The 113404-nt window shown below is 64.6% G+C and carries 113 protein-coding genes and 4 tRNA genes (2 of these 117 cut by a window edge); 44 read left to right on the forward strand and 73 right to left on the reverse strand.

What is annotated here, in order from left to right:
- On the forward strand, positions 1-107 hold the 3' portion of the coding sequence (locus JQ507_17710) for a hypothetical protein (protein QRI66864.1). It extends 1192 nt beyond the left edge of the window; the window shows 107 of its 1299 coding nt (coding positions 1193-1299); the start codon falls outside the window, past its left edge; it ends in the stop codon at positions 105-107.
- A gap of 65 nt (positions 108-172) precedes the next feature.
- Here the strand turns inward: JQ507_17710 and JQ507_17715 are convergent, their stop codons facing one another.
- A complete protein-coding gene (locus JQ507_17715) occupies positions 173-1063 on the reverse strand; it encodes a class I SAM-dependent methyltransferase (GenBank protein QRI66865.1) in 891 nt (296 codons plus the stop codon).
- Between the two features lie 331 nt (positions 1064-1394).
- Here JQ507_17715 and JQ507_17720 point away from each other — a divergent pair, with 331 nt between their 5' ends.
- Positions 1395-1580, forward strand: a complete 186-nt coding sequence (locus JQ507_17720; GenBank protein QRI66866.1) for a hypothetical protein — start codon at positions 1395-1397, stop codon at positions 1578-1580.
- Positions 1581-1687: 107 nt separating this feature from the next.
- Here JQ507_17720 and JQ507_17725 read toward each other — a convergent pair.
- Positions 1688-1764, reverse strand: a tRNA-Asp gene (locus JQ507_17725).
- A 331-nt stretch (positions 1765-2095) separates the two neighbouring features.
- On the opposite strand from JQ507_17725, the gene JQ507_17730 reads away from it, so the two are divergent.
- Together JQ507_17730 and pepT are read left to right on the forward strand one after the other, a co-directional pair.
- A complete protein-coding gene (locus tag JQ507_17730) occupies positions 2096-2395 on the forward strand; it encodes an HU family DNA-binding protein (GenBank protein ID QRI66867.1) in 300 nt (99 codons plus the stop codon).
- A 158-nt stretch (positions 2396-2553) separates the two neighbouring features.
- Positions 2554-3810 (forward strand): peptidase T, encoded by a 1257-nt coding sequence (pepT, locus tag JQ507_17735; protein QRI66868.1) that lies wholly within the window; start codon positions 2554-2556, stop codon positions 3808-3810.
- A 351-nt stretch (positions 3811-4161) separates the two neighbouring features.
- On the opposite strand, the gene JQ507_17740 is transcribed toward pepT, so the two are convergent.
- The 3 genes from JQ507_17740 to JQ507_17750 form a co-directional block, all read right to left on the reverse strand.
- Positions 4162-5016: a methyltransferase domain-containing protein gene (locus JQ507_17740; protein ID QRI66869.1), complete on the reverse strand. Its 855-nt coding sequence runs from the start codon at positions 5014-5016 to the stop codon at positions 4162-4164.
- A 91-nt stretch (positions 5017-5107) separates the two neighbouring features.
- Complete coding sequence (locus JQ507_17745; protein ID QRI66870.1) at positions 5108-5413, reverse strand: hypothetical protein; 306 nt, start codon at positions 5411-5413, stop codon at positions 5108-5110.
- Between the two features lie 22 nt (positions 5414-5435).
- Positions 5436-5720: a hypothetical protein gene (locus JQ507_17750; protein ID QRI66871.1), complete on the reverse strand. Its 285-nt coding sequence runs from the start codon at positions 5718-5720 to the stop codon at positions 5436-5438.
- 247 nt (positions 5721-5967) lie between these two features.
- Between JQ507_17750 and JQ507_17755 the strand changes: the two genes are divergently transcribed.
- A complete protein-coding gene (locus JQ507_17755) occupies positions 5968-6177 on the forward strand; it encodes a PRC-barrel domain containing protein (protein ID QRI73392.1) in 210 nt (69 codons plus the stop codon).
- A 176-nt stretch (positions 6178-6353) separates the two neighbouring features.
- Here the strand turns inward: JQ507_17755 and JQ507_17760 are convergent.
- Positions 6354-6430, reverse strand: a tRNA-Val gene (locus tag JQ507_17760).
- 69 nt (positions 6431-6499) lie between these two features.
- Positions 6500-6904, reverse strand: a complete 405-nt coding sequence (locus tag JQ507_17765; protein ID QRI66872.1) for a GFA family protein — start codon at positions 6902-6904, stop codon at positions 6500-6502.
- Between the two features lie 185 nt (positions 6905-7089).
- Here JQ507_17765 and JQ507_17770 point away from each other — a divergent pair, with 185 nt between their 5' ends.
- Complete coding sequence (locus JQ507_17770) at positions 7090-7758, forward strand: GntR family transcriptional regulator (protein QRI66873.1); 669 nt, start codon at positions 7090-7092, stop codon at positions 7756-7758.
- A gap of 1 nt (position 7759) precedes the next feature.
- The gene (locus JQ507_17775; GenBank protein ID QRI66874.1) at positions 7760-8971 is read left to right on the forward strand and encodes an MFS transporter; all 1212 of its coding nucleotides are present in this window, start codon (positions 7760-7762) and stop codon (positions 8969-8971) included.
- A 77-nt stretch (positions 8972-9048) separates the two neighbouring features.
- Here the strand turns inward: JQ507_17775 and lon are convergent, their stop codons facing one another.
- The 5 genes from lon to JQ507_17800 all read right to left on the reverse strand — a co-directional run bounded on the left by lon (position 9049) and on the right by JQ507_17800 (position 16007).
- The gene (gene lon, locus JQ507_17780; protein QRI66875.1) at positions 9049-11478 is read right to left on the reverse strand and encodes an endopeptidase La; all 2430 of its coding nucleotides are present in this window, start codon (positions 11476-11478) and stop codon (positions 9049-9051) included.
- Positions 11479-11799: 321 nt separating this feature from the next.
- Positions 11800-13074, reverse strand: a complete 1275-nt coding sequence (gene clpX / locus JQ507_17785) for an ATP-dependent Clp protease ATP-binding subunit ClpX (GenBank protein QRI66876.1) — start codon at positions 13072-13074, stop codon at positions 11800-11802.
- A 443-nt stretch (positions 13075-13517) separates the two neighbouring features.
- On the reverse strand, positions 13518-14153 hold the full coding sequence (locus JQ507_17790) for an ATP-dependent Clp protease proteolytic subunit (GenBank protein QRI66877.1): 636 nt from the start codon (positions 14151-14153) through the stop codon (positions 13518-13520).
- Positions 14154-14397: 244 nt separating this feature from the next.
- Complete coding sequence (locus JQ507_17795) at positions 14398-15756, reverse strand: trigger factor (GenBank protein QRI66878.1); 1359 nt, start codon at positions 15754-15756, stop codon at positions 14398-14400.
- Between the two features lie 166 nt (positions 15757-15922).
- Positions 15923-16007 (reverse strand) — tRNA-Leu (locus JQ507_17800).
- 135 nt (positions 16008-16142) lie between these two features.
- Here JQ507_17800 and JQ507_17805 point away from each other — a divergent pair.
- From JQ507_17805 to JQ507_17815, 3 genes are all read left to right on the forward strand, one after another.
- On the forward strand, positions 16143-17477 hold the full coding sequence (locus JQ507_17805; GenBank protein ID QRI73393.1) for a multicopper oxidase domain-containing protein: 1335 nt from the start codon (positions 16143-16145) through the stop codon (positions 17475-17477).
- A gap of 40 nt (positions 17478-17517) precedes the next feature.
- Positions 17518-18603, forward strand: a complete 1086-nt coding sequence (locus tag JQ507_17810) for a mandelate racemase (protein ID QRI66879.1) — start codon at positions 17518-17520, stop codon at positions 18601-18603.
- Between the two features lie 103 nt (positions 18604-18706).
- Positions 18707-19567 (forward strand): hypothetical protein, encoded by an 861-nt coding sequence (locus JQ507_17815; protein ID QRI73394.1) that lies wholly within the window; start codon positions 18707-18709, stop codon positions 19565-19567.
- A gap of 111 nt (positions 19568-19678) precedes the next feature.
- Here the strand turns inward: JQ507_17815 and JQ507_17820 are convergent, their stop codons facing one another.
- The 3 genes from JQ507_17820 to JQ507_17830 form a co-directional block, all read right to left on the reverse strand.
- Entirely contained in the window at positions 19679-19831 is a 153-nt protein-coding gene (locus JQ507_17820; GenBank protein ID QRI66880.1) for a hypothetical protein, read from the reverse strand.
- 196 nt (positions 19832-20027) lie between these two features.
- The gene (locus JQ507_17825) at positions 20028-21140 is read right to left on the reverse strand and encodes an alkene reductase (protein QRI66881.1); all 1113 of its coding nucleotides are present in this window, start codon (positions 21138-21140) and stop codon (positions 20028-20030) included.
- Positions 21141-21224: 84 nt separating this feature from the next.
- Positions 21225-21776: a TetR family transcriptional regulator C-terminal domain-containing protein gene (locus tag JQ507_17830; GenBank protein ID QRI66882.1), complete on the reverse strand. Its 552-nt coding sequence runs from the start codon at positions 21774-21776 to the stop codon at positions 21225-21227.
- 202 nt (positions 21777-21978) lie between these two features.
- Here JQ507_17830 and JQ507_17835 point away from each other — a divergent pair, with 202 nt between their 5' ends.
- Positions 21979-22320: a monooxygenase gene (locus JQ507_17835; GenBank protein QRI66883.1), complete on the forward strand. Its 342-nt coding sequence runs from the start codon at positions 21979-21981 to the stop codon at positions 22318-22320.
- A gap of 124 nt (positions 22321-22444) precedes the next feature.
- Here JQ507_17835 and JQ507_17840 read toward each other — a convergent pair whose 3' ends face one another.
- Positions 22445-23410 (reverse strand): LysR family transcriptional regulator, encoded by a 966-nt coding sequence (locus JQ507_17840; GenBank protein QRI66884.1) that lies wholly within the window; start codon positions 23408-23410, stop codon positions 22445-22447.
- A 112-nt stretch (positions 23411-23522) separates the two neighbouring features.
- Here JQ507_17840 and JQ507_17845 point away from each other — a divergent pair, with 112 nt between their 5' ends.
- Positions 23523-24350: an oxidoreductase gene (locus JQ507_17845; GenBank protein ID QRI66885.1), complete on the forward strand. Its 828-nt coding sequence runs from the start codon at positions 23523-23525 to the stop codon at positions 24348-24350.
- A gap of 57 nt (positions 24351-24407) precedes the next feature.
- Here the strand turns inward: JQ507_17845 and JQ507_17850 are convergent, their stop codons facing one another.
- Positions 24408-24869, reverse strand: a complete 462-nt coding sequence (locus JQ507_17850; GenBank protein ID QRI66886.1) for a GNAT family N-acetyltransferase — start codon at positions 24867-24869, stop codon at positions 24408-24410.
- Positions 24847-26346 carry a bifunctional ADP-dependent NAD(P)H-hydrate dehydratase/NAD(P)H-hydrate epimerase gene (locus JQ507_17855; GenBank protein ID QRI66887.1) on the reverse strand — a complete coding sequence of 500 codons (1500 nt, stop codon included), beginning with the start codon at positions 26344-26346 and terminating at the stop codon, positions 24847-24849. The genes JQ507_17850 and JQ507_17855 overlap by 23 nt, the downstream gene beginning before the upstream one ends.
- 354 nt (positions 26347-26700) lie before the next feature.
- Here JQ507_17855 and JQ507_17860 point away from each other — a divergent pair, with 354 nt between their 5' ends.
- A complete protein-coding gene (locus tag JQ507_17860) occupies positions 26701-27039 on the forward strand; it encodes a P-II family nitrogen regulator (GenBank protein QRI66888.1) in 339 nt (112 codons plus the stop codon).
- A gap of 150 nt (positions 27040-27189) precedes the next feature.
- Positions 27190-28599: a type I glutamate--ammonia ligase gene (glnA, locus tag JQ507_17865; protein ID QRI66889.1), complete on the forward strand. Its 1410-nt coding sequence runs from the start codon at positions 27190-27192 to the stop codon at positions 28597-28599.
- A 177-nt stretch (positions 28600-28776) separates the two neighbouring features.
- Here glnA and JQ507_17870 read toward each other — a convergent pair whose 3' ends face one another.
- Entirely contained in the window at positions 28777-29040 is a 264-nt protein-coding gene (locus JQ507_17870; GenBank protein QRI66890.1) for a tautomerase family protein, read from the reverse strand.
- 153 nt (positions 29041-29193) lie between these two features.
- Here JQ507_17870 and JQ507_17875 point away from each other — a divergent pair, with 153 nt between their 5' ends.
- Positions 29194-30171, forward strand: coding sequence for a helix-turn-helix domain-containing protein (locus JQ507_17875; GenBank protein ID QRI66891.1), 978 nt, complete (start codon positions 29194-29196; stop codon positions 30169-30171).
- A 116-nt stretch (positions 30172-30287) separates the two neighbouring features.
- Here JQ507_17875 and JQ507_17880 read toward each other — a convergent pair whose 3' ends face one another.
- From JQ507_17880 to JQ507_17920, 9 genes are all read right to left on the reverse strand, one after another.
- Positions 30288-31355: an extracellular solute-binding protein gene (locus JQ507_17880; GenBank protein ID QRI66892.1), complete on the reverse strand. Its 1068-nt coding sequence runs from the start codon at positions 31353-31355 to the stop codon at positions 30288-30290.
- A 103-nt stretch (positions 31356-31458) separates the two neighbouring features.
- The gene (locus tag JQ507_17885) at positions 31459-32502 is read right to left on the reverse strand and encodes a dipeptidase (GenBank protein ID QRI66893.1); all 1044 of its coding nucleotides are present in this window, start codon (positions 32500-32502) and stop codon (positions 31459-31461) included.
- A 141-nt stretch (positions 32503-32643) separates the two neighbouring features.
- Positions 32644-33294, reverse strand: a complete 651-nt coding sequence (locus tag JQ507_17890) for a glutathione S-transferase family protein (protein ID QRI66894.1) — start codon at positions 33292-33294, stop codon at positions 32644-32646.
- Between the two features lie 100 nt (positions 33295-33394).
- Entirely contained in the window at positions 33395-35698 is a 2304-nt protein-coding gene (locus tag JQ507_17895; GenBank protein QRI66895.1) for a PAS domain S-box protein, read from the reverse strand.
- A 349-nt stretch (positions 35699-36047) separates the two neighbouring features.
- Complete coding sequence (locus JQ507_17900; GenBank protein QRI66896.1) at positions 36048-37403, reverse strand: NtaA/DmoA family FMN-dependent monooxygenase; 1356 nt, start codon at positions 37401-37403, stop codon at positions 36048-36050.
- 22 nt (positions 37404-37425) lie between these two features.
- A complete protein-coding gene (locus tag JQ507_17905; GenBank protein ID QRI66897.1) occupies positions 37426-38517 on the reverse strand; it encodes an LLM class flavin-dependent oxidoreductase in 1092 nt (363 codons plus the stop codon).
- A gap of 15 nt (positions 38518-38532) precedes the next feature.
- A complete protein-coding gene (locus JQ507_17910; GenBank protein QRI66898.1) occupies positions 38533-39303 on the reverse strand; it encodes an ABC transporter ATP-binding protein in 771 nt (256 codons plus the stop codon).
- A gap of 26 nt (positions 39304-39329) precedes the next feature.
- Entirely contained in the window at positions 39330-40328 is a 999-nt protein-coding gene (locus tag JQ507_17915) for an ABC transporter substrate-binding protein (protein QRI66899.1), read from the reverse strand.
- Between the two features lie 51 nt (positions 40329-40379).
- Positions 40380-40940 (reverse strand): ABC transporter permease subunit, encoded by a 561-nt coding sequence (locus JQ507_17920; protein ID QRI66900.1) that lies wholly within the window; start codon positions 40938-40940, stop codon positions 40380-40382.
- A 28-nt stretch (positions 40941-40968) separates the two neighbouring features.
- On the opposite strand from JQ507_17920, the gene JQ507_17925 reads away from it, so the two are divergent.
- The gene (locus JQ507_17925; protein ID QRI66901.1) at positions 40969-41217 is read left to right on the forward strand and encodes a hypothetical protein; all 249 of its coding nucleotides are present in this window, start codon (positions 40969-40971) and stop codon (positions 41215-41217) included.
- A 163-nt stretch (positions 41218-41380) separates the two neighbouring features.
- On the forward strand, positions 41381-42415 hold the full coding sequence (locus JQ507_17930; GenBank protein ID QRI73395.1) for an aldo/keto reductase: 1035 nt from the start codon (positions 41381-41383) through the stop codon (positions 42413-42415).
- Between the two features lie 23 nt (positions 42416-42438).
- On the opposite strand, the gene JQ507_17935 is transcribed toward JQ507_17930, so the two are convergent.
- Positions 42439-43209, reverse strand: coding sequence for a gamma-glutamyl-gamma-aminobutyrate hydrolase family protein (locus JQ507_17935; GenBank protein ID QRI66902.1), 771 nt, complete (start codon positions 43207-43209; stop codon positions 42439-42441).
- A 280-nt stretch (positions 43210-43489) separates the two neighbouring features.
- Between JQ507_17935 and JQ507_17940 the strand changes: the two genes are divergently transcribed.
- Entirely contained in the window at positions 43490-44632 is a 1143-nt protein-coding gene (locus JQ507_17940) for an AI-2E family transporter (protein QRI66903.1), read from the forward strand.
- Between the two features lie 7 nt (positions 44633-44639).
- Here the strand turns inward: JQ507_17940 and JQ507_17945 are convergent, their stop codons facing one another.
- From JQ507_17945 to JQ507_17965, 5 genes are all read right to left on the reverse strand, one after another.
- The gene (locus JQ507_17945) at positions 44640-44876 is read right to left on the reverse strand and encodes a hypothetical protein (GenBank protein QRI66904.1); all 237 of its coding nucleotides are present in this window, start codon (positions 44874-44876) and stop codon (positions 44640-44642) included.
- 23 nt (positions 44877-44899) lie between these two features.
- Positions 44900-46138 carry a GGDEF domain-containing protein gene (locus JQ507_17950; GenBank protein ID QRI66905.1) on the reverse strand — a complete coding sequence of 413 codons (1239 nt, stop codon included), beginning with the start codon at positions 46136-46138 and terminating at the stop codon, positions 44900-44902.
- Between the two features lie 248 nt (positions 46139-46386).
- Entirely contained in the window at positions 46387-46863 is a 477-nt protein-coding gene (gene rpsI, locus JQ507_17955; GenBank protein ID QRI66906.1) for a 30S ribosomal protein S9, read from the reverse strand.
- Positions 46863-47327 (reverse strand): 50S ribosomal protein L13, encoded by a 465-nt coding sequence (rplM, locus tag JQ507_17960; GenBank protein QRI66907.1) that lies wholly within the window; start codon positions 47325-47327, stop codon positions 46863-46865. The genes rpsI and rplM overlap by 1 nt, the downstream gene beginning before the upstream one ends.
- 153 nt (positions 47328-47480) lie before the next feature.
- Complete coding sequence (locus JQ507_17965; GenBank protein QRI66908.1) at positions 47481-47909, reverse strand: PaaI family thioesterase; 429 nt, start codon at positions 47907-47909, stop codon at positions 47481-47483.
- 70 nt (positions 47910-47979) lie between these two features.
- On the opposite strand from JQ507_17965, the gene JQ507_17970 reads away from it, so the two are divergent.
- The 8 genes from JQ507_17970 to JQ507_18005 all read left to right on the forward strand — a co-directional run bounded on the left by JQ507_17970 (position 47980) and on the right by JQ507_18005 (position 55796).
- Complete coding sequence (locus JQ507_17970) at positions 47980-48804, forward strand: enoyl-CoA hydratase (protein QRI66909.1); 825 nt, start codon at positions 47980-47982, stop codon at positions 48802-48804.
- Positions 48805-48811: 7 nt separating this feature from the next.
- Complete coding sequence (locus JQ507_17975) at positions 48812-49396, forward strand: CoA-binding protein (protein QRI66910.1); 585 nt, start codon at positions 48812-48814, stop codon at positions 49394-49396.
- 147 nt (positions 49397-49543) lie between these two features.
- The gene (locus JQ507_17980) at positions 49544-50824 is read left to right on the forward strand and encodes an O-acetylhomoserine aminocarboxypropyltransferase (protein QRI66911.1); all 1281 of its coding nucleotides are present in this window, start codon (positions 49544-49546) and stop codon (positions 50822-50824) included.
- 157 nt (positions 50825-50981) lie between these two features.
- A complete protein-coding gene (locus JQ507_17985) occupies positions 50982-51386 on the forward strand; it encodes a hypothetical protein (protein QRI66912.1) in 405 nt (134 codons plus the stop codon).
- Positions 51387-51400: 14 nt separating this feature from the next.
- Complete coding sequence (locus JQ507_17990; GenBank protein QRI66913.1) at positions 51401-52357, forward strand: hypothetical protein; 957 nt, start codon at positions 51401-51403, stop codon at positions 52355-52357.
- 54 nt (positions 52358-52411) lie between these two features.
- Positions 52412-53398 carry a quinolinate synthase NadA gene (gene nadA, locus JQ507_17995; GenBank protein ID QRI66914.1) on the forward strand — a complete coding sequence of 329 codons (987 nt, stop codon included), beginning with the start codon at positions 52412-52414 and terminating at the stop codon, positions 53396-53398.
- Complete coding sequence (locus JQ507_18000; GenBank protein QRI66915.1) at positions 53395-54945, forward strand: L-aspartate oxidase; 1551 nt, start codon at positions 53395-53397, stop codon at positions 54943-54945. Before nadA ends, JQ507_18000 begins: the two co-directional genes overlap by 4 nt.
- Positions 54942-55796, forward strand: a complete 855-nt coding sequence (locus JQ507_18005; GenBank protein QRI66916.1) for a carboxylating nicotinate-nucleotide diphosphorylase — start codon at positions 54942-54944, stop codon at positions 55794-55796. Before JQ507_18000 ends, JQ507_18005 begins: the two co-directional genes overlap by 4 nt.
- Positions 55797-55800: 4 nt before the next feature.
- On the opposite strand, the gene JQ507_18010 is transcribed toward JQ507_18005, so the two are convergent.
- Positions 55801-56886 (reverse strand): COX15/CtaA family protein, encoded by a 1086-nt coding sequence (locus JQ507_18010; GenBank protein QRI66917.1) that lies wholly within the window; start codon positions 56884-56886, stop codon positions 55801-55803.
- A gap of 103 nt (positions 56887-56989) precedes the next feature.
- Here JQ507_18010 and JQ507_18015 point away from each other — a divergent pair, with 103 nt between their 5' ends.
- Positions 56990-57199: a DUF2842 domain-containing protein gene (locus JQ507_18015; protein ID QRI66918.1), complete on the forward strand. Its 210-nt coding sequence runs from the start codon at positions 56990-56992 to the stop codon at positions 57197-57199.
- On the opposite strand, the gene JQ507_18020 is transcribed toward JQ507_18015, so the two are convergent.
- On the reverse strand, positions 57196-58224 hold the full coding sequence (locus tag JQ507_18020) for a polysaccharide deacetylase family protein (GenBank protein QRI66919.1): 1029 nt from the start codon (positions 58222-58224) through the stop codon (positions 57196-57198). The two genes, JQ507_18015 and JQ507_18020, sit on opposite strands and share 4 nt — an antisense overlap.
- Positions 58225-58405: 181 nt before the next feature.
- On the opposite strand from JQ507_18020, the gene JQ507_18025 reads away from it, so the two are divergent.
- Positions 58406-59599, forward strand: a complete 1194-nt coding sequence (locus JQ507_18025; GenBank protein ID QRI66920.1) for a GNAT family N-acetyltransferase — start codon at positions 58406-58408, stop codon at positions 59597-59599.
- A gap of 15 nt (positions 59600-59614) precedes the next feature.
- On the opposite strand, the gene JQ507_18030 is transcribed toward JQ507_18025, so the two are convergent.
- A complete protein-coding gene (locus JQ507_18030; protein QRI66921.1) occupies positions 59615-60553 on the reverse strand; it encodes a LysR family transcriptional regulator in 939 nt (312 codons plus the stop codon).
- Between the two features lie 338 nt (positions 60554-60891).
- Between JQ507_18030 and JQ507_18035 the strand changes: the two genes are divergently transcribed.
- The gene (locus tag JQ507_18035; protein ID QRI66922.1) at positions 60892-62229 is read left to right on the forward strand and encodes an MFS transporter; all 1338 of its coding nucleotides are present in this window, start codon (positions 60892-60894) and stop codon (positions 62227-62229) included.
- Between the two features lie 9 nt (positions 62230-62238).
- Here JQ507_18035 and JQ507_18040 read toward each other — a convergent pair whose 3' ends face one another.
- Positions 62239-64557: a lipopolysaccharide biosynthesis protein gene (locus tag JQ507_18040; protein QRI66923.1), complete on the reverse strand. Its 2319-nt coding sequence runs from the start codon at positions 64555-64557 to the stop codon at positions 62239-62241.
- Between the two features lie 173 nt (positions 64558-64730).
- Here JQ507_18040 and JQ507_18045 point away from each other — a divergent pair, with 173 nt between their 5' ends.
- The 4 genes from JQ507_18045 to JQ507_18060 all read left to right on the forward strand — a co-directional run bounded on the left by JQ507_18045 (position 64731) and on the right by JQ507_18060 (position 69496).
- Entirely contained in the window at positions 64731-65357 is a 627-nt protein-coding gene (locus JQ507_18045) for a polysaccharide export protein (protein ID QRI66924.1), read from the forward strand.
- A 3-nt stretch (positions 65358-65360) separates the two neighbouring features.
- Positions 65361-66500 (forward strand): glycosyltransferase family 4 protein, encoded by a 1140-nt coding sequence (locus JQ507_18050; protein QRI66925.1) that lies wholly within the window; start codon positions 65361-65363, stop codon positions 66498-66500.
- A 114-nt stretch (positions 66501-66614) separates the two neighbouring features.
- A complete protein-coding gene (locus JQ507_18055) occupies positions 66615-68156 on the forward strand; it encodes an undecaprenyl-phosphate glucose phosphotransferase (protein QRI66926.1) in 1542 nt (513 codons plus the stop codon).
- 71 nt (positions 68157-68227) lie between these two features.
- A complete protein-coding gene (locus JQ507_18060; protein QRI66927.1) occupies positions 68228-69496 on the forward strand; it encodes an O-antigen ligase domain-containing protein in 1269 nt (422 codons plus the stop codon).
- Here JQ507_18060 and JQ507_18065 read toward each other — a convergent pair.
- A complete protein-coding gene (locus tag JQ507_18065) occupies positions 69468-69962 on the reverse strand; it encodes a MarR family transcriptional regulator (GenBank protein ID QRI73396.1) in 495 nt (164 codons plus the stop codon). The genes JQ507_18060 and JQ507_18065 overlap by 29 nt on opposite strands.
- Positions 69963-70085: 123 nt before the next feature.
- On the opposite strand from JQ507_18065, the gene JQ507_18070 reads away from it, so the two are divergent.
- Entirely contained in the window at positions 70086-71285 is a 1200-nt protein-coding gene (locus JQ507_18070; GenBank protein ID QRI66928.1) for an FAD-dependent monooxygenase, read from the forward strand.
- 155 nt (positions 71286-71440) lie between these two features.
- Here JQ507_18070 and JQ507_18075 read toward each other — a convergent pair whose 3' ends face one another.
- The 3 genes from JQ507_18075 to JQ507_18085 form a co-directional block, all read right to left on the reverse strand.
- Entirely contained in the window at positions 71441-72616 is a 1176-nt protein-coding gene (locus JQ507_18075; protein QRI66929.1) for a saccharopine dehydrogenase NADP-binding domain-containing protein, read from the reverse strand.
- A gap of 92 nt (positions 72617-72708) precedes the next feature.
- Positions 72709-73491, reverse strand: a complete 783-nt coding sequence (locus JQ507_18080) for a DUF169 domain-containing protein (GenBank protein QRI66930.1) — start codon at positions 73489-73491, stop codon at positions 72709-72711.
- A gap of 87 nt (positions 73492-73578) precedes the next feature.
- Positions 73579-74373 (reverse strand): YdcF family protein, encoded by a 795-nt coding sequence (locus tag JQ507_18085; GenBank protein ID QRI66931.1) that lies wholly within the window; start codon positions 74371-74373, stop codon positions 73579-73581.
- Positions 74374-74439: 66 nt separating this feature from the next.
- Between JQ507_18085 and JQ507_18090 the strand changes: the two genes are divergently transcribed.
- The 4 genes from JQ507_18090 (at position 74440) to JQ507_18105 (ending at position 78178) form a co-directional block, all read left to right on the forward strand.
- Entirely contained in the window at positions 74440-75381 is a 942-nt protein-coding gene (locus tag JQ507_18090; GenBank protein ID QRI66932.1) for an acetamidase/formamidase family protein, read from the forward strand.
- Positions 75382-75467: 86 nt separating this feature from the next.
- Positions 75468-77294 (forward strand): AMP-binding protein, encoded by a 1827-nt coding sequence (locus JQ507_18095; protein QRI66933.1) that lies wholly within the window; start codon positions 75468-75470, stop codon positions 77292-77294.
- A 163-nt stretch (positions 77295-77457) separates the two neighbouring features.
- On the forward strand, positions 77458-77658 hold the full coding sequence (locus JQ507_18100) for a hypothetical protein (protein QRI66934.1): 201 nt from the start codon (positions 77458-77460) through the stop codon (positions 77656-77658).
- 49 nt (positions 77659-77707) lie between these two features.
- Positions 77708-78178 carry a GcrA-like regulator gene (locus tag JQ507_18105; GenBank protein ID QRI73397.1) on the forward strand — a complete coding sequence of 157 codons (471 nt, stop codon included), beginning with the start codon at positions 77708-77710 and terminating at the stop codon, positions 78176-78178.
- Positions 78179-78257: 79 nt separating this feature from the next.
- Here JQ507_18105 and JQ507_18110 read toward each other — a convergent pair whose 3' ends face one another.
- From JQ507_18110 to JQ507_18120, 3 genes are all read right to left on the reverse strand, one after another.
- Positions 78258-79220: an SDR family NAD(P)-dependent oxidoreductase gene (locus JQ507_18110; protein QRI66935.1), complete on the reverse strand. Its 963-nt coding sequence runs from the start codon at positions 79218-79220 to the stop codon at positions 78258-78260.
- Positions 79221-79554: 334 nt separating this feature from the next.
- Positions 79555-79734, reverse strand: coding sequence for a hypothetical protein (locus JQ507_18115; GenBank protein ID QRI73398.1), 180 nt, complete (start codon positions 79732-79734; stop codon positions 79555-79557).
- A gap of 413 nt (positions 79735-80147) precedes the next feature.
- Positions 80148-81695, reverse strand: coding sequence for a porin (locus tag JQ507_18120; GenBank protein QRI66936.1), 1548 nt, complete (start codon positions 81693-81695; stop codon positions 80148-80150).
- A gap of 453 nt (positions 81696-82148) precedes the next feature.
- On the opposite strand from JQ507_18120, the gene JQ507_18125 reads away from it, so the two are divergent.
- Positions 82149-82661: a MarR family transcriptional regulator gene (locus tag JQ507_18125; GenBank protein QRI66937.1), complete on the forward strand. Its 513-nt coding sequence runs from the start codon at positions 82149-82151 to the stop codon at positions 82659-82661.
- A 61-nt stretch (positions 82662-82722) separates the two neighbouring features.
- On the opposite strand, the gene JQ507_18130 is transcribed toward JQ507_18125, so the two are convergent.
- The 7 genes from JQ507_18130 to JQ507_18160 form a co-directional block, all read right to left on the reverse strand.
- A tRNA-Pro gene (locus tag JQ507_18130) sits at positions 82723-82800 on the reverse strand.
- Between the two features lie 98 nt (positions 82801-82898).
- On the reverse strand, positions 82899-83492 hold the full coding sequence (locus tag JQ507_18135; protein QRI66938.1) for a MerR family transcriptional regulator: 594 nt from the start codon (positions 83490-83492) through the stop codon (positions 82899-82901).
- Positions 83493-83521: 29 nt separating this feature from the next.
- Positions 83522-83857, reverse strand: a complete 336-nt coding sequence (locus JQ507_18140; protein QRI66939.1) for an integration host factor subunit alpha — start codon at positions 83855-83857, stop codon at positions 83522-83524.
- 130 nt (positions 83858-83987) lie between these two features.
- Entirely contained in the window at positions 83988-84965 is a 978-nt protein-coding gene (locus JQ507_18145) for a ketoacyl-ACP synthase III (GenBank protein ID QRI66940.1), read from the reverse strand.
- Positions 84962-86023, reverse strand: coding sequence for a phosphate acyltransferase PlsX (plsX, locus tag JQ507_18150; GenBank protein QRI66941.1), 1062 nt, complete (start codon positions 86021-86023; stop codon positions 84962-84964). Before plsX ends, JQ507_18145 begins: the two co-directional genes overlap by 4 nt.
- Before the next feature lie 309 nt (positions 86024-86332).
- Complete coding sequence (locus JQ507_18155) at positions 86333-86920, reverse strand: DUF177 domain-containing protein (protein QRI66942.1); 588 nt, start codon at positions 86918-86920, stop codon at positions 86333-86335.
- Positions 86917-87468: a ubiquinol-cytochrome C chaperone family protein gene (locus tag JQ507_18160; protein ID QRI66943.1), complete on the reverse strand. Its 552-nt coding sequence runs from the start codon at positions 87466-87468 to the stop codon at positions 86917-86919. The genes JQ507_18155 and JQ507_18160 overlap by 4 nt, the downstream gene beginning before the upstream one ends.
- Before the next feature lie 137 nt (positions 87469-87605).
- Here JQ507_18160 and JQ507_18165 point away from each other — a divergent pair, with 137 nt between their 5' ends.
- Together JQ507_18165 and JQ507_18170 are read left to right on the forward strand one after the other, a co-directional pair.
- Positions 87606-88085, forward strand: a complete 480-nt coding sequence (locus tag JQ507_18165) for an outer membrane protein assembly factor BamE (protein ID QRI66944.1) — start codon at positions 87606-87608, stop codon at positions 88083-88085.
- Positions 88086-88179: 94 nt separating this feature from the next.
- Entirely contained in the window at positions 88180-89187 is a 1008-nt protein-coding gene (locus JQ507_18170) for a tripartite tricarboxylate transporter substrate binding protein (GenBank protein ID QRI66945.1), read from the forward strand.
- Positions 89188-89225: 38 nt separating this feature from the next.
- On the opposite strand, the gene JQ507_18175 is transcribed toward JQ507_18170, so the two are convergent.
- The 9 genes from JQ507_18175 to JQ507_18215 all read right to left on the reverse strand — a co-directional run bounded on the left by JQ507_18175 (position 89226) and on the right by JQ507_18215 (position 97768).
- Positions 89226-89381, reverse strand: a complete 156-nt coding sequence (locus tag JQ507_18175) for a hypothetical protein (GenBank protein ID QRI66946.1) — start codon at positions 89379-89381, stop codon at positions 89226-89228.
- A 90-nt stretch (positions 89382-89471) separates the two neighbouring features.
- Entirely contained in the window at positions 89472-91592 is a 2121-nt protein-coding gene (locus JQ507_18180) for a sodium-translocating pyrophosphatase (GenBank protein QRI66947.1), read from the reverse strand.
- A gap of 221 nt (positions 91593-91813) precedes the next feature.
- Positions 91814-92815 carry a thiamine-phosphate kinase gene (thiL, locus tag JQ507_18185; GenBank protein ID QRI66948.1) on the reverse strand — a complete coding sequence of 334 codons (1002 nt, stop codon included), beginning with the start codon at positions 92813-92815 and terminating at the stop codon, positions 91814-91816.
- Positions 92816-92953: 138 nt separating this feature from the next.
- A complete protein-coding gene (gene nusB / locus JQ507_18190) occupies positions 92954-93448 on the reverse strand; it encodes a transcription antitermination factor NusB (protein ID QRI66949.1) in 495 nt (164 codons plus the stop codon).
- Between the two features lie 2 nt (positions 93449-93450).
- A complete protein-coding gene (locus JQ507_18195) occupies positions 93451-93942 on the reverse strand; it encodes a 6,7-dimethyl-8-ribityllumazine synthase (GenBank protein ID QRI66950.1) in 492 nt (163 codons plus the stop codon).
- Between the two features lie 213 nt (positions 93943-94155).
- Positions 94156-94764: a riboflavin synthase gene (locus JQ507_18200; GenBank protein ID QRI66951.1), complete on the reverse strand. Its 609-nt coding sequence runs from the start codon at positions 94762-94764 to the stop codon at positions 94156-94158.
- A complete protein-coding gene (ribD, locus tag JQ507_18205; GenBank protein QRI66952.1) occupies positions 94764-95912 on the reverse strand; it encodes a bifunctional diaminohydroxyphosphoribosylaminopyrimidine deaminase/5-amino-6-(5-phosphoribosylamino)uracil reductase RibD in 1149 nt (382 codons plus the stop codon). Before ribD ends, JQ507_18200 begins: the two co-directional genes overlap by 1 nt.
- A complete protein-coding gene (gene nrdR, locus JQ507_18210; protein ID QRI66953.1) occupies positions 95909-96391 on the reverse strand; it encodes a transcriptional repressor NrdR in 483 nt (160 codons plus the stop codon). The genes ribD and nrdR overlap by 4 nt, the downstream gene beginning before the upstream one ends.
- 75 nt (positions 96392-96466) lie before the next feature.
- Positions 96467-97768 carry a serine hydroxymethyltransferase gene (locus JQ507_18215; GenBank protein QRI66954.1) on the reverse strand — a complete coding sequence of 434 codons (1302 nt, stop codon included), beginning with the start codon at positions 97766-97768 and terminating at the stop codon, positions 96467-96469.
- A 626-nt stretch (positions 97769-98394) separates the two neighbouring features.
- On the opposite strand from JQ507_18215, the gene JQ507_18220 reads away from it, so the two are divergent.
- A complete protein-coding gene (locus JQ507_18220; GenBank protein QRI66955.1) occupies positions 98395-100674 on the forward strand; it encodes a TonB-dependent siderophore receptor in 2280 nt (759 codons plus the stop codon).
- Positions 100675-100910: 236 nt separating this feature from the next.
- Here the strand turns inward: JQ507_18220 and JQ507_18225 are convergent, their stop codons facing one another.
- The 8 genes from JQ507_18225 to JQ507_18260 form a co-directional block, all read right to left on the reverse strand.
- Positions 100911-103124: a TonB-dependent receptor gene (locus JQ507_18225; GenBank protein ID QRI66956.1), complete on the reverse strand. Its 2214-nt coding sequence runs from the start codon at positions 103122-103124 to the stop codon at positions 100911-100913.
- 53 nt (positions 103125-103177) lie between these two features.
- Entirely contained in the window at positions 103178-103561 is a 384-nt protein-coding gene (locus tag JQ507_18230; protein QRI66957.1) for a DUF2946 domain-containing protein, read from the reverse strand.
- A 132-nt stretch (positions 103562-103693) separates the two neighbouring features.
- On the reverse strand, positions 103694-103975 hold the full coding sequence (locus JQ507_18235) for a hypothetical protein (protein QRI66958.1): 282 nt from the start codon (positions 103973-103975) through the stop codon (positions 103694-103696).
- A gap of 121 nt (positions 103976-104096) precedes the next feature.
- A complete protein-coding gene (locus tag JQ507_18240) occupies positions 104097-105596 on the reverse strand; it encodes a tripartite tricarboxylate transporter permease (GenBank protein QRI66959.1) in 1500 nt (499 codons plus the stop codon).
- The gene (locus tag JQ507_18245) at positions 105596-106084 is read right to left on the reverse strand and encodes a tripartite tricarboxylate transporter TctB family protein (GenBank protein QRI66960.1); all 489 of its coding nucleotides are present in this window, start codon (positions 106082-106084) and stop codon (positions 105596-105598) included. The genes JQ507_18240 and JQ507_18245 overlap by 1 nt, the downstream gene beginning before the upstream one ends.
- Complete coding sequence (locus JQ507_18250) at positions 106081-107034, reverse strand: tripartite tricarboxylate transporter substrate binding protein (GenBank protein QRI73399.1); 954 nt, start codon at positions 107032-107034, stop codon at positions 106081-106083. The genes JQ507_18245 and JQ507_18250 overlap by 4 nt, the downstream gene beginning before the upstream one ends.
- Before the next feature lie 384 nt (positions 107035-107418).
- A complete protein-coding gene (dmeF, locus tag JQ507_18255) occupies positions 107419-108681 on the reverse strand; it encodes a CDF family Co(II)/Ni(II) efflux transporter DmeF (GenBank protein QRI66961.1) in 1263 nt (420 codons plus the stop codon).
- Between the two features lie 15 nt (positions 108682-108696).
- The gene (locus JQ507_18260; GenBank protein QRI66962.1) at positions 108697-108975 is read right to left on the reverse strand and encodes a metal/formaldehyde-sensitive transcriptional repressor; all 279 of its coding nucleotides are present in this window, start codon (positions 108973-108975) and stop codon (positions 108697-108699) included.
- A 102-nt stretch (positions 108976-109077) separates the two neighbouring features.
- Here JQ507_18260 and JQ507_18265 point away from each other — a divergent pair, with 102 nt between their 5' ends.
- Positions 109078-110010, forward strand: coding sequence for a hypothetical protein (locus JQ507_18265; GenBank protein ID QRI66963.1), 933 nt, complete (start codon positions 109078-109080; stop codon positions 110008-110010).
- A gap of 56 nt (positions 110011-110066) precedes the next feature.
- Here JQ507_18265 and JQ507_18270 read toward each other — a convergent pair whose 3' ends face one another.
- The 4 genes from JQ507_18270 to JQ507_18285 form a co-directional block, all read right to left on the reverse strand.
- Positions 110067-110288, reverse strand: a complete 222-nt coding sequence (locus JQ507_18270) for a hypothetical protein (protein ID QRI66964.1) — start codon at positions 110286-110288, stop codon at positions 110067-110069.
- 20 nt (positions 110289-110308) lie between these two features.
- Complete coding sequence (locus JQ507_18275; protein QRI66965.1) at positions 110309-110539, reverse strand: hypothetical protein; 231 nt, start codon at positions 110537-110539, stop codon at positions 110309-110311.
- Positions 110540-110739: 200 nt separating this feature from the next.
- Positions 110740-111258, reverse strand: a complete 519-nt coding sequence (locus JQ507_18280; GenBank protein QRI66966.1) for a winged helix-turn-helix transcriptional regulator — start codon at positions 111256-111258, stop codon at positions 110740-110742.
- A gap of 658 nt (positions 111259-111916) precedes the next feature.
- Positions 111917-112378, reverse strand: coding sequence for a hypothetical protein (locus JQ507_18285; GenBank protein ID QRI66967.1), 462 nt, complete (start codon positions 112376-112378; stop codon positions 111917-111919).
- 184 nt (positions 112379-112562) lie between these two features.
- Between JQ507_18285 and hemB the strand changes: the two genes are divergently transcribed.
- Positions 112563-113404: the 5' portion of a porphobilinogen synthase gene (hemB, locus tag JQ507_18290; GenBank protein QRI66968.1), read on the forward strand. Its footprint extends 223 nt past the window's final position; the window shows 842 of its 1065 coding nt (coding positions 1-842); its start codon is at positions 112563-112565; the stop codon falls past the right edge of the window.

Consider the following 113404-nt stretch of genomic DNA (forward strand, 5'->3'; position numbering starts at 1 on the left):
TGCTGTTCCTGTTGTGGTGGCTGACGCCGGAGCAGCGCGCGGAACTATCCAGCAGACCCGCGCATGCCGCCGAGCAGGTCGGCGTCGTCGGCCTTGCGGCGTCCTGATCTTGCGCGCCCGGCCGCTGCGTGGCGGGCGCGCAAGAGACAGCGCCTGCGCGCGGGCGGCCCGATCAATGTGGCCTTGCCTTCTTTCGGAGAACGATAATGCTCTGATAGGGCGAGATCCCGTTCATGCCGACGTCGACAATGTCGAACCGATCAGTCCAGTGCTCTTCGATGTACTGCTTGGTGATGATCGTCTCGCCATATGTCATCTCGCCGTCGACCGGATAGCTTTGGGGATAGAAGTAGAAGCCGTCTCGCCGCAGGGTCTCGGAGATTTTCTGCTGATCCCAGCCGGGTAATTTGGAGATCGGCTCATAGAATGCATAAGCCGGCGGCCGCACCGTCAGAAGGAAAAGGCCGCGATCCTCCAGCGCAGCGTGGACTGCGGCGAGGCATACGTCGCTTGCGACCGGGGAGAGATGCGTCCAGATCGACAGGGCGTAAGCGACATCGAACTTCTGGTTGAACGGAAGACGTTTCGGCAGGCTGTCCGACAGCACGATATCGGCGCGAGGGTTGGAGCGCTGCGCGACCTGGACGATGCCCTTGTGGGGATCGCAGCCGTGCAAATTGCGCAGCGGCACGTCCTTCATGAAATATCTGAGCACACTGCCCCAGCCGCAACCATAGTCCAGCACCGAACGCTCTTCGAATGGCTTGTCCAGATGCAGCCTGAGCTTGTCGTGCATGAGGCGATAGGTTTCGATCACCGCGGCCCCTAGTTCCATGCCGGAACGACCGCTCCAGTTTTTCTGCGTCCCGGCATCAGGCGGATCAGGAATAGCGGCCTTGATGGCGTCGAAGCCATCATACTCTTTCCAGAGCAACACATTCCAAAGATAGGGATCATCGATCCATTTGAATGCGTCGTACGCGGGCTCTCCCCTTACGCACGCGGCTTCCGTCCTTGCCAGTTCGTCTTTGTAATACTCGTTCAGCCACAGGCTCCAATCCATCCGCAAGCCTCCCTGTCAGGTTCGCTTTGTCGGCCCTTGCGCGCTGCAGTGTCGTTTGCGCATGTACATGTTTCCGAGACTGTCTCTGCTATCTCCGGCAACTTTGGGACACATCAAGCGCGTGCATTCCGGAACACGCGAGGAACCGCGAGCACGCGCGGACGAAGTCAGGTCGACGTCAGGCTGGCGCGCTCCGCTGCGCAAATAAACCGAGGCCTGCATGATTTGCGCTTTCTCGCTGGCCTGAGCGGCGATCGTCACCGCCGCGTTATCAAATCTGATGCTCGCGTGAGCGCACGCCCCGACCAGGCTGCCTCCAGGAAGCATATCGATGACAGTCCGCAAGCTCGTCCACGTACTGCAAGCGCTCCCGGATCAGGACGCAACGGTCGTCATCGGAGAAGGTGCGAAGCCGCAGACGTGGCTGATCGTGTCTGGCGTGGCGGAATGCCGGATTGCGTGCGTGAATGATGATCAGGCGATCGCTGGGAATGAACCGGCGGTTGAGATTGCCTGACGGGGAGCGTCGGCAGGTCCGGACAAGCGCCGTCCAAGGACCCGTCATGACGGCGCCTCGTCTGACACGCTCAAACCTCGAACTTGGTGCTAAGTGCTTGATAAGACTGGCGCGAGAGACGGGACTCGAACCCGCGGCCTCCGCCGTGACAGGGCGGCGCTCTAACCAACTGAGCTACTCCCGCGGATGCCGGTCACCGGATTGATCCGCGCAGGACCGAGGGCATAAAGGCCCGCATCCCGATAGTCAAGCACGTTGCGGATCCCTGCACAGCGCAGGCGCTTTCGCGCCACGGCTGCGAGTTGTAGCCTGTTTTCAGGCGAAACGGTGGTGTCAGCAAAGCCCCGAATCAAATAAGGCCTGATAGGTCTGGGTTTCCTGTGGCCGGCCCGGCGCTGCCCGTTCCCAGAACCGGCGGTTTCAGGACTTTACCGGGCAAACTTTCCCGACGCGAACGGCGCGCCATTCGCGTGAAAAGCAGCAATCCAGCCATTCAGCAACGAGGAGGGCCAGACATGGCGAAGAAAGCAGCGACCCCGGCGACGATCACGCTGAAGCATCTGGCGGCGGCCATCGCCGAAGAGCAGGAGCTGTCCAAGAAGCAGGCCGAGGCGATCCTGACCGACATGGTCACCCGGATCACCAAGCACCTCAAGAAGGGCGAGCGGATCCGCATCGTCGGCCTCGGCATCCTCCAGGTCCGCAAGCGCGCCGCCCGCATGGGCCGCAACCCCGCGACCGGCGAGCAGATCCACATCAAGGCCAGCAAGAAGGTCGCCTTCCGCGCCGCCAAGGAGCTCAAGGAAGCCGTCTAGAGCTTCTGGCCTGGTCGATATCAGGCGCCATTCCGGCTCGCGACGCGGCCCCGGAATGGCGCTTTTCTGTTGTCGAGCCGCCGCCTGATGCGCTTTGCTTGCGCGAACCAATTTCGCCTGAGCGCCTTATCCCTGTCCCGTACCTTTGCGTGGTCTTCATGCTGGCACCGGCCCTCGACTTCAAGCACACCGTCACCGAGCGTTTCCTGCGCTATGTCGTGATCGATACCCAGTCCGATCCGGATTCGCCGACCTGCCCTTCGACCGAGAAGCAGAAAAATCTTGGCCGCCTGCTGGTCACCGAATTGCAGGCGATGGGCATCGCCGACGCGCATCTCGATCCGCACGGCTACGTCTATGCGACGATCCCGGCCAACACTGACAAGACGGTGCCGGTGATCTGCTTCTGCTCCCACATGGACACCTCACCCGACTGCACCGGCAAGAACGTCAAGCCGCAGGTCGTGAAGAACTATCGCGGCGGCGACATCGTGTTGCCCGCTGACTCCACCCAGGTGATCCGCGCCGCCGAGCACGAAGCGCTCGCCGATCAGATCGGCAATGACATCATCACGACCGACGGTACCACCCTGCTCGGTGCCGACAACAAGGCCGGCCTCGCCGAGATCATGGACGCCGCGCATTTCCTCGTCTCCAACCCGCAGGTGAAGCACGGCACCATCAAGATCCTGTTCACGCCCGACGAGGAAATCGGCCGCGGCGTCGACAAGGTCGACATCAAGAAGCTCGCCGCCGATTTCGGCTACACCATGGACGGCGAGACCGCCGGTCATATCGAGGACGAGACCTTCTCCGCCGACGGCGCCAGCGTCATCATCGAAGGCGTCGCGACCCATCCGGGTTTTGCGAAGGGCAAGATGGAGCACGCGATCAAGATCGCGGCTGCGATCGTCGATCGCCTGCCCAAGGACACCTGCTCGCCCGAGACCACGGAGGGCAAGGAAGGCTTTCTGCATCCGGTTGCAATCTCTGGCGCGCTCGAGAACGCGCGGATCGACTTCATCGTGCGCGACTTCACCGAGGCCGGCTTGAAGCAGAAGGGAGCGCTGCTCGAGACGATCGTGAAGGATGTCATGAAGGGATATCCGCGCTCGACCTATCGCATGGAAGTCAAACAGCAGTACCGAAACATGAAGGAGGTGATCGACCGTCACCCGCAGATCGTCGCCTACGCGATCGAGGCGATCGAGCGCGCGGGACTGACGCCGGTCAGGACCTCGATCCGTGGCGGCACCGACGGTTCGCGGCTGTCCTTCATGGGATTGCCCTGCCCGAATATCTTCGCCGGCGAGCACGCGTTCCATTCGCGGCTCGAATGGGTCAGCCGCCAGGACATGGAGAAGGCCGTGCAGACCATCGTGCATCTGGCGATGATCTGGGAACAGCGGGCGTAGATCCTGCGACCACCCGGCTCAGCGCATCAACCGCACGATCAAAGCACTTCGGCGAGGCCGACAGCAGAGGATACGACGGTCATGCAAAGTGCCTGCGAGACCAACCGGAACATCGGTCGACCCAAGGCCGCCGCGATCACGCTGCTCGCAGCACTCGCCTTTTCGGCCCTCGCTGAAAGCGCGCATGCGAATTCGGGCACGGCTGAACAACGCAGGGCCTGCCGGGCGGACGCTATGAGGCTCTGCCGCGAATTCATTCCGAACGTCAGGCATATCACGGCGTGCATGGAGCGGAACAAGCGCCACCTCAGCCCTGCGTGCCGCGCTCAACTCAAGTAGCTGGCCAACGCTTTAGGAAGCCCGCGCAGTCACGATCCAGATCGCGCCCGGCAGCGGCACGGAATCACCCTTCGCGAACGGCGCCAACGCTTCGCGCATCGATGCGATCGCGGCGGCGCGCACCTCTTCCGGATGCCCCTCCAGCGCACGGCTGGCCGGACCGATCTTGAGCGCGCCCTGGATCGCCGCATCGATGCCGCGGCCGGTTGCGACATCGAGCTCGACCTTGACCGGCTCCATAGCGATGCCGGAGAAACCGGCTTCGCCCAGGATGCGCTTCACCCGGGCTTCGGAAGCAAACGAAAACGGGCCGGGATCCTCGGGGCCGAGCTGCGGCAGCTTCGGCACGTGCTTGTAGACCGCCTGCAGCGGCGCCATGAAGAACGGGTTTTCGCGCGGCTCCTGCCAGCAGGCGAAGGCGAGCCGGCCACTCTTCCGCATCGCTCTGCGCAAATTGGTGAACGACGCCACCGGATCGGCAAAGAACATCACGCCGAAGCGCGAGGCCAGCAGATCAAAACTCTCGCGGGCGAACGGATAGACGGTCGCGTCGGCAAGCGCGAATTCGACCGGCAATCCCTGCGGCGCACTCTGCCGCGCCCGCGTCAGCATCGGCCCGGAGACATCGACGCCGAGCACGTGGCCCGCGGGCACGACCTTTGCCGCCAGCGCAAAACTCGAAGCGCCGCTGCCGCAACCGACATCGACGACGCGTTCGCCGGCCTTCGGCGCGGCGCGATCGATCAGCAGGTCGAGCACCGGCTGCAGCACGATGTCCTGCGCGGCCTGTCGCGAGGCCCAGCGCTGACCACCCGGCCCGTTCCAATATGCAATCTGATCGGCGTTCTGCGGATGGCCTGCGTTCATGCGATCCAACCTTGTTGAGAAAGCGTCTCGTGTCTCGTGTTCGGGCATGATCTTTGTCGGAAAACCGCTTCGCACTTTTCCGGATCATGCCTTAGCAGGTCTCACGCGTCGCGGCGCGCAACATGGGCGTGACCTGATAGGTGAATCCGGCGTTGGCCTTGGTGACGGGATCGTTGGCGACGATCTCCTGCGGATCGGCATCATCGGAGAGTTGCAGCACGCCCAATCCCCAGACGCCTCCGGGATCTGCGACCGGCCCGAAGATCAGCGCCTTGCCGGCCTGCAGCAATTCGCCGCAATAGGCGACGTGCGCCTGCATGATGGCGGCTTCCTGCGGCGTCATGTCTTGCGGAAAAGTCGGACGCGGTCCGGTCAATCTGCAGACGTAGTATTTCATCGACCTGGTCCGCGCTCGCTGGCTATTTGGCGGCTGCGTTCGTGGGTTTGGCTGGCTTTGTCTTGGTGGCATTCGCCTTGGCAGCGTCCTGGCCGTCATTGGGGCGCGCAATACCCCAGGGGTCGGTCGGCTTCCGGTCCGGCACACCGCTCAGCGCGCGCTGATAGGCGCGCTGCTGCCGCGCCTCATTGGCTGCATCGGCCGGCGACTTCTCGACCTCTTCGCGATAGCGCGGAACATGGTCCGATTGCGCCAGTGCAGGTCCGCCAATCATGGTGAGGAGTAGGATCGCGGCGATTTTGCGCATGCATCAAGTTCCCAGGTTAGGCGAAGAGAATAGCATCGCAGCAAGGCCGGCATCAAACCCGCGCACGTGACTTTCGGCACCTTTCGCGCCATCGGCCAACGAATGACATTTGACCAGCCAGCGCGGAGCAAGCGCGGTCCCGGCCACCCCATCTACTGCCCCACGGTCGGGATCGCGCACTCTCAACGCGCTCACAGAGGGCTGCGCAATGGCCTTGCTACGTAAGGCTCTTCAACCAGAGGCCGCTTTGCAGTTCGTGAAACGCCGCGCCACCATCATCCTGCGCGAGCATGTGCAAGCGGAGGCCGAACTGGTCGGAAGGGCTGCAGTTCTCACCGACGGGACTGCGGGAACTGTCGAAGGCGTGTTTCTGGACGAGTCGCACGGGTTGCGCGTCTCGATCGCAGGGCACATCGGGAAGTGGCCGATCTCGACAATCAGGATGCTTCAACCATAGGACCGGATCCGTTCTGTCTGGAGCGCCGGCGAATTCCCTACCCCATCGGAAAAGCCTGAACAGGCTTCGTCTGAGAGTTGCCGATCGAGTCCGCCTTCGCCCTGCGCCACTGCGCAAGCGGCAATTGCATCCACAAAGGCTGGCTTGCCCAGCCGTAGCCCGTGAGGTGCGAAGGCTGGTAGGCGGCGAGAGATTCGAACTCCCGACCCTCTCGGTGTAAACGAGATGCTCTAACCAGCTGAGCTAGCCGCCCTTACCTGCGCGCCTCTTTAGCCTCGCCTACCCCCGAGGCGCAAGGTCGCAAAACCCCAATCCGTCAGCTTCACTCCTTGGGCCGCGTCGGCAATCCGCTGAGATCATTGACCCAGGGGGCGGCGGAGCGGCACCAGACCTGGCGTCGCGGGGTCAATTCGCCGCGCTGGCGAATGCTGCCCCAACGGATGCCCCAGTCGTCGGGTCCGCCGTGCTCGCCGCTCGTGAACAAGGGGGAACCGCAATCGCCGCAAAAATGCTGGAAGCGGACCCGGCCGTTATCGCCGCGTTTGCCGTACACTTTCGGCGCGCCATGGGTCAGCCGGACCTGCTCGGCAGCACAGATCACCGTGACGCGATAAGGCGAGCCGGTCAGCGCCTGGCAATCCGTGCAGTGGCAGATCGACACCCGTTCGGGATCGATCTCGGCTTGATAGGTCACGGCCCCGCAATGGCATTGCCCGTCGATCCGCATCCACGTTCTCCCAATTCGGCGTCGTGCAACAAGGCGGTCGCCCAACAGGTCGTTTGCCCAATTGCAGCCTGCAAGACGCCGCGACGCGATGCAGTGCCCAACCGGGACAATGCCGGTATCCCAAATCTGGATTGTTTGGGATACCAATCTGGGATACCTAACCACGGTAACCGAGGGACGGCGCCATGTCGCAGATGCTCCAGATTCACGACCAGCTCCGGGAGATGATCCTGTCCTTCGACCTCGGCCCCGGCGAGCGGCTGACCGAACGCTGGCTGGAGAGCCGGTTCCAGGGATCGCGCACGCCGATCCGTGCCGCGCTGGTGCGGCTCGAAGGCGAGGAGCTGGTCCGCCGTGACGGCCGCAACTGGATCGTCGCGCCGATCGACCTCGGCGAGCTGGAGGCGCTGGCCGAGTTCCGGATCCCACTGGAGACGACGGCCGTCCGCCTCGCCTGTGCGCGGGCAAGCGCGGCCGATATCGCCGGCGTCGAAGAGATGCTGGATGCCTGCCAGTCCGGCGCGCCGCGCGAGGAATGGCACCGTGTCGGCACCGATTTCCATGTCGAGATCGCGCGACTCTCCGGCAATCCCTTCATCGTGAAGGCGATCGCCGGCGCCATGACGCGGCTGTCGCGGGCACGCTGGCTCGAAGTGTGGACCGAACCGTCGCGCGAGCAGGCCTGGCGCGAGCACCGGCGCATCCTCGGCTTCATCAAGGCCGACGATCCGGATTCTGCCGCGCGAGAGGCCGCCGCCCACATCACCGCGACCCGCGACCGCCTGCTGCGTTCGCTCAACGAGGATCGCCGCGGCCTGCGGGCGCGCGGCTTCGCTGTGATCGGTTTGCGCTGACATGAACATGGAAGTCGATCGCGAAGCGGCCCTCGATGCGGGGCCCTGGAGACGCAACCTGATTGTCTGCGTGTTCGGCTCGTTCACGACCATCGTGGGAATGACGCTGCTGCTGCCGTTCCTGCCGCTCTATGTCGAGCAGCTCGGCGTGAGCGATCACGCCGCGATCGTGCAATGGTCCGGCGTCGCCTATGGTGCCACCTTCCTCAGCGCGGCGTTGACGGCGCCGCTGTGGGGACGGCTGGCGGACCGCTACGGCCGCAAGCTGATGCTGATCCGCGCCAGCCTCGGCATGGCGATCGCGATGTCGCTGATCGGCATGGCGCACAACGTGTACGAGCTGGTCGGCCTGCGGCTATTGGCCGGCCTGCTCGGCGGCTACGCCTCGGGCTCGACCGTGCTGGTCGCGGCGCAGACGCCGAAAGCTCGCTCTGGCTGGGCGATCGGCGTGCTGTCGGCCGGCATCATGGCCGGGAGCTTGGTCGGGCCCTTGATCGGCGGCGTCCTGCCCAACCTGATCGGCATCCGCGCGACCTTCTTCCTGATCGGCAGCGTCATCTTCATCACCTTCCTCGGCACCACTTTTCTGATCCGCGAGGAGGCGCGCCCGAAGAAAGCGAAAGGCAGCAAGGCGCGTGGCGGCTGGTCGCTGGTTCCGGACAAGCGCCCCATCATTGCGATGTGGGGAACGGGCCTGCTGCTGATGATCGCCAACATGTCGATCGAGCCGATCATCACGGTCTATGTGGCGCAACTGGTCGAGGCACCGCAGGTGACGTTCGTCGCGGGACTCGTGATGTCGGCAGCGGCGTTCGGCAGCCTGTTGTCGTCATCGCACCTCGGCAAGCTCGCCGATCGCGTCGGCCATTGGCGCATCATCACCATCTGTCTGGCCGTCTCGGCGCTGCTGCTGATCCCGCAGGCCTTCGTGGTCAGCGGCTGGCAGCTGATCCTGCTGCGCTTCTTGATGGGGCTCGCGCTCGGCGGCCTCTTGCCCTGCATCGCCAGCGTGATCCGGCACAACGTGCCTGATGCCGTCACCGGCAGCATGCTCGGCTATTCGATCTCGGCGCAATATGCCGGCCAGGTGATCGGCCCTCTGGCCGGCGGATTCATCGGCGGCCATATCGGCATGCGCGCCGTGTTCCTCGGCACCAGCGTGCTGATGGCGCTCGGAGCGCTCGGCAATCTCGTCGTCGAGAAGAAAGAGTAGTCGCCTGCCGCCTCCTCGTGATGACCAAACAAAACGGCGCCCGAAGGCGCCGTTTTCTATTTCAATCGTGGCTTGCTTCAGTGCGCCGTCAGGCCGCCGGAGGCTTCATCCGAAGCATCGGGCTTGACGTCGACCTTGCTGGCCTCCTCTTCCCAGACGATCGGTGCCGGCACGCGGACCAGCGCCTTGGCGATCACCTCATCCAGCCGCGAGACCGGGATGATCTCCATGCCGCCCTTGATCGCATCGGAAATCTCCGTGAGATCCTTGGCGTTGTCCTCCGGGATCAGCACCGTCTTGATGCCGCCGCGCGCGGCAGCCAGGAGCTTCTCCTTCAGACCGCCGATCGGCAGCACGCGACCGCGCAGCGTGATCTCGCCGGTCATCGCGACATCGTGGCGGACCGGGATGCCGGTCATGACCGAGATGATCGCGGTGGCCATCGCGACACCGGCGGACGGACCGTCCTTCGGGGTTGCGCCCTCCGGCACGTGAACGTGGATGTCGCGCCGGTCGAACATCGGCGGCTCGATGCCGTAGGTGATCGCGCGCGAGCGGACGTAGGACGCCGCCGCCGAGATCGATTCCTTCATCACGTCGCGCAGATTGCCCGTGACCGTCATCTTGCCCTTGCCGGGCATCATGACGCCTTCGATGGTCAACAGCTCGCCGCCGACATCGGTCCAGGCCAGACCGGTGACGATACCGACCTGATCCTCGTCGTCGATCTCGCCGAAGCGATACTTCGGAACGCCGAGGAACTCTTCGATATTCGCCTCGGTGACCTTCACCGACTTCTTCTTGGAGATCATCAGCTCCTTCACCGCCTTGCGGGCGAGTGTGGAGAGCTCACGCTCCAGGTTACGCACGCCCGCTTCGCGGGTGTAGCGGCGGATCATCAGCAGCAAGGCCGCGTCGTCGATCGACCATTCCTTGGAGTCCAGACCGTGCTTGGAGAGCGCGCTCGGGATCAGATGCTTGCGCGCGATCTCGACCTTCTCGTTCTCCGTGTAACCGGCGATCCGGATGATCTCCATGCGGTCCATCAGCGGGCCGGGAATATTCAGCGTATTCGCCGTCGTGATGAACATCACGTTGGACAGGTCGTAATCGACCTCCAAATAGTGGTCGTTGAAGGTCGAGTTCTGCTCGGGGTCCAGGACCTCAAGCAGCGCCGACGACGGATCGCCGCGGAAATCGGCGCCCATCTTGTCGATCTCGTCCAGCAGGAACAGCGGATTCGAGGTCTTCGCCTTCCGCATCGACTGGATGATCTTGCCGGGCATCGAGCCGATATAGGTGCGGCGATGACCGCGAATCTCCGCTTCGTCACGCACGCCGCCGAGCGACACGCGCACGAATTCGCGGCCGGTCGCCTTCGCGATCGACTTGCCGAGCGAGGTCTTGCCGACGCCGGGAGGTCCGACAAGGCACAGGATCGGTCCGGTCAGCTTGTTGGCGCGCGACTGCACCGCGAGATACTCGACGATGCGGTCCTTGACCTTCTCGAGCCCGTAGTGGTCGGAGTCCAGCACCGCCTGCGCGGCCTCGAGGTCCTTCTTGACCTTGGACTTCTTGCCCCACGGGATCGACAGCAGCCAATCCAGATAGTTGCGCACCACGGTCGCTTCCGCGGACATCGGCGACATCTGGCGCAGCTTCTTCAGCTCGTGCTGGGCCTTCTCGCGTGCTTCCTTGGAGAGCTTGGTCTTGGAGATCTTCTCCTCCAGATCGGCCAGCTCGTCGCGACCTTCGTCGTCGCCGAGCTCCTTCTGGATCGCCTTCATCTGCTCGTTCAGGTAATATTCGCGCTGGGTCTTCTCCATCTGGCGCTTGACGCGCGAGCGGATGCGCTTCTCGACCTGCAGAACCGAGATCTCGCTCTCCATCAGGCCCAGCACCTTCTCCAGGCGCTGCGTGACGGACAACGTCTCCAGTATCGCCTGTCGATCGGCAATCTTGACCGCGAGATGCGAGGCAACGGTATCGCCGAGCTTGGCGAAATCGGTGATCGCCTGGACCACGCCGACGACTTCGGCGGAGATCTTCTTGTTCAGCTTCACATAGCTTTCGAAGTCGGACACGACCGATCGCGCCAGCGCCTCGGCTTCGACCGAGTTGGCATCCGTGTCGGCGAGCGCGACCGCGGTCGCCTCGTAATATTCGCTGCGGTCGGAATACTTTTCGACGCGCGCGCGCTCGAGGCCCTCGACCAGCACCTTGACGGTGCCGTCGGGCAGCTTCAGCAGCTGCAGGACGCTGGCGAGCGTACCGGTCTCGTAAATTGAATCGGGCGCCGGATCATCATCGGACGCGTTCTTCTGCGTCGCGAGCATGATCAACGCGTCGTTCTTCATCACCTCTTCGAGCGCGCGGATCGATTTCTCGCGACCGACGAAGAGAGGCACGATCATGTGTGGGAAGACGACGATGTCGCGGAGCGGCAGCACCGGATAGGAATGGCTTTCGCCGTGGACGATCGTTGGCCGGGGTTTTGAGGTCGTCATGGCCTTATCCTTTTGTTTTGCCCCCTTGCTCGCAGTCCGCCTGCTTGCGCAACCGCCACAAGGTGCCTTGGTGATCCGGAACGAGATTGCCGTCAGCAGCCGCCTATTCCGCATCGTAAAGCGACGAATCTCAGCGCATGAGATCCTTCACCGATAGCATTAGGTGGCTATCAGGCCGGGGGGTGTCAAGTCTGAGAAGTGCCCGGAAATTCAGGCTAAACAGGCATTTACTGCAATGCCAAAATCATCGCTGCTGCTGCGCAGCGACGGCCGCCGGATCGCCCGGCAGCCGTGCATTTGTGACAGGTCGAATGCGCGCCTTCAGGCGCTCGCGCTGCTCTCGACGGCGCGATCGGAACGGTCCGCGTAGATGTAGAGCGGACGCGCCGTGCCCTCGACGACTTCGCGCGAGATCACGACTTCCTCGACACCTTCCAGGCCCGGGAGGTCGAACATGGTCTCGAGCAGGATGCTCTCCAGGATCGACCGCAGGCCGCGCGCACCGGTCTTGCGCTCGATCGCCTTGCGGGCGACCGCGCCAAGCGCCTCGTCGGCGAAGGTCAGCTCGATGTTCTCCATCTCGAACAGCCGCTGGTACTGCTTCACCAGAGCGTTCTTCGGATCGGTCAGGATCTTCTTCAGCGAGGTCTCGTCGAGGTCTTCCAGCGTCGCCACGACAGGCAGACGGCCGACGAATTCCGGGATCAGGCCATACTTCAGCAGGTCTTCCGGCTCGACGTGACGGAAAATCTCGCCGGTACGGCGATCCTCCGGCGCGAGCACCTGCGCCGCGAAGCCGATCGAGGTCGAACGGCCGCGCGCGGAGATGATCTTCTCGAGGCCCGAGAACGCACCGCCGCAGATGAACAGGATGTTGGTGGTATCCACCTGCAGGAACTCCTGCTGCGGATGCTTGCGGCCGCCCTGCGGCGGGACCGAGGCCACCGTGCCTTCCATGATCTTCAGCAGCGCCTGCTGGACGCCCTCGCCTGATACGTCGCGGGTGATCGAGGGATTGTCCGACTTGCGGCTGATCTTGTCGATTTCGTCGATGTAGACGATGCCGCGCTGCGCGCGCTCGACATTGTAGTCGGCGGCCTGCAGCAGCTTCAGGATGATGTTCTCGACGTCCTCGCCGACATAGCCGGCTTCGGTCAGCGTCGTCGCATCGGCCATGGTGAACGGCACGTCGAGGATGCGGGCCAGCGTCTGCGCGAGCAGCGTCTTGCCCGAACCGGTCGGACCGATCAGCAGAATGTTCGACTTCGCCAGTTCGACGTCGTTGTGCTTGGTCTGATGGTTAAGCCGCTTGTAGTGGTTGTGGACGGCAACCGACAGCACCTTCTTGGCATGGCTCTGGCCGATCACGTAGTCGTCCAGGACCTTGCAGATTTCCTTCGGCGTCGGGATGCCGTCGCGCGACTTCACCAGCGAGGATTTGTTCTCCTCACGGATGATGTCCATGCAGAGTTCGACACACTCGTCGCAAATGAAGACAGTCGGTCCGGCAATCAGCTTGCGAACTTCATGCTGGCTCTTGCCGCAGAACGAGCAGTATAGCGTGTTCTTGGCGTCGCTCGTGCCGACCTTACTCATTCATTATCTCCGTCCGCCGTTCGATCTTGTTTGCCAGATCGACCCAATCCGGCACAAAACCGGGGTCTTGGGTAGATAGAGCAAATTCCGTACCAAAAAAGACCCTACGCAATACTGACCGTTGCAATCACGGTTTATTCGAATCTCCGCGATCATAGCCGATGCACTACAGCCAACCATGCTGGCACCCGACTATCAAGAATTCGCTAATCGGATGGCCTGCTCAAGACCGTGACAATACCGTGATTTTCCACGATCGCACGTGGAATACGCATCGAAATCCACGGAACGTTGCGGGATTACCACGCCGCCTAATGAGCACGAAAGCGGAACTTGCCGCCCGAGCGTAGGCACTTGCGGGGTACTCCGCTCGTCCTGCTTTTGCCGGCTATGTGAGGCGCCAATGTGGAGATCACATCGGCGCCCCCGGGAGGCCGGCCAGATCAGGCGGCCTTGGCGGCCGACGGATCTTCCGGACGCTTGTCGATCACCTTGTCGACGAGGCCGAACGCCTTGGCGTCTTCGGCGGTGAGGAACTTGTCGCGCTCGAGCGCGTCCTCGATCGCCTTGTAGGTCTGGCCGGTGTGCTTCACGTAGATCTCGTTGAGGCGCTTCTTGAGATTCAGGATCTCCTGTGCGTGCAGCATGATGTCGGTGGCCTGGCCCTGGAAGCCGCCGGAGGGCTGGTGCACCATGATGCGGGAGTTCGGCAGCGTGAAGCGCATGTCCTTCTCGCCGGCCGCCAGCAGCAGCGAGCCCATCGAGGCGGCCTGCCCGGTGCACAGCGTCGAGACCGGCGGGCGGATGAACTGCATCGTGTCGTAGATCGCAAGGCCCGACGTCACCACGCCACCCGGCGAGTTGATGTACATCGAGATTTCCTTCTTCGGATTCTCGGCCTCGAGGAACAGCAGCTGCGCGACGATCAAGGTCGACATGCCGTCTTCCACCGGACCGGTGACGAAGATGATGCGCTCTTTCAAAAGGCGCGAGAAAATGTCGTAGGCGCGTTCGCCGCGATTGGTCTGCTCGACGACCATCGGCACGAGATTCATGTAGGTTTCAACGGGATCGCGCATGAAAGAACCCAGGGGTTAGGGGTGGTGCATAACTCTGCCCAGAACTAGCTCGCTCAAGACTACTGGCTCGAGGCTGGCCGGCTCAAGGCTTAAACCAGATATGGGCCAATTTCCGGCCGACAAGGCCGACACTAGCCAACTGGGCAGGTCGCAGACGTTCAAGCCGATTCGCGGCGGCACGCCTAGCGAGGGGATCCTCGCCGGGCGCGCTTTCGCGGTTCATCATTAACGCGAGGTGCCGGAATCAGGCGGCAGTTTTCTCGCCGTCTTCATCCTTGAACAGCTCATCCTTGGTGACCTTCTTCTCGGTCACGTTGGCGAGCTCCAGCACGAAGTCGACGACCTTGTCCTCATAGATCGGGGCGCGGAGCTGGGCCAGCGCCTGGGCGTTGCTGCGGTAGTAATCCCAGACTTCCTTCTCGCGGCCGGGCATCTGGCGCGCGCGCTCAATCACGGCGCGCGAGACCTCATCGTCGGTCACGGTGATCTTGTTCTTCTCGCCGATCTCCGACAGCACGAGGCCGAGGCGGACGCGGCGGTCGGCGATCTTCTGGTACTCTTCCTTGGCCGCATCCTCGGTGGTGTTCTCGTCGGCGAAGGTCTTGCCGGTCGAGTCCATCTCGGCCTTGATCGAGTTCCACATCAGGTTGAACTCTTCGGCGACAAGCGACGGCGGCGCCTCGAATTTGTGGCTCTCGTCGAGCCGGTCGAGCAGCGCGCGCTTGACCTTCTGCCGGGTCGCGCCGGCGAATTCGGCGGTCAGGCGCTCGCGCGCGGCTTCCTTCAGCTTGTCGAGCGACTCGAGGCCGAGCGTCTTGGCGAACTCGTCGTCGATCGTGGCCTCACCGGGCACCTCGATCAGCGTCGCTGTAGTCTCGAACTCGGCCGGCTGGCCGGCGAGCTTGTCGTTGAGGTAGTTCTTCGGGAACGAGACCTTCAGCGTGCGGGTCTCGCCCGTGCCGATGCCGATCAGCTGCTCCTCGAAGCCCGGAATGAACTGGCCGGCACCGATCACGACCTGGATGCCCTCGCCGGTGCCGCCCTCGAAGGCCTCACCGTTGATGGTGCCCTTGAAGCTGATGGTGACACGGTCGTCCTTCTCCGCTGCACCTTCGGTCTTGGCGCTGTACGGGCGGCTGCCCTCGGCGATCCGCTTGATGGCGTCGTCGACGTCGGCGTCTGAGACATCGACCACCGGCTTCTCGACCGAGAACGACTTGAAATCGGCGAGCTGGATCGGCGGCACGACCTCGATCGCAACCGTGTAGGTCAGGTCGGTCTTGCCCGAGAGCAGCTCGTCGACCTGGTCCTTCTCGGTCGGCATCGTGATCTTCGGCTCGCCGGCAAGCCGGAAGCCGCGATCTTCGAACAACTGCCGGTTGGTGTCGCTGATGGTCTGGTCGATGGTCTCGGCCATGACCGAGCGGCCGTAGATCTTCTTCAGATGCGCGACCGGCACCTTGCCGGGACGGAAGCCGTTGAGACGGACCTTGTCCTTGAGGTCGACCAGCTTGGCGCCCGCCTTGGCATCGAGATCGGATGCCGGAACGCTGATCTTGAATTCGTGCTTCAGTCCCTCGTTGAGGGTCTCGGTGACCTGCATGGTATCAATCTTCTTCCGCTTTTGCCGCGGCCCGAGCGGCCGTGGCAGTGTTCAATCTGTTCGACGCTTGAGCCTTGCGGCCTGACGTCTGTGGGTTCGGCGAACCCTCGTCCCCCGAGAGGTCCAAGGTTCTCCAAGAATTCGTCATGCAAACGCTGTAAGCGCTTGGTGCGGGCGGAGGGACTCGAACCCCCACAACTTTCGTCACTGGAACCTAAATCCAGCGCGTCTACCAGTTCCGCCACGCCCGCGCGAAAAGCATCCAGTCCGGCCGCGATGCCGCGGGCGGCCGGGCTTATAACATGCGCCCACCGGTTCGCAGCAAAAAAATGGCCGCGGGAGAGCCCGCCCTGCGACCGATCGCGACTGGACAGGTACGCTTGAAAATGGTCCGCATCGGCCGGATGGCAAGGCCCACAGCAAGTCCTGAATTTTGGCTCAGCCGGCGCGACCTGATGGCCGCCCTCGGCGCCGCGGCGCTTTGCCCCGCTTGGCCGGCCACGGTCTCGGGGCAAGGCCGGACAGCGGTCGCGCTGCAGGCTAGGATCGATCGAATCGCGCTTCGCCCTAACGGGCCGGACACCCCCGTCTGGTCGCTGGGCAGCCACGACCTCCGCTTCAGGCGCGGCGAGGTGCTCGATGTGACGTTTGGCAACGAGCTGCCGGTCGCCGCCGCGCTCGATTGCCGCGGGCTTGACGGAGTCCCGGCCGCGGAGCCACTGGCCTCCCGGACACCGCTTGCCACCGGGGCCAAGGATAGCTTCCAGCTCCCGCTCCGGCATGCCGGTACCTTCCTGTGCGAGCCGCTGCTCGGCGATGGCACAACCATGCCGGCTCGCCCGCGCCCGTTGATCGTGACCGGCACCTCGCCCGTCGCGGTGGATCGTGACGAGGTCTTGCTGATCGAGGAGTGGCGCCTGCAACCCGACGGAACCGCGGTGTCGCCCGGATCCGAGCCGAAAGATTCGACGTTAATTCATACGATTAACGGCAAGACTTCGCACGAAGTCTCGGCACCGGCCAACGCCCGGCTCAGACTCCGCTTTATCAATGGCAGCCCACGCAGCGTGCTGGCGGTCAAGCTGGAGACCCTCGACGTCAGGGTGATGGCGATCGACGGCCAGCCAGCCGAACCATTCTCGGCGCGCAACGGTGCGCTGATACTGGCTCCGGGAAGCCGAACCGACGTCTTCGTCGATACGGCCGGTCCGGCCGGAACCAGTTTCCCGATCCTGTTGCACGACGGCAAGCAGGGCCGCCCGGTCGGCAAGCTCATCGTCTCGAACGAAGCCCCGATCCGGGCGGCGCCGTTCCCTCCCGCTCCGCCGCTGCCGGGCAACGACATGCCCGCCCAGCTCGACCTCAGGAGTGCCGCCCGATTCGAATTGGCGCTCGGCGCGCCAACCGAGTGGTTCCGCCCGGCGGATTTCAAGCCGTCGGCGGCCCCGGCTTTTCAAGCCAAGGCCGGCCGGACGGTCGTGCTGGCGCTGACCAACCGCAGCGCGATCGCGAGCGTCTTTCATCTGCACGGCCATCACTTCCGCCTGCTCGACCGACTCGACGACGGCTGGAAGCCGTTCTGGCTCGACACGCTCGCGGTCGAACCAGGCGAGACCCAGCGCATCGCCTTCCTCGCCGAATATCCCGGCCGCTATTTGATCGAACAGGTTGCGGCCGATTGGGCCGCGCCGCGGCTCATCCGATGGTACAGTGTCCAATAACAAGGGAAGGAAACTTCCGGGAAACGCGCAGGGGACATCCATGAGCCAGACAGTTGCAGCGATCCGCGGAGTAAAGGCGCGAGGTGTCGTGGTGCCCCTCAAGCGTCCTGTGAGGACTGCCTTCGGCGTGATCGATTCCGGCCCGCTGGTCCTGATCGATGTCGAGACCGATCAAGGCGTTACCGGCCGCACCTACATCTTCGCCTACAGCAAGCTCACACTTCACCCGCTTTGTTATCTGATCGAGGAGATCGGCCGCGAGGTGATCGGCAAGCCGGTCGCGCCGTTCGATCTGATGAAGGCGATGGATGCCAAGTTTCGGCTGCTGGGCTGGCAGGGCCTGGTCGGCATGGCGGTGTCCGGTCTCGACATGGCCTATTGGGACGTGCTCGCCCAGCTTGCCGGCCGGCCGCTGGTCGAACTGCTCGGCGGCTCGGCGAAGCCGATCAAGACCTATGACAGCTACGGCGCGGTCGATCCCGTCACTGATGAGCGCGCGCTGCGCCGCTCGCTCGACCAGGGCTTTCGCGGCATCAAGATCAAGGGTGGCGACGGTGATGCCGCCAATGACGAACGCGTCGTGAAAGGCGTGCGCGCCCTGCTCGGCCCCGACATCGCTCTGATGATCGATTTCAACCAGTCGCTCGATCCGGCCGAAGCGACCCGCCGCATCGCACGCCTGGCGCCCTACGACCTGCACTGGATCGAGGAGCCGGTGCCGCAGGAGAGCCTGGCCGGCCACGCAAAAGTCCGCGAGACCTCGCCGACGCCGATCCAGGCCGGCGAGAATTGGTGGTTCCCGCGCGGCTTCGCCGAGGCGATCGCGGCCGGCGCTTCCGACTTCATCATGCCCGACGTGATGAAGGTCGGCGGCGTCACCGGCTGGATGCAGGTCGCAGGGCAAGCCGACGCGGCGTCGATCCCGATGTCGAGCCACCTGTTCGCCGAAGTCAGCGCGCACCTGCTCGCAGTGACGCCGACCGCGCACTGGCTCGAATTCCTCGACTTCGCCGGCGCGATCCTGGCAAGGTCCGCCGAGATCGTCGACGGCGCCGTGACCGCGCGCGGTCCCGGGCTTGGCATCGAATGGAACGAGCCGGCGGTGGCGAAGTACCTGGTGAGCTAGCGCCTGACTGTAAACGAGGAGGAGCCCGGAGGCCGTGCCAGTTTTCCCTCGCCGCTCAACCGTCGCATTGCGCCTCTTCCTTCCGAGGCTTGTCGCGGCCTGTCTGATCGGCTTGTGCTTCAGCGGAGCCGCGTTCGGCAAGGATCGCAACGACGACAGCGGCGCTCCGGCAGACGCGACGCCTAACATCTATCTCGATCTGCGAACAAGTTACGCAACCGTGCCGGCCGGCGCGTTGCCGGTCGGCTTCGGCAGTCCGGCGCTGTTTAGCGCGCTCCAGTCGCTTGCGCTTGCCAATGGCGGCACGCTTCCGACCAGCGTATCCCTGCCATCCCGGCAATCCCTCGCTGTCGATCTCCCGTTGACGGTGGATGTCAGCGATACCGTCTCGCTCTATGCCGGCGTCTCCGGCACGACCACCTACGGACCCGCGCAGGGCTGGTCGGCGTTCGATGTCACCAGCTGGAACGTCGGGTTTCAGGCAGATCTCTACAGCCAGAAAGGCGGCTCGATCCCGACCATCACCTGGCAATCGACAATCACCCAGGCGATCCCGAACGGGCCGACCGGGACGACGACCTTCAACAACGTTCTCGAGTTCGACTACGCCTTCGACGCGGACGCCACGCGGGGCATGCTGGCGGGTATCCAGGATACCCGCGTCGAGGTGGCGACCGCGCTCGCCCGAATCCATCCAAACATCATCGGCTATGTCGGCGGCTACTATCAGTGGCCGAGCAACTGGAAATTCACCGGCCGCGCCGGCGTGCAATATTTCGGCGGCGCACAGTTCCTGTCCTTCACGCCGGTTCGGTCGTTCACCCAGCCGATTCTCCGGCTCGATCTCGATCGGATGGACGACAACGACAATCGCCTGTTCGGAGTCACGGCTCAAATCATATGGGTGCCGAAGCCGTCCTATCAGCTGACGCTGCGGACGCCGCTCTATTTCGTGCGCAATTGATCAAGCAGTTCCAGCCGGCAGGCCGCGTGTGATCGCGCGACGTTTCTCGCACTGCAAGAGTATCGGCCGGTCAGAGTTGCGTTGGGCTGTTTCGGCCGTTTTCTCTCCGCTTCAGTGGAACGGGTTCATCGCCGTGAACGCTGCGGCGAACTGATCGTCGTCGCGCACGTTCAATTGTTCGGTCGGGACATCGAGCCCCTTTTCGGCCAAGAAGACCCGAACGCGCTGGGCGCTCGCCGCCGGCCCGAACCCGTAGAGCTTCATCGTCGCTCTCCCTCGCCGCCGACGCCGAAGCGCGCGCTCATGCGCGAACTTTTCGCGTTCGTCGACCAGCGAGACGGCGTAATCGTCGAACGAGACCCAGCTCTTGCCCTGTTCATCCCTGATGCTCCAACGCCGCTATCATTTGGGCGAAACTGGTCCGTGTCACCGCGTCCATCGCTCTCGTGCCTTTCCCGGCTCAGGCGCTGAATGCGCCGACCTCATCGAGGCTCGGATAGTCGGTGTAGCCGCGCTCGGCGCCGCCGTAGAATGTCGATCGATCCGGCGCGTTGAGCGGCGCGCCGAGCGCGAGACGCCTCGGCAGATCGGGATTGGCGATGAAGGCACGCCCGAACGCGACGAGGTCTGCCGTGCCCGCGGCGAGCGCCTCCTCGGCGGTCTCGGCGGTGAAGCCTCCCGACACAATGAACGGCCCGGGAAACAACGGGCGCAACAGCGTAGCGACGGATTGCGGTGCTGCGTCGTCGGTCTGATCCACCAGACCGGCGCGCACCCGAGCCTCGATCAAATGCAGGAAGCCGATCTGACGTGCGGCCAGTTGCTTGATGACGTGCGTGTACAGAGACATCGGGTCACTGTCCGCGACATCGCCGACGCTGCTGAACGGCGACAGCCGAACGCCGATGCGATCGGCCGGCCACACGTCCGAGACTGCATCGAGGACTTCAAACAGCAGACGGGCGCGGTTCTCGATCGAGCCGCCATAGCGGTCGGTGCGGTGATTGGTCTTGTCCTCCAGAAATTGCTGAAGCAGATAACCGTTGGCGGCATGAATCTCGATGCCGTCGAACCCGGCCCGCTTGGCGTTCTCCGCGGCCTTGCGGTAGTCGGCGACAATCTGCACGATTTCGCTCAACTCGAGCGCGCGGGGCGTCTCATAAGGCGCGCGCTGAAAATCGCTCTTGAAAGCATTGCCTGCCGGCCGGATCGCAGACGGCGCGACAGGAACGGCTCCGTCCTTTTGAAACGAGGAGTGCGAAATCCTTCCCACGTGCCACAGCTGCAGGAAGATCACTCCGCCTCGCTCCTTGACTGCGTCGACGACGGTGCGCCAACCCGCGATCTGGTCCTCCGTGTAGATTCCCGGCGTCCGCGGATAGCCCTGCCCTTGCTGGGAAATCTGGGTCGCTTCGGCGATGATCAGCCCGCCTTCGGTCGCGCGCTGACCGTAATAGGTCGCGGCGAGCGGCGACGGCACGCCGTTGGCTGATCGCATCCTGGTCAACGGCGGCATCACAACACGGTGCGCGAGCCGAAAGGCTCCAAGCTGGAACGAAGTTGAAAGCTTCATTTTCTCTCTCCAATATGACCGGTCATCTTAGTCGCAAAACAAGTTGATGCCGGTGGCTCTTTGGTACCTTTGGCTCTCGACGGCTCAGGCGAAGATGCTTGCGAATACCAAGCGCTCGAACTGATCGAACGGCGACTTGTCCTGTTCGACCTTGGACCTGAGCACAGCGCCCTCCCAGGCATTGACCAGGAATGTCGCAATGGTGGCGGCGGGCAGACGCGGCTGGACGCGGCCGGCTTTCTCGGCCTCGCGCACGCAGGATTCGATCGCGCGGCTCCAGGCGGCGTAGATCTCGGCGAGACGATCGCGGACCTCGTTGCTCTGCACAGAGAGCTCTGCACTGAAGTTCCCGATCATGCATCCCGTTTGGAAATTCTGACGGATGGCGAGGTCCGACAAGCCACGAAAGAAGCGACGAAGCCGCTCCACAGGGTCGACACTTGTGTCGCTTAGCTGTACGCGCCGAGCGGCGCCGTTCTGCCAATACCGCTCCAGCGCCTCCAGCGCCAAAGCTTCCTTGCTCTCGAAGTGATTGTAGAACGATCCCTTCGGCACCCCGGCGGCAACCGTGATGTCCTGAACTCCGGTGCCGTTGAAGCCATGGCGGTGCAGGGTCTGCAACCCCGCCTCGATCAATTGTTCCCGGACGCTCGGCCTCGCCATGCTCTGATCTCCTGAACGACCAATATGACCGGTCGTCTTAAATGTCAAGCGCTACTCCACCGGGCGCACTCTGCGTAGATCGGGACAAGCGCGGGCTGCATACTGTATTGTTCGACCAGATCGGCGTGCCGCCGAGCGAACCTGACACCGCGTAGACTCAGATCGGAGAACCGGGATGGCACAGTGTATCGTCGTCGTTCAATTCGACCTTCCGAAGCGAACTGAAGAACAGGCCATCAAGGGCGGCATGGGCACCGCCCCCATTTATCGAAACCTCGCAACAAAGGGGCTGATCCGCAAAGACTATCTCAACGGAGAAGCCGGCACCGGCGGCGTCTATTTGTGGGAGAGCCGGGAGGCAGCCGAGGCATGGTTTACCGAGGCCAAGATCGCCGAGCTCACCGAACGCTTCGGAGCCCGGCCGCGGCTGACCTGGTACGACACGTACGTCACCGTCGACAATCTGAAGGGCGAGACGCGCGTGAACCAGTCCCCGCTGATTTCAGCCGCGGAATGAATCGGCCTGCGTTGTCGCCAAACGCGCGCAGCTGAGCGCAGCGCCGACGTCCTCAGCAACAATCGCGCGATAGATCGTCACGTACGGCTCGCCCTGACGCGCTCTAGTACGGGCGTCGGGCAGTTCAAACCCGTTTGCGACGATCGTGCGGTCGCTTGGCCGGGTCTGCGTGAACCCCGCCCCCCTTGGCGGCCAACTTCGTCTCCGCCCGTATCATGTCGACGAAAGCTCGGAGCCCGGCCGTCATGTGCCGATGCCGCGGATAATAGAGGCGCAAGCCGGGGAATGGCGGCGTCCAGTCGTCCAGCACGGATCGTAACGTTCCGGCGGCGAGATGTCCCGTGACCCAGAAATCACTGATGAACGCCAGTCCCAGGCCTTCGACCGCGGATTCGACCATCAAGGCGTCATTGTCGAGGGTCAGCCTGCCCGGGACATCCACCGCCATCTGCTCGCCGCCGCGCTTCTCGAATTCCCAGTGATAGATCTTGCCGCTGGGCATCCGCCTGCGAATGCATTCATGGGTGAGCAGATCAAGCGGAGACCGCGGCACCAACGCGCGCGCGAAATAGCCGGGCGCGCCAACGACGATGAAGCGCGTGTCCGGGCCGCAGGGAATCGCGACCATGTCTTGCGGCACGGCTTCAGCCAGCCGGATGCCGGCATCAAAGCCCTCCGCGACGATATCGATGGGCCGGCCCTCCAGCGTCAATTCGACGTTCATGTCGGGATAGTGCCGCAGAAACTTTGCGACGACGGGACGGAGGATCTGGTGCGCGGCGCGCTCCTTCAGGTTGATGCGCAGCGTTCCTGCGGGAGTGTCGCGGAACTCGTTCACGTCCTCCATGGCGCCGGCAATCTCGCGCAGCGCGGGACTGACCCTGGCGAGGAAGCGCTCGCCCGCCTCCGACAGCGCGACGCTGCGTGTCGTCCGGTTGATGAGACGCACGCCCAGCTTCTTCTCCAGCGCGGCGATCGCATGACTGAGCGCCGAGGGCGAAATGCCGAGCTCGGTCGCGGCGGCGCGAAAGCTGCGATGCGTCGAGATCGCGACGACCGCGTTCAGCTCGAAAAGGCCAGCATGCTGCATTGTACGATTACCTGCATCAGGTCATGCCACTTTATGCTGATTATTGCACTAATCAAGTCGACTATATCGAGCCCGCAATCTGGATCGGCAACCTGAACAAAGGACATTCCCTATGCCAAAGACATTCCTCATCACGGGCGTTTCGTCCGGCTTCGGCCGCGCGTTGGCCGAGGCAGCATTGAGCGATGGCCATACCGTCGTCGGCACCGTGCGCAACGAGAACGACAAGCAGAAGTTCGAGGCGCTCGGCGAAGGCGTGCACGCGGTAATCCTTGATGTGACCGACTTCGGGGCCATCGCGCCCGCCGTCGCCGACGTCGAGCGCACGATCGGCGCGATCGGCGTTCTGGTGAACAATGCCGGCTATGGTCACGAGGGCATCCTGGAGGAATCATCGATCGACGATCTGCGACGCCAGTTCGAGGTCAACGTCTTCGGCGCGGTGGCGATGATCCAGGCGGTGCTGCCCTTCATGCGCAAACGCCGCGCCGGGCATATCCTCAACGTCACGTCGATGGGCGGGTTCATCACGATGCCCGGTCTCGGCTACTATCACGGCAGCAAGTTCGCGCTGGAAGGGATCTCCGAAACCCTCGGCAAGGAGGTCAATGACCTCGGCATCAAGGTCACGGCGGTCGAGCCCGGCAGCTTCCGCACCGACTGGGCTGGGCGATCGATGGTACGGGCGGAACGATCGATCGCAGACTATGACGCTCTCATTGACCCGATCCGCAAACGCCGCCTGGAAATGAGCGGCCGGCAGGTTGGCGATCCCCAGAAGGCCGCGCAGGCCATGCTAAAACTCGCACTGTCGGCCGATCCGCCGGCGCACCTGCTGCTCGGCAGCGATGCGGTGCGGCTGGTCGAGGACAAGATGAAGCTGCTGCAGGCCGAATTCGCTGCGTGGAAGAGCGTCTCGCTCTCCACCGACATTGCCTGAGCAGCACCAGTCGCCGCGGCGGTCCGTCATAGCAAGGCGGACCGGCCCCTCTTGAAACTAGCTCGCGGCTACTCGCGTCCAGAGATAGCGCACGTCCGGTTCCTTCTCCTCGTTGCGGCTGCCATCGGTCCGCTCGACGACGACAAAGCTGCGCGCCTCGTAGAAGCTTCGCGCCCGTGCGTTGCGCTGGAAGGTCCAGAGTTGCAGCCGGTCGACGGCTTGCTGCGCGATCGCAAGCAGCGCGCCGCCGATGCCGCGGCCCTGTGCATCCGGCAGCACGTAGAGCTGCTCGATCCAATCGTCGCGGAACGCGATCACGCCAGACATCGTCTCGCCATCGAACGCGCCCCACAATGTGCAGGCCGCAAACATCTGCTCTCGATAGAACCAGCGGTCTTCGTCGGGCGTGTGCAGGCCGACGAGCCAGGGCAGTGCGTGATCGAACGACGCACGATGCACGCGCGCGGCGGCGTCCATGTCCGCAAGCGCGAGCCGCCTAATACTCAATCCCGAACTCATCATAGAGACGGCGGAACACCGCAGGCAGCACCTCGGTCAAATCCTCCGCGATCAGGCCGGGCCCCGCCTCGCCGGCGCCTTCGCCGTGCAGCCACACGCCGATGCTGGCCGCCTCGAAAGCGGCGACGCCCTGCGCCAGGAAGCCCGCAATGATGCCGGCGAGCACGTCGCCGGCGCCGGCGGTGGCAAGCCAGGGCGGCGCGTTGGCGGCGATGGTGGCGCGCCCATCCGGAGATGCGATCACCGTGTCGGCGCCCTTCAGCAGCACCACCGCGCCGGAGCGCTCGGCCGCCGCGCGCACCCGCTCGAGCTTGGAGCGGCCGGGATGCTTGTTGGAGATATCGCTGAACAGCCGCGGAAACTCGCCCTCATGCGGGGTCAGCACCACGCCGAGCCCTTCGGCCGCCTTGATCGCCTCGAACAGCCGGTCCGGCGAACCGGCAAAGCTGGTCAGGGCGTCGGCGTCGAGCACCAGATGCCGCCGCGCCGAGAGCGCGGTGTGAACGAAGTCGCGGGTGCGCGCGCTGACGCCGGCGCCGGGGCCGATCACGCAGGCATTGAGGCGCTTGTCGTCGAGCAACTCGGCGAACTGGATCGGGTTATCGACCGCGCGCACCATCACCGCGGTCAACGCCGCCGCGTTGACGGCAAGCGCATCGCGCGGCGAGGCCAGCGTCACGAGGCCGGCTCCAGCGCGCAGTGCGGCGCGCGCGGCAAGCCGCGCCGCACCGGTCGAGGCGAGATCGCCGGAGACCACGACGGCATGCCCCCTCGCATATTTGTGGCCGTCGATCCGCGGCACCGGAAACGACCAGCGCCAGGCCTGCGGCAGGTTCTCCGCGATCAGCGGCTTGATCTCGTCGAGCACCTGCGCGTCGATGCCGATATCGGCTACGCGCACCCGACCGCAATACATTCGGCCCGGCAGCAGCAGATGCGCGGGCTTCTTGCGGAAGAAGGTGACGGTTTCGGTCGCCTGCACGGCGGCCCCCATGACAGCGCCCGATGTGCCGTTGATGCCGCTCGGCAGATCGACCGCCAGCACCGGCGTACCGCTGGCGTTGATCGCATCGATCATCTCCAGCGGGTCGCCCTTCACCGGGCGATTGAGCCCGGCGCCGAACAGCGCGTCGATGATCAGCGCCGGCTTGCCGAGCGCCTGCGGGTTGAACGGCAGCACCGGATATTTCCAGCCCTTCGCCGCCAGCGCCGCATCGCCCTGCAGGCTGTCGCGCTCGCAAAGCAGGATCACCGAGACCTCGCGGCCGCGCGCGGCGAGCTCGGCGGCGGCGACAAAGCCATCGCCGCCATTGTTGCCGCGGCCGGCGACCACGACGATCGGCCCCTCCTCGACCAGGTCCATCGCGGCTTCAGCGACGGCCTGGCCGGCGCTCATCATCAACGCGAAGCCCGGCGTGCCGGCTGCGATGGTCAGCCGATCGGCACGCTCCATCTCGGTGGTGGTCAGAACGTCCATGCCGAATCCTCAATCGCTTCGCCTTTTCGAGAGGCAATTCCTGTAACGTTCGCGGGGTTTCTACTGGCCGTCTGCATATGGATTGATCTATTTGCCTATTTGTTAGGCTTAGCTATCATAGCCCACTTGGTTCGATATCAGCCGATTGCCTGTTAAAAGGCTGATAACATTCCGAAATCGGGGACCTTAACAACTTGGCATAGACCCTGCTTTTGAGGAAGCCGCGCACAAGGCCGCCCGATGCGACCATTGCGCGTGCTTCCGGCTAGCCGCCGGAAGGCTTAAGACCAACCAGACTGCGCCCCACGCGCATCGAACTTGACCCTGCAATCTGCAATGCCCGGGAGGCGCTCAGTGAAGAAGATTGAAGCCATCATCAAGCCCTTCAAGCTCGACGAGGTGAAAGAAGCGCTCCAGGAAGTCGGACTGCAAGGCATCACCGTAACCGAGGCCAAGGGATTTGGCCGCCAGAAGGGCCATGCCGAACTGTATCGCGGTGCGGAATACATCGTCGACTTCCTGCCCAAGGTAAAGATCGAGATCGTGATCGGCGACGATCTGGTCGAGAAGGCGATCGACGCGATCCGGCGCGCCGCCCAGACCGGACGGATCGGCGACGGAAAGATCTTCGTCTCCAACATCGAGGAGGCCATCCGCATCCGGACCGGCGAATCCGGGCTGGACGCTATTTAAGGGCGGTGCTATCCGGAATTTCTGACGCAAAAGAGAAAAAAGGCTGCTTCGGCAGCCTGATTTCGTTTGAGTAGTCACACGAACCCGCCAAAAGCGGGAATAACGTCGCCCACCGCCGGAAACACACCCGCACATCCATAAGGGGTATTCATGAAGACCGCCAAAGACGTCCTGAAATCGATCAAGGACAACGACGTCAAATACGTCGACCTGCGCTTCACCGATCCGCGCGGCAAGTGGCAGCACGTGACCTTCGACGTCAGCATGATCGATGACGACATCTTCGCCGAGGGCACGATGTTCGACGGATCGTCGATCGCCGGCTGGAAGGCGATCAATGAATCCGACATGTGCCTGATGCCCGACCCGGTCACCGCGACGATCGACCCGTTCTTCGCCGAGACCACCATGGTCATCACCTGCGACGTGCTCGAGCCGACCACCGGCGAGCCCTACAACCGCGATCCCCGCGGCATCGCCAAGAAGGCCGAGGCGATGGTGAAGTCGATGGGCGTGGGCGACACCGTATTCGTCGGCCCCGAGGCCGAGTTCTTCGTGTTCGACGACGTGCGCTATTCGGCCGACCCCTACAACACCGGCTTCCGCCTCGACTCCTCCGAGCTGCCGATCAACTCCTCGACCGAATATGAGGGCGGCAACCTCGGTCACCGCATCCGCACCAAGGCCGGCTACTTCCCGGTGCCGCCGCAGGACTCGGTGCAGGACATGCGCTCCGAGATGCTCGGCGCGATGGCCAAGATGGGCGTCAAGGTCGAGAAGCATCACCACGAGGTCGCCTCCGCCCAGCACGAGCTCGGCATGAAGTTCGACACGCTGACGCTGATGGCCGACCAGATGCAGGTCTACAAGTACTGCATCCACCAGGTCGCGCACATCTACGGCAAGACCGCCACCTTCATGCCGAAGCCGGTCTATGGCGATAACGGCTCGGGCATGCACGTCCACCAGTCGATCTGGAAGGACGGCAAGCCGACCTTCGCCGGCAACAAGTACGCCGACCTGTCGGAGACCTGCCTGCACTACATCGGCGGCATCATCAAGCACGCCAAGGCGATCAACGCCTTCACCAACCCGTCGACCAACTCCTACAAGCGTCTGGTCCCGGGCTATGAAGCTCCGGTGCTGCTCGCCTACTCCGCGCGCAACCGTTCGGCATCCTGCCGCATCCCCTACACCGCGAACCCGAAGGCCAAGCGCGTCGAGGTGCGTTTCCCCGATCCGATGGCCAATCCCTATCTCGGCTTCGCCGCGATGCTGATGGCCGGCCTCGACGGCATCAAGAACAAGATCGATCCGGGCCCGGCGATGGACAAGGACCTCTACGATCTGCCGAAGGAAGAACTGAAGCAGATCCCGACCGTCTGCGGCAGCTTGCGCGAAGCGCTCGAGAGCCTCGACAAGGATCGCGCATTCCTCAAGAACGGCGGCGTGTTCGACGACGACTTCATCGACGCCTATATCGAACTGAAGATGACCGAGGTCGCCCGTTTCGAAATGACCCCGCACCCGGTCGAGTTCGAGATGTACTACTCGCTGTAAGCTAGCAGCACTGAACACACGCGAAAGGCGCTTCCGATGGAAGCGCCTTTTGTTTTTGGGGCATCTGTCATTGCGAGGAGCGAAGCGACGAAGCAATCCATACGTCCGCGCATACGGAGAGATGGATTGCTTCGCTTCGCTCGCAATGACGATGTGGCGAAAACGCCTCTTCTTCGCTTACACCTTCGCCTTCGCGACCCGCCGCCCCCCGGCATCGAGCGCGCCGAACTTGCCCGCGATCAGGTCCGGCGTCGGCATCATGCCGCCGAGCGACCAGCTCGCCGGCTCGCCCTCCTCGATCTTGACCCAGACGTTGCGGCGGAAGTCCGGGTCGCCCTGGCCCTCGACCTCGACCATGAGATCGGTGACGCGCTCGAGCAGCGCCTTCTTCTGCGCGACGTCGAAGATGCCGCGGACGGTGGAAATGGTGACGTAAGGCATGGTCTCTCTCCATTGCTGAGGTGGTGACAACGCAGCGAAGGTGGACCTGCATGACCCAAAGAGGCAGTGGCCGATCAGACAGAGATCGGGCAATATCCGCCATGGCCTGATCGCGCCGATCAGGTAGGATGCCGGCAACATCAGGAGGTCCCCATGAAGCTTGCGATACTCGCGCTGGAAGCCTGCATGCAATCGGCGGTCGCCGGCATCGCCGACATCCTCACGCTCGGCAACCATGTGATGGCGCTGCGCGGCGGCAAGGCGTGCTTCAGCTGGCAGACGCTCTCGCTCGACGGCAAGGCGGTGCGCGCCGGCGGCGGAAAGCTCGTTGCGGTCGACGGTGCCATCAGCAAGCGGGCCGCATTCGACGCAATCATCGTGCCGGGCAGCCTGGTCGATCACCTCACTGCCGAGCGCCTGCAACCGCAATATGACCGTGCCGGCGCCTGGCTGCGCCAGCAGCATGCCAGCGGCCGGCTGATCGGCGCTTTCTGCAGCGGCGTGCTGCTGCTCGCCAATGCCGGGCTGCTCGACGGCCGCCGCGCCACCATCACCTGGTGGCTGCAGAGCGAGCTCCGCCGCCGCCATCCCAGGATCGACCTCGCCAGCGACGCCGTCATCACCCAGGCCGATCGCCTGGTCTGTGCCGCCGGCCCGATGTCATGGGTCGACCTGCTGCTGCGGTTGATCGAGCTGGTCGAAGGCGCCGAGGTCGCGAAAGTCTGCGCCGACTACGCCGTGATCGACACCGCGCAACGCACCCAGGCGATCTTCATGCCGCTCGGCTACATGCTCGCGCAGGACCCGCTGCTGATGAAAGCGGACATGCTGGTTCGCCGCACCGGCAAGGCGCCGATCACGGTGCGGGGCCTCGCGCAGGCGCTGGGCCTGAGCGAACGCACGTTGAACCGCCGTTTCCGCGAATTGACCCACGAGCCGCCGCAAGCCTTCATCACGCGACGCCGCGTCGAGCACGCCCGCACGCTGCTGGAGACCACGGCGCAACCGATCAAGGCGATCGCCCGCGCCACCGGCTATGAGGACGAGAGCAGCTTCCGCAAAGCCTTCCGAAAGCTGACGCTGCTGTCGCCGCAAGCCTACCGCGCGCAGCGATCAATTCGCGCGGCGTAGCCGCGTCGGATGAGGAGCGCGTAGGATGGTTAGAGCGGAGTGAAACCCATCATGTCGAACCACGCGCAAATGATGGGTTTCGCTCCGCTCTACCCATCCTACCGACCGCGACGCGCCTACACCCGAAACAGTTTCGCGTAGCGCGCCTTGATCTCCTCGCTCTGCTCCTGCACCTGGGCGGGATCGGCCCTGAGCACCTTCAGCTTGTCGAGCGGCACGTGGCCGGCCTTCTCCTTCACCCCGGCGTGGAACGAGCGGTGCGCGAATTCGTCAGCCAGCATCTGCTGGGTTTCGGCGCTGAAGAAATAGCTCTGGAACAGCCGCGCCGCGTTCGGGTTCGGCGCGCTCTTGAAGATGCCGCTCGGCACGATGATCAGCGGCGCGCCCTCGGTCGGATAGACCACCTCGACCGGCTTGCCCTGGTCCTTGGCCAGCACGAGGTTGTAGTCGTTGCCGTCGGCCATGACGGCGCGCTCGCCGAGCAGGATCTTCTTCGGCGGATCGGCGGCCGACTGCACCTGCATCACCCGCTGCTGCGACAGCTTCTCCAGGTACGGCCAGCCGAGATCGCGCGCCAGCACGAAGGTTGCGGTCAGGATCGCGCCGGAGTAGCCCGGGTGCCCCTTGACGATCTTGCCACGCCATTTCGGATCGAGCAGGTCGGCATAGCTCTTCGGCGCGTCCTCGCGCTTTACCTGCTCGGTGTTGTAGCCGATCACCTCGAACCAGGCGCAGGAGGTCGCCGACGTGCCGTCGGGATCGATCTGGTCGGCGGGAAAATGCTTTGCGACGGATTCCGGCACGTAGGCCGCGAGCCAGTCGTTCTTCTTCCAGTCGAGGTAGTGCGCGGGATCGGTGGAGTTGGCGACATCGACGGCGTGGATGCCGCTGCCCTGCTCCTGGGCGATGCGCTGGAAGATGCGTTCGGCGCCTGAGCGCTCGACGCGGACGCTGATCCCCGGATATTTCTGCTCGAAGTCGCGCGCCAGGCGCTCCGCCGTGTTCAGTTCGAGCGCGCTGTAGTACGAGATTTTGCCTTCCTTCTTGGCCGCCGCGATCAGCTCCGGCGTCACGGCCTCAGCCGGCGGCGGCCCCGCCCGCAGCGGTTCGGCGAACACCATCCCGGCGGCGGTGGCCGTCGTCAGCTTGAGCCAGTCGCGTCGCGACCATTTGCGGTCCTGCATCCATCTACTCCCTGAAAGCGGGCCGTTGGCCGGCCGCTCGATTGTCAAGGGAGCATAGCGCGTAGGATGGGTGGAGCGAAGCGATACCCGTCCTACGGACCGATCACCGCCAGCTTCGGCGCAGCACCCGCATCCAGTTGTCAAAGCCGATCTTGCGCAGCGTGGCGTCGTCGAAACCGCGCCCGCGCAATGCCTGGATCAGGTTCTGGAGATGGCTTGCATCCCTGAGCGGACGCGGCATCACCGCACCGTCGAAGTCGGACCCCAGCGCGACGTGGTCGTCGCCCATCCGCTCGACCAGATAGCCGAGATGGTCGGCGACCGTCTCGATCGGGGCGTCGGGATCGCTGTGCCCGTCCGGGCGCACCTCGGACACACTGAAATTGAAGCCCACGACGCCGCCCGATGCTTTGACGGCATCGAGCTGCCGGTCGGTCAGGTTGCGGGTCGCGGGGCAGACCGCATGCGCGCAGGCGTGGGTGACCACGATCGGAGCCGTGCTGAGTGCCACGAGATCCCAGAAACCGCGCTCGTTGAGGTGGGCTGCATCGAGCATGATTCCGAGTTCGTTGCAGGCCTTCACCAGCGCCTTGCCGGCGTCGGTCAGGCCGGGACCGGTATCCGGAGAGCGCGGATAGGCGAACGGCACGCCATGGCCGAAGATGTTGGGTCGGCTCCAGACCGGGCCGAGCGACCGCAGGCCGCGGGAATAGAGCCGTGCCAGCCCGTCGAGATCGGCGTCGATCGCTTCGGCGCCTTCGAGGTGCAGCACGATCGAAAACACCGCGTCCCGCCGTGCCGCCTCGATCTCATCCACGGTTGTCACGCGTCGGATCTTTCCGTCGGCGCGGGCCATCATGGCATCCAGCCCGCTCAGCTGGGCATCGATGGTGCGGCGCGCATAGGCCGCATCGAGCGGCTCGGCAAGGCGCACCTCGTACCCGTCGGCGGTTCGCGTGAAATCGCCCTGTCGCGGATGCTCCGCCTTGGCGTACATCGCAAACAAGCCGCCGACCATGCCGCCTTCCCGGGCACGCGGCAGATCGAGATGCCCTTCCTCCGAGCGCACCAGAAAGTCCCGGCCGCCTTCCCGGTACTCGGCGAGCTGTTGAGCCGCGTCATTGTGGCCATCGAAGATCGCGATCATGGTGTGGTCCTGCACTGTGCATACCTCGCGTCGAACTTGCGCCAAGTAGGATGGTGGAGCGAACCGATACCCGTCAAACGGCGGACCGCATGAGAGATGATGGGTTTCGCTGCGCTCTACCCATCCTACGGACTGCCTCGGTCAGCCCGCGACTTGCGGATGATTGACCGCCAACTGAGCTGCAAAGGCCCGCTTGTAGGCGGGCCGCGATTCGCCGCGGGCGACGTACGCCGCAAGCTTCGGATGCCCGTCGAGCATGCCCGAAGGTTTGAGCCGGAGCAGCACCGACACCATCATCAGGTCGCCGGCGCTGAACGCGCCGTCGAGCCAGTCGGCATCGCCCAGACGATCCGACAACTGGTCGAGCCGCTGGCGGACACGATCCTCGACCAGCGGCAGGCGTTCCGCATGCCACGGCCGGTCGCGCTCGAACAGCCTTGCAGTCGCGAACTCGAGGATCGGCGGCTCCACCGTGTTGAGCGCGGCGAACATCCAGGCAATTGCGCGCGACCGGGCATTGGCGTCACCGGGCAGCAGGCCGGCATGGCGCTCGGCAAGGTGGAACACGATCGCCCCTGTCTCGAACAGGACGAGATCGTCCTCTTGATAGGTCGGTATCTGGCCGAACGGGTGAAGCGCCATATGTGCCGGCTCTTTCATCGCCGCAAACGAAACCAGGCGAACCGCGTAGGGTTGCCCGACCTCCTCAAGCGCCCAGCGAACCCGCGTATCCCGCGCCAGTCCCTTGCCGCCGTCGGGCGACCGCTCAAAGGCGGTAATCGTGATGGTCACTGCAGGCTTCTCCCGGCGAACGCGTTGGTTGCGCAGCTGGTTGTGGATCCCGGTGCGCGACGTACGCGCGCCCGCTCGCGCTTGTCAGCGCGTTCCCATCCTAGCTCTTTTCCGGCGGATTCTCGCGCAGGAAGCGTTCGAGATCGGGCTGCACGGAGTAGGGCTGCGGAACCGGGTCGCCCTGGAAGTCGACCTGAAGATCAAGGCAGCGTCGCAGCACCCGCGCCAGTTCGCTGCGCCGATAGGGCTTGGTCAGCAGCGGAATGCCGTGGCCCCCGCGCCCCTGTTGCGCCGGCAGGACCCCATCGCTGTAGCCCGAGGTGAACAACACCCGCAACGCCGGGCGACCGGCCATCAGCGTTTCCGCCAGTTGCCGGCCGTTCATGCTGCCGGGCATCACGATGTCGGTGAACAGGAGATCGAACACGGTGCCGCGGTTGACGATCTCGAGCGCGGCATCCGCGTTCGCCGCCGCCAGCACCCTGTATCCGAGGCTTTCGAGCTGGCCCGTGACGTAGTCGCGGATCGTGGGGTCGTCCTCCACGCAAAGGATGGTCTCGTCGCCGCCCCTGACCGGCAGATCATCCTCCTCGGCCGCGCGCTGCGCGATGCCGTCCGCCTTGGGCAGGTAGATCCTGAAGATGGTTCCGCGGCCCTGCTCGCTCCTGACCTCGATCCCGCCGCCGCTCTGCTTGACGAAGCCGAACACCATGCTGAGCCCGAGCCCGGTGCCCTGCCCGACCTCCTTTGTGGAGAAGAACGGATCGAAGATCTTCTCCAGATGCGACGGCGAAATCCCGGTGCCGGTGTCGGCGACCTCGATCACGAGGTGGTCGCCGGCGCGCTCGACGCCGTGCGCCACGGCGTCGGGAATCCCGAGCTGGATGTTGCGGGTCGCAAACGACAGCGTGCCGCCCTCGGGCATCGCATCGCGCGCGTTGATGGCGAGATTGACCAGCGCGGCGCCGAGCTGGCTGCGATCGACGAAGGCGAGCCAGGCGTTGCGGTTGAGCTCCGTCCTGATCTCGGTCTGCGATCCCAGCGTCTGCGACAACAGGCGGACCACTTCGCCGATCAGGTCGTTGACGTCGGTCTCGGCGGGCTGCAGCGGCTGCTTGCGCGCGAACGCCAGCAGGCTCGAGGTGAGCTGCGCGCCGCGATCGGCGGCATCGCTGATCAGCTTGGCGATCGCGGCAAGCTGCGGGTTGTCCTTGACCCCATCGGCCAGGATCTCGACCGTGCCGGTGATCACCGTCAGCATGTTGTTGAAGTCATGCGCGATGCCGCCGGTCAGCCGCCCAAGCGATTCCGTCTTCTGCGCCTGAATCAACTGCTCTTCGGCGATGCGGCGCTGGGTGACGTCCCTGACAAAGGAATTGATGATCCAGCCATCGCCGCGGCGCAGCGCATTGAGCGACACCTCGACATGGAAGCGGTGGCCGTCGCGGTGCACGGACGCGGTCTCATAGCGCATCCCCATGCCGCCGCCCGCGGCCTCCTGCAGGAAGCGGGTGATGCGCTGTCGATGCGCGACGCGAAGCTCCTCCGGAAATACCAGTTCGACGACGCGACAGCCGACCGCCTCGGAGCGCGTCCAGCCGGTGAGTGCCTCGGCCTGCGGGCTCCAGTCCAGGATGATGCCGTCCTGGTCGGTCTGCACGAAGGCATCGAGCGCGGTCCTGACGATGGCCTGCGCCATCTGCTCGCTTTCCACCAGCGCCTGGTGCGCCTGACGCTGCGCGGTGACATCGTGCAGCACGATGACCGCCCCGCGCAGGTTGCCGCCATCGTCACGCAACGGCCTGGCGTTGACGACGAGATAGACGGCCGGTTCGGGCCGCAGGGGTTTGACGATCAGTTCGCAATCGTCGATGTCCTCGCCGCGCAGCGCACGCGCCATTGGTGTGTCCGCGATCGGCATCTCGGTCGTACCATCGGCATAATAGTTCTGAAAATTGCGAACGCCGGTCAGCGTGTCAAAACCGGGCTCGACACCGTACAGCCGCCGCGCCGCCGCATTGACGATCACGATCATCGCGTGCTCGTCGGCGACCACCACGGGATCGCGGATGCTCTCGACGGTCTTCTCCAGCAGGTGCTGCCTGCTGCCCAATTGCGCCGACAGCTCGGCCAGCGTCGCGGCGAGCTGGGCGGCCTCGTCATTGCCACTCGGACGTATCGAGACCGGCTCGCCGCGCGACAGCGCGTCCGCCGCCCGCACCAACTGGGCGGGCGTCGTGGCCAGCGATCTCGCAATCAGCTCAGCAGTCATCAACACCACCGCAACCGCGCCGCCGGCGAGCGCCATGCCCGGCCAGGTGACGCCATGGATGAAGCCCAGCGTGAGCAGGAGTGTGACGACGGGAAACATCATCCCGACCGCCAGACGGCCCGACAAATTCATCCCGACCAACTCATCGTGAGCAGTTGCACCGGAAAATGGAAAAGGAAAACAGGAGCAGGAAAGGTATTGTCGGCGCCGGGGCAATATCGGGTGGCTTGCACCCAGTTGCTTAGCCGAGTCCGGCGCCGCAATCCGCCACTTTCGTATCCGTATAAGTACGGAGAACAGGGTTGAGTGCACGCCACTGCCGGCGGAGCCGGCGCTGGGTCGCGGGAATCCGAGCCGTCGGGCCCCCGGTTCGGGGCATCCTTGCGCGGGTGCCGCTGACCGCCGGCGCTCCGCAAGATCGCTCACCGCACTCCGGGAGGCCTTGGCCCGGCTTGGGCGTGCGGAGGGCGGCTATCCGACCTCAAAGGTTGGAGCTGTTGGAACGGATCGGCGCGGGCTTTGCCAGGCCCAGATGGTCGCGAAAGGTCGAACCGGAATATTCGGTGCGATAGAGGCCGCGCCGCTGCAATTCGGGGACGACGAGGCTGGTGAAGGCCTCGACAGATTCCGGCACATAAGGCGGGAAAATATTGAAACCGTCGGCCGCCCTCTCGTCAAACCAAAGCTCGATGTGATCGGCCACCTCGTTGGGATCGCCGACGACGACGGCGCCCGTGCTGATGTGTCCGATGATGAGATCGCGATAGGTCAGGCGATTGGGGCCTTTCACGTCGCGGCGAGTGAGACGCATGACATCGGCAAACAGCCGTTGGCCGCCCTCGTTGGCCTCTGCCAGCACCAAGGGGTCGACCGGTGAATCCCGGTCCTGGCTGGAGACGTCGACGCCGATCGCCGCCGATACCGCCGTGAGGTTGCGGCGCTTCCCCATCCTGCCCAGCGAACCGTAGCGGCTTGCCTCGCCGCCATCGCCCTCGGGCTCCAGCGCAATGAAGGAATTGAGATGGTCGAATATCGCAACCGCCTGCTGCGTCGTCTCGGCGACGACGGGCGTGAGCCCGGGCAGGATCGCGATATCGGCGTCGCTCCTGCCATACTTCCTGGCCCTGGATTTGACATCGGCATAGTAGGCCTTCGCGCTCTCGATCGTCGCCTGGCCGGCGAAGATGACATCGGCATCGCGCGCGCCGAGCTCACGCGAACGATCCGACGTACCGGCATGCAGGATCACCGGATGGCCCTGGGGCGGGCGCCTGACGTTGAGCGGTCCGGCGACGTCGAAATAGCGTCCCTTGTGGTGCAGCGGCGTGGTCGCATCGCTGTCCCAAAGTCCCCGCACCACAGCGACGAATTCATCCGCCCAATCGTAGCGCCGCTCGGTGTCCCAATGGGACTGGCGCGAGAAATTGCCGGCGGCGATTTCATCCGCGCCGGTCACCAGATTCCACGACGCCCGGCCCTGGCTCAGGTGATCCAGCGACGCCAGCATGCGCGCAAGATTATAGGGATCGTAATAGGTCGGATTGGCGGTGACGACGATACCGATATGGCTGGTCGCGGCGGCCAGGCTCGCCCCGGACACGAACGGTTCGAGGCGTGACATCTGGGAGGGATTGGTGCTTTGCAGGCTCGGATCGCTCGCCAGCCGGTCGCCAAGGAACAGAAAGTCGAACTTGGCCGCTTCCACGAGCTGGGTGACCCGCTGAAGGAATTCGATGTCGAAGGCGGCGCCTGCGTGGGAGGAAGGATAACGCCAGCCGCTGGGATGTGTGCCCCCGGCCCAAAACATCAGGCCGAAATGAAGTTCTCGCTTGGACATGGTGAAACGCTCGCGGGATGGTTCAGGCGGCCGTGTCGGCCGGCTGCTTTGAGGGCTGTTCGAACACATTGCGCGGCCTTGCCAGACCGAGTCTTTCGCGCAGGATGACCGATCCCTCAGTGGATCGTAGCCGTTGCCGCCGCACCAGCTCCGGGACGACATCCCGGGAAAAGTCATCCAGGCCGCTGCGGAGAATCCGCGGCACGACCACCAGACCATCCAGCGTCACGGCATGTGCCAGTGCCTCGATCTGGTCGGCGATCTCCGCCGGCGAACCTGCCACATGATTGGCAGCGTACGGTTGCGGCGTCCCTGCCGCGTGGTCCGACGCACTGACGGGCACGATCTCGGCAAACAGCCGCAGATCCTGCGTATCACGACCGGCGCCCCGCGCAGAAGCAAGCACGTGGTCGCGCAGGGCCACGGCGCTCCCTGTCGTCGCCGTCCCCAGGATGGCGATGTCGGCGTGCCGCCCCGCGAAGTCGGCCGACCGCTTGTCCACCACGCGATGAGCAACGATGACCTGGCCCTGGGGCGGCCGTGCAACGTTCAGCGGGCCCTTGACCTTGAAGGATGCACCGACGTGATCGATCGGATGGATCTTGGCGCCATCGACGAACACTCCGCTCTGTTTGTCGCGAATGAATGCATCATCCTCCCAGCTGTCCCAGAGCCGGCGCGCAATCTCGAGGATTTCATCGGCACGCACATAATGGACATCAGGCGCGAAGGCGGCCTGCCCGTAGTTTGCGCCGGCGGGATCGGCCGCGCCGGTCGAGGCCAGCCAGCCGGCACGCCCTCGCGTGACATGATCGAGCGAAGCAGCGAGCCGCGACACGTTATACGGCTCGACATAGCTCGTGTTGGCCGCAGCGATCAGGCCGATGCGACGCGTCCTGGTCGCGAGGAAGGACGCCGTGGTGAACGCTTCGCTGCGCACATCCTCCGCACGACCGACGCTGTCGTCGATCAGGAGAAACGCGTAGCCGGCCCCCTCGAGGTCCCGCGCGAAGGCAGTCAGGTCGAGGGGGTTCAGGGGATCGAAGCTTTCGGCGTGCGTCTGGTGCCCGGATTGCGGCGCATAGAGAAAGCCGAGGTGGAGCGGTTTGGCCATTCTGGTCTCCGTCTGTCAGGCCACGGTTGCCGTCGCGGCCGGCTCGAGCGCGCGGAGTGCGTCATAGATGCGGGCTTCGCGTTGCAGAAGCTCGATGTCGCCCCGCCGACGCGGGCGCGGCAGATCGAGGGTGACGATTTCAGCAATCCGCCCGGGCCGCGGCGAAAGCAGCACGATACGGTCGGCAAGAAACACCGCCTCGCCGACGTCGTGCGTCACGAACACGATGGTCTTGCGGCGCTGCTGCCAGATCCGGATCAGGTCTTCCTGCAACCTGTTGCGGGTGACGTAGTCGACCGCGCCGAACGGCTCATCCATCAGGAGGACGTCGGGATCATTGACGAGCGCACGCGCGATGCCGGCGCGTTGCTTCATGCCGCCGGAGATCTGGTGCGGGAATTTGCCGCCGAAGCCGTCGAGCCCGACCAGCGTGAGATGCTCATCGACCAGGCGGCGGGCTTGTGGCTTGTCCACCCCGCGCAATTCGAGCCCGAGGCCGACATTGGCCGCAACCGTTCGCCACGGATAGAGCGAGGCATCCTGGAACACGACGCCGAGCTCTCCACCGGGACCGTCGATCGGCTTGCTGCGAAATAGCACCGAGCCGCTGCTCGGCTGCTGCAGCCCGGCGAGGATTTCCAGCAGCGTGCTCTTGCCGCAGCCGCTTGCACCGAGCAGCACGATGAACTCGCCCTCCTCGACCGAGAAGCTGATGTTGCTGAGCGCACGCACCGGCGGCGTGCCGGGATAGACCTTGTCGAGAGACCTGATGGTGAAGGCAGGCATCCCCTCGCGCTCCCGCTTGCTCTCGCTCACTGCGTCTTGCGCCCGGGATAGACGAACGGCTTCACGTACTCCTGCGGGATGAAGCGCTCATCGATGTATTTGGCGGCGGCGTAGAACTCCTTCTGGTTACCGACATCGATCTCCAGCTGCTGCGTGTCGTGGATCGCCTTCGGATCGATCGCCGGATTGGCGTCCCAGACGTCGTCCTCCTGGTAGATCGCGCGCTTCACCGCCTCCGGATTGATCTTCAGGCGGGCCTGCAGCCAGGGCAGGTACTCGTCGTAATGCGCCTTGGCGTAGGTATAGGACTTGAAGTAGGCCCGCAGGCCCCGCCGCAGCAGATCGGGATCCCCGGCGATCACCGCGTCGCCCGCGATCAGGACGCCGGTGTGATAGGTCGGGAGATAATCCCAGGCCCGTGCAAGCGTGGTCGAGACTCCCTCGATCTCCCCGAGCGCCGCGAAGGGCTGATGGATGATGGTGGCGTCGACCTGGCCGGTTTCGAGCGCGCCGTAGGCCTTTTCGGTCGCGCCGGCGGCAAACAGCGTCACGTCGCGGTTGGGATCGATGCCTTCGGCCCGCAGCAGATACCGGGCAACCGACGCGAGGTTGCCGCTGGTGTCGGGTCCGACGCCGACCGTCTTACCCTTCAGATCCGCGAACGACTTGATGCCTTTCCGCGCGATCAGGAAATACGGTCCCTTCGAGCGGAAGGCGGCGGCGACGATCTTGATCGGCGCCCCCAAGGCGGCAGCCCGCAGATAGACGCTGGTCGGTCCGAAGGCGAAGGTCACGTCGCCGCGCGAGGTGGCGGTGACCGGATCCTGCGTTCCGACGAACTCGACGTTCAAGCCTTCCTCGGCGAAGAACCCCTTCTCCACGCCGAATACGATCGGCTGCTGCGTGTAACTCGTGGTGTCCTGCAGCTTGAGGGTTTTCTTCTCCTGCGCGCCGGCCGCCGCGGTGAGGCCGAGCGTGAGCGCGGCCAAGACGAACAGACGAGCTGGAAGGCTTGTGGAGAGCATGATCGATCCCTTCGAACGAGTAGTGACGGGAAGACGCGGAACCGGGACCGGTCAGACGTATTTCCACTTGAGCAAGACACGCCGCTCGAGCAGATCCACCAGATAGATGATCAGCAATGCGATCGACGTCACGAGAATCACGAGAGCAAAGACACCGGCGGTGTCGTAGATGCCCGACAACTTGTTGAGCAGATTACCGACGCCGGCCTTGGAGGCGACGATCTCGGCAAAAAGAGTCGCGAGCAGGCAGGTCGCCGCCTCGATGCGGACCGCAGCCATGATCGACGGTGTGGCGGACGGCAGCACCACTTTCCAGATGATCTGACGCTGGCTCGCCCCGAGCGCGCGCGCGACCTTGATATGATTGTCCTGGACCTGCTTGATGCCGGCAATCGTGTTGAAGACGAACAGGAAGTAGCAAAACAGGAAGATGATGAACACCTTGTGCTCGAAGCCGAGGCCCAGATACAGGGTGAGAAGCGGAATGATGGTGACCTTCGGGATCGCCATGAACCAGATCAGGAACGGGTTGAGAAAACCGATGTACCTTCGGGAATAGCCCCATGGCGATGCCGGTCGCAATGCCGAGGATTGCGCTGAGCGCCACGCCAACTCCCGCTTCGGCGAGTGTCACGGAGAGGTGAAACAGCAGATTCTCCCTGGTGACGAGCTGAGGGAAAGCAGCAAGAATCTGCGTCGGGGACGCCAGATAGATTCGTTTCACTGCACCGCTATCGACCGCGAGCTGTACAGCCAGCAAGATCGCGGCGACCACCAGGATCTGAACGATCACGATCCACGGGAGCTTTGCAGCGAGCGAGCGCAGCGGTGTGCGGCTGACCTTGTCTGCCGGTTGCATATCAACAACGGTTTCGATCGACTCGACTGACATGGCCATGCCCTATTACGCTACGGGCGGTGATCACGCTTGCGACCGTCCCCTTGCAGTGCGGGCAAGCTAGACCATTTCGGCAGACAAGTTATTCCATAGTTTGCGGCCGTGAGCGATGACCCGTCTCGTAAAGCGCCGTGCGACAGTGAAGGATATGCAGATGAAATACGGAACGCTCGCGAACACGGGAATCCAGGTGTCGCGAATTGCCTTCGGGTGTTCAAGCTATGGATCGAAGGACTGGATGCCGTGGGCGCTGAACGAGGAGCAGGCACAAGATCACTATCGTCGCGCCTTCGAGTCCGGCTTTACCTTCTTCGATACCGCCGACTCGTATTCATCCGGTCTGAGCGAAGAGATCCTCGGGCGTGCCGTAAAGCGTTTCGCCGCAGGCCGGGAACAGGTCGTGCTCGCCACCAAGGTGTTCTTTCCAATGGGAGCCGGCGCCAATCAGGGAGGCCTGTCGCGCAAGCACATTCGACATGCGATCGACGACAGCCTGCGCCGCCTCGGCACCGACTATGTCGACCTCTATCAGATCCATCGTCTCGATCCGCTGACGCCTTACGAGGAGATCCTCGAGGGGCTCGATGCGGTGGTGCGTGCCGGCAAGGCGCTACACATCGGCGCGTCGAGCATGCACGCGTTCCAGTTCGCCAAGTTGCAGGCACTTGCCCAAGCCAACGGTCTGACGAAATTCGTCACCATGCAGAACAAGTATAATCTTCTCTATCGCGAGGAGGAGCGGGAGATGATTCCTCTCTGTCTCGATCAGGGCGTCGGAGTCATTCCCTACAGCCCGCTGGCGCGGGGCCTGCTCGCCGGCAGCCGCCGCGACAACACCGAGCGGTCACGCGTCGTGAAGGACTTCTCGCGTCCGGAAGACGACGCGGTGATTGATCGCGTATTTGCCGTGGCACAGGCGCGCGGGTGCAAGCCAGCCCAGGTCGCGCTTGCCTGGTTGCTGCACAATCCAGCCGTGACGGCTCCCATCCTTGGTGCGACCAAGCTCCATCATATCGACGACGCCATTACTGCGCTCGACATCCGGTTCACCGACCAGGAGCTTGATACCCTCGAAGAAGCCTATCGTCCGCAACAGGTCCAGCACGATCGCAATGAGCAATTGCAGTCCGGGCAGACCGCGGCGGCGGACCTCAAGCGCCTGTTTCGCAAGTCAGCCGGCGCGCGATAGGAGGTGACGGCGGCAATGCCGCCCTACGCCGCCCGCCGCCGCTCGCGCAGCGCATCGCCGAAGGCCTCGAACAAGGCGCGGTTGATCGGGTTGCGCTGCGGATCGTATTCGGCGTGCCACTGTACGCCGAGCGCAAAGCCGGGCGCGTCCGCAATGCGGATCGCCTCGATGGTACCGTCCTCGGCAATGCCCTCGATCACGACGCGTTTGCCGGGCTCGAGGATGCCCTGTCCGTGCAGCGAATTGACCCGGATGGTCTCGCGGCCAAGGATCTTGGCAAATGCCCCGCCGGGCGTCAGCGCGACGTCGTGACGGTCGGCGAACACGACGGTCGGATCGGGATGGATCTCGCCGTTCTCCAGCCGCGGCATCCGGTGGTTCATGCGGCCGGGAATCTCGCGGATCTCCGGATGCAGCGAACCGCCGAACGCGACATTCATCTCCTGCAGGCCGCGGCAGATGCCGAAGATCGGCACGCCGCGCGCGACGCAGGCCTCCGACAGCGCCAGCGCCACGTCATCGCGGTGGATGTCGTAGGGCTCATGCGCGGCGCAGGGTTCGGTGTTGAAGCGGGTCGGATGAACGTTGGCGCGCGCCCCGGTCAGCACCACGCCGTCGACCACGTCGAGCAAGGCGCCGACCTCGGTGATTTCGGGGCTGCCCGCGAACATCAGCGGCACGGCGCCCGACACCTCGGCAACCGCGCGAAGGTTGCGCTCTCCGACCATCTGGACCGTGAAACGATTTTCGATGCGATGGGCGTTTCCGATCACGCCGACCACGGGCCGTCTCATTATTGAAGTCTCGCGCAATGATTCTTCTAAGTTTGCGACATTACGAAGACGATCATGCCTTCGAGTTCCCCGGGGATCAACCGTCTATTCCTGCACAGGGGGGCTTGCAGGCCTGCACAGGCTGGCACCCCGGTGGGCCGAAATCCGGCGGAACGCCTGCAGCTCGTCCCCGTTGGCACGGAACGGCAGCGGCAAACCAGCACGGTCCCGCCCAGCTTGATCCCGGCGAGATTTTCGCCAAAGACTGCACCAGACACCGTCCGCGAAGGGGGAATCACCCGTGACTGACTCGGCTGACAATCGCCTGCAGGCCCGCAACGACCTGGCGTGGGCGATCGCCATCGGCGGCATCGGCATCGTGCTGTTCGCCGCCCTGCTGCTGTTCGCCTGGCAGTTCGCCGCGACGCTGTTCCTGCTGTTCGCGGGCATGCTGCTCGGGGTCGGCCTCAATGCCATGACCACCCTGCTCGGCCGCCTGACCGGGCTGCCGCATGCGCTCCGGCTTGCGATCGTCTGCCTGGCGATGGCCGGACTGCTGTCCGGCATCGTGTTCCTCGGCGGCACCACCATCGCGCAGCAGGCCACGGTGCTGAGCAACACCATCAAATCGCAGCTCGGCAGCGTCAAGGAATTCCTCGAACAGCGCGGCGTCGATACCAGCTACCTGGATTTCGCCAGCGCCGCCGGCGAGGCGAAGCCGGAAGGCACCGCCGTGGCGACAACGACAACGACGCCGGCAGCGTCGCAGTCGCATGGCATCCCCGGCGCCGGCGCGCTCGCCTCCAGCGGTGGCGCCATCATCAGCCAGACGTTGAAGGTGCTGCTCGGCACGGTGAGCGCCGTCGGCAATTTCTTCATCGTGCTGTTCCTCGGGCTCGCCTTCGCGGCGCAGCCGAGCATCTACCGCGCCGGACTGCTGTTCCTCGCGCCGGCTAAATACCGCGGTCAGGCGACCGTCATCGTCGACCGAATCGGTGAGACGCTGGAACGCTGGCTGATCGCGCAGATCATCACCATGACCGCGGTGTTCCTCGTCACCTGGATCGGGCTCGCCATCATCGGCATCCCGAGCTCGTTCATCCTCGGAATCCAGGCCGGCCTGCTCGCCTTCATCCCGACGGTCGGCGCGATCCTCGGCGGACTGATCGTGGTGCTGGCAAGCCTTGCGACCGGGTGGATCGCGGCGCTATCGGCCTTCATCCTGTTCCTCGGCGTGCACGCGCTGGAGAGCTACGTCCTGACCCCGATCATCCAGCGCCAGGCGCTCGACATCCCGCCCGCAACGCTGTTCGCGTTCCAGATCCTGCTCGGCGTCGTGTTCGGCATCTGGGGGCTCGCGCTCGCGCTGCCGCTGATGGCGATCGCCAAGGTGATGATCGATCACTTCAAGGCGGACGATCCGGTACCTGCAAAGGCCGTATGAGCTCGCCTCAGGAGAGCAGCAGGACTGCTCCGACGACCATCAGCATCACGCCGAGCAGCATGGCGACCGGCCAGCGGCTCCGCGGTCGCTGATATCGGCCCTGCGCCCGCCGTTCAGCGATCAGCGCGGTTTCGTATTCATCCGAGTCCGAGAACAGGCAGGCGAAGCCGCTGCCCGCCGAAGCCGCGTCGGCTTCGAGCGACATCAGGGCTGACTGCAGATTGCGGGTGCGGATCGACTCCATGCTGAAAGCATGGGAGTGAATGGTTAACCAGTCGTTACCGCGCTCACGCGCGAGCGGTCACCGGTTTTTTGCCGTGCCGATGCCGGCAGGCCCGCGGTCTTGCGCCGCCAGTTCTCCAGCGAAAGCGGTAATTCCTCGGCCGCTTCGACGCGGTTGCGGCCGCCGCGCTTGGCCTGGTACAGCGCCGTGTCGGCCGAGGCCAGCAGCACCTCGAGCTCGGTCCCGGCCGGTCCGCCGGCCACGCCAATGCTGACCGTGGTGTCGACCGCGCCTTCCTCACAGGTGATATTGCTGTTCTCGAACGCCTCCCGGACGCGCTCGGCGACCAGCACGCCCTCCTCCAGCGAGCACGGCAGCAGCGCCGCGAATTCCTCGCCGCCGATTCGTCCCGACAGATCGCTGATCCTGAGATTGTTGATCACGACGGCGGAGAACAGTTTCAGGATCTCGTCGCCCGCGGGATGACCGAAGCGATCATTGATCGACTTGAAATGATCGAGGTCGAAGATCATCACCGTGACCGGCCGGCCGGCAGTGGCCTCGCGCTCGATCACGCGCGCGCAGGCCTCGGAGAAGCCGCGGCGATTGAGCATGCCGCTCAACGGATCGATCGACGCGGCGGTCTTGTGCACGGCCACCGCACGGTCCGACACCATCATGAAGATCACGAACACCGTGCCGATCGCGTACAGCACGAGTTCGATCGAGAACAGGCTGACCCAGAAGCTGGAGACGAAATTCTGACCGTTCAGCCGCAGCAGGTCGCCGACCAGGATGGGCAGCATCAGGACGCAGCCATGGGCGACCGGGATGACGATCGCAATCCAGCGCCGCTGCATGGCGCGGCGGCGCTCGCTCCACAGCTCGGAAGCGGTCAGCGCAGCATAGACCGCAACGATCCCGGCGCCGATCGTCAGCCGCATCGCGGGATCCTCGATCGTCGTCACAGCGCCGATCCACGCGATCGGACCGAGCACGAGGCCCGGCAGATTGGCCTTGCGGCCGTGGAAGATACGCGCGGCATTCCAGACCATGCCGCATGCGGCGAAGCCGATTGCATTGAGGCCCAGCAGGACGAACCGATCGAGCGTCGAGCCGCCGACCGTCCACAGCGCGACGGAGGCTGCGCCGAGCAGATAGGCGGTGCCCCACCATTTCAACGCGGGAATGTTCTCCTGCCTGCCGAACAACCAGAGCATGGCGCCGAGCATGCCCGCGACCATGGTGGCGAACAAATAGAGCGTCGATGGATCGAACGACATAGGTCACCCCAGCCCGGTGTGATGCAACGTCCGCAGGCGCAGATAATGCGGTGATGCAGCGCCAGTGCGAGCCAGCACGCTAGAAGGCCCGAGTTCCAATTTCGTTTGCACGCACACGCAAGTTTTCTTGAAAAACTGCGCTAATTCGCGTCGAAACACGGCGTCGTTGGACGCAGCAAAAAGGGCGCCTCGCGGCGCCCTCTGCAACTCGATGCACGCGGCAATTGCCGCGAATTTTAGAACTCGAATTAGCGCTTCGAGAACTGGAAGGACTTGCGGGCCTTCGCCTTGCCGTACTTCTTGCGCTCGACCGCGCGGCTGTCGCGGGTCAGGAAGCCGCCCTTCTTGAGGACACCGCGCAGCTCGGGCTCGAAGTTGGTCAGCGCCTTCGAGATGCCGTGCCTGACAGCACCGGCCTGACCGGACAGACCGCCGCCGGCGACGGTGCAGATCACGTCGTACTGGCCGTTGCGGGCGGCCGCGACCAGCGGCTGCTGGATCATCATGCGAAGCACCGGGCGGGCGAAGTAGATTTCGATGTCACGGGTGTTGACCGAGATCTTGCCGGCGCCCGGCTTGATCCAGACCCGGGCGACCGCGTCCTTGCGCTTGCCGGTGGCGTAGGCGCGATTGAACTTGTCGACCTTCTTGACGTATTTCGGCGCGTCGGGCGCCGCCGGCTTGACCTGCGAGAGCTGATCGAGGGACTGCAACGTATCGGACATTATGCGGCCCTCGTGTTCTTGCGGTTCAGGGAAGCGATATCGACCTTCTCGGGGCTCTGCGCTTCATGCGGATGCTCGGCACCCGGATAGACGCGCAGATTGCCCATCTGCATGCGGCCGAGCGGACCGCGCGGGATCATGCGCTCGATCGCCTTCTCGACGACGCGCTCGGGGAAGCGACCCTCGAGGATCTGCTTCGCGGTGCGCTCCTTGATGCCGCCGATGAAGCCGGTGTGCTTGTAGTAGGTCTTCTGGTCGCGCTTGCGGCCGGTCAGCACCACATGCGCGGCGTTGACGATGATGACGTTGTCGCCGCAATCGACATGCGGGGTGTAGGTGGGCAGGTGTTTGCCGCGCAGGCGCATGGCGACGAGCGTGGCGAGACGACCGACGACCAGACCCTTGGCGTCGATCACGACCCACTTCTTCGTCACTTCGGCGGGCTTGGCCGAGAACGTGCTCATGTGTGAAATCCGTGAAAAAGAAATCGGCGCCGTATGCGCCGAACTGGGCGGCTTTCTAGAGAAGCCGCGGACACACGTCAATGTCCACGCGCCATAATTACATTAGCAAAAACAATAGCTTAAAAATATGGTGCAATAATACCGTGAAAAACACTATTGACTTGGAATGGAATAGGTCGCCGTAACATGGGCGATCGGATCGGGCGAGGTACCGGACAGCAAGTTCACCTCACCGACCGCCAGCCGCTTTCCGAGCTTGAGCAGCTTGGCGACCGCAAGCACGTCCTGTCCCGGCTGGCCCTTGCGCAGGAAGTTGATGTTGAGGTTGGTGGTGACGGCGAGGCCGATTGGCCCGATCGCCGACAGCAGCACCACATACATCGCGAAATCCGCCAGCCCCATCAGGGTCGGTCCCGACACCGTGCCGCCCGGCCGCAGCATGCGCTCGCTGAAGCGCTGACGCAGCAGAGCCGTCTCGCCGTCAGCGCTCTCGATCCTGATATCATCGTGGGTGAACGCCTGCGGAAATTCCTTGCGCAGGAACTCCTCCAGATCAGCTACGCTCATTTTCGCAATTGCCATGCGGACCCTGCCCTCGCTTCAGCCAGCCTGTTACATTAAATTGTCACAGACACGATAGTGGAATTTCGCCATGTCCGCCCAAACCGCCGGCGCAGAAGCGCCGCAATCCCCGATTCTGCTGCGCGAAACCGTCGGCAGTATCGCGCTACTGACGCTCAATCGCCCCGCGGCGCGCAACAGCCTTTCGGAGGGCATGATCGCCGGCCTCCATGCTGCGTTGAACGACATCCGCGACGACAGGAACGTCCGCGCCGTCGTGATCGCCGCGAATGGTTCGGCTTATTCCGCCGGGCACGACATGAAGGAGCTCACCGCGCGGCGCAGCGATGCCGATCGTGGCCGCGCCTATTTTGCTGAGATCATGAACGCCTGCAGCGCGATGATGCAGGCGATCGTGCACCTGCCGAAGCCGGTGGTCGCGGCTGTTCAGGGCATCGCCACCGCGGCCGGCTGCCAGCTCGTCGCAAGCTGTGATCTCGCGGTCGCCTCCGAGGCGGCCGCGTTTGCGACGCCGGGTGTCGACATCGGGCTGTTCTGCTCGACGCCAATGGTGGCGCTGTCGCGCAACGTGCCGCGCAAGCAGGCGATGGAAATGCTGCTGACCGGTGAACCCATCTCGGCGGCAACGGCGCAGAGCATCGGCCTCGTCAACCGGGTGGTGCCCGCAGGCACCGAACGCGACGTTGCGATCGCGCTGGCACAGCAGGTCGCGCTGAAATCGGCCTACACCGTCAAGCTCGGCAAGGAGGCGTTCTATCGCCAGGCAGAGATGAGCCTCACTGAGGCCTATCGCTTCGCGGCTGAAGTGATGACCGAGAACATGATGGCGCGCGACGCCGAGGAAGGCATCGGCGCCTTCATCGAGAAGCGCGATCCGAAGTGGCAGGACAAGTAAGACCAAAATGAACCACGACGCCTACGACGATAATTACATCCGCAGCATCCTCAACAACGTCAAATCGATCGCGATGGTCGGCGCCTCGCCGGTCAATGTGCGGCCGAGCTACTTCGCCTTCAAATATCTGGCGCAGCGCGGCTACGACATGATCCCGGTCAACCCCGGCCATGTCGGCAAGGCGCTGATGGGCAAGCCGTTCGTCGCTTCGCTCGCGGACATCGATCGGCCGGTCGACATGATCGACATCTTCCGCAATTCCAGCCACATCATGCCCGTGGTCGATGAGGCGCTGAAACTGTCGCCGCAGCCGAAGGTGATCTGGATGCAGCTCGGCGCACGTGACGATGCCGCCGCCGAGAAGGCCGAGGCCGCCGGCCTCAAAGTGGTGATGAACCGCTGCCCGAAGATCGAGTATGGCCGTCTTTCGTCGGAGATCTCCTGGATGGGCGTCAATTCGCGCACCCTGAGTTCCAAGCGCGCGCCGATCCCGACCCAGGGCATGCGGCTGTCGCTCAACCGCACCAGTTTCGGCGGCGGCCAGACTGCGGCATCCGACCGCGCGGCGAAAAGCAAGACCGAGACCACCTGACACCCCGGCGGAATAATCGTTCCGCTCGTCCGGTATGGCGTAGGATGCCCATTACAAGAAATGGCGGCGCACCCAACTCGCTTGACGGCGGGCGCCGCCGCCATCAGCATGCCGCGCGTTTCGACAGGCCACAACAGGACACCAAGAATGACCGATCGCCTTCCGGGATTTTCCACCCTCGCCGTGCACGCCGGCGCACAGCCTGATCCCACCACCGGCGCACGGGCGACGCCGATCTACCAGACCACGTCATTCGTCTTCAACGATGCCGACCATGCGGCCTCGCTATTCGGCCTGCAGGCCTTCGGCAACATCTATACCCGGATCGGCAACCCGACCAACGCTGTGCTCGAGGAACGCGTCGCCGCCCTCGAAGGCGGCACCGCGGCACTCGCCGTCGCCTCCGGCCACGCCGCGCAGCTCGTCGTGCTGCAACAGCTGTTGAGGCCCGGCGACGAGATCATCGCCGCGCGCAAGCTCTATGGCGGCTCGATCAATCAGTTCACCCACGCCTTCAAGGCGTTCGGCTGGAATGTGGCCTGGGCCGATCCTGATGAGGTCGAAAGCTTCGAGCGTGCGGTGACGCCGCACACCAAGGCGATCTTCATCGAGTCGATCGCCAATCCTGCCGGCAGCATCACCGATATCGAGGCGATCGCCGCCGTTGCGCGCAAGGCCGGCGTGCCGCTGATCGTCGACAACACGCTGGCCTCGCCCTACCTGATCAAGCCGATCGACCATGGCGCCGACATCGTCGTGCACTCGTTGACAAAATTCCTCGGCGGCCACGGCAACTCGCTCGGCGGCATCATCGTCGACGCCGGCACCTTCGACTGGTCGAAGGACAACAAATATCCGATGCTCAGCGAGCCGCGCCCGGAATATCACGGCATCCGGATCCAGGAGACCTTCGGCAATTTCGCCTTCGCGATCGCCTGCCGCGTGCTCGGCCTGCGCGATCTCGGCCCCGCGCTGTCGCCGTTCAACGCCTTCATGATCCTGACCGGCATCGAGACGCTGCCGCTACGGATGCAGAAGCACTGCGACAACGCCAAGGCGGTGGCGGAATTCCTCTCCACCCACCCGGCTGTGTCCGCGGTCAACTATGCCGGCCTGCCCGGTGATCGGTACAACGCGCTGCAACGCAAATATGCGCCGAAGGGCGCCGGCGCGGTGTTCACCTTCAGCCTCAAGGGCGGTTACGACGCGGGCGTCAACCTGGTGTCGAACCTGAAGCTGTTCTCGCATCTTGCCAATGTCGGCGACACCCGCTCGCTGGTGATCCACCCGGCCTCGACCACCCACAGCCAGCTCGACGACGCCGCCAAGGTGAAGTCGGGCGCGGCACCCGAGGTGGTGCGGCTCTCGATCGGCATCGAGGACAAGGAAGACCTGATCGCAGACCTCGACCAGGCGCTGCGCGCCTGAGCCCGGAGCGGTTCCGGAGCGGTGCCCTGCATCGCTCCGGACGCTCTCCAACGCGACCGCCTTGTCCGTTAACGCTTAATGCCAGCAGGCCACCCGTTAACGTTCAATCCGGCTTAAAGTGGCAGTGGTAGGCTCCGGATGATTCGGGAGACCATTGATGCTGCGCTGGATATTGCCGCTCGCGATCGCACTGTCTGCGATGTCGCCTGCTGATGCTGCCGACGGCCCCGTCCCCCCGAAGAGCGCCGCCGTGAAGGCTGCGCGCCAGCTGCCCGCGGGCCTGCCGCGCCCGCACTACGCCTACCGCACCACCATTACAGGTCCGACCTATGTACGGCGCGGCCGCCAGCTCGTGGTCGTCGAGCCCAAGGTGATCCCGCTCAACTCAGCGCCGTATATCCCGTTCGTGCGGGGAGAACCGCTGCTGCCCGGGTCGTCGTCGCTGCCCGGCTATTACGGTAACGCCGGCTCCTACAGCTATCTCGGCCCGTACTATGGCGGTGCCTATGTCGACTACTGGGACCGCCTGCCCTACGCCTGCGGCGTCTACGGCTACTGCTAGCGCGGGACGAACGCGTGGCCAGATCGCCGCAAAAATCCAGCGCACCGGCTTCGGGAAATGCGGTCACCGCCGACCTCGTCGCGGTGCTGGTCGCCGTCACCGACGGCACGCCGAAGATCATGACCATCGCCGGCGGCGCCGCGCTGCCGAGCGGCCCGTTCGAGTTCACGCATCGCTCGCTGCAGACCGCGCTGCGGGCCTGGGTCGAGGCGCAGACCGGCCACCCGCTCGGCTATGTCGAGCAGCTCTACACCTTTGCCGACCGCGGCCGGTCCGGCGACGCCAAGGGGCCGCATAGCGTTTCGATCAGCTATCTCGGCCTGACCCGCGAGGACCGGGTCGGCGAAGGTTTTGAGGCGCACTGGTCCGGCTGGTACGACTACTTTCCCTGGGAAGATCATCGCGACGGTGCACCGGCCTTCATCGCCAAGACGATCGCGCCGAAGCTGAAGGCGTGGGCGAAGGAAGCCCCCTCACCGACGTTGCAGCGCGAGCGCTGGCAGCGCTGCGCCATCACCTTCGGTCTCGACGAGCGTGACTGGAATGAAGAACTGGTGCTGCAGCGCTACGAACTGCTCTGGGAGGCATCGCTGATTCCGGAAGCGAACCGCGCGCGCGGCCGCGAGGCGTCGGTCGTGCCGGGCAAGCCGATGACGGCGGATCATCGCCGCATCCTGGCGACCGGGATCGCGCGGTTGCGCGCCAAGATCAAATACCGTCCGGTGGTATTCGAACTGATGCCGGCCGAGTTCACCCTGCTGCAATTGCAACGCAGTGTTGAGGCGCTTGCAGGCCGGCTGGTCCACAAGCAGAACTTCCGCCGTCTCATCGAGCAGCAGGAACTCGTTGAAGAGACTGGTGCAATGGCCGCCGATACCGTCGGCCGGCCGGCCAAGCTGTTCCGCTTCCGCCACGGCGTATTGGCCGAGAGGGCCGTCGCCGGCACCAAGCTTCCGCTTTCGCGCACTTGACACGCCTTATGCTCAGGATAAGTATAAGCCATCTTATGCTCATGGAGAGTATAAATGGCCCTGCTCGATACCGATCTTCTCACCCGGACCGCGCCGCTCTATGAGCGCGTCAAACGCGTCATCCCGCCGTTCGAATGGGCTACATTCGCCGAGGACGTCGACGCGATCCTGGAGCTGAAGCGCCGCCGCAACGCCGTGGTGCTGGCTCACAATTACCAGACGCCGGAAATCTTCCATGGCGTCGCCGATATCGTCGGCGACAGCCTCCTGCTCGCGCGCGAGGCGACCAAGGTCGACGTCGATGTCATCGTGCTCGCGGGCGTGCACTTCATGGCCGAGACGGCGAAGCTGCTCAACCCAGCCAAGACCGTGCTGATCCCTGACCTCAAAGCCGGCTGCTCGCTGGCAGACTCCATCACGGCCGAGGACGTGCGGCTGATGCGCGCGCGCTATCCGGACGCGCCGGTCGTCGCCTATGTCAACACCTCAACGGCGGTGAAGGCCGAGTCCGACATCTGCTGCACCTCGGGCAATGCGCTCAAGGTCGTGGAATCGCTCGACGCCGAGCGCGTCATCATGCTGCCGGATGAATATCTGGCGCAGAACATCGCCAAGCAGAGCAGCAAGAAGATCATCGCCTGGAAGGGCCATTGCGAGGTGCACGAGCTGTTCACCGCAGACGACGTGCGCCAGCTGCGCGAGAGTTATCCGGATGTCACGGTCCTCGCGCACCCGGAATGCCCGCCCGACGTCGTCGCCGAAGCGGATTTCTCAGGCTCGACGGCGGCGATGCAGACATTCGTCGAGACCAAGCGCCCGCCGCGCGTCGTGCTGCTGACCGAATGCTCGATGAGCGACAACATCGCGGCGCGCAATCCCGGCGTCGACTTCGTCCGCCCCTGCAATCTCTGCCCGCACATGAAGCGGATCACGCTGAAGAACATCCGCCACGCGCTGGAGACCAACCAGCATGAAGTCACGATCGACCCCGAAATCGCCGATCGCGCGCGCAAGAGCGTCGAAAGGATGCTGGCCATATGAGTACCGATCTCTCCAATCTGAACGGCCGCCCGGTCATCATCGGCGGCGGCGCCGCAGGACTGATGACCGCACTGCAGCTCGCGCCCGAGCCGGTCGTGCTGATCTCCAAATCTCCGCTCGGCGCGGAAGCCTCCAGCATGTGGGCGCAGGGCGGCCTCGCCGCGCCAGTCGGCGCGGATGACACGCCTGCCCTGCATCTCGCCGATACGATCGCGGCCGGCGCAGGCCTTTGCGACGCAGCGGCGGCGAGCCGGATCGTTCATGCTGCGCCTGCCGCCGTCGAACAACTGGCCGAACTCGGCGTCGCCTTCGACCGTCGCGCCGACGGCAGCTGGCGGCTCGGGCTCGAGGCCGCGCACGGCCGCAACCGCATCGTACACGCCACCGGCGACGGCACCGGCCGCGAGATCATGCGCGCGCTGATCGCCGCGGTCCGTCGGACACCGTCGATCACGTTGCTGGAAGGCGTCGAGGCGCGCCGGCTGCTGGTCGAGGACAATGCGGTCAGGGGCGTGCTCGCGGCGAGCGACCGCGGCCGGCTTGCGATCACGACCAACCGCGTCGTGATCGCGACCGGCGGCATTGGCGGGCTGTTCGCCGACAGCACCAACCCCGGCGGATGTTTCGGCCAGGGGCTCGCGCTCGCAGCGCATGCCGGCGCAGCACTGTCGGACATCGAGTTCGTCCAGTTCCATCCGACCGCCTTCGACGGGCCGTCGCGGCCGATGCCGCTATTGACCGAGGCGATCCGCGGCGACGGCGCTGTGCTGATCGACGAGACCGGGCAACGCTTCATGGCCGATCAGCCTGGCGCCGAACTTGCGCCACGCGACATCGTCGCGCGTGCGGTGTGGCGCCATCGTGCCGCCGGGCATCGCACCTTCCTCGATGCGCGCAAGAATCCGGGCGCGGATTTTGTGCAGCGCTATCCGGTGATCAGCGCGTTCTGCAAAATGGCAGGCATCGATCCCGCCCATGATCCGATCCCGATCCGGCCGGCGGTCCACTATCACATGGGCGGCATCGCGGTCGACGGTTTTGGCCGCAGCACCGTGCAGGGCCTGTGGGCCTGCGGCGAGGCCGCGCGCACCGGCCTGCACGGCGCCAACCGGCTTGCCAGCAACTCGCTGATGGAAGCGATCGTCTGCGCAAGCTGGGTCGCCGAAGGCGTCGAAGGCATGAGCGCTGGTCCGCGCGCCATGCTGCGCGACGATCCCATGCCGCCGGCAGCCGATCCCTCCGCGGTGCGCCCGATCCTCACGCAGGGGCTTGGCGTCTTGCGTGACCGCGACGGGATCGCGCGTGCGATCCGCAGTCTCTATCCGCTCGCGCGCGGTCCCAATGCTGCATCCGACGCTGCGCTGGTCGGCTTGATGATCGCCGTCGCGGCAATCAGGCGCGAGGAAAGCCGTGGCGGTCATTTCCGCAGCGATTTCCCGCACACCGCCTTGTCGGCGGCTCCATCGTCCCTCACCCGTGCCGAGGCGCTCGCCGCCGCGCGCGACATCGTCGAATCCAAGCCTTCAGCCAGGAGTGCCCGCTCATGACCACCCTCAATCCCCTGTTGCCGCTGCTGTACGAGCCGATCGTGCAGACCGCCTTGCGCGAGGATCTCGGCCGCGCCGGCGATATCACCGCGGATGCGATCGTGCCGGCCGGCCAGCAGGCGCGGCTGGTGATGCGGGCGCGGCAGCCCGGTGTGATCGCCGGACTCGACGTCGCGCGGTCAGCGTTCCAGATGGTGTCACCAGCGATCGAGCTGCGCGCCGAGCGACCCGACGGCAGCGCGGTCGAGCCCGACCAGGTGATCGCGATCATCGACGGCCCGGCCCGCGGCCTGCTCACCGCGGAGCGCACCGCGCTCAACTTCCTCTGCCATCTCAGCGGCGTCGCGACCGCAACCGCCACGCTGGTGAAAGCGGTCGCGGGCACGCGCGCACAAATCGTCGACACCCGCAAGACCACGCCGGGACTGCGGGCGCTGGAGAAATATGCGGTGCGCGCCGGCGGCGGCGGCAATCACCGTTTCGGGCTCGACGATGCGATGCTGATCAAGGACAACCATATCGCGCTCGCAGGCGGCATCCGCACCGCGATCGAACGCGCCAAGGCCAATGCCGGCCATATGGTCAAGATCGAGGTTGAGGTCGACACGCTGTCGCAGCTCGAGGAAGCGCTGGCGCTCGGCGTCGACGCCGTTCTGCTCGACAACATGACGACCGAGCAGCTCGGCCAGGCGGTTCAGATGGCACGCGGCAAGGCGATCACCGAAGCCTCCGGCCGCATCACGGCTGCGACTGCCGCGGCGATTGCCGCCACCGGCGTCGACCTGATCTCGGTCGGCTGGATCACCCACAGTTCGGCCGCGCTCGATATCGGGCTCGACTACCTGTCGTGATCGATCAAAGGGACTGGCCAGCCGGAACGAGATTCGGCTGGCCTTGTTCCGTTCGGCGCGCGGCAAACCGCTCGGCCTGCAACACCGCGAGCGTCAGTACGACGATCGCGACCGCCTGGTGCGTCAGCGCCAGATCGATCGGAACCTGATGCAGCAGCGTCAGGATGCCGAGCGTCGCCTGCAGCGTGATCGCCGCAACCAGCCACCAGGCGCCCGCGATCACGCCGCCGCCGGCGCGCGACCGCACGGCATCGATCGCGTGTGCGATCGCCAGCGCGAACAAGAGATAGGCGGTCATGCGATGCTCGAACTGCACCGTCAGCGTGTTGTCGAACAAATTGCGCCACCATGGCGTCTCGAACCACAGCCGGTCGGCCGACGGGATCAAGCCGCCGTCGATCTCGGGCCAGGTGTTGTAAACCCGGCCCGCGCGCAGGCCAGCGACCAGCGCGCCGAAATAGAGTTGCAGGAAGGTGAGCAGGAGCAGCGCCGCGCTCGTGATCTTCAGCCTGAGCGGCGCGATCACTATGGGGCGGTCCGTCAGCCGTCGCAGCGTCCAGACGATCGCCGCGAAGATCAGCAGCGCCAGCACCAGATGCGTCGCCAGCCGATACTGCGACACCTCGACGCGCTCCGAGAGGCCGGACGCCACCATCCACCAGCCGACGCCGCCCTGTAGCGCGCCGAGGCCGAAGATCACCCACAGCCGGCGGCCGAGCTCACCGCTCACCGCGCCGCGCCACAGGAAATACAGGAACGGCAGCAGATAGGCGGCGCCGATCACCCGGCCGAGCAACCGGTGGCTCCACTCCCACCAGAAAATCGTCTTGAACTCGGCGAGCGTCATCCCGGCGTTGAGCTCGCGATATTGCGGAATCTTCTGATAGCCCGCGAAGGCCTGGGTCCACTGCGCCTCGGTCAGCGGCGGCAGCGCGCCGGTCACCGGCTTCCATTCGACGATCGACAGGCCGGACTCGGTCAGCCGCGTGGCACCGCCGACCAGGACCATCAGCGCGATCAGGCCGGCGACCGCGATCAGCCATACCCTGACGGCGCGGAGCTGCGATGTCTTTGCGGAAATACCGGCCATTTCGCCCTGACTTGATTGGATTTTCGGGCCCCTTATAGTCCGGCGCGCCCGCGGCGCAAGCACCGCCGAAGACGTTCAGGATCACGAGTTACACGTACAAGCCATGGCCATACGCACCCGCAAACTGCTCGGAACCATCTTCCTGCTCATCCTGGTCGTGGTGTGGTCGCTGCTCGGCATGACGGTCGCCCAGACGCCGTGGCTCGCCAACTCCGGGCTGCTGCAGGCCGTCTTCTACGTCGTCGCGGGGCTCGGCTGGGTGCTGCCGGCGATGCCGATCGTGTCCTGGATGTCGCGCCCCGATCGCGCTTAGAGCACGCCCTGCTCCCGCGCGCTCCGCGTCGGCCGCACCGGCGCGAACATCACGCCCGAGAGCAGCACCCGCATGATCCGCAGCGAGCGGACGCGGCCGTCCCACGCGATGCGCGGCAGTGCGTAGAGGTTGGTGCGGCCCTGCGCCTCGACCACGCCGGAAATGGTCGACACCGCGCTGGCAAAGCCCGCTTCCTCGGCCATCACGACATGTGCACGGGCGAATGCTTCGCGATCCCCGAAGGGATACGCGAAATGCCTGACCGGCCGCCGGAGCGCACTTTCGGCCACGGCCTTTCCCATCGCCATCTCGCGCTCTGCGTCGGCGTCCCTGAGGCTCGACAGAGCGGAATAGTTCACCGTGGCACTGCCGAACGTCACGTTCGGATCCGCGGCAAGCTTCGCCAGATCCTGCCAGTCGAGTGAGGCGCTGCGTGACAGTTGCGCAGCGTCGGCCGAATAGCGCCGCGCGAGATCGTTCACCGCATAGGACAGATCAGGCGGCGACAGCTTGCGCAGCCAGCCGGACAGGAAATCGAACAGCTCGTATTTGTCCGACAGCGTCGAGACCACGAAATGCCGTTCCCGGCCGTCGATCACAAGGCTGATGCGGCTCTCGCGCGCGATAATGTCCTCGAGCACCAGCCACCACGCCGCGCCGACGCCGTCCGGAAACGCGGTCGGTAGATAGAGCGTGAAGGGGACGGAATGCCTGGCGAGCACGGGATAGGCATGGGTGACGATGTCCTTGCTGGCACCGTCGAAGGTCAGGCAGGCGAAGCGGCGGCGCTCCGGCATGGTCACCGCGCGGCGGCAGGCTTCGTCGATCCCGACGATGTCGTATTTCCAGCGCTTCAGCGCGCGGATCGTGCGATCGAGGAATGCTGGCGAGACCTCGTGAGGTCTCAGCGGCTGGAACCGGGCCCGACGGGCGGGACGGACGCGCGCGAAACGCAGGATCACCCCGGCGCCCCCGGTCTCGCGCTCCCGCAGCCGGAAGGCGCCGCTGAAATATGCGAGCTCCATCCGGGCTCGCCGCAAAATCCCCCGGTCCGGCGCCAAGATCCCCTACCGTCCTTGCCTCGCCCGGCGGTTCCCACACGTCCACCGTCGGGCGATTGTTATTACTCTTTGTTGACATTTCCCTGCGAAGGTCGGCCTCAGCCGAGAACTGTAAATTAATACCTTAAAAAATTTGGGTTCCGAGATGACCATGGCGGCGGCAATGGAAGGCCAGACGGCGGGCACGCGAACATGGCCGAACGCAATCCGCATCGCCGGCGTCGACATCTTTCACGACCTCACTGCAGCCGAGGCGACCTGGCGCAGTCTCGAAACACCGCAACACAGCTACACACCCTATCAGCGCTTCGACTTCCTTGCCTCCTGGCAACGCCAGGTCGGCGAGCGCGAAGGCCTGCGGCCCTTCATCGTGGTGGCCCATGACAGCGAGCGCCGTCCGCTGCTGCTGTTGCCGCTCGCCGTCGAACAGCGCCTGGGCGCCAATTGCGCAAGCTTCATGGGCGGCAAACATGCCACCTTCAACATGGCGCTGTACGACCGCGACTTCGCCGCCAACGCGACCGAAGCCGACATCTCGGCCTTGATCGGCTCAATCGCCGAGCGATCCCGTGCCGACGCGCTGATGCTGTGTCAGCAGCCGCTGCGCTGGCAGGACCAGCCCAATCCGATGGTGTTGCTGCCGCATCAGACATCGGTGAACGACTGCCCACTGCTGGTCATCGAGCCCGGCGCGGCACCCGCTTCGCTGATCAGCAACTCGTTCCGCCGACGCCTCAAGGGCAAGGAACGCAAGCTGCAGGCGCTGCCGGGCTACCGCTATCATGTCGCAGATAACGGCGCCGACGTCTGCCGACTGCTCGACTGGTTCTTCCGCGTCAAGCCGGAGCGCATGGCGGAGCAGAAGCTGCCCAACGTGTTCGCCGAGCCGGGCATCGAGCAGTTCATCCGCACCGCCTGCCTCGCGCCGCGCGCCGACGGCAAGGGCTATGCGATCGACATCCACGCGCTGGAGTGCGACGAGGAAGTGATCGCGATCTTTGCCGGCGTGTCCGACGGTCATCGCTTCTCGATGATGTTCAACACCTACACGATGTCGGCCAATTCCAAGTTCAGCCCCGGCCTGATCCTGATGCGCGACATCATCGATCGCCATGCCGGCCTGAACTATCGCGCCTTCGACCTCGGCATCGGCTCGGACGAGTACAAGCGGCTGTTCTGCAAGGACGACGAAGCGATCGTCGACAGCTTCATTCCGCTCAGCCTGCGCGGCAAGCCGGCGGCCACCGCGCTTTCGGCCATCAGCCGCGCCAAGCGCGCAGTGAAACAAAATCCGGCGCTGTTCGAAATCGCGCAGAACCTGCGCAGCATGTTCCGCTGAGCACGACCGGCGGCGCTACGGCGACGAGCCATCCGGCGCCGCGCGGCCGTTCGCGACGCCAAGCCGCATCATCGCATCGAACACCAGCATCGCGGCCGGCGACAACGCCCGCTTGCGCAGCTTGATCAACCCGTAGCTCTCGAGCATCAGCTGGTCGCGGATACGAAGCATCTTGAAGCGCTGCGGATCGAGCAGATCGAAGATCAGGAGCGGCACCGGCACGATCGCATCGATGCCCGCCGCGATCCCAATCGACGCGAAGAACGACTCGGTGTTGATGATGCGCTGGGGCGGCGCAATGCCCCGGCTGTAGAACAGCCGCTCCAGCCCCTGGCGCATGAAGGATTCCCGCGGCTGGATGATCCATTGCAGGTCGACCGTATCCTCGAGATTGACGCTGTCGAGACCGGCGAGCGGATGCTCGGCGCGAACCAGCAAGCCGGCCTGCTCGGCGCCGATCGCGTGATAGTCGAATTGTCCGGGATCGACGCCGGCCGGAATTCGCGCCACGACGAAGTCGAGCTCAAGCGCCAGAAGACGCGCAACGAGCGGCGGACTGGTGCTGACGTCGAGCGAAATGCTCACCCGGTGCAGTTTCTCGCCAAGGTACTGCATGACGTCGACAACAAGGTCGATGCTGGGCTTGGCGACCGTCCCGACCGATACCGTGCCAAGCTCGCCGGACCGGTAACCGGCGAACTCATTGGTGACCCGGTCAAGGTCCGCGAGGACGCTCCGGCCACCACGGATCAAGATCGAACCATAGGCGGTCGGCTCAACGCCGCGCGCCGTTCGCTCGAACAACGGAACCCGCGCCACGGCCTCGATCTCGGCCAGCATCTTCGATGCCGCCGACTGGGTAATGTTCAGGCGCTCGGCCGCGAGCTGCAGCTTGCGCTCGCTGTCGAGCGCGACCAGCAGGCGCAACTGGCGCAACTTCAGATTATTGATCACGGCCCGCTACCATCCTGCCCGGCCAGAGCCGTCCGATCCGATTTAATCGGAACGAACGGGACTCCAGCCTCTTGTCTAGACGCGCCTTACTCCACGCGACCCGGCGTCCACTTCGCTGGAAACACTCGAGTTCCCGCGACCATACCGCAGTGCATCATGACAGTTTCGCCGTGGCTCCATTCCCAAATGCCATTAGTCACGCGGCCGTCGATTACACAAGAATGAATGCAAGGCTTGCAAGCAGGCTTGCAAGGACAAAGCGACGGACCGCTGCGGGTGTACAATGGTTCACCCCGGACAGCGCGGTGACCTTGCGCCAATACAAATAGCCAGAAGGGATGGGAACGATGAGCGACGATGTCGAGAAGCGCGCGATCGGAAAGATGATGCGACGGCTGATTCCGTTCCTCATCCTGTGTTACTTCGTGGCGTATCTCGATCGCGTCAATGTCGGCTTCGCCAAGCTGCACATGAACACGGCGCTCGGCCTCAGCGAAGCCGCCTACGGGCTCGGCGCGGGACTGTTCTTCGTCGGCTACTTCTTCTTCGAAGTCCCCTCCAACATCCTGCTGGAACGGTTCGGCGCGCGGCGCTGGATCGCCCGCATCATGATCAGCTGGGGCATCGTCTCGGCGGCATTCGCGTTCATCCCGCAGATGTCAGCGGCGACCGGCCTCTCCAGCGAGTGGATCTTCTACTTCCTGCGCCTGCTGCTCGGCGCCTGCGAAGCCGGTTTCTTCCCCGGCATCATCTTCTATCTGACGCTCTGGTTCCCGACGATCTATCGGGCCCGCGTCATCAGCCTGTTCATGCTTGCGATCCCGATCTCCAGCATCATCGGGGCACCGATCTCAGGCCTGCTGCTCAATTTGTCGGGCGCCGGCCTGACCGGGTGGCAGTGGCTGTTCATCTGCGAAGCGCTGCCGTCGGTCCTGGTCGGATTCGCCGTGCTCGCCATGCTGCCCGACTTCCCGCGTCAGGCGAACTGGTTGCAGCCCGACGAGATCAAGTGGGTGCAGAACACCCTCGAGACCGAGCGGCAGAAGAAGGAAGCCGTGGAGCACATCTCGGTGATGCAGTCGCTCACCGATTCGCGCGTCCTCGCCTGCGCCCTCGTCTATTTCTGCCTGAACGCCGCCAGCTACGGCGTCGCGTTCTTCCTGCCTACCATCATCAAGGCTTTCGGCGTCACCGACACGCAGACCGGCCTGATCGCAGCCCTGCCCTTCGTGTTCGGCGCGGTCGGCATGGTGCTGCTCGGCCGCCATTCCGACAAGACCGGCGAGCGGCGCTATCACGTTGCCGGCGCGCTGGTGCTCGCGGCCGTCGGCATTGGCCTCGCCGGGCTGGTCTCCAGTCCGGTGCTGATCGTGGGCCTGCTCTGCCTCGCGCAGATCGGCGTGTCGGCGGTGCCGCCGATGTTCTGGCCGATGCCGGCCAGCATCCTGAACGGCGCCTCGGCCGCGGCAGGCATCGCCGCGATCAATTCGCTCGGCAATCTCTCAGGCTTCGCCGGCCCGTTCGCCATGGGCTATCTGAAGGACCTGACCGGCGGCTTCACCGCAGGCCTGCTGCTGCTCGCGGTCGTCGGCTTGATCGGCGCGCTGGTCACGATCCGGCTTCGGATCGATCCGGTCCTGGAGCGCGCCGCGCGCGAGCCGATGCTGGCGCATTGAGGGTGGCGGTCAGGCCGCCACCACCCGCGGGCCCCTCGCGACCGTTTCCGAGGGCGCGCAGGGCTTGCTCAACATCGTCACTTCGGAGAAGCCGACGGCCCTGAGCTGATCGACCATCTGATGGCGGGCATCCTGGGCCATTGCGGGGTCGGGCACGACGACGGCCTGCGCCTTCGCGGTCAGCAGCTCGGCCGGCAGGTCGACGGCCGAGCCGGCGTCGAGCAGCACGTGGTCGTAGACCCGGAGCAGCGCGTCGATCGCAAGCGCGAGCCGCGGCGATTGCAGGTGCGCGCGATCGAAGCCCGGACGGCCGGCGCTGACGATCTGAACCCGCGACTGCCGATCCTTGGTGATGATCTGCGCGAACGTCGCCTCACCCTGCATCAATTCGGCAAGGCCGGGCGCGGCGGGATCGACGGTGGCCGCCGCCAACACCGGCGCGGATGCGACGAGATCGACCACCACGACCTTGGCCTGGCGCGCCATCAGACGGGCCAGCGTCAGCGCGGTCAGCGTGACGCTCTCGCCGGTGGCCGGGCCGAGCACCGTGACCTTGTGGGCGGCGGGACCGGACGCGACGAGCCGCTCGGCCAGCGCATCGATCTCATCGACGGTCCGGGCGGGTGCAGGCTGCGGCTCGCTGATGACGGGCTCGTATGGCGCCGCCGGCTCCGGCGAAAGGCTGGGCGCGACCGGCGATGCGAGCGCGGGTTCAGGCGGCAGCCTCGGCGCCGGCTCGTCCACGGCGACAGTCTCCATGACCGGTTCGCGGCGCCGGATCACGGCGGCGGCCGGCGCGAAGGCACGGCCCACCGCACCGGGCGCGGAGATGCGCAGCAATTCACCGGTGATGATGATCCCGGACGACAGCAACAGCGTTGCCAGCGTCGCGATCAGAACGATCGGCAGCTTCTTCGGATAGGCCGGCGTGTTGGAGACCGTGGCGCGCGAGATGATGCGGCCGTCGGTCGGCGCCGCCTCGATGTTCTCGCGTGCGGTCGCCTCGCGATATTTCGCAAGATAGGCTTCCAGCAGATCGCGCTGCGCCTTGGCTTCACGCTCCAGCCCGCGGAGCTGCACGTCCTGGCTGTTGCTCGACGACGCCTGTTTCTTCGACTGGTCCAGGCTCGCCTGCAGCGCCTGGACGCGGCCGTCGGCGACGCGGGCGTCGTTATCGAGCGAGCGCGAAATCTTGCCCGCTTCCTCGCGCAATTGCCGGTCGAGGTCGGCGATCTGCGCCTTCAATTCCTTGATGCGCGGATGGTTGTCTAGCAGCGTCGACGACTGCTCGGCGAGCTGGGCACGCAACGTGCCACGCTGTTCGGCGAGCCTGCGGATCAGCTCGGAATTGAGCACCTCCGAAGCCTCGATCGGCTTGCCGCTCTGAATCATCTCGCGGATCAACCGCGCCTTGGTCTCGGCATCGGCCTTCAGGGCGCGGGCATTGTTGAGCTGCGTGTTCAGCTCACCCATCTGCTGGTTGGACAGCGGGATGTTGTTGGTGCCGACGAACAGGCTCGACTTGGAGCGGAATTCCTCGACACGCGAATCCGCGTCGGCGACCTTGGTGCGCAGCTTGTCGATCTCGCCGAGCAGCCACGTGCTGGCGGACTTGGCCTGGTCCTGCCGTGCCGCCTGCTGCAGCACGAGATAACCGTCCGCGATCGAGTTCGCGACGCGGGCGGCGAGATCAGGATCTTCCGACTGGAACTCGACCACGATGACGCGCGACTTGTCGACCGCATAGGCCTGGTAGCGCTCATAGAAGGCGTCGAGCACCCGCTCTTCCGGCGTCAGGCTGAACGGATCGCGGCCGATGCCGAACAGCGCCAGCAGCGACTTCAGCGGGGAGAAGCCGCGCAGCACCGGATCGAACTCCGGACGCTCGGCCAGCTTGTTCTTTTTGATTATGTCGCGCGCGAGATCGCGCGACATCACGAGTTGCACCTGGCTCGTCACCGCCTCGGCATCGAGCGAGGTGCGTTCGAGGTCGCGCTCGCCGTTCGGGCGCAGGAAGGCATTCTCGCGATTGTCGATCAGGATTCGCGCTTCCGACTTATAGCGCGGCGTCACGACGTTGACGGCAGCGAGCGACAACGCGAACACCAGCACCGTCGGCACGACGATCCAGCTTCGCTTGCGCGCCAGCGCGCGTCCGAGCACATGGAGGTCGAGATCGGTTGCCGGCGCTGTACGCGCCGGCTCGTCCGGGGCCGACATCGGCACAGCCGGCTTCGCAACGGCCTCGCCGGCGACGGGCGCCGACTTCGGCAGCGCCCGCTGCACGACGGCCTCTTCCTTGCCTGTACGCCAGAATGCAAAACGCATAACGAACTCCCGCGGACGCCGCGATTCCACCTCAATGCCGGCGATTACAGTCCATTAAGGTTGCTGCTGGGTTAATCGGCGCGGTTGACGGATGCGACCACCACCGCACCGTCATGTTTTATTAACCATGAGTGCCGTTAATCGAGCCTATATTTTGTCGCGGGATTCCTCACATGCGCGATCTGCGCGCCCCCCTCGTTTGTCTGGTTGCTGCGCTCGCGCTGTCGGGCTGCATGGGACGGACCTCGCCGCTTGCCGGCGACCCGGCCCTCGATTCGATGGCTTACGGGCAGCCCTCCTTCGCCGGGCCGGCGGCTTATGCCGAGCCTGCGCCGACGCGCGAGGCCTATAATCTAGGCCCCGGCGACAAGCTCCGCGTCGTGGTCTATGGCCAGGAAGGCCTGACCAATTCGTACGCGATCGACGCCGCCGGCGCGGTCACGATGCCGCTGATCGGCTCGGTGCCGGCACGCGGCCGCACGCCTGCCGGGCTTGCCGCCGAGATCACCGCGCGGCTGCGCAACGGCTTCATCCGCGACCCTTCGGTGGCGGTCGAGATCGAATCCTACCGGCCGTTCTTCATCCTCGGTGAAGTCCAGGCCCCCGGCCAATATCCCTATGTGCCCAACATGACGGTCGAGAGCGCGGTGGCGATCGCCGGCGGCTTCTCGCCGCGCGCACGGCGCGACGAGGTCACCCTCACCCACACCGATGCATCGGGCGCCGGCCGCTTCACAGCTCCCCTCGGCACGCCGATCGGCCCCGGGGACACCGTGTTCGTCGGCGAACGCTGGTTCTGATCGATGGCGCAGGATCAAAATCGGGACCAGCCGCTGCGCATCCTGCACGTCGTCCGTGCCCCGGTCGGCGGCATCATCCGTCACATCCTCGACGTTGCCAATGGCCAGATCGAACGCGGCCATCACGTCGGCATCGTCGCCGACAGCCTGACCGGTGGCACGCGTGCCGACGCAGTGCTTGCCGAGATCGAGCCGCGCCTCAAGCTCGGCGTCCACCGGGTCGCGATACGCCGCGAGCCGCGCTTTGCCGATTTGATGGTCTGGGCACATATCGCCGGCCTGATCCGCAAGCTGAAACCCGACGTGGTGCACGGCCATGGCGCCAAGGCCGGTGCCTATGTCCGGCTGCGACGGCGGTCGAACAAGGTGATCCGGGTCTACACGCCGCATGGCGGCTCGCTGCACTACCCGCTCGACACCTGGAAGGGCCGCTTCTACAGCCAGCTCGAGCGCACGCTGATGAACAGCACCGACCTGTTCCTGTTCGAGAGCGCGTTTGCCCGCGACACCTATCAGCGCACCGTCGGCAAGCCCTCAGGCCTTGTGCGTTGCGTCTTCAACGGCGTCACGTCGGAGGAATTCGAACCGGTTGCCAAGGCCGACGATGCCAGCGATGTGGCCTATGTCGGCGAATTCCGGCGCATCAAGGGCGCCGACCTGCTGATCGAGGCGGTCGCCAGGCTGCGGGCCGGCGGCAAGCCGGTGACGCTGACGCTCGGCGGCGACGGCGAGGAGTTCGAACGGCTCAAGGAGCAGGTGAAGCGGCTCTCGCTCGGCGAGGCCGTTCGCTTCATCGGCCACGTCAAGGCGCGCTACGGCTTCTCGAAAGGCAGCCTGCTGGTCGTTCCGTCGCGCGGCGATTCGATGCCCTATGTGGTGATCGAGGCGGGCGCTGCGGGAATTCCGATGATCGCCGCCAATGTCGGCGGCATTCCGGAAATCTTCGATACCCACACCGACGCCTTGTTCGCGCCGAGCAATGTCGCCGCGATGGCCGACGCCATCAAGGCCGCGCTCGACAACCCGACGGCGACCGCGGCGCGGGCGCAAAAACTGCGCGAACGAATCTCCGAGCATTTCTCGCAGAGCGCCATGGTCGAAGGCGTGCTGGCCGGCTATCGCGACGCATTTGCCAAACGTTAACCATTTCTTGCGCCCGTAACCGTTTCTTCCGATTTGTCACCTTAAGTCACGTCCGGGGAATTTCGCTGCTGCGCGCGGATGACCATCTGCAAGCGCAGGAATGGACGTGGAGCCGTGGAACCGTTTAACGCTCGCTCGATGCTGGATGCCGCTGCGTCTGCGACGGCTGCCCAGCCGCAGGTCGAACGCCGCCGCCGCCTGTCGCCGGCCGCGCTCGCCGTCACCAATCAGAAGGTTGGCGGCGCCTACTCGCCTGTCGTGATCGCCGGCGTGGTTCGCCTCGCCGATTTCGTGCTGCTAAGCCTGGTCGGCATCGGGCTTTATCTCGCCTATGTGCGCCCGTTCGCCGGCGCGATCCATTGGGGATACATCGGCTCGATCCTCGGCATGTCGGCGGCGGCCGTGGTCTGCTTCCAGGCCGCCGACATCTACCAGGTGCAGATCTTCCGCAGCCAGCTCCGCCAGATGACGCGGATGATCTCGTCATGGGCCTTCGTGTTCCTGCTGTTCATCGGGATCTCCTTCCTCGTCAAGCTCGGCGGCGAAGTCTCGCGGGTCTGGCTGTCATCGTTCTTCTGCGTCGGCCTTGCTCTCCTGATCGCCGAGCGGCTGGCACTGCGCTCGATGGTCCGCGCCTGGGCGCATGACGGCCGGCTCGACCGCCGCACCATCATCGTCGGCGCCGATCAGAACGGCGAGAAGCTGATCGAGGCGCTGAATGCCGACGACGACACCGACATCCATGTGCTCGGCGTGTTCGACGACCGCAATGACGCCCGCGCGATGGAGACCTGCGCCGGCGCGCCGAAGCTCGGCAAGGTCGACGACATCGTCGAGTTCGCCCGCCGCACCCGCGTCGACCTCGTGCTGTTCGCGCTGCCGATCTCGGCCGAGACCCGCATCCTGGAGATGCTGAAGAAGCTCTGGGTGCTGCCGGTCGACATCCGCCTGTCGGCCCATACCAACAAGCTGCGTTTCCGCCCCCGCTCCTACTCCTATGTCGGCAAGGTGCCGACGCTCGACGTGTTCGAGGCGCCGATCACCGACTGGGACCTGGTGCTGAAATGGCTGTTCGACCGCGTGGTCGGCAGCCTGGCTTTGCTTGCGGCGCTCCCGGTGCTGGGACTGGTGGCGCTCGCGGTGAAGCTCGACAGCCCCGGCCCGGTGCTGTTCCGCCAGAAGCGCTTCGGCTTCAACAATGAGCGGATCGACGTCTACAAGTTCCGCTCGCTCTACCACCACCAGGCCGATCCGACCGCCTCCAAGGTCGTAACCAAGAACGACCCGCGCGTCACCCGCGTCGGCCGTTTCATCCGCAAGACCTCGCTCGACGAACTGCCGCAGCTGTTCAACGTCGTGCTGAAGGGCAATCTTTCGCTGGTCGGCCCGCGGCCGCACGCGGTGCAGAGCAAGCTGGAGAACCGCCTGTTCGACGAGGCGGTCGACGGCTACTTCGCTCGCCACCGTGTCAAGCCCGGCATCACCGGCTGGGCTCAGATCAACGGCTGGCGCGGCGAGGTCGACACCGACGAGAAGATCCAGAAGCGTGTCGAATACGACCTCTATTACATCGAGAACTGGTCGGTGCTGTTCGACCTCTACATCCTGCTCAAGACCCCGTTCTCGCTGATTACAAAGCACGAGAACGCGTACTGAGTTCGATTGCCGTCACTGACGCCCTCACCAAAGCGCGTCACTTTGTGTCTGTTGCGTTGCGTGAGTATCCGATGGCCTATGCGGCGATAGCCGGGACGTCCCAATCGTTGACATCGGCGCCGTCAGGCGTGCTGGCGCTGCAGCGGGCGCTGGTGTGGCTCGCCGGCGCGTCGATCGCCATCGTGTTCATCGAGCCGAGCCCGTATGAACTGGTCACGCTGACCGCCTGCGTGCTGTTCTTTGCCACGGGCCTGCGCATGCAGCTCGTGTTCATGCCACTGCTGTTCGCGCTGATCGTGCTCAATGTCGGCTACAGCATCGGCGCGGTGCCGTTCCTCGACAAGCCGGAGGTGGTGAACTGGGTCCTCACCTCCTGGTACATGGCCGTCACCGTCATCTTCTTCGCAATGGTGATGTCGGAGGACACCGAGGCGCGCCTCGACATGCTGCGCCGCGGCCTGATCGTCGGCGCGATGATCGCCTCGCTGGCGGGCATCGCCGGCTACTTCCATCTGGTGCCCGGCGGCTATGACCTCTTGACGCTGTATGATCGTGCCCGCGGCACCTTCAAGGATCCCAACGTGCTCGGCGCGTTCCTGATCCTGCCGGCGCTGTTCACGCTGCAAAGTGTAGTTTCCGACCGCTTCGGCAAGGCGTTCCGCAACGCCATCGCCTTCGGCATCATCTCGCTCGCGATCCTGCTGTCGTTCTCCCGCGCCGCCTGGGGTGGCCTGATTGTCACCGCGGCCTTCATGCTGGCGCTGATGGTGTTCACCAGCCGCTCGCAGGCGCAGCGCTCGCGCATCATCGTGATGACCTTGATCGCCGCGATCCTGGCGGTTGCGCTGATTGCGGTGCTGCTGTCGATCGGCACGGTCGCCGACATGTTCAAGCAGCGCGCAAGCTTCGACCAGAGCTACGACGAAGGCCGCTTCGGCCGGTTCGGCCGCCACATCCTCGGCGCCCAGATGGCGCTCGAACTGCCGTTCGGCATCGGGCCGCTGCAATTCCACACCTACTTCCCCGAGGACACCCACAACTCGTTCCTCAACGCCTTCATGTCGGGCGGCTGGATCTCGGGCATCTGCTATCCGGCGCTGGTGTTCGTCAGCGCGATCATCGGCTTCCGCTACATCTATTCGCGGGTGCCGTGGCAGCGCGACTATCTGGCGATCTTCTCGGCGTTCCTCGGCATCGCCGGCGAGAGCTTCATCATCGATACTGACCATTGGCGGCATTTCTGGATGATGCTGGGCACGATGTGGGGCATGTACGCGGCAACCGAGCGCGCCCGCGCGGCATCGATCGAGGTCAGCGACGAGACTTCGGCGGTAGCTTGAGTTCGGCGCGCTGCTCCGGCGGCGTGTCGATCACCGCTTTCAATGCTTCGGTCGCTTGCAGCACACCCTTGTAGCCGTCATTGGCGAAGCGCAGCAGCAGCCGCAACTCGTCGTCGGTGTAGCTGCTCCACAGCTTGTGCATCTCCTGCTGCATCGGCACGTAGAACTTGCCGATCTCCACCGCCTTTTCCTCCACCACCGAGATGAAGACCTTGCGGCGGTCGCTCTCGTCGCGCTCGCGGCGCACGTAACCCGCCTTTTCCAGGCGATCGACCACGCCGGTGATCGCGCCGGTCGTCAGCCCGGTGACTTCGGCGAGGCGCCCCGCGGTCACCCGCCCTTCGAGCTGGAGGATGTCCATGCATTCCATGTCGGAATTGGAAATTCCGGCCATGTTTGCAACGGCTTGGCCGTACATCACGCCCTGCGCGGATGACCGGCGCAACGCCTCCTCGAGTTCCTGCATCAGCGCTTTGCGCAACGTTGCACTTGACAATGCGACTCCCATATCTTACTGGCTTGATATCTTATCAACTAAGATAATTAGCAACTGATCTTTCCTACCCCACACGGATGCATGGAGCAAGGCATGACGAGACGTCCCCGTAAAGCTCTGATCATCGGCGCCGGCATCGCAGGTCCGGTCACCGCGATGTTCCTGACCCGCGCCGGTATCGAGGCCGAGCTCTATGAAGCCTGGCCCTACTCCACCGGCATCGGCGGCGGCCTGCAGATCGCACCCAACGGCATGCACGTGCTGGCGGAGCTCGGCCTCGCCGACGAGCTGATCCGCAACGGCTCGATCGCGGAATCCTTCGACTTCTATTCGCAGGGCGGCAAGAAGCTCGGCTCCCTCAACCAGAACATGCAGCAGCGCTTCGGCCAGCCTGCGGTGAACATGTGCCGCGCGACCCTGAACGAGACGCTGATCGACAAGGCCTGGGCTTCCAACGTCTCGGTATTCTTCGAGAAACGGCTGGTGAAAATCGAAGACCGCGGCGACCAGCCCGTGATCGCCTATTTCGCCGACGGCACCACCGCCGAGGGCGATTTCGTAATCGGTGCCGACGGCGTGCATTCGGCGGTGCGGCGTCACGTGATCCCTGACGGACCGACGCCGTTCGACACCGGGCTGATCGGCTTCGGCGGCTTCGTGCCGCGCGCCGTGATCGAACACCTGCCGATCGGCCAGCGCGTCGAGACGACGTTCGGACAGAGCGGCTTCTTCGGCTACGGGATGTGCAGCCCCGATCCGCAAGCCGGCGTGATGTGGTGGAGCACGCAGCCATCGCACGGCATGACCGCGGCGGCCTACCGGTCGCACAGCCAGCACGCCATCAGGCAGCACCTGCGCGAATTCCACGCCGGCTGGCACGCGCCGATCCCCGAGATCATCGAGGCCGCCGAGAACATCGTGGTCACCGACACGCTCGACGTCGCGACGCTGCCGACCTGGTCACGCAAGCGCACACTGTTGATCGGCGACGCCGCGCACGCCACCAGTCCGCATGCCGGTCAGGGCGCCTCGCTCGCGCTGGAAGACGCGCTGCGGCTCGGCATGCTGATGCGCGACGGCCAGGATCTCGGCCTGACGTTCCAGGCCTTCGAGCACGAGCGGCGCCCGCGCGCGGAGAAGATCGTGGCGATCGCGCGCCGCAACGGCAACAGCAAGCGCGAGTTTAGCCCGACCGGCGCCTGGCTGCGCGATCACATGCTGAAGCTGCTGCTGCCGGTGTCGTCCAAGGGCATGGACTTCATGTACGCGTACAATCCGCGGGCGGCGGCGTAGCGCGGCGGCTGTCATGCCCCGTAGCACCACTGTCATGCCCGGCGAAAGCGGGGCATCCAGTATTCCAGAGACGTCAATGCTTGAGCCGAGAAGCCGCGGCGTACTGGATCGCCCGGTCGAGTGCCGCGCGATGACAACGTTGGAAGTTGCGCGACTTACTTCTCGACCTCAAACGTCAGCCCGGCGTGATCGACCAGGCGCTTGATCAGCTTGCCCTGCATCGCCGCTCCCGGCGTCCAGAAGCCGGGCGCGACATCGGGCGTGTCGCGCAACAGGCAGATCGCGCATTCCGAGATCATCTTCGAGGTCGAGCCGTAGCCGGGATCGCGATCGCCCTTGATGCCGGCGCGGACCATGCGGCCGTCGGACGCGACCGCGAGATAAAGCAGATCGTAGCGGCCGTTCTCGCGCTCTTCCTTTGACGGCCCCTCGCCCGGCTTCGGCGCGCTGGGGCCGGTCTTCTCGGAATTCAGCGCCATCACCTTCTTTGCATTGGCCTCGCCCTTCTCGCCCGGGCCGGTCAGGACCATCTCGTCGTAAACGAAGTCGCGTCCGTACGGAAAGCCCATCAGCATGTTGGAGCGATGGACGTTGCGCGTGTTGATCAGCGCCATCATGAACGGCGCGGTCCACGAGTGCAGGTCGTCCTCATAGGCCGGCTTGCTGCCGCGCGGCTGCTTCGGGCCCTCGAAGCCCGGCGTCAGCGCGAACGGATTGTTGAGGATCGCGACCAAGCTCAGATCCTTCGCGACCGCATCGAAAGTCGCCTTGGCGCTCGCGGCGGTGCCGCCGGACAGCGTGCCGCGCATGTCGCGCACGCGGCCCTTGACACGCGCGGCCGGCGCGCCGAACACGCGCTTGGCTTCCTCCTGGACGAAGAACGTTCCGAGCTCGAACGGCACCGAGTCGAAGCCGCAGGAGAACACGATGCGCGCGCCGCTGGCCTTTGCCGCGGCCTCGTGCTTGTCGATCATCTGCCGCATCCAGACGGGCTCGCCGCAGAGGTCGAAATAGTCGGTGCCGCTTTCGACGCAGGCCGCGATCAGCTCGTTGCCGTAAAGCTGATACGGCCCGACCGTCGAAATGACAGACTTGGTCTGCGCCAGCATCGCCTTCAGCGATGCGGCATCGCCGGCGTCGGCAACGATCAGCGGCGTGTCGGCGGGCGCGCCGATCGCGTCACGCACCGAGGCGAGCTTGTCCTTGCTGCGCCCGGCCATCGCCCATTTCAGGCTGCCGTCGCGATAATGCGCGGCGAGATACTCGGCAACGAGCTGGCCGGTGAAGCCGGTCGCACCGTAGACGACGATGTCGAGTTTCGACGAGGACATGGGTCAGGCTCCCTGCGCAGCGAATTGGGCGCCCTTTTGTCATCGCGGACGCGGCGACGCAATCCAGTATTTCCTGCCGCTATTTCTTGCGGCTATTTCTTGTAGGACACCCCCATGCCGGCGCGGACGTCGGCCTGGATGCCATAGGGCGCGATCGGATAGCGCAGGCCGTTCTTGGCGAGCTGCTTCATGCCGGCGATCGCCTTCACCAGATGGGCCGGCGGCAGCGCCATCAGCATCTCCTCATCGGGCACACCGCCATAGCGACGCTCGGCGAAGCACGGCAGCGACAGGCTCGGCTCGCCGGTCTTCAACGCCCGCCCCCATGAGTCAGCACAAGCGGTCTCACCGACCACGCCCCACTCGAACTTCTTGTATCCCGTATATTGAAGCCCGTTGATCAGGATGATCATCTGGCCCGGCGTCGCGTAGACCAGGCAGATGTCGGGCGGATTGAGCCGGCCGCTGGTCAGCGGGCTCACCACCATCGCCTGATACTGCCCGTAAGGCACGACGTCGAGCGCCTCCTGGCGCTTGCGCGCGTCCTCGGCGGTGCCGTGCCAGACCCCGACATAGTTCTCGCCGGCGAGCCACTTCTCATCCTGCGGCGCGAGCCCGATCACCGCGCGACATTGCGCGCCGACCAGATCGTCGCCGGTGATGCCGACGGTCCAGCCGAGCCGCGAGGCCATGCTGACGATCTGGTCCGTGGTGTGCACCGCCGACGGGCGGCGGATCTTCGGGATCGCCTCCATCTCCTCGACCCGCGCGAACATCTTGATGCCGATGACCGTGGTCTTCAGCCGCAGCAGATTGTTCAGATCGGCGACGATCGCGGCGAGATCGAACTGTTCCGGCGGTGTCTGCTGTTGCATGCGTAAGCTCCCGTGATCGGCGGCTTGGCGCCGCCTGTTGTGTGGATGTTAGCCGGAATGCACAGGCGAAGCGACAGCCGCCTTGCGCTACCGCACGGCCGGTCCCGGCAGCAGATCGTCGGTCTTGCCGGCCAGATGATAGGCCACCAGCCCGATCCACTCCCGCGCGCCGAGATCGGTGCGCGACAGGCCCTCGATCGCAAGCGTCGCGAAACCAAAGACGTTGCCGACGCGCCAATCGACCGGATAGGCCTCGACATCGAATCCCGCCTTGCGGAACAGCCCGACCGAGCGCGGCATGTGATAGGCCGAGGTGACGAGCAGCCAGCGCTCGCCCGGCTTGGGATCGACCAGCTCCTTCGAGAACACAGCATTCTCCACCGTGTTGCGCGAGCGGCGCTCGATGGTCAGTCGCGATATGGGAATCCCGAGGCTCTCGAACATCTCGGCGGCATAGTCGGCCTCACGCGCATCATTCGAGATCAGGTTCGCGCTGCCGCCGGTGAACATGAGGCGCGCGTTCGGATATCTGCGCGCGAGCGCGGCAGCTGCGATGATGCGATCGGCCGCACTGCGCACGACAGGCGTGCCATGCGCCACCGACAGATCGGCATCGATCGAACCACCCAGCACAATGATGCCGTCGGGCGCGCCGCGCGAAGCGTCCCATGGCGGGAAGCGCTGCTCCAGCGTCGCGATCAGGACATTGCCGAGCGGCGAGAAGCCGCAGATCGCGAGCAGCAGCAGTGAGGCGACCGTCAACCTGCGGCCGAGGCGAACAAACCGCGTCGGCAACAGTGCGGCGCCGATCACGCCGATACCGATCAGGAAATTGATCGGCAGCAGCATGATGCCGAGCGTCTTGGACAGCACAAAAAACAAGGGAAGCCTCTGCGAAGTTCTGCTACAGCGTCATACGCTGCTGGGAAACCAATCAAAAGCCGTTACATGACCCATCATCACCTGAAATCCACACCCGAAACCTGTCATTGGGGCTTCTTTGAAGCCAAACTGAAGCCGGTCCTTAACGTCGCGAGCGGCGACGAGGTCACGATCGAGACCGTCAGCGGTGGTGCCGACGTGGTGCCCGACCGCAGCAAATTCCACGTCCCACCCGAGCTCGACGACATCCATGCGAAGAGCGAGCGGATGGTGCCCGGGCACATCCTGACCGGTCCGATCGCGGTGGCCGGCGCCGAGCCCGGCGACGTGCTCGAGGTCGATATCCTCGACGTCCAGCTTCGGCAGGATTGGGGCTACAATCTGATCAAGCCGCTGTCCGGCACGCTGCCGGACGACTTCCACGAGACCCGCGTCCTCAACATCCCGCTCGATCGTGCGCGGATGGTCGGCCGCATGCCCTGGGGGCTCGACCTGCCGCTGAAGCCGTTCTTCGGTGTGATGGGTGTCTCGCCGCCGCCGGCCTGGGGCCGCATCTCCTCGCTCATCCCGCGCGCGATGGGCGGCAATCTCGACAACAAGGAGCTAGGGGCCGGCGCCAAGCTCTATCTGCCCGTGTTCGTGCCGGGCGCGCTGTTCTCCTGCGGCGACGGCCATGGCGTGCAGGGCGACGGCGAGGTCTGCGTCACCGCGATCGAAACCGCTCTCACCGGCCGCTTCCGCCTCACCCTGCGCAAGGACCTCAAGCTCGCCTATCCGCGCGCCGAGACATCGGACCATTACATGACCATGGCGATGGATCCCGATCTCGACCAGTGCGTGGTGCGGGCGCTGCGCGACATGATCGTGCTGCTCGGCGAGAAGCGAAATCTGTCGCGCGAAGACGCCTACACGCTGTGCAGCCTGGCCGCCGACCTGCGGGTGACCCAGACGGTCAACGGCTCCAAGGGCATTCACTGCATGATCGCCAAATCGGTCGTCCACGGCTGACACGCGGTCGATAGCCGCACTTGTGTTCCGCGCGTGCGGCTCGATACAATCCCCCTCCCAACGAACAAGAATGGACGGGGACGGATATGCTGAAGGACAGGCTTTCGCCGGCCGACGAAGCTGCGCGCGACAAGGAGATGCGGGAGACGCTCGCCGCCTGCCCGCGGATCCTCGATCTCATCGCCCGCGGCCCGCAGGGCGCGCCGGACGCCGAAGCCGCGATCTATCTGCGCTCGCCGCTCGATCCCAACCCGGTCGTGATCTCGAACGATCAGCTGATGGGCTACGTCAAGGCGGCCGAAAACTACTTCCGCGCGGAGGGTATCGGCAAGAACGATGCGGTCGCGATCCTGCTGCCGGCATGTCCTGCGACCGTGGTCGCGATCTTCGGCGCAGCCGCCTGCGGCGTCGCCGAACCGCTCAACCTGCTGTTCACGCGGGAAGCGATCACGGCCCAGCTCAATGCGATCAACGCAAAATTGTTGCTGGCGCCGCCACCGGGAATGCCGGGCGGCCTGTATGAAAGGGTCGAGGGCCTGCAGCGCGAGGTGCCGTCGCTCCGGCGCATCGTGGTTGTGCCGCTCGACGGCAGTATCGCGTTCGACGGCGAGGTGCTGCGGCCGGATCCGGCCTGGCGCGACGACTACGGCAAGTCGAGGGACATGAGCGAGGCCGACCGCGTCGCAGTGATGCTGCCGACCGGCGGCACGACAGGCCATCCCAAGGTGGCGCGGCTGACCAATCGCGCGATGGTCGCCTCCACCGTCTCCTCGCGCATGGCGCTCGATTTCCACCGCGGCGAGCGTGCGATGATCACATTGCCGCTGTTCCATGTCGGCGGCTTGTTCTGCACGACCGCCAATTGCCTTGCCGCCGGCACGACGATGTTCATCCCGGGTCCCGCCGGGGCGCGCGATCCGGCGCTGATCACCCATTTCTGGAAAATCATCGAGACATACCGCGTCAACATCGCCGGCAACGTGCCGACCACGCTCGGCGCGCTCGCCGACATCCCGGTCGCCGACAGCGACATTTCGAGCCTGCGCGTCACCGCCACCGGCGCCTCGATCTGCCCGCCGGAGATCGAGCGGCGCTATCTCGCGACCTGGGGCGGCGACTGCATCCAGCAGCTCTACGGCATGACCGAGCTCGCCGGCGCCATCACTCACGACGTGCACGGCGTGAGGCCGCGCGCCGAGAGCGTCGGCACCCGCAATCCGTTGGTCGAGCTTGCGATCCTCGAGGGCGGCAAGCTTCACACCGGGCCGTGGCCCTCGCCGGTCGGCGAGCTCTTGACCCGGGGCCCGCAGGTGTTCGCCGGTTACGTCGACGAGAAGCAGACCGAAGAAGCATTCCGTGACGGCTGGCTGCGCACCGGCGACATCTGCCGGATCGATGCCGACGGCTTCGTCTACATCATGGGCCGCGCCAAGGACGTCATCATCCGCGGCGGCCACAACATCGATCCGCGTGCGATCGAGGACGCCGCGCTGGCGTTTCCGGGCGTGGCGCTGGCCGCGGCCGTCGGCCGTCCCGACAGCTATGCCGGCGAAGTGCCGATGCTGTTCGTCTCGGCCCAGCCCGGCGCGCAGATCGATCCGCAGGCGCTCGCCGCGTTCGTGCAGGACAACATCCTGGAGCCGCCCGCCCGTCCGCGCGTGGTGTCGGTGATTGCGGAGATGCCGGTCACGCCGGTCGGCAAGATCTTCAAGCCCAAGCTGCGCGAGATCGCCGCCGGCGAGGCCGCGCGCGAGCTGCTGGCGCGGGAAGGATTGTCCGACGAGGTCAGCGTCGAGGCCATCACCGACCCGTCCCGCGGGCTGTACCTCAGCGTGAGCGCGCCTGCGGACAAGGCCGAAACCGCCGAGCGGCTTCTGAAGACGTTCCCGGTCAAGGTCGAGCTACGCACCTAACTCATTCATATAGCTAAGTAATCTGATCGTGACGCCGTGCCGGAATCCGCCTCCGGCGCGGCTGTTCGCATTTTGCGACCGGCGCTTGACGAACTGCCTCATTTCTAAATAGACTCTAAATAGATACTTTTCAGTACAGGCGTTCAGGGTTAAGCGTTTTCTCATGGCTACGGAAAAGGCCGAAACCGACCGCGTCCCGGTCACACTGGCACTCTCGACCATTGGTTATCTCGAGAAGCTGGTGAGACAGGGCACCCACGGCACGAGCGTCCCGGGCGTTGCACGGACATTGATCGAGGAAGGCATTCGGCTCGCCATCAAGGACGGGTTGCTTGCAATCCGCGACAACGGACGCACGCCCTGACGGCGCACGCGTCCGCGCGGCGGTTCAACACAGAACGTGGAACCGTCAGATGATTGTCAACCAAGAGACCTGGACGCCAGAGCGCGTCGACCAACTCAAGATCTACTTTGAAGCCGGCCTCTCCTGCCGCGACATCGCCGTCAATATCGGCGTTAGCCGCAATGCTGTCATCGGCAAGCTGTCGCGGCTGAACCTGACGCGCACGACGCCGGAGGAACGCCGGGCACGGCGAAAGAAATCCGCCGTCCACGCCGCGCAACGGGCGACCGCGAAGCAGCAACTCCAGCTGCTTCAGGCGGTCTACGAGACGGAGCCCTACGATGCGCCTGTTGTCAGCGTCAACAACTGTTCGCTGTTCGAATTGAGCGAGCAGCGCTGCCGCTGGCCGATCAGCAGCCCGGGCGCCGATGATTTCTGCTTCTGCGGCAACACTCCGCTCGGCGGGATGCCCTATTGCCCAGGGCATTACCGCCTCGCCTATCAGTCCGGATCGCGCCAACGCGCGATGCGCGGTAGTTGATGGCAACAAGCAAGCGCTGCCCCCGTGATCCCCGCGCAAAGGCTTTGCCTTTTCGCGGGGGTGACGGGCCTCAGTCCAATCAGCCGACCTTCCAGCCGGTCGCCGCTACGAGGTCCTGATAAAACTCCGGCGTGTATGCCTGCTCCGGCGTCTTGCGCACGCGCTCGTCGAGCATATGCGCATCGTCGCCGACCAGGATACGCCAGCGATCGGCCTTGACGCCGTCGAGGATGATCTTGGCGGCGGCGGCCGCCGTGGTCGGCGCCTCGTCGTGGAAGATGCGGGCACGGTCGAGCGCGAGTTGCTGGATATCGGCATCCGACATCTTGGCGACGTCGATGCCCTGCCCTTGCAGACGCTGACGCGCCTGCTTGAGCTCGTCGGGATTGAGCTGATCTGAGCCGTTCTGTACCTTGCGCGAGTTCGACACGATCGAGGTGCCGATGTGACCGGGCATCACGACCGAGCATTTGACATGCGGCGCGTTGAGGCGGAGATCGTTGATCATCGCCTCCGTGAATCCCTTCACGGCGAATTTCGCGGCGCTGTAGGCGGTGTGGGAGACGCCGAGCCCGACCGAGGCCCAGAAGCCGTTGACGCTCGAGGTGTTGACGATGTGTGCCTCGTCGGCCTTCACCAGCAATGGCAGGAAGGTGCGGACACCGAGATAGACGCCGCCCCAGCAGATGTTGAAGGTGCGCTCCCACTGTTCGCGCGTGTTGGTGAACAGGCTGCCGCCGCCACCGATTCCGGCGTTGTTGAACAGCAGATGGATCTTGTCGGTCGCCTGCTGCTCGACCAGCTCGTCGCGGAAGCGCTTGTAGTGATCCTCGATCGAGACGTCGGCGACGTGGGTGGTGATACGCAGCCCCTGCGGCAGCTTCTCGACCTCGCAGAGCCGCTTGGTCTCCGCCATCGCCTCCATCGAGACGTCGCACATCGCGACATTGCATCCCTCTGCGACGAGTTGCCGTGCGAGCTCGCGTCCCATGCCCGTGCCGCCACCGGTGATGACGGCAATCTTTCCGGCAAAATCCTTCATGTGGGATCCGTTCCTTCCCTGCTTTTTCTTGGTTTCGGCTGGAGCGCGGATCGCAGTCCCAACCATCTGACGGAAACACTGTACATCACCGAATTATCGTCCAGCAACGGCGCGCGCCCCTCACGCGCAGTTGAGCCGTGCGGATCAGATTGAAGCAGAGGGGCGCGTCATGAAATCATTCCGCGTTGCGAACAATCTGACATCGACAAGCGGATACAATGATCGTGCATGTCGTGGCCCGATCGGTCGTGACAACGCTGATGACGATCGCTGTTGGACTATTGCGAAACGCGCGGCGTTGCGGTTGATCGGCTCAACTCGAGATCCTCCCGCGCTATTCGGCTGTTTCGATCCGCACCGGCGCGCGCCGCCGCAGCACAGCGGTGCCGGCGCTCACGGCCAGCTTGAGCAGGCCGCGCCACGAGAAGTCGATGACCACCTCATGGTGCCGCAATCCCTTGCCGCCCTTCACCAGCCCGAGATCCCGTATCAGGCAATAGTGGCCGCTGCTCATGCGCGCCAGGCGGCTGTTCTTAAAGCGTCCCATGAACGACGAGAATGCACTGCGGATCGATTCCGTCAAATCTTGACCGCACCGAATCAAAAACCTCCGGCAGGGCATTGCCGGAGGTTTGGGAGGCTTAGCATGACGCTAAGAGCCATCATTCAATGTGTTGGCTACTCCGTATATAGTTTAGTAGATCAGCTAAGTAAATAAGTTTGCGGCGAATGAATCGCATGGCTCGTCTTCGTTGTTCGCGTGGACAGAAATGACGCAGCCAAAGCCCTTTTGACGCGCTTTCTTCACGCGGACCGGTATCCACTTGCTTGAGAACGCTCTCGTCCATCGCGAGAGCTTTCACTCAAAGAAAAACCCCGGCAGTTGCCTGCCGGGGTTCTGTCAGATCCTGATCAGATCAACCGGTATTACCAGTTACGCTGAGCGCGGAAGAGCATCTGGACAGTGTCCTGATTCTTCAGCTCGTAGGTCGCGACCGGCTTGCCGATCGCACCAGCCGACGTGGTGATCGTGCCGGCATACTTCTGATCGAGATGGACGTAGGTCACGTCGGCCGAGAAGGTCAGGTTCTTGACCGGAGTCCAACGAGTGATCAGGCCGAGCTGACCGATGTTGTAGTCGGGGTTGCAGCTGGTCACACCAGCGCCGCCAGCGAAGGCAGCGCGGAACGTGCCACCGACGCCACCAACGCCGCAGATGAGCGACTTAGCCGTGTCGTTGTACATGACCGCAGCGTATGCACCGTACAAGCTGGTGTTCCAGTAGGGATCCCAGTTGTGGGTGTACGCACCGCGGAAGCCCCAGGTCTTGATCGACTGCTGCTGACCGCCGGGGCCGAACACCGTGTCGGGTGCCGTGCCGAAGCCAACGCTGCCGTAAGCGCCCGGCAGGTTTGAGCCGCCATAGATGACGGCCGAGCTGATGCCGCCGGCCAGATCCTGGATGTTGTAACGGGTCGCGCCGTCGGTGTAGACGCCCTGGATGTTGATGGTGTCACCAGGTCCGGTCGGGATGTTCTTGATCGACAGGGCCAGTGCACCAGCCCAGCCCCACTTGTCGTCGGGATGGCCGGTGACTTCGGTGGCGCCGTAGTAGGCTGCGTGGTTGTCATGGGCTGCGATCGACGCCTGGAAGATACCCCAGGCCTGGTCGACCTTGAGCGCAGCGATGAAGTCCGGCGTGATCGTGCCGGCATAGTCGCTCGCGCCGTACGCACCACCAGCACCGAGGTTGTTCACGCCAGCCTGCGTGTAGGCAACCTGATCCTGCGCCGACAGAGCGAGCGAGACGCCGTTGCCGAACTGCGCGGTGTAGGTGAACTGGTTGACGCCGTTGGTGGTGTTGATGCCACCGACGAGGGCGTCGTAGTTGTTGCCCGGATAGGCAGTCCAGGGCGCAGCGAACTGCGAGACGGACTTACCAATGGTGAAGCCGGCGAACTGGATGAAGGCGTAGTAGACGCCGACCGTACCAGCCGCAACCGCACCGGAGTTGGCGTTGTTCGGAGCGCTGACCGTCGCCGCGCCGGAACCGAGGCCCGAGTAGACGGTGCCGCCGGCGCCGTTGGCCGCGTAGCTGTCCGAGGTCCAGGTGAACACCGCATCGAAATAGGTGCGGACCACGCCGTACTCGGTCGCGGTGCGCGTATCGATGTTCAGGTCTTCACGCGAACGCCAGGTGTAGCCGTTGGTGAAACGGTTGTTGGCTCCGCTGGCGCCGTTGGTATTCGGACCGTACACGCCGTTGCCGTTGACCACGAGGTCAGCGCGGACGAAGCCGCCCAGCTTGATGCAGGTGTCGGTGCCGGGGATGTAGTAGAAGCCCGGACCATAAAGAGAGCAGACCTTCACGTACTCGACCGCTTTGGCCTTAACGGGAAGATCGGCCGCCTGTGCCCCGCCGACCGCGACCAGCGCGGCGGCCGAGCCCAGAATAAGGCTCTTCGCCAATGTCATATCAAACCTCCAAGTTGCTCATATGCGTAGAGTCCGGGTCGCGAGCGCCCCGTGATCCTCCCGCATTGTCCAAGACCGTTTTCCCCAAACCCCGCACCCGCAGATCAATCTCTGGGAGTGCGGCGGACTTGAACGATCACCGCAACGGGACGATCGAGATTCCCCTACCGCCGGGTTCAATATGCATGCGCGAGTTCGCCAATCAAAATAGTTTATAAAGTCAGGAATGCGAATGCGGCCACACTGTGTCTCGTCGGCAACGCTCGCCGTAAGCCCCTTGTATGTGTGGGCAAAATTGTCGCACCCAAAAAACCGAACCGTCACATACGCATCATAATTGCTTTACGTTCACTTGCGTTCCTGAGCGACTTACGAGAAAAAATACCGCGCCGACGCGGGAACAAAGAAATAAATCAGCACAAAGCTGAGTCGGCACCTAGGGAAGGGGAAGCTGTGTCAGTGACCAGGAAGGATTCGACGCGTCAGCGCGCCATCGAGCATCTCGACATCATCAAGCGCTTCACGCTCGAAATTTCATCCATCAATTCGCATCTTGAACGGGTCCGCCAACTCTGGGGCAAGGCGCTTGGCGTCAGCGGTCCGCAATGGATGATCCTGATGGCGATCTCGGATCTCGACAAGGATGTCGGCGTACCGATCAACGTGGTGTCGAAGCTGCTGCACGTCGATCCGTCGTTCGTGACCACGCAGTCAAAGTTGCTCGAGCAGAAGGAGTTGCTGCGTCGCGCGCCCTCCCCGGCCGATGCGCGCGTGGTCCGCCTGTCGCTGACCGACAAGACCCGCAAGCATCTGGCGGGCCTCGCCGAGCAGCACAAGGCGTTCAAGAAAACCGTGTTCGAGGAATTCAGCGAGCCCGAATTGGCCGAGTTCACGGCCAAGCTTGCGACGCTCACCAATCGCCTGGAAAAGGCGTGCCTGATCGCAGCGATGGATTTCGAGACCTGAGGCGGCGGGCCACGCTGGGCCGAAGGCAACGCCGGTTTGAGAACTCGAATGCTTTGAAAAATGGTCGGAGCGAGAGGATTTGAACCTCCGACCCCTAGTCTCCCAGACTAGTGCGCTAACCGGGCTGCGCCACGCTCCGATGCCGTTCCATTAGCTGCGATCCTGCGTTCGCGCAAGGCAAAGCAGGGCCTCGAAGGCAGCAATCCGGGCACCGGTTCCCGCCCGGGTTTCCTTGGATCAGCCGTCCTTCATCGCAGTATCGATCATCTGCCGGCAGGCAACCAGCTCCTGCAGCACGCGTTCGAGCCGCTCCCGATCCGCTGACGGAACGGAAGGCCGCACCGGCGGCGGCGCGGACGCCTTGCCCGGCTGGGCATGCGCCTTGTAGGTCGACAGGATCGGATCCTCGTCGGGATCGACGAATCGGTAGTCGATGCCCTTCTCGTCGCCGTCGCCCTCCTCGCCGTCGAAATCGAGGCCGTCGCTGCTCTCGACGTCGTCGGGCTCGGCCATGCTGTTGCCGACCGCCTCCTCGACCGCGCCGAAGGAGACCGCGGCGGCCTGGTCGGCGATGCCCTGCACCGACTTGATGCCATGTTCTTTCAGGATCCGCTGCACGCCGCGGATGGTATAGCCTTCGCCGTACAGCAGCCGGCGGATGCCCTTGAGCAGGTCGACGTCGTCGGGGCGATAGTAACGGCGTCCGCCGCTGCGCTTCATCGGCTTGATCTGCGCGAAGCGCGTTTCCCAGAACCTCAGCACATGCTGCGGGATATCGAGTTCGTCAGCGACCTCGCTGATGGTACGGAACGCATCCGGCGCCTTGTCCAAATGCCCGCTCCTCTTGGCTTCAACGCCAGTTAATCGGCCTTGCTGCCGTCGCCATTGGTGACGGCATGGCCATTGATCCGCTGCTTCAGGATCGCCGACGGCTTGAACACCATCACACGCCGCGGCGAGATCGGCACCTCGGTGCCGGTCTTTGGATTGCGGCCGATACGCTGGCCCTTCTTGCGCACCATGAAGGAGCCGAACGAGGACAACTTCACCGTCTCGCCCTTCTCAAGGCAATCGGTGATCTCCTTCAGCACCAACTCGACAAACGCCGACGATTCCGTGCGCGACAGACCTACCTTTTGGTAGACCGCTTCGCACAAATCGACGCGCGTCACTGTTTTTCCGGTTCCCGTCGTCATCGCCTGCCCCGCACTCTCGGCGAACAATTTCCTGACTGAAATTAAAAGCTTAGCGCGCGATGGTCAACAGCGACCAGCATGCACGCTGGAAAAGAACCTTACGAAATATCCGTACTTTTAAGCGAAGCACTCACCAGCGCACGAGCGCCGAGCCCCAGGTGAAGCCGCCGCCCATCGCCTCGAACAGCACAAGATCGCCCTTCTTGACGCGTCCGTCCTTCACGGCGACCGACAGCGCCAGCGGGATCGAGGCGGCCGAGGTGTTGCCGTGCTTGTCGACTGTCAAGACCACCTTCTGCGGCGCAATATGCAGCTTGTGGGCGGATGCGTCGATGATTCGCTTGTTGGCCTGGTGCGGAATGAACCAGGCGATGTCATCGGCGGTGAAGCCGGTGGCGTTGAACGCATCGACGATCACGTCGGTGATCATGCCGACGGCGTGCTTGAACACCTCGCGGCCCTCCATCCGGAGATAACCGACCGTCTTGGTCGAGCCGGGACCGCCATCGACGAACAGCTTCGACTTGTGGCGGCCATCCGAGCGCAGATGCGTCGTCAGTACGCCGGGATCGTCGGTCGTTCCTGAATGCGGCTGCGCTTCCAGCACGACCGCGCCGGCGCCATCGCCGAACAGCACGCAGGTGCCGCGGTCGCTCCAGTCGAGGATGCGCGAGAAGGTTTCGGCACCGATCACCAGCGCCCGCTTGTGATGGCCGGCGCGCAGGAAATTGTCGGCGGTGGTCAGCGCAAAGACGAAGCCGGAGCACACCGCCTGCAGATCGAACGCGACGCCATGGTTGATGCCGAGCGCATGCTGGACCGCGACCGCGGTCGCCGGGAACGTGTTGTCGGGCGTCGAGGTCGCCAGCACGATCAGGTCGATCGACTGGGCGTCGACCTTGGCATCGGCGAGCGCGGCCTGCGCCGCCTTGATCGCAAGATGCGAGGTAAACTCGTCATCGGCCGCGATGTGCCGCTCGCTGATGCCGGTGCGCTGCACGATCCAGTCATCGGACGTGTCGATTCGCTGAGCCAGTTCGGCATTGGTCAAAACCCGCTCCGGCAAATATGAGCCGCAGCCGAGCACTACCGAACGTATCGCAGTCACGAGACAGCCTCCTGCGCGGTCTGCGCCTGCACCAGGGCGCTGCCGTCGCGATTGAGCATCTGATTGATCTTGGTGAGGAGATCGTAGTGGGCCATCTCATAGCCAACATCGACCGCGTAGGCAAAGCCTTCTGCGTTGACGCCGCCATGGCTCTTGACCACCACGCCCTTCAGGCCGAGCAGTATGCTGCCGTTCGACTTGTTGGGGTCGAGCTTGTCGCGCAGCTTCTGGAACGCGCCGCGGGCGAGCAGATAGCCAATCCGCGCCAGCCAGCTCGACGACATGGCCTCGCGCAGCAGGGCGAACATCTGGCGCGCGGTTCCCTCGGCGGTCTTGAGCGCGATATTGCCGCAGAAGCCCTCCGACACGATCACGTCGGCGGCGCCCTTGCCGATGCCGTCGCCCTCGACAAATCCGATATAGTTGAATTGGGACGCGTTCATCGCCCGCAGCATGCCGGCGGCCTCGCGGATTTCCTCGTGGCCCTTGATCTCCTCGGACCCGATATTGAGCAGGCCGACAGTCGGCCGCTCCAGGTTGAACAGCACGCTCGCCATGGCGCTGCCCATCACCGCCAGCGTCGTCAGATGGTGGGCATCGCCGCCGATCGTGGCGCCGAGGTCGAGCACGACGGAATCGCCGCGCAAGGTCGGCCACACCGCGGCGAGCGCCGGGCGGTCGACGCCGGGCAGCGTCCGCAGGTTGATATTACCCATCGCCATCAGCGCACCGGTATTGCCGGCCGAGATCGCGACATCGGCCTCGCCGTGCTTGACGGCGTCGATCGCAAGCCACATCGAGGACGCCCTGCGGGTCCGCCGCAGCGCCTGGCTCGGCTTCTCGTCCCCCTTCACGGCGACGTCGGTGTGGATCACCTTGGATACCGCCTTCAGCGCGGGATGTCTGGCAAGCTCCGGCTCGATCTGGGCCTGGTCGCCGACCAGCAGGAATTCGCAGTCGGGGTGACGGCTCAATGAGATCGCGGCGCCGGGAATGACCACGGAAGCGCCGACATCGCCCCCCATGGCGTCAAGCGCTATTCGAACCTTATGAGGCATGAACGTCCCGGAAGCCTGCTCTCCCACAGCCCTTCAGACGAAGACCGCGAGCTTGAAGTCACCGCCGTCAACGGCGCCTGCCGAAACGCCAACTCGCGTCCCGGCCGGGCCGCGACAATAGCGTGTCCGCGGTCCGACACAACCTCTTGACCACGAACGAGGCAGTGGCCGAACCGTCACACGACGCATCAAGCTATATCAGAAATACATTGTATTTCAATGTATTGTGACAGTTATTTGAAGTGGCCACGGACACCGTTCGCGCAGCTCTGCAGCAAGCCATCCCCGCAAATGTGACGTCGGCCGCCTTTAGCTGCCCTTGGGCTTCTTGCCGTCAGGCTTCTCCTTCAGCGCCCTCAGCGCGGCGAACGGATGATTTTCCGGATCAGGCGCTTCAACCTCCTGTTCAAAAACCGCATCCACCTTGCGCGGATATGGGTCGATGCCGAGGAACAGCGCGTCGGTGGCGAGCCGGCCGATGTCGATGAAGCCCCCGACGATCGGCTCCGGCGGGTCCGGCGTCTCCTCGCCGCTCTCCTCGGCGTCGTCGACCAGGTCGGCCATCTCCGGGATCTGCTCGGGCGGCGCGAACACCACATCGATCGGCTCATCGATCTCGTTCTCGATCGGCTCGAGCGTCACCACGCAGGTCTGCCCGATGCGGGCCTGAACCCGGCCGGTGACGTGATAGCTGCCGTCGCGCTTGGGCTGCAGGTCAAACTCCGCCTGCGCCGAGATGACCTCCCGCAACTCCGCGACGTCGGCCATCGCCTTTCGCGCCGCCTCGTCGGCGGCGATCTCACGATGCAGGCCGGTGTCGGGGATCTGCGCAACGTTGACGAGGACGCGCCAGGGATCGCGATCGCGCTCGGGCCGCCCTGTGGTGCCGCCGCTCATGCCGCGCTCCCGGCCGCCTGCGGCGCGGGGAAGCGCCACGCTCCCTGGATCAGCGCCGCACGGTCCGCGCGCGCCAATCCGGCCATCGCCTCCCGGGCATAGGCGGCCAGTTCATGGGCTTTCTCGATATTCTGACCGTTGAGGATGTTCTTGCAGAACGACTCGGCCAGGGCCTCGTCGCGGTCGGTCAGCGCCAGATCATAGGCCGCGGTGCGACCGTAGAACGCTTCGCCGAACGCCTGCATCCGCTTCGGCACCGTGAGGTCGCCGACGCCCATTTCCCTGAGATTGTCGTCCATGTCGATGCAGAAGTGATCGAACAGGGCCTGTGACAGCTCCGCACCGCCATCGACGGATTTCAGTCGGCGCAACACCATCCACAGGTGCATCAGAAGCAGGTCAAAACGGCCATTAACCGTGTCCGGAACGCCCAAGTCACGGTAAAATAACGGTTCTCGCGCCTGCGTCACGATCATGCCATAGATGGTCTCAATGGTGCTCCGCGCGGGCACCCGGGGTCTTCTCAAGTGATTGAACGGCCAAAGCATGACGGGTTCCGGCTGCCGGCCCCCCAAAGGACACCTGTTGAGGGTTCGCCCGTTGGAGCTCGGCATGATTGCAATCCATTGAGCTGCCCGGTACGTCAATGCTCCGGCCGATGCAAGGGGACGGATCAGTTCCGCCGATGAACCACACTCTTTCACGACAGTCTCGCACGGCTTCCGCGCGCGGGTTCTTCATGCGCTTCCGCGCCCTCGCGGTCGTTGGCCTCGTCTGCGGCGCCGCGCTCGGCGGCTGTGCCGGTGAGCAATTCCAGAAGGGCTACATCCTGCCCGACGGAGCGCTCGAGCAGATTCCGATCGGCGCCAGCCAGGATCAGGTGCTGATCGTGCTCGGCACGCCGTCGACGGTCGCAACGCTGGACGGCGAGGTGTTCTATTACATCTCGCAACGGACCTCGCGCCCGGTCGCATTCATGAATCAGCGGGTGGTCGACCAGCGCGTCATCGCGGTCTATTTCGACAAGAACCGGCAAGTGCGCCGGCTCGCCAATTACGGCCTGAAGGACGGCAAGATCTTCGACTTCGTCAGCCGGACCACGCCGACGTCGGGCCAGGAAATGTCCTACCTCACACCGCTGTTCAAGCTGCTGAGCTTTAACTAGCGCGTAAGGAACTGCGCCAGTTTGTCGCTTGCCCAACGGGCAAGCGCTCCCCTAGGCTTGCTCGCAAACAAGAGCCTGAGCAGGGGGTAAGCGCGTGAGAGCCAAGAGATTTTCCCGTCGTACGGTATTGTCGGGCACGGCCGCATTGACGGCCGCATCGATCCTGCCGCGCGCGAGCCTGGGGGCCGGCGACTGGCGGCCGACCGAGACGGTCCGGATCATCGTGCCGGCCGCCGCCGGCGGATCGACCGACGTGATGGGCCGGCTACTCGCGGCGCATTTGCAGCCGCTCTGGGGCCAGTCGGTGGTCGTGGAGAATCGCTCGGGCGCCGGCGGCACCATCGGCACGGCGGAGGTTGCGCGCAGCAAGGGCGACGGCCATACCATCCTGATCGGCAATCCCGGTCCGAACGCGATCGCCTACGGCATCTTCCGCAACCTGACCTACAAGGCCGACCAGTTGCAGGCGGTCTCCAACATGATCCGGATCCCGAACATCGTCTCGGCGCATCCATCGACCGGCCTCAAGTCGATCCCCGAATTGATCGCCTATCTGAAGAAGCACCCGGACAAGCTGACTTACGGCTCGTCCGGCACCGGCCAGAGCCCCCACCTCACCGGCGCCTGGTTCCTGCAACTGACCGGGCTGAAGATGACGCATGTGCCGTTCCGCGGTGCCGGCCCGGCATTGCAGGCCGGGCTCGCCGGCGACATCCAGATCCTGTTCGACAATCTCTATCCGTCGCTGCCGCAGGTGCTGGACGGCAAGCTGAACGGGCTCTGCGTGACGACGGCCGACCGCAGCGACTCCGCGCCCAACCTGCCCGTCATGCGCGAGGGCGCGCCGGAGCTCGCCAAATTCGACGTCGCGTCCTGGTTCGGCGTATTCCTGCCGAAGACGGCACCCGCGCCCGTCGTCGACGAGCTGAACCGCCAGATCAAGGCGATGCTGGCGCGCGACGACGTCAGGAAGAACATCGCCGGCATGGGCGCCCGCGCCGACTACGGCACGCCGCAGCAATTCTCCGACTTCGTCGATGCCGAGACCAGGAAATTCGCCGCCATCATCGAGAAGGAAGGCTTGCAGATGGAGGTCAAGTGACGGCGCAGCCGTCATTTGGGCTCGCGGTGCGGCCGACGCTACGAGGACTTGTTGATCTTCTTCACCTTGGCGTCGGTGGCTTCAATCGACATCGCCAGTTCCATGATCGCCTTCGAGAGTAGCTCGATGGCCTCTGTCTGATCCTGCGATTTGGAGGCGCGAAGCGCATAGTTGCGGGCGGATGAGAGCGACATCGATTGTTCTCCGTGTTGTTCGCGTCTGGCTATTCCAACAAAAACCCCGCGGCTTTCGCCGCGGGGCTTTGGATTCGTTCGTGTCGCCGCTCAGTGCGCGAGGATCGCCAGCAGCAGCAGCGCCACGATGTTGGTGATCTTGATCATCGGGTTCACCGCCGGGCCCGCCGTGTCCTTGTAGGGATCGCCGACGGTGTCGCCGGTCACCGCGGACTTGTGGGCATCACTGCCCTTGCCGCCGTAGTGGCCGTCCTCGATGTACTTCTTGGCGTTGTCCCAGGCGCCGCCGCCCGAGGTCATCGAGATCGCCACGAAGAGACCGGTGACGATGACGCCGAGCAGCATGGCGCCGACCGCGGAGAACGCCGCCGACTTGCCGTCCGCGCCACCACCCGCGATGAAATAGATCAGGAAGTAGACCACGATCGGCGACAGCACCGGCAACAGCGAGGGGATGATCATCTCCTTGATCGCGGCCCGGGTCAGCAGGTCGACCGCCTTGCCGTAGTCCGGCTTGTCGGTGCCCTGCATGATGCCGGGCTTCTCGCGGAACTGACGCCGCACCTCCTCGACGATCGCGCCGGCGGCGCGGCCGACCGCGGTCATGCCCATCGCACCGAACAGATACGGCAGCAGGCCGCCGAACAGCAGGCCGACCACGACGTACGGATTGTTCAGGGAGAAGTCCGGATTGACGCCCTTGAAGTAGGCATGGGCGTTGGAGTCGCTGATAAAGAATTTGAGATCCTGGTTATAGGCCGCAAACAGCACCAGCGCACCGAGACCGGCGGAGCCGATCGCGTAGCCCTTGGTCACCGCCTTGGTGGTGTTGCCGACCGCGTCGAGCGCGTCGGTCGACTTGCGCACCTCCTTCGGCAGACCCGCCATTTCGGCGATGCCGCCGGCATTGTCGGTGACCGGGCCGAAGGCGTCGAGCGCGACGATCATGCCGGCCAGCGCCAGCATGGTGGCGGTCGCGATCGCGATACCGAACAGGCCGGCCAGGCTGTAGGTGACCAGGATGCCGGCGATGATGACGATCGCGGGCAGCGCGGTCGCCTCCATCGAGACGGCGAGGCCCTGGATCACGTTGGTGCCGTGACCGGTGACCGAGGCCGCCGCGATCGACTTCACCGGGCGGTAGTCAGTGCCGGTGTAGTATTCGGTGATCCAGATGATCAGGCCGGTGACCGCAAGACCGACCACGCCGCACCAGAACAGCGAAAGGCCGGTGTAGTCGACGCCGTCGAGCTTGCCGAAGCCGATCAGCCAGTTGATGACGGCGGCAACGCCGATCAGCGACAGGACGCCGGTGGCGATCAGGCCCTTGTAGAGGGCTCCCATGATCGACTGGCTGGCGCCGAGCTTGACGAAGAAGGTGCCGATGATCGAGGTGATGATGCAGATGCCGCCGATCGCGAGCGGCAGCGTCATCATGTTCACCAGGATCGGCGTCTTGGCGAAGAAGATCGCCGCGAGCACCATGGTGGCGACCGCGGTCACCGCATAGGTCTCGAACAGGTCCGCCGCCATGCCGGCGCAGTCGCCGACATTATCGCCGACGTTGTCGGCGATGGTGGCCGGGTTGCGCGGATCGTCTTCGGGGATGCCGGCCTCGACCTTGCCGACGAGGTCGCCGCCGACATCAGCACCCTTGGTGAAGATGCCGCCGCCGAGACGGGCAAAGATCGAGATCAGCGAGGCGCCGAAGCCGAGCGCCACCATGGCGTCGACCACGGTGCGGCTGCCGGCTTCGAGCCCAAGGAACTTGACCAGCACCATGAAGTAGATCGTGACGCCGAGCAGCGCGAGACCAGCGACCAGCAGGCCGGTGATCGCGCCCGCCTTGAAGGCGAGTTCGAGGCCGCCGGCGAGCGAGGTGGTCGCCGCCTGCGCGGTGCGGACGTTGGCACGCACCGAAACGTTCATGCCGATGAAGCCGGCCGCGCCCGACAGGATTGCACCGATCGCAAATCCGAGGGCCACCAGCAGGCCGAGGAAGTAGGCCAGCAGCACGAAGATCACGATACCGACCAAGCCGATCGTGGTGTACTGCCGCCGCAGATAGGCTTGTGCGCCCTCGCGCACCGCGCCCGCGATTTCCTGCATGCGGGCATTGCCCGCATCCGCGTTCAGGACCGACTGGGTCGCCCAGATCGCGTAGACGATGGAAAGCGCCCCGCAGAGCACAATCAACCATAAAGCTGTCATTGAATGTTGCCTCAGATCCTTGATGTAACCCCCGCGCCTATTTGTGCCGCTAGGGCGCGGCAGGCGCTTATTTTGCGAGGACAACCCTCCCCAAAACGGATTGCCTCAAATCGGGCACGACCTTGCCAAAATCGTTACCGCTGTGCAACGCTACCTGTGGCCGAAAAGGCCGATATGGGCAGCTATTTGGAAGGAAAATCGGCGCCGTCCGGCCGAGAATTCTAGAAATGGCTGTAGGACAGCCGCTGCAACTTCAGTTCCCTGCCCTGCCCGTCGAGGAAGCTCGGTGGTGACGAACCGGCAATCAGGCCGCCGATGGCGGTCACCGTGACCTTGGCCTGGCGCGCCTCTCGCAGGAAAGCATCTGCGCGATCGCTCGGGACCGCGCACAAAAGTTCGTAGTCGTCGCCGCCGGCGATCAGGGTCTCGATCCCGATTGCCTTGCGTGCGAGCAGCCCCGCGGCCGCAGATGACAACGGGACGCTCGGCACGTTGATCACGGCCGTCACACCGCTGGCTGCGCAAAGCTTGGCCAGATCGCCGGCGAGACCGTCGGACACGTCCATCGCGGCGCTGGCGTGGGCACGGACGGCACGAGCAAGCGCGTTGCGCGGCTGCGGAACCCGGTAGCGGGCGGCAAGAAAATCCCGCCCGGCGGCATCGTCGGCCAACGCCGCCGCGACCGGACCTCCCTGAAGCACATCGAGACCCAGCGCGGCGTCGCCGATCGTGCCGGTGACGAACACGCGGTCGCCCGCCTGCGCGCCCGCGCGATGCACCATCGTGCCCTGCGGCAGCCGGCCGAACGCGGTGATCGAGATCATCAGCGGCCCCGGCGTGGAAACCGTATCGCCGCCAAGCAGCGGACAGCCAAAATCGGCAGCGTCCTCGCCAAGCGCCCGCGCGAACGGCTTCAGCCAGGCCTCATCGACCTTGCGCACGGCCAGCGTCAGCACGAAGCCGGCGGGCACAGCCCCCTTGGCCGCGATGTCGGACAGGTTCACCCGCAGCGCCTTGCGCGCCAGCGTGTCGGGCGGATCATCGGGGAGGAAATGCACGCCCTCGACGATGGCATCCGTGGTGACCACGATGTCCTCGCCGGCCGCCCTCAGCGCGGCGGCGTCGTCGTCGAGGCCGAACGCACCCGGATCGGTCGCCAGCGGCTTGAAATAGCGCGCAATCAGGGAGTCTTCGCCGGAGGGGCCGTCGTGACGCTCTGCCATGTCGTGCGCCTTACCCTCAGCTGTCATCGCCCGGCTTGACCGGGCGATCCGGTACGCCGCGGCAGCAGTTGTTGCCAATGACCGCCGCGGCGTACTGGATCGCCCGCATTCGCGGGTGATGACGGCGGAATACGTGGTTCAGCCCCGCACAAACTCGTCGCCGCGGAACTGGCGCGCGATCTGGTCGAGCACGGCGTTGACCATGCCGGTCTCGTCCTTCTCGACAAAGGCATGCGCGACGTCGACATATTCGGAAACCACCACGCGGCCCGGCACGTCCTTGCGATGCTCGAGCTCGTAGGATCCTGCCCGCAGCACCGCGCGCAGGATCGCGTCGATCCGCTTCAGCGGCCAACCCTTCGAGAGCGCCTCGTCGATCAGCGGATCGAGCTTAGCCTGGTCACGCACCACGCCGGAGACGACGTCGCGAAAGAACGCAGCTTCCGCCGGCAGGTATTTGTCGCCCTCGACCTCGTTGCCGAGCCAGTGGCTCTCGAACTCGGCGAAGATGTCGTTGATCCCGGCGCCGCCGATGTCCATCTGGTAGAGCGCCTGCACGGCGGCGAGCCGCGCCGCGCCGCGCCGGTTGGCCTTTCTTTCAGGGGCTTTGCCGGGTTTGTTGCTGTCAGCCATGGTCAGGCCTTTGCCAGACGGCGTTTGATCCGCAGCATCGCGATCGCGGCGCGAGCCGCGTCGCCGCCCTTGTTCAACTCGCTGGCGCGCGCCCGCGCCCAGGCCTGGGCCTCGGTGTTGACGGTGATGATGCCGTTGCCGAGCGGGAATTTCCGGCTGACGGCCAGATCCATCAATCCGCGCGAGGACTCCATCGAGACGATCTCGAAATGAATGGTGTCGCCGCGCACCACGCAGCCGAGCGCGATCGCCGCGTCATAGGGCTTGCCGTTCGCTTCAGCGGCATCGATCGCGATCGCGATCGCCGCCGGAATTTCCAGCGCGCCCGGCACCGTGATGACGTCGTGGCCGGCGCCGGCCGCCTTCAGCTCGGCCAGCGCGCCTTCCAGCAGCGCATCCTGGATGTCGTCGTAAAACCGGGCCTCGACGATCAGCACGCGTGCGCCTGTGATGTCGGTCTGGTCCTTCAGGGGTGCGCGCCGCGCGTCAGCCATTGCAATAACCAATCGGAACTTGGGGAGGATTTGTGCAGCGTTTTAGGCGCAGCAGGCGGTAAAGCCAAGGGCAATACTGGCCTGGATGGCACCGCGATCGGGGCGATTTTTCAGGTCGGCTTCGCCCGCAATGCATAGGCCATCCAGCCGGCAGTCGCCGGAGCCGAATTGGCACATAATGACGTCCGTCTCGGCCGCAATGTCGGATCGAGGCTATTTCATCTCCGACAGCCGCGCGGCGTAGCGGGCCATCAGGTCGACCTCGATATTGACCTCGCTACCGGCCTTCCAGCCGCTAAGCGTCGTGACGGACAGCGTATGCGGGATGATCAGCACCGAAAAAGTGACGTCGTCGACCGTGTTCACGGTCAGCGACACGCCGTCCAGCGTGACCGAGCCCTTCGCCGCGATGAAGCGCGCGAGCTCGCGGGTGGTGCGAAGCTCGAAGCGCGCCATGTCGGGCAGGTCGTCGCGCTTGACGATGGTGGCAATGCCGTCGGCATGCCCGGCCACGATGTGACCGCCGAGTTCGTCCCCGATCTTGAGCGCACGCTCGAGGTTGAGCTTGCCGCCCTGCCCCCAATGCCTGGCGGTGGTCATGCCGAGCGTCTCGGCCGCGGCATCGACGTCGAACCAGGTCTTGCCGTCTGACGTGCCGGAGGCGACCACCGTGAGGCAGACGCCGTTGCAGGCGATCGAGGCGCCGTCGGCGATCGTGGTCTGGTCGTAGTCGCAGGCGATCCGCAACCGATGCAGCTGCCCCTGCGCCACGGGCTTCAGGCTAACGATCTCACCGATGTCGGTGACAATTCCGGTAAACATTACGCACGCTCGTAGATATTGAGACTGTCTTTGCCGAGGGTTTCGCTAGCACGAAGCCGGAAAGCGGGCGACTGCGTGATTGCGGCGAGCGGCATTGCGTCCAGCGCGGGAACGCCGTCGGCGCCGATCGCATCGGGTCCGCGCAACAGCCAGATTTCATCGACAAGGCCCGCTGCCACGAAAGAATTTGCCACGCGAGACCCGCCCTCGACCAGGAGCCGCGTGATCCCCCTCTCCGCCAGCGCATGCAGGACGGCAGGCAGATCGAGCCCCGCCGGCGCACCGGTGGCAACGCGGATAACCTGCGCACCCGCGGCGCCGAGCTTCACCGCGGCAGGCGCCTCCGCCAGGTCTGATGTCATCACCCAGAGCGGCGTCTCGCGCGCGGAATGCACCATTCGGCTGTCGCCCGAGATCCGTAGCGCGCGATCCAGCACCACGCGGATCGGCGAGCGCGCCGCCATGCCCGGCAACCTGCAGGTCAAGAGCGGATCGTCGGCCTGCACCGTGCCGATGCCGACCAGGATCGCGTCACACTGCGCGCGCAACAGATGCACGCGGGTCCGCACGGCCTCGCCCGTGATTGCAACCGGCCTGTGACCGAGCGCCGCGATCTTGTCGTCGGCGGACACCGCGAGCTTGAGGATCACATGCGGGCGCTTGTCGGTGATGCGGCGGAAGTGTCCGGCGTGGTCGCGCGCGGCCTCCGCCGCGCACAGCCCGACATCGACCGCGATGCCGGCTGCGCGCAGCTTCGCATGTCCCTTGCCACCGACGTCCGGATTGGGGTCCTCGATCGCCGACACCACGCGGGCAAGCCCGGCTGCGACCACGGCATCCGCACAGGGCGGCGAACGGCCGAAATGCGAGCAGGGTTCTAGCGTGACATAGAGCGTGGCGCCACGGGCAGCGTCGCCGGCGCGCCGCAGCGCCTCGACCTCGGCATGCGGCCGGCCACCCGGCTGGGTCCAGCCGCGACCGACGATGACGCCATCCTTGACGATCACGGCGCCGACCGCCGGATTGGGCCAGGTGCGCCCGAGCCCGCGGCGGCCGAGCGCCAGCGCAAGCTGCATGAAGCGCAGATCGGCGGCTTTGGCCTCCTTGGATTTCTGCGCGAACTGGTCTTCGAGAATGCGAAAGATCATTTTCGCAACGTTGCGAGCCGCGGATCCTCTTCGCCGGTCAGCTCGTCGAGCACCGCCTCGAAGTCCTTGGCCTCGCGGAAATTGCGATAGACCGAGGCGAAGCGCACATAGGCAACGTCGTCGAGCTGGCGCAGATGCTCCATCACGATCTCGCCGATCGCCTCCGAAGAGACCTCGGCCTCGCCGCCGCTTTCGAGCTCGCGGACGATGGTGGACACCATCTTCTCCACCCGCTCGGACTCCACCGGGCGCTTGCGCAGCGAGATCTGCAGCGAGCGCACCAGCTTGTCGCGGTCGAACGGCACGCGGCGGCCGTTGCGCTTGATCACCGTGAGCTCGCGCAGCTGCACCCGCTCGAAAGTCGTGAAGCGGAAGTTGCAGGCCATGCACACGCGCCGCCTGCGGATCACAGCGGAGTCCTCGGTCGGACGCGAGTCCTTGACCTGCGTATCGAGAGAATTGCAGCTCGGGCAGCGCATCCGACGGGACCTTTATTTGCGCATGATCTATTCGGAAAACCGGTATCCACTTTTCCGGATCATGCGCTCCTTTACTTACTGGTAGATCGGGAAGCGATCGGTCAGCGCCTTGACGCGCTCCTTGATCGCGGCCTCGACCAGCGGCGCCTTGCCGTCCGGCGATTGCGCCAGCGCGTTCAGCACTTCGGCGATCATGCCGCCGACCTGCTTGAACTCGGCAACGCCGAAGCCGCGGGTGGTCGCGGCCGGCGTACCGAGACGCAGGCCCGAGGTCACGAACGGCTTTTCGGGATCGAACGGGATGCCGTTCTTGTTGCAAGTGATGGCGGCGCGCACCAGCGCCTTCTCGGAGATGTTGCCCTTCAACCCCTTCGGCCGGAGGTCGACCAGCATCAGATGGTTGTCGGTGCCGCCGGAGACGATGTCGAGGCCGTGGCTGCGCAGCGTCTCGGCCAGCGCCTTGGCGTTCTCGACCACGTTCTTGGCGTAGACCTTGAAGTCGGGCCGCAGCGCCTCGGCGAACGCCACCGCCTTGGCCGCGATCACGTGCATCAGCGGGCCGCCCTGCAGACCCGGGAAGATCGCCGAGTTCAGCTTCTTGGCGAGCGTCTCGTCATTGGTGAGGATCAGGCCGCCGCGCGGACCACGCAGCGACTTGTGCGTCGTGGTGGTGGTGACGTGGGCGTGCGGCACCGGCGAGGCATGCACGCCGCCGGCGACGAGGCCTGCGAAATGCGCCATGTCGACCAGGAGATACGCGCCGACCGAGTCGGCGATCTCGCGGAAGCGCTTGAAGTCCCAGGCACGCGAATAGGCCGAGCCGCCGGCGACGATCAGCTTCGGCTTGACCTGCTCGGCCTGCTTCTGGACTTCGTCCATGTCGATGATCTGGTCCTCGCGGCGCACAGTGTAGTGCGCGGCCTTGAACCATTTGCCGGACATATTGACCGGCGAGCCGTGGGTGAGATGGCCGCCGGCGGCGAGGTCGAGACCCATGAAGGTGTCGCCCGGCTGCAGCAGCGCCAGAAACACCGCCTGGTTCATCTGGCTGCCGGAGTTCGGCTGCACGTTGGCAAAGCCGGCGCCGAACAGCTTCTTGGCGCGCTCGATCGCGAGGTTCTCCGCGACGTCGACCCACTCGCAACCGCCATAGTACCGCGCGCCCGGATAACCTTCCGCGTATTTGTTGGTCATCACCGAGCCCTGCGCCTCCAGCACGGCGCGGCTGACGATGTTCTCGGAGGCGATCAGCTCGATCTCATGGCGCTGCCGGCCGAGCTCGCCCTTGATCGCGGCGGCGATCTCGGGATCGGCCTCGGCAAGGGTCGCCGTGAAGAAGGAATCGGGCGCGGAAGCGGTCTTGGAGGATGAGGTCATCGGCGAAATATCTCCAACGCCGCAAGCCTTTACTTTGGGTGCGGACGGTCACGAGTGGCGGTCGAAGCTGGTCTCAGAGGGTTATCACATCACCCCAAAATGGCCAAGCGCTTGCGGTCCCCGGCGGTCAATTATGCCAGATATGGTGGGGATGGCGGGGATTGCGACTCCTCCCGGCGCCCGGCCCGGTCGTCCCGATCCCGGTCGCCGCCGGTCCCGGTTCCAGCCGGCTGGCGCGGCAAGCCGCGACCGTCGAATGGACCGTGACCGGCCCCTTCCCGATCACACATGGGCGAGGCTGGAGGCATTCGTTGCCCCGCACTTCGCGAGAACAGAATCGCGCAACTTGCGACGCTCTCGATCGTCGCGCGTTCAATCGCGATGTATCGAGTCACGAGACGACGACACGCGCCACGAATTTTGAATCGTTCGATTCTTGAATCGTTCGACACTTGATCGATTCAAACGTCTCACGCGACGCGTGCAATTGCCCGTCGTACTCCGTTGTCGCTCAGTCACACCCGCGCGCTTTACGCACGGCTTCGATAGCTTCTAAGCGCGCGCGGGCTGTTTGCGAAAATCACCGTGATAACGACGCCGGAGAAAATTCTCTTCGGGGGCGTTGAATGACGGACGGATGGATTCGGCCGCAGCGGTTTGCTGCTTCGGCTTTGGTGATGCTTTCGGTTGCCAGTGCGGACGAGGTCTTTGCGCAGACGCAATTGCCGTCCGTGACGGTCGATGCGCCCCCGCACCGGCAAGCGGCGCGATCGCAGCAGCCTTCGCAGCGGACCACCCGCGCGCGGAGCGCCGCGCGCCGCGCCACGACCGCGCCAGTGGGAGCACAGCCACAAGCCGCGCAGCCAGCTGCCGGCGGAGGGGCCGGACACGAGCGCGCCAACGGTCCGGTCACCGGCTATCTGGCACGACAGAGTTCAACCGGCACCAAGACCAGCACGCCGATCGTCCAGACCCCGCAATCGGTGACAGTGATCAGCGCCGAACAGATCCGCGACCAGAAGATCGTCGGCAAGTTCGATGAGGTGCTGCGCTACACGCCGGGCGTGATCGGCGGCACCTATGGCGCCGATTTCCGCAACGACTGGTTCATGATCCGCGGCTTCCCCGCGCAGAACGAGTCGCTGTTCCTTGACGGCCTGCAGATGTTCTACACCTCCTATGCCAGCTGGAAGCTGCAACCCTTCAACCTCGAGCGCGTCGAGGTGCTGCGCGGTCCCTCCGGTATCCTGTATGGCGGCTCGGCGCCGGGCGGGCTCGTCAACGCGGTGAGCAAGCTGCCGTCAGCCGAGCCCATTCGCTACATCGAGACCGGCGTCAATAATTTCGGCAACGCCTATACCCAGTTCGACATCGGCGGCGCGACGGCACAGCCCGGCGGCGGGCAGGTGCAGTATCGCCTGGTCGGCCAAGCCCAGGGCGGCGGCACCCAGACCGACTACGTCTACGACAACAATTTCTTCTTCGCCCCGTCGGTGACCTGGCGGCCCGACGCCGACACCAGCCTCACCGTGTTCGGCATGGCCTCGCACAGCAATACGAGGGCCGAGAACTTCCTGCCCTATGTCGGCACCGTCACCAACGCGCCGTTCGGCAAAATTCCGACCAGCCTGTTCTCCGGCGATCCCGGTGTCGACCAGTTCCGCCGCGACCAGCAGATGGTCGGCTACCAGTTCCAGAAGAGCGTGACCGACAACATCGACTTCCGCCAGAACGCGCGCATGGCTCATGTCGATGTCTACTATGCCGGCCTCTACGGGCTCGGCTATGCGACGACGCCTGCTGCGGCCGACATCATGCGCGGCAATTTCTACACCCGCGGCATCGCCACCCAGCTCAACCTCGACAATCAGCTCGAATATCGCTTCGCGACCGGCGCGCTGCAGCACACCGCGCTGGTCGGCGTCGACCTGAAATATTACGGCATCGACGATCGCCAGGGCTTCGGCATGGGCACCAACCTCAACGCGCTCAATCCGGTCTACGGCAACAACACGCCATTCACCGGCGCGCTGTATCAGAACGCCTATCTCACCCAGGGCATGGCCGGGCTCTATCTGCAGGATCAGGTCAAGCTCGACCGCCTCACCGTCGTGCTGTCGGGTCGCCAGGACTTTGTCGATCTCACCAACAACAACCGGATCGGCGCCGATCAGGCCCGCGACGACAGCAAGTTCTCCGGACGCGTCGGCGCGATCTACAATTTCGACAGCGGCGTCGCGCCCTACGTCTCCTACATGACCGGCTACAATCCGGTGATCGGCACCACGGCCGCCGGCCAATTGCTGCTGCCGGAAACCTCCGAGCAGACCGAAATCGGCGTGAAGTACGAGCCGGTCGGACTCAATGCGCGGTTTGGCGTCGCTTATTTCGATCTCAAGCGCAAGAACGCCCTGACGACGGACCCGAACAATACGCTGTTCCAGACCCAGAACGGCGAGGTCACCTCGCGCGGTGTCGAGCTCGAGGCGGTCGCCAACATCACGCGCGATTTCAAGCTGGTGGCGAGCTACACCAATTACGAGCTGTTCGTCAGCAAGGATCTCAATCCCGCGCTGATCGGCACCGTGCCCACCAACGCGCCGCGGGAGCTCGCCTCGGTCTGGACCGACTACACCTTCCGCGAGGGCCCGCTCACCGGCTTCGGCTTCGGCGGCGGCGTGCGCTATGTCGGCTCATCGTTCGCCGATACCGCGAACACCGCGCGCGTTCCGGGGGTCGTGCTCGGCGACCTCGCTCTGCACTATGAATGGGACAACAATTGGCGCGCCGCGCTCAATGTCGTGAACGTCACCGACAAGATCTACGTCGCAAGCTGCGCCACGATCGGCTCCTGCTACTACGGTGATCGCCGGCGCATTACGGCGAGCCTCGCCTACAAATGGTGAGCACGCCGCAAGGCGTTCCGTTCACAAAACCATCATCGAGCCAGGGAGGCGGCGTTCAGTCGCCTCTCTGGTTTCACCGCGGCTTTTTGACCGCCGTCAGGGTGGTGTCAGCATGCCGCGCTAGGTTCGCGCCGCGGCAACGCTTTGCCGCGCCCAGACTGGCCCGCTCCGAAATGCGAGCCCCGGAGCGGGCCTTTTACATGCAAGGTCTCCGACGGATGCCGATCGGCGTCCTCTCACCATCGATAGCGCAGCCCGGCATAGAACGCCCTGCCCGTTCCCGGCTCGAACAGCGGTGACGCCGCATTGGCACGGTCGATGATGCTGGCGCTCGCGATATAGGCCTTGTTGGCGATATTGCGTGCCTCGACATAGCCCGACACCGGACCGCCATTGTCGAATCCCGCCTTGAAGCCCCAGATCGCGTAAGCCGACGTCATCAGCGTGTTGGCGCTGTCGACGAAATAGGCCTGCGGCACCCATTCCAGATTGGGTCCGGCATAAAGCCCGGTCGGATGCTTGTAGAGCAGCTCGGCCCGCACGAATTGGCGCGGCGCGCCCGGCAGCTGGTTGTTGCCGAACACCGGATCATTGTCGAAGCGGAAATCGTTCAGCGTATAGGCGATGTTGAGCCAGATCTTGTCCGGCGCCGCTCCGCTCACGAAGATGTCGCGGAAAATCGCCGCGCCCGCGCCGGCCTCGATCCCCTGGTGCACCGTCTTGTTGGCGTTGGTGACGTTGCAATTGCCGAACGCGCTGTAGAGACACAGCAGCTCGTTGTCGATCTCGGAGCGATAGAGCGTGACCTCCCAGGCGTAGTCCGGCCGCTTCATGCGGGTGCCGACCTCATAGGTCGTCGCGGTCTGCGGCTTGATCGAAAAGAACGGGATGTTCGGCAGGGACGGATTGAGGAAATTCGGGCTGACGCTCTCGCCGAAGCTCGGTACCTCCGCGCTGCGCGAGACGTTGCCGAACACCTGCCAGCTCGGATCGACCTGCCAGAGCAGGCCGGTCTTGGGGCTCCACAGGCTGAAACTGCTGCGGCCGTTGAGGTCGCCATTGGTCGAGAAGTTGACGTGCTGGTCGCGCACCGCGAACAGGTATTGCGTACCGGCGACGAAGGCGACGTTGGGCAGGAAGTAGAACGAATTCTCCGCGAATGCCGAATAGTTCTCCGGCGTCTGCCGCAATGACGACGTCTGCGCGCCCTTGAAGCCGCCGACATTGACGAATTGCTGGGCATCGATGGTGCCGTTGAGGATGTTGACGCCGGCGATCAACCGGTTGTGGAAGCCGCCGATGACGCGATCGTCGGTCAGCTTCGCGAAGCCGCCATAGTCCTTGTAGCGATAGTCGAGCCACTGGAAGATCGGATGCATCAAATGCCGGTCGACGCCGAAGGCTCCGAATTCGAGCTGGGTGTCGTCGAGGCGGATAGTCGTCTTGTTGGCGATCCGCACCGTGTCGATGTTGCGCTGCCAATCATTGGCGACATTGACGGCGGCCGCCGTGGTCGGTGACGTCAGCGCCGTCGTCCGGTCGACGCTGCCCGGGATGCGCTGGCGCACCTCGTTGGCGTTCAGGTAAAACCTCGTCTCGACGTCGGGCGAGATCTGGTAGCCGACATTGGCGCTGAGCTTGTTGCTCGAGCCGAAACTGTGATCGCGGAAGCCGTCGGAGGCCTGCGTGGACGCGGTGGCGAAGCCATCCCACGGCCCGTTCGCGCCGCCGGCATTGACCTGCAGCCGCCTGGTGTTGAAGGCGCCGAAGTCGAACGATGCGCCGTTCGGATTCGGATCGCGCCCGGTCGGCGTGACGAAATTGATCGCGCCGCCGAGTGAATTGGCGCCGAACTGCAGCGCGTTGCCGCCCTTGTAGACCTCGACATATTTATAGGCGGTCGGGTCGACCTCCTGGAAATCGCCGTAGCCGTCCGAAGTGTTGATCGGAATGCCGTCCATGTAGAGCTGGATGCCGCGCAGATGGAAATTGCGCGACAGGCCGGAGCCGCGGATCGACAGCCGCGTATCGTCGCCCCATTTCGGCTGCGCGAACACGCCAGGGACATAATCGAGGATGTCCTTGATCGTGTTGGCCACGGTGGAGTTGCGATAGGCCTCGGCCGGCACCAGCGCGACGCCGCCGGGCGTGTTGTTGATCTCCTTGAGCGCCTGCTGCGCCGACAGCACGGCGAGTGCGGCACGGGTGCCGCCGCCCTCCCCCGCGGCCGCTTGCGCCGGGGCGGCAGGACCGCGCGCGGCCCGCGCCGGCGCGCTACGCGCGGCGCGCCGCTGCGGACGCACCGATGCGTCGCGCCGTGGCCGGGGCGCGTCCACCGTGACGGACGGCAGCGTCGATTGCGATGTGGATTGAGCGTTGGCAGGCGAAATGAATGCTGCGGCAGCGCCGGCGAGCGCACAGGCGCGCAGCCGCGCGGATGCGGATGACATGACAGGACTCCGGATTTGATCTGACGAACGAAGGGGCGCCGAAGCGCCGGCGGTCAGGTCAGTGTCGGAGGCCCGCGGGATTGATGATCATAGGATCGGAAACGTGCGACGAACCGCACCTCGAATGCACGGACCGTCGTGAGCGCGATCGGCAGCCGCGCTCCAAACGCGAACGCCGGCGGCGGTAGCGCGCCGGTGACGTGATGACCGATGCACAGCGGACAGTGGATCGCGCCGCCGCGCCCGCTCTTGCCGGCGTCATCATGGGCCACGCCGGGATCGGCGCTGTTGATGCAGAGGATCTGGCCGGCTGCGGCGGCTGCAGGCGATATGCCGGCGACGAGCAGACTCGAGAGGATGACGTTGAGGACAAGCGCATAGGCCGCGACAAATGCCGCCGCCCTGCCCACACGCTGCCTGAGAACGAACCGCCTCATGTCATACCCCGCCTCACGCGTATCACAGCGCATCGGCGAGTCAAAACGCGGCGACGGCGGATTCAACCGATCGTGCGGGGGTGTTGCAGGCGGGCCATATGACCGATTGTCCCATCGGCCGCGGGACCGACGTCAGAATGCACTCCTGAACTGTGCGACATAGTCCGGGCTGCCATAGACCCACATCGGCTCGTCGCATCGTTGTGGGCCTACGTCATTCATGCAGGCCGCACTCCATGGCGGCGCCGCGATCTGACGACCGACGATCCCGTCACCTTGCAATCCGCCGCCGATTGTCAGCCCGCTGCCGACATGCGCGCGATCGCTGCCCTTGCCGGTTCGTTCGTGGGCAATGGCCTGGATCGCGAGCGTTGGCATCAGCAGGACCGCCGCCAGAAGGTATGTGGTCCTCATTGTTCAGCCGCCTTGATCGAGCCTCGCGCGGGCGAGGCATCTACGTTGCTGAACGGAAGACCGGGACTGCGGTCCGGATATTTCCGGATCACGCGAATGTTTGGCAGCGTCGAGCCGTGGCCTAATCCTCGTTGGCCTTGAACCGCCCGAGTCCCTTGAGAACGAACGGCGCGAGCAACGCGATCACCGCAATGCCGAGCAGCGTTGCCGACATCGGGCTTTGCAGCAGCACCATCGGATCGCCGAGGCTGATCGCGAGCGCGCGGCGCAGCTGGCTCTCGGCGATCGGTCCGAGGATCAATCCGATCACGACCGGCGCGATCGGGAAATCGAACCGCCGCATCAGAAAGCCCATCACGCCGAACGCCGCCAGCATCGACAATTCGACGACCGACGGCTTGGCCGCGATCGTGCCCATGGTCGCGAACACCAGGATGCCGGCATAGAGCCAGGGCTGCGGGATCGCGAGCAGCCGTACCCACAAGCCCACCAGCGGCAGGTTGAGCACCAGCAGCATGCCGTTGGCGATGAACAGGCTCGCGATCAGGCCCCACACCAGGTCCGGCCGCTCGGCGAACAGCAGCGGCCCCGGGTTGAGGCCGTATTGCTGGAAGCCCGCCAGCATCATCGCCGCGGTGGCCGAGGTCGGCAGCCCGAGCGTCAGCAGCGGCACCAGCGTGCCGGCGGCCGACGCATTGTTGGCGGCCTCCGGCCCCGCGACACCCTCGATCGCGCCCTTGCCGAACTCCTCCGGATGTTTGGTCAGCCGCCGCTCGGTGGAATAGGACAGGAAGGTCGGGATCTCGGCGCCGCCGGCCGGCAGCGCGCCGATCGGAAAGCCGAACAGCGTGCCGCGCAACCACGGCATCCACGACCGCCGCCAATCCTCGCGCGTCATCCACAACGAGCCGCGCACCGCCTCGAGCTTCTCCTCGGCATGATGGCGGCGCGAGGCGACATAGAGCGCCTCCCCCACCGCGAACAGGCCGACCGCAAGCGTCGTCACCTCGACGCCGTCGAGCAGTTCAGGGATGCCGAAGGCAAGCCGCGCCTGCCCGGTGAGCTTGTCGATGCCGACAAGGCCGAGCGTCAGTCCAATGAACAGGCTGGTCAGCCCGCGGACCGGCGAGTCGCCGAAGGTCGCCGACACCGTGACGAAGGCGACGCACATCAGCGCGAAATAATCCTCGGGCCCGAACCTGACGGCGAAGTCGACCAGCCATGGCGCGAGGAACGCGAGGCCGATGGTGGCAATGGTGCCGGCCACGAACGAGCCGATCGCCGAGGTCGCCAGCGCCGGGCCACCGCGGCCGGCCTTGGCCATCTTGTTGCCCTCGAGCGCGGTCGCCATCGAGGCGCTCTCGCCCGGGGTGTTGATCAGGATCGCGGTGGTCGATCCGCCATACATGCCGCCGTAGTAGATGCCGGCGAACATGATCAGCGAGCCGCCGGGATCGAGCTTGTAGGTCACCGGCAGCAGCAGCGCGACCGTCAGCGCCGGTCCGATGCCCGGCAACACGCCGACCGCGGTGCCCAGGAACACGCCGATCAGGGCGTAGAGCAGATTCATCGGCTGCATGGCGACCGCCATGCCATGCGCCAGCGCGGCGAACGTGTCCATCACAGCAGTCGCTCCAGCGGGCCGGCGGGAAGGCTCAGCGTCAACAGCTTGTCGAATGCCAGATAAATCAGTGTCGTGATCACGAGCGCGATCACCGTGTCGGCCGCGACAGCGCGGCGGCCGAACGCGGCCGATGTGGTGACGAACAGCGCCGAGGTGGCGAGGATGAAGCCGCCACCGCAGCCGATGATGGCGATCAGCAGCGCAAGGCCGCAGATGATCAGCCACACCGGCTTCGGATCCATGCTCTCCCGCGCCGGCAATGTGCCGCGCAGCGCATCGATCAGATTGCCGACCGCCAGGATGACGAGACCGATCGCGATGACGACCGGCATCGCCTCCGGCCCCATGCCGTACATCGTGGTGGACGGCAGCTTGCTTGCATCCCACACCAGCACGGCTGCGAGCACAGCCAGCGCGGCCGCAATCACGACGCCGGCGCGGTCGATGCGCCGGCTGGCTTGCTCGGGAGCGCTGTCCGATGTCATGACTTGACGAGGCCGACCGACTTCAGCACCTCGGTGACACGCGCGATCTCCGTCTTCAGGAAATCGGCGAAGGCATCGCCGCCAAGATAGGCGTCATCCCAGCCCTTCTGCTTCAGGATCTCCTTCCAGGCGTCGGACTTCACCATCTTCTCGACGGCGTCGCTCAGCACCTTGCGCTGCTCCGGCGAGATGCCGGGAGGTGCGACCACCGAGCGCCAGTTCGCGAGCACGAGATCGATGCCCTGCTCCTTGAAGGTCGGGATGTCGACGCCGGGCAGGCGCTGCGCCGAGGTCAGGCCGAGCGCGCGCAGCTTGCCGGCCTTGATCTGGCCCTCGTATTCGCTGAGACCGGAAATGCCGGCCGTGACCTTACCGCCGAGAATCGCGGCAAGCGACTCACCGCCGCCGGAGAACGGAATGTAGTTGATCTTCTTGGCATCGGCGCCGACCGTGCCCGCGAACAGCGCCGCCATCACATGATCGACGCCGCCGGCCGAGCCGCCCGCAAAGGTCACCTTGGCGATGTCGGCCTTGACCGCCGCGGCGAGATCCTGCGCCGTCTTCAGCGGCGAATTGGCCGGCACCACGATGACCTGAATCTCCTCGGTGAGGCGTGCGATCGGCGTCACCTGGTCCAGCGTCACCGGCGACTTGTTCATGGCGAGCGCGCCCACCATGACGAAGCCGTTGACCATCATCTGGCTGCCGTCGCCCTTGGCGCCGTTGACGAATTGCGCGATGCCGACGCTGCCGCCAGCGCCGGGAACGTTGGTGACCTGGACGCTGCGCGCGACACCGGCCGCGACCAGCGCCTGCTGCATCGAACGCGCGGTCTGATCCCAGCCGCCGCCGGGCGCAGCCGGCGCCATCAGCTTGAGCTCGAGCTGCTGCGCGGAGGCCGCACCACCTACCCCGACAAGCAGCGCGACGACCGCGCCGAACAGGCGCATGCGGGACGAGATCATGGGGCTTCCTCCTGGATTTTGGAGAGGCAGCCGATTGATCATTGGCCGCATCCGGTCACGTGGCGCAAGCGTCAACCGGGAAGCGAACCTCCTAAAGGAATCGCTCGACGGTGCGAGGTCTGGTCGCCCTTAGCGACCATTCGCCACAGATTTCGGCAAGACGGACGACGCGCGAGCGCGCGCGCAAATTGTCGCACCTTGGTGGCAAGCGCACCTCCGCTCGATTGCCAGCGGTTCAGCTTTACCAATGGTGAGAGATGTCTGCGCGGACCGGGCAGTCCGAGACCTTGTCCGCGCCATGCCACGCTTCATGCGCTCACGCGGACTGCCGGCGCAGCCTGAAGGTGCCGTGTTTTGCTCGAAGCGAAATCAAGCAACGCCTGTTGCCGACGGATCGATGCGTCTGACTTCAATGGTCAGGTGCGAGAGCGACCGGAACCGCGCCACCTTGGCCCGGTAGTATTGCTCACTCCGCTCCGTCGCAGTCACCACGGAGAGGATGGCCCCGAGATGACCGGGCCCCAGTCGCCAGAGGTGAAGGTCCGTGAGCCGATCGCCATCATTCTCGATCGAACGCTTGAGGTTGTCAGCCATGCGACGATCGGGATTCATGTCGAGCAGGATAGCACCGGTGTCGCGAATGAGGCCGAACGACCAGCTGGCAATCACGAACGCGCCGATAAGTCCCGCCAACGGGTCCATCCAGAGCCAGCCGAAGGCGCGCGCAAGCAGAAGGCCGGCGATGACCAGCACCGATACCGCGGCATCCGCCAGAACATGGATGACAGCGGCACGCATGTTGTGATCTCGCGCCGTCGATCCATGCGCGTGCTCATGCTCCTCGAATTGTACGGGGTAGGTCTGCTCGCCAAGCCTGACGTTGGCGCTGAAAGCGTGCGGCTCGGGAATCTCATCAATGGATTCGAGGTAGTCGCCGCAATCCCTGAGCGCAAAGATTTGCCGGGCGCCGTCCGGACGCACGGTCTCGATCGAAACAGTCGCGGCGCGAAGCACAGTGGCACCTTCTGCACGAAGCCGGAAGCGCGGCGGCACACCGTCCTCGAACACCTCGAGGACCACATCACCCTCACCGGTTGCAAGCCGATGGCTCTCCTCTTCATCATGATGGGCGTGGTGTCCGTGTCCATGTCCGTGGTCATGATGATGGTCTCCGCCACTGAGCAGCCACGCGCTGGCGACGTTGACGGCAAGGCCGAGGACCGCAACAGGTATCGCTTCGGCGAAATGGATCGGAACCGGGGCAAAGAGGCGGCTGACCGCTTCATAGCCGATCAACAGCGCGATCATCGCCAGGATAATAGCGCTGGTGAACCCGGCTAGATCTCCGAGCTTGCCGGTCCCAAAGCTGAACCGCGGATCATCGGCATATTTCCGGGCATAGGTATAAGCAAGCGCCGCGAGCAACAGGGCACCCGCATGGGTGCTCATGTGAAGTCCGTCAGCAACCAGCGCAATCGATCCAAACAACCAACCGCCGACAATTTCGGCGATCATCATCGCGCTGCAGAGCCAGATCACCGCCCAGGTTTTGCGTTCGCTTTTCTGGTGGTCACCAGAAAGGAAAACATGGCTGTGAAGACCCGGAAAGGCCGCGCCACTGGCATCGCTCATAGTAATCCTCGTTCGCTACTTCAGGTATGTCCGTACGATGTCGATCAGGTCGGCGGCGCCTCTGGCTCGCTCCGCGTCTTTTTCATGCGCCGGATCGACGACGTGATGGCGAATGTGATCTTCGAGAAGCTCGGCCGTCAGTCCATTCACGGCACCTCGCACCGATGCGACGAGCATCAGCACGTCGGCGCAACCGATCTCGGATTCCAGCGCGCGCTCGACCGCCTCGATCTGCCCCTTGATGCGCCGGATGCGGCCGATGAGCTTGGATTTGTGCTTGATGGTGTGCGACATGACATCTAGTATAGGGGGGTACCCTATATTGATCAAGCTGCAAATGCGGGCGGGCGCATGTTCGTGAAGTCGATACCGCTTCGGAGTCGAGCGCTGCTGCTCTTGCCGATGCTTTGGACGCAGTCCGCGCAGGCGCACGGCATCGCCGGCAACCGCTATTTCGCCGGCACCATGACCTTCGACGACCCCGCCGTCGCTGACGAGCTGATCCTGCCGAACTTCAACTATCTCGGTTATCCGGCACAGGGCAGCGACGCCGTCGAGAACCGGATCAACGCGTCCTTTGCCCGCCTGCTCACGCCGACGCTCGCCTTCACGATCGACAGCGCCTGGGTCCATCAGACCTGGCCGACCGGCCGCACCTCGGGTTTCGACAAGACCAGCATCGGTCTCAAATACGAGGCCTATCGCGACAACCGTCACGAGGCGCTGATCTCGATCGGACTCGCGTGGGGCATCGGTCACTCCGGCTCGGTCGCGATCGGTGCCGATGCTCCCGACACGATCCAGCCGGGCATCTTCTTCGGCAAGGGGTTCGGCGACCTGCCCGACTCGCTTGCGTGGCTACGGCCATTCGCCGTCACCGCCGCCGTCGTCGATGAAGTCCCGATCGGCACCGGCGGCATGGCACTCGCACCCAATCTCGTGACTGGTGGCTTCAACACCGTGCCCTCGCCGGCCGTCGAAACGCTGCATTGGGGTTTCTCGATCCAGTACAGCACCCTCTACCTGACGAGCCGCTTCAACGGCGGACCGCCCAGGGAGGAGCCGCTGAACCAATGGGTGCCGCTTGTCGAGTTCAGGTTCGATAGCCCTCGCGGCCAACAGACGGCAGCAACTGCAAATCCCGGCATCGCCTATGTGGCAGTCACATGGCAGGCCTCGGCGGAAGCGATCATCCCGCTCAATCGCCTCGGCGGGACCGGCCCGGGCTTCCGGGCACAACTACTGCTTTTCCTGGACGACCTCGTGCCGTCGCTGTTCGGCAAGCCGCTGTTGAAGGATCACCCCGCGAACAACCAAACCGCATGGTGACAGCAGTCCGCGGCTGGGGCGCCGTCCGATCATGACCGGAGGCGCGCCCGTGCCACCTACAGCCCGGTATAGCCGGCCTTGACATGGTCGGTGCTGCCGTCGAGCTGGCGCAGATAGGTCAGCCCGCACACCGTCAACCGATGGGTATCGCGCTCGCCCGCCTCGAACAGCGTCTGCACGTACTCCGTCACCTTCGCCCGCGCTTCGTCGCTTGCGGCGGACGTGCGATTGAGCAGCAGATCGTATGTCTGCATGATGCGATCGATAGCGGCTTCCATTGAAGTCTCCGGGTTGACGCTCAGGCGACCACCAGCGTCTCGGCCTCGAACTTCGCGATCGCCTTGTTGGCGAGGCGGAGCCGGTTCTGCTCACCGCGCTGGAACAGCTTCACGATGATGCCGAGCAGGCGCTCATTGGTGGCGAAAGTGTCAGGAATGGCGCCGGATTTGCGCAGATAGTTCGAGGCGATCGCGTAGGCGTCACCGACCACCTCGACATTCAGCGCCTCAATCCCGCGCTCGACCAGCATGTCCTGTCTCTCTGTTGGGAGACGGGATAAAGCACGGGGAACACGTTGGTTCCTCACTGGGCCGATATATTTTCGCACATGCAGCATGAAAAACGCATCGGCCGGGCATGACCGATGCGTTGAGAGCAAGAACTGAACTGGAGGGAGGCTGCCGGTCTTCTCAAGCGGCCGGCTTGGCCATCAGGCGAAAAGAGGAAAGCTCAGAGGCGATACAGGATCTGGTCGGTCCAGAAGCGCTCGAGGCGATGCAGTGACTTGTTGAGGCTCGCGAACTCCTCGTTCGAGATGCCACCGACCTGCTCCACCGTCTTGACGTGCTTCTGATAGAGCGCATCGACGATCTTGCGGACTTCCTGGCCCTGCGGGGTCAGACGGATACGCACCGAGCGGCGATCGACGCGCGAGCGCTGATGATCGAGGAAGCCTAGCTCGACGAGCTTCTTCAGATTGTAGGAGACGTTGGAGCCGAGATAGTAGCCTCGGGTGCGCAACTCGCCGGCGGTCAGTTCCTTGTCACCGATATTGTACAGGAGCAGTGCCTGCACCGAGTTGATGTCGGCGCGGCCGCGACGATCGAATTCGTCCTTGATGACGTCGAGGAGCCGGCGATGCAGCCGCTCCACCAAAGTCAGGGCTTCGAGATAGAGCGGCTGCACCGGAGCTTGACCGGTAGCGCGATCAGCGGCATCCGCCGCCGTTGTCGCAACGGCTTTCATCATGACACTTCCCCTGTTTGTCGTTTTTATCGACTTTATTCGACGAAACTTGTGTCCCGCCTGATAGGTCCAACGTAAGGGGGCCGTTTGAATATCCGCTTAAATAAGAGAATAAAGAGATCATGAATTTAAGACAGTGAATCGTGGATTAAGCCCATGGATCAAGGGCTTTTCGCAACTTTTCATTGACGGTGCGAGGCTGCTGTTCACGCTTCGTCTGCGCCTCCTGTCACATTCGGAAACAGCATCGTCTGAATTCGAAACGACGGCGTAACGAGTGTGAGGGAACCCTTTACGGTGACCGATCGGTTACCGGAAAATTCTTTGAAAATTTTATCGGAGCGCATCGCGGCGGGACGCGCGCGATACGCGCAAGCCGCCAGCATCGGCTGCGGGTGAGACCGGTTCCGCCGTCGGCCCGCGCAAAGCCGGTCGGCACACGCACCAAGATCCGGAGCAATGGATCCCGACGGCAGGTCCCGTGGAGTGCTCCCGGGACGGGGCGCCTCGATAGGGATGCGATCTCTGTCGCGTCCACCTGCAGAACCGGCGAAGCTGTCTTCTCGTTGCGGGCACGACTGTCTTGAATCGGCGGCCGCCGACTGCAATCTGTCGCCCTGTCGCAGCCGGGCAACAGCATCAGGCCGGCGTGGTGCGTGGGCTATGGCGGGCGTTCGCGCGCCGACATCCAGGCCAGCGCGAGATAGGCCGCAAGCATCACGGCCTCGAGCCCGACCACGGTGAGGCTGCCGCCATAGATGGCAGGAAACATCAGCTCGATGACCGCCATCGACACCACGGTGGTCAGCCAGACCACGGCGCCCCACGGCGTCGCGAGCCAGAGGCCGACAGCGGCGACGAGCTCGATGACGGCAAAATAGATCGTGGCGGTCTGCCAGGCCATCGACTGGTTCTCGAAGGCCTCCTCCTCGCCGCCGACGAAGCCGGTCACCTGGGCCCAGTGATAGAGGCCCTTGGCGACCGAAACGACGGCCATGATGCGCAGGAAGATGACGAGACGCCGCGTCCACGCATTGTCGTCCGGCTCGATCCGGTCCGACGAGATCGCGCTCACCGAGATGGCGTTGTCCCGGGCCTGATCGCGTGTCGAGGTGTCAGACATCCGAATCGCCGCATGGCAGCTGCAAAATGGGGTTCATGGCGCAGTCTTGGCCCGCCGGGGACGCAAAATCAATTGCCGTTGCGGCAAATCAAGGTCGCTTGGGGCGCAATGACGGCGCCCCTGCGAGATGCTAGGAGTAGACTTATATCAGGTCCAGACCAGCCGTCCCCGGGGAGAAGACAACATGGCGATCAAATTCGGGCGCCCGATCGAATTGCGCGACACGCCGCGGCGCCAGACCGATGCCCTCGCCTCGCCCTCGCTGGACCTTGCGATCCGCATGCGCCGCAATCGCAAGTCGGAATGGGCGCGCCGGCTGGTGCGCGAGAACGTGCTGACCACCGACGACCTGATCTGGCCGATGTTCGTGGTCGATGGCCATAACACCCGCACGCCGGTGGCCTCGATGCCCGGCGTCGACCGGCTCACCGTCGACCAGATCGTGCGCGACGCCGAGCGCGCCGCAAAACTCAACATCCCCTGCATCGCACTGTTTCCCTTCACCGAGCCGGCGTTGCGCGACGAGCAAGGCTCGGAGGCGCTCAATCCCGACAATCTGGTCTGCCAGGCGGTGCGCGCGATCAAGAAAGAGTTTCCCGACATCGGCGTGCTCTGCGACGTCGCGCTCGATCCCTTCACCAGCCATGGCCATGACGGACTGATCGAGGATGGCAAGATCCTCAACGACGAGACGGTCGCGGTGCTGGTCAAGCAGGCGCTGACCCAGGCCGAGGCCGGCTGCGACGTGATCGCGCCGTCGGACATGATGGACGGCCGCATCGGCGCGATCCGCGAGGCGCTCGACGACAACGGCTTCGGCGACGTGCAGATCATGTCGTATGCCGCGAAATACGCCTCCGCGTTCTACGGCCCGTTCCGCGACGCGATCGGCTCGGCCAAGACGCTGACCGGCGACAAGCGCACCTACCAGATGGACAGCGCCAATTCCGACGAGGCGCTGCGCGAGGTCGAACTCGACATCGCCGAGGGCGCCGACATGGTGATGGTCAAACCCGGCATGCCCTA

The organism is Bradyrhizobium sp. PSBB068 (assembly GCA_016839165.1).
GTDB lineage: Bacteria > Pseudomonadota > Alphaproteobacteria > Rhizobiales > Xanthobacteraceae > Bradyrhizobium.

Coding starts and splice junctions, on each gene's coding strand:
- JQ507_17715 (QRI66865.1), bottom strand. CDS start 1,063: ATGGATTGGAGCCTGTGGCTGAACGAGTATTACAAAGACGAACTGGCA.
- JQ507_17720 (QRI66866.1), top strand. CDS start 1,395: ATGACAGTCCGCAAGCTCGTCCACGTACTGCAAGCGCTCCCGGATCAG.
- JQ507_17730 (QRI66867.1), top strand. CDS start 2,096: ATGGCGAAGAAAGCAGCGACCCCGGCGACGATCACGCTGAAGCATCTG.
- pepT (QRI66868.1), top strand. CDS start 2,554: ATGCTGGCACCGGCCCTCGACTTCAAGCACACCGTCACCGAGCGTTTC.
- JQ507_17740 (QRI66869.1), bottom strand. CDS start 5,016: ATGAACGCAGGCCATCCGCAGAACGCCGATCAGATTGCATATTGGAAC.
- JQ507_17745 (QRI66870.1), bottom strand. CDS start 5,413: ATGAAATACTACGTCTGCAGATTGACCGGACCGCGTCCGACTTTTCCG.
- JQ507_17750 (QRI66871.1), bottom strand. CDS start 5,720: ATGCGCAAAATCGCCGCGATCCTACTCCTCACCATGATTGGCGGACCT.
- JQ507_17765 (QRI66872.1), bottom strand. CDS start 6,904: ATGCGGATCGACGGGCAATGCCATTGCGGGGCCGTGACCTATCAAGCC.
- JQ507_17770 (QRI66873.1), top strand. CDS start 7,090: ATGTCGCAGATGCTCCAGATTCACGACCAGCTCCGGGAGATGATCCTG.
- JQ507_17775 (QRI66874.1), top strand. CDS start 7,760: ATGAACATGGAAGTCGATCGCGAAGCGGCCCTCGATGCGGGGCCCTGG.
- lon (QRI66875.1), bottom strand. CDS start 11,478: ATGACGACCTCAAAACCCCGGCCAACGATCGTCCACGGCGAAAGCCAT.
- clpX (QRI66876.1), bottom strand. CDS start 13,074: ATGAGTAAGGTCGGCACGAGCGACGCCAAGAACACGCTATACTGCTCG.
- JQ507_17790 (QRI66877.1), bottom strand. CDS start 14,153: ATGCGCGATCCCGTTGAAACCTACATGAATCTCGTGCCGATGGTCGTC.
- JQ507_17795 (QRI66878.1), bottom strand. CDS start 15,756: ATGCAGGTCACCGAGACCCTCAACGAGGGACTGAAGCACGAATTCAAG.
- JQ507_17805 (QRI73393.1), top strand. CDS start 16,143: ATGGTCCGCATCGGCCGGATGGCAAGGCCCACAGCAAGTCCTGAATTT.
- JQ507_17810 (QRI66879.1), top strand. CDS start 17,518: ATGAGCCAGACAGTTGCAGCGATCCGCGGAGTAAAGGCGCGAGGTGTC.
- JQ507_17820 (QRI66880.1), bottom strand. CDS start 19,831: ATGAAGCTCTACGGGTTCGGGCCGGCGGCGAGCGCCCAGCGCGTTCGG.
- JQ507_17825 (QRI66881.1), bottom strand. CDS start 21,140: ATGAAGCTTTCAACTTCGTTCCAGCTTGGAGCCTTTCGGCTCGCGCAC.
- JQ507_17835 (QRI66883.1), top strand. CDS start 21,979: ATGGCACAGTGTATCGTCGTCGTTCAATTCGACCTTCCGAAGCGAACT.
- JQ507_17840 (QRI66884.1), bottom strand. CDS start 23,410: ATGCAGCATGCTGGCCTTTTCGAGCTGAACGCGGTCGTCGCGATCTCG.
- JQ507_17845 (QRI66885.1), top strand. CDS start 23,523: ATGCCAAAGACATTCCTCATCACGGGCGTTTCGTCCGGCTTCGGCCGC.
- JQ507_17850 (QRI66886.1), bottom strand. CDS start 24,869: ATGAGTTCGGGATTGAGTATTAGGCGGCTCGCGCTTGCGGACATGGAC.
- JQ507_17855 (QRI66887.1), bottom strand. CDS start 26,346: ATGGACGTTCTGACCACCACCGAGATGGAGCGTGCCGATCGGCTGACC.
- glnA (QRI66889.1), top strand. CDS start 27,190: ATGAAGACCGCCAAAGACGTCCTGAAATCGATCAAGGACAACGACGTC.
- JQ507_17870 (QRI66890.1), bottom strand. CDS start 29,040: ATGCCTTACGTCACCATTTCCACCGTCCGCGGCATCTTCGACGTCGCG.
- JQ507_17875 (QRI66891.1), top strand. CDS start 29,194: ATGAAGCTTGCGATACTCGCGCTGGAAGCCTGCATGCAATCGGCGGTC.
- JQ507_17880 (QRI66892.1), bottom strand. CDS start 31,355: ATGCAGGACCGCAAATGGTCGCGACGCGACTGGCTCAAGCTGACGACG.
- JQ507_17885 (QRI66893.1), bottom strand. CDS start 32,502: ATGATCGCGATCTTCGATGGCCACAATGACGCGGCTCAACAGCTCGCC.
- JQ507_17895 (QRI66895.1), bottom strand. CDS start 35,698: ATGAATTTGTCGGGCCGTCTGGCGGTCGGGATGATGTTTCCCGTCGTC.
- JQ507_17900 (QRI66896.1), bottom strand. CDS start 37,403: ATGTCCAAGCGAGAACTTCATTTCGGCCTGATGTTTTGGGCCGGGGGC.
- JQ507_17905 (QRI66897.1), bottom strand. CDS start 38,517: ATGGCCAAACCGCTCCACCTCGGCTTTCTCTATGCGCCGCAATCCGGG.
- JQ507_17910 (QRI66898.1), bottom strand. CDS start 39,303: ATGCCTGCCTTCACCATCAGGTCTCTCGACAAGGTCTATCCCGGCACG.
- JQ507_17915 (QRI66899.1), bottom strand. CDS start 40,328: ATGCTCTCCACAAGCCTTCCAGCTCGTCTGTTCGTCTTGGCCGCGCTC.
- JQ507_17930 (QRI73395.1), top strand. CDS start 41,381: ATGAAATACGGAACGCTCGCGAACACGGGAATCCAGGTGTCGCGAATT.
- JQ507_17935 (QRI66902.1), bottom strand. CDS start 43,209: ATGAGACGGCCCGTGGTCGGCGTGATCGGAAACGCCCATCGCATCGAA.
- JQ507_17945 (QRI66904.1), bottom strand. CDS start 44,876: ATGGAGTCGATCCGCACCCGCAATCTGCAGTCAGCCCTGATGTCGCTC.
- JQ507_17950 (QRI66905.1), bottom strand. CDS start 46,138: ATGTCGTTCGATCCATCGACGCTCTATTTGTTCGCCACCATGGTCGCG.
- rpsI (QRI66906.1), bottom strand. CDS start 46,863: ATGTCCGATACGTTGCAGTCCCTCGATCAGCTCTCGCAGGTCAAGCCG.
- rplM (QRI66907.1), bottom strand. CDS start 47,327: ATGAGCACGTTCTCGGCCAAGCCCGCCGAAGTGACGAAGAAGTGGGTC.
- JQ507_17965 (QRI66908.1), bottom strand. CDS start 47,909: ATGGCAATTGCGAAAATGAGCGTAGCTGATCTGGAGGAGTTCCTGCGC.
- JQ507_17970 (QRI66909.1), top strand. CDS start 47,980: ATGTCCGCCCAAACCGCCGGCGCAGAAGCGCCGCAATCCCCGATTCTG.
- JQ507_17975 (QRI66910.1), top strand. CDS start 48,812: ATGAACCACGACGCCTACGACGATAATTACATCCGCAGCATCCTCAAC.
- JQ507_17980 (QRI66911.1), top strand. CDS start 49,544: ATGACCGATCGCCTTCCGGGATTTTCCACCCTCGCCGTGCACGCCGGC.
- JQ507_17985 (QRI66912.1), top strand. CDS start 50,982: ATGCTGCGCTGGATATTGCCGCTCGCGATCGCACTGTCTGCGATGTCG.
- nadA (QRI66914.1), top strand. CDS start 52,412: ATGGCCCTGCTCGATACCGATCTTCTCACCCGGACCGCGCCGCTCTAT.
- JQ507_18000 (QRI66915.1), top strand. CDS start 53,395: ATGAGTACCGATCTCTCCAATCTGAACGGCCGCCCGGTCATCATCGGC.
- JQ507_18005 (QRI66916.1), top strand. CDS start 54,942: ATGACCACCCTCAATCCCCTGTTGCCGCTGCTGTACGAGCCGATCGTG.
- JQ507_18010 (QRI66917.1), bottom strand. CDS start 56,886: ATGGCCGGTATTTCCGCAAAGACATCGCAGCTCCGCGCCGTCAGGGTA.
- JQ507_18015 (QRI66918.1), top strand. CDS start 56,990: ATGGCCATACGCACCCGCAAACTGCTCGGAACCATCTTCCTGCTCATC.
- JQ507_18020 (QRI66919.1), bottom strand. CDS start 58,224: ATGGAGCTCGCATATTTCAGCGGCGCCTTCCGGCTGCGGGAGCGCGAG.
- JQ507_18025 (QRI66920.1), top strand. CDS start 58,406: ATGACCATGGCGGCGGCAATGGAAGGCCAGACGGCGGGCACGCGAACA.
- JQ507_18035 (QRI66922.1), top strand. CDS start 60,892: ATGGGAACGATGAGCGACGATGTCGAGAAGCGCGCGATCGGAAAGATG.
- JQ507_18040 (QRI66923.1), bottom strand. CDS start 64,557: ATGCGTTTTGCATTCTGGCGTACAGGCAAGGAAGAGGCCGTCGTGCAG.
- JQ507_18045 (QRI66924.1), top strand. CDS start 64,731: ATGCGCGATCTGCGCGCCCCCCTCGTTTGTCTGGTTGCTGCGCTCGCG.
- JQ507_18050 (QRI66925.1), top strand. CDS start 65,361: ATGGCGCAGGATCAAAATCGGGACCAGCCGCTGCGCATCCTGCACGTC.
- JQ507_18060 (QRI66927.1), top strand. CDS start 68,228: ATGGCCTATGCGGCGATAGCCGGGACGTCCCAATCGTTGACATCGGCG.
- JQ507_18065 (QRI73396.1), bottom strand. CDS start 69,962: ATGCAGGAACTCGAGGAGGCGTTGCGCCGGTCATCCGCGCAGGGCGTG.
- JQ507_18070 (QRI66928.1), top strand. CDS start 70,086: ATGACGAGACGTCCCCGTAAAGCTCTGATCATCGGCGCCGGCATCGCA.
- JQ507_18075 (QRI66929.1), bottom strand. CDS start 72,616: ATGTCCTCGTCGAAACTCGACATCGTCGTCTACGGTGCGACCGGCTTC.
- JQ507_18080 (QRI66930.1), bottom strand. CDS start 73,491: ATGCAACAGCAGACACCGCCGGAACAGTTCGATCTCGCCGCGATCGTC.
- JQ507_18090 (QRI66932.1), top strand. CDS start 74,440: ATGACCCATCATCACCTGAAATCCACACCCGAAACCTGTCATTGGGGC.
- JQ507_18095 (QRI66933.1), top strand. CDS start 75,468: ATGCTGAAGGACAGGCTTTCGCCGGCCGACGAAGCTGCGCGCGACAAG.
- JQ507_18100 (QRI66934.1), top strand. CDS start 77,458: ATGGCTACGGAAAAGGCCGAAACCGACCGCGTCCCGGTCACACTGGCA.
- JQ507_18105 (QRI73397.1), top strand. CDS start 77,708: ATGATTGTCAACCAAGAGACCTGGACGCCAGAGCGCGTCGACCAACTC.
- JQ507_18110 (QRI66935.1), bottom strand. CDS start 79,220: ATGAAGGATTTTGCCGGAAAGATTGCCGTCATCACCGGTGGCGGCACG.
- JQ507_18115 (QRI73398.1), bottom strand. CDS start 79,734: ATGAGCAGCGGCCACTATTGCCTGATACGGGATCTCGGGCTGGTGAAG.
- JQ507_18120 (QRI66936.1), bottom strand. CDS start 81,695: ATGACATTGGCGAAGAGCCTTATTCTGGGCTCGGCCGCCGCGCTGGTC.
- JQ507_18140 (QRI66939.1), bottom strand. CDS start 83,857: ATGACGACGGGAACCGGAAAAACAGTGACGCGCGTCGATTTGTGCGAA.
- plsX (QRI66941.1), bottom strand. CDS start 86,023: ATGCCTCATAAGGTTCGAATAGCGCTTGACGCCATGGGGGGCGATGTC.
- JQ507_18155 (QRI66942.1), bottom strand. CDS start 86,920: ATGAGCGGCGGCACCACAGGGCGGCCCGAGCGCGATCGCGATCCCTGG.
- JQ507_18160 (QRI66943.1), bottom strand. CDS start 87,468: ATGCTTTGGCCGTTCAATCACTTGAGAAGACCCCGGGTGCCCGCGCGG.
- JQ507_18165 (QRI66944.1), top strand. CDS start 87,606: ATGAACCACACTCTTTCACGACAGTCTCGCACGGCTTCCGCGCGCGGG.
- JQ507_18175 (QRI66946.1), bottom strand. CDS start 89,381: ATGTCGCTCTCATCCGCCCGCAACTATGCGCTTCGCGCCTCCAAATCG.
- JQ507_18180 (QRI66947.1), bottom strand. CDS start 91,592: ATGACAGCTTTATGGTTGATTGTGCTCTGCGGGGCGCTTTCCATCGTC.
- thiL (QRI66948.1), bottom strand. CDS start 92,815: ATGGCAGAGCGTCACGACGGCCCCTCCGGCGAAGACTCCCTGATTGCG.
- nusB (QRI66949.1), bottom strand. CDS start 93,448: ATGGCTGACAGCAACAAACCCGGCAAAGCCCCTGAAAGAAAGGCCAAC.
- JQ507_18195 (QRI66950.1), bottom strand. CDS start 93,942: ATGGCTGACGCGCGGCGCGCACCCCTGAAGGACCAGACCGACATCACA.
- JQ507_18200 (QRI66951.1), bottom strand. CDS start 94,764: ATGTTTACCGGAATTGTCACCGACATCGGTGAGATCGTTAGCCTGAAG.
- ribD (QRI66952.1), bottom strand. CDS start 95,912: ATGATCTTTCGCATTCTCGAAGACCAGTTCGCGCAGAAATCCAAGGAG.
- nrdR (QRI66953.1), bottom strand. CDS start 96,391: ATGCGCTGCCCGAGCTGCAATTCTCTCGATACGCAGGTCAAGGACTCG.
- JQ507_18215 (QRI66954.1), bottom strand. CDS start 97,768: ATGACCTCATCCTCCAAGACCGCTTCCGCGCCCGATTCCTTCTTCACG.
- JQ507_18220 (QRI66955.1), top strand. CDS start 98,395: ATGACGGACGGATGGATTCGGCCGCAGCGGTTTGCTGCTTCGGCTTTG.
- JQ507_18225 (QRI66956.1), bottom strand. CDS start 103,124: ATGTCATCCGCATCCGCGCGGCTGCGCGCCTGTGCGCTCGCCGGCGCT.
- JQ507_18230 (QRI66957.1), bottom strand. CDS start 103,561: ATGAGGCGGTTCGTTCTCAGGCAGCGTGTGGGCAGGGCGGCGGCATTT.
- JQ507_18235 (QRI66958.1), bottom strand. CDS start 103,975: ATGAGGACCACATACCTTCTGGCGGCGGTCCTGCTGATGCCAACGCTC.
- JQ507_18240 (QRI66959.1), bottom strand. CDS start 105,596: ATGGACACGTTCGCCGCGCTGGCGCATGGCATGGCGGTCGCCATGCAG.
- JQ507_18245 (QRI66960.1), bottom strand. CDS start 106,084: ATGACATCGGACAGCGCTCCCGAGCAAGCCAGCCGGCGCATCGACCGC.
- JQ507_18250 (QRI73399.1), bottom strand. CDS start 107,034: ATGCGCCTGTTCGGCGCGGTCGTCGCGCTGCTTGTCGGGGTAGGTGGT.
- dmeF (QRI66961.1), bottom strand. CDS start 108,681: ATGAGCGATGCCAGTGGCGCGGCCTTTCCGGGTCTTCACAGCCATGTT.
- JQ507_18260 (QRI66962.1), bottom strand. CDS start 108,975: ATGTCGCACACCATCAAGCACAAATCCAAGCTCATCGGCCGCATCCGG.
- JQ507_18270 (QRI66964.1), bottom strand. CDS start 110,288: ATGGAAGCCGCTATCGATCGCATCATGCAGACATACGATCTGCTGCTC.
- JQ507_18275 (QRI66965.1), bottom strand. CDS start 110,539: ATGCTGGTCGAGCGCGGGATTGAGGCGCTGAATGTCGAGGTGGTCGGT.
- JQ507_18280 (QRI66966.1), bottom strand. CDS start 111,258: ATGATGAAAGCCGTTGCGACAACGGCGGCGGATGCCGCTGATCGCGCT.
- JQ507_18285 (QRI66967.1), bottom strand. CDS start 112,378: ATGTCTGACACCTCGACACGCGATCAGGCCCGGGACAACGCCATCTCG.